Source organism: Pseudomonas sp. 21LCFQ010, assembly GCF_024129905.1.
Classification (GTDB): Bacteria; Pseudomonadota; Gammaproteobacteria; order Pseudomonadales; family Pseudomonadaceae; genus Aquipseudomonas.
Genome location: NZ_JAMYDZ010000018.1, coordinates 1 through 114,143 on the forward strand (window position 1 = coordinate 1; position 114,143 = coordinate 114,143).

Sequence of the window (114,143 nt, forward strand, 5' to 3'; positions counted from 1 at the left end):
TCAGCCGCGAAGCCTTCGCGGCTGAAGCCGCTCCTACAAGGGCCGCGATATCAGCGAGGCTGACTGCCCATGGCATTGACCGGCGGCACTCGGCCCCGCCACGGCCGGGCGCGTTCGAGTTGGGCGGCCAGGGACAACAGCAATGACTCTTCGCCAAACCGGCCCATGAAATGCGCCCCCAGCGGTAACCCGCTCGGGCTCCAGTACAACGGCACCGACATCGCTGGCTGGCCACTGGCGTTGCACAGGGCGGTGTACGGCGAGTAGCTGTGGAAATGCTCGATCAGTTGCTGCAGCGACCAGCGGTCGCTCTCGACCTGTAGCTCACCGAGGCGTGGCGGCAGGCGGGCCAGGGTCGGGGTAAGGATTACATCGTAGTTCTGCATGAACCCCGCCATGCGCCGGCCAAACGCATGAATCCACTCTACCGCGCCTGCATATTGGGCGCCGGTTACTTCGCCTTTATCACGCAGGATGATCCGGGTACGGGCTTCGACTTCGTCGAGGCTGACCGGCGCGCCGCGCATTTGCCCCAATACATCGAGGTAGTTGCGGGTGCTGGCGCCAATGATGGTGAATACCTGATCGAGAAACGCCTCAAGGTCCACCGGCAGGCTTTCCTGCACCACCCGATGCCCCAGCGACTCGCAGAGCGTGGCTGCATCGCGCAGCGCTGCCTGGCTGTCAGCAGACACCGGCCACGGACCGACCTGTTCGACCAGTGCGATGCGCAGCGGCGCCGGCTCGTCGAGCACCGCCAGCCGATAGGGCCGCGCCGCCAGCGGTGCGGCATAGGGTGCGCCCAGGTCAATGCCCGCAGTGGCATCAAGCAAGGCGGCGCTGTCGCGCACGCTCAGGGTGATCGCGTGACCGGTGCCCATGCCCGCCCAGCCCTCGCCCACGATCGGCCCGGACGGCAGCAAACCACGACTGGGTTTGAAGCCGAACACCCCGCAGCACGACGCCGGCACCCGCAGTGAGCCGCCGCCGTCGTTGCCGTGGGCAAAAGGCACCACCCGTGCCGCGACCAAGGCCGCCGCCCCGCCGCTGGAGCCGCCGCTGCTGTGCTCCAGGCTCCATGGGTTGCCGGTGGCGCCGAAGCGCTGAGATTCGGTGGTGTACGAGGTGCCGAACTCCGGCGAGGTGCTGGTGCCCATCAACAGGCACCCGCTGCGCCGCAGGCGGCTGACCAGTTCGCCGTCGAAATCCGGTCGCGCCAGGCCCAGGGCATGGGAGCCATTGCTCATCAATGCACCGGCCAGCGGCGAAAACAGGTCCTTGACCAGCGTCGGCACGCCCGCGAATGGCCCCAGCCGACTGGCCGGTTGTCGGGCGGCTGCACGGGCATCGTCGTACAGCCGCTCGACCACCGCGTTAAGCTGCGGCTCGACCCGCTCCAGGCGCACGATGGCCGCCTCCAGCAGTTCAGCGGGGTGTAGCTCGGCATTGCGCACCCGGGTGGCCAGGCCGGTGCCGTCTTCCTGATCGAACAAATTGTGGATGTCTTGCATGTCGGTCATTCCTGATGATTCAAAGAAGAAGCCGCTGGCGCAATGCCCTGGCGACGCTGTACAGCAATCAGGGCGCAGAGCAGTGCCATGCCGAACCCGGCCAGCGCCAGGCAGAAGATCGCCTGAGGGATGCCGCCGGCCTGAGCGGCCACCGCCAGCACGACGATGGGGCTGATGAACTGGCCCAGATACAGGCACGCGGTAAAACCACCCAGGCCACGACCCCGAGTGCGCGCGGTCAGCGCATTCATCACCGGGGCCATGACGTTAGGCACCAGCAGCCCGGCCCCAAGGCCGTGAATGAACACCGCCACCAGCACAGCGTTGTAGCTTTGTGCGCGCATCAGCAGCCACAGCCCCAGGCCCATCAGGCACAGCAAGGCCGCATTGCAACCCGGCACCCCGAGGCGACGGCGCAGCAACGGCCAGCCCAGCGAGCCGAACAGGGTCGAGAGCAGCCCCAGACCTGCCGACAGCCCGATCAGGGTGCTCGACGTCACGCCCATGGCCACCAGCAGGCCGGGCGTCTGGATCGGCACCACGAAGGTCAGGATCATGCCGCCGAGCACCAGCGCATAGCCGATCAACACGCCCGCCAGAGACACCCGGGCGCCCTCTTCGCCCGCCACCTGAGCGACTTGCCGGTTCGGCTCCCAGAGCCAGCGGGCCATCAATGGCAGCAGCAGTAACGGCAACAGATACAGCGCGAACGGCCAGCGCCACGAGTGTTCGCCCAGCGCCCCGCCGGCGACGAAAAACAGCGCGCCAACCAGGCCGATGGTCACTACCTGGCGGTTGACGTAGCGCAACCGTTGTTCGCCATGCCAATAGTCGGCGATCAACGCGGCGCAGCAGGTCATCACCGCCGCCTCGGCGCAGCCGAACAACATGCGCACCGCAACAATCGCCCGCAAGTCATCAAGCAGCAGCGGCAAGGCGCCCAGCAGCGCATAGAGCAAGGTGCCGAGCACGAGCAGGTTCTTGCGCCCCAGTCGGTCGGCCAGCCAGCCGGCCAGTGGCGCAAACAGCGCGATGGCCAGCGCCGGGCCGGTCACCGCCAGCGGCACCAGCACCTCGGCATGAGCGGTGGTCGGGCCGAATTCGGCGCCGATACGCGGCAGCACCGGCGCAATCATCACCGAGCCCATAATGGTCAGGCTCGACCCCAACATCAGTAACACGCCCTCACGGCGCCCACGGGCAACCCGGAGGCTGCCCTCATGTGCAGTAGTCATGCTGAAGTCCTCAGAAACTGTGGGCGATGCGCAAGGCGACGGTATAGCCCTCGGCCCGGTTGCGGGCGTCGAACTCTTTGTAGGCATGCAGCCAGACTGGCGGCAGGCCCGGCTTGAAGTAACTCAGCGCCGGCCCTACCGCCATGACCCGGGCACGGTTGCCGGTGGCCAGGTTCGGCGCGTCGTCGTCACTGAACTGGCGGTAGTAGTAGCCGCCGATGCCCGCCGTCCATGGCCCGAAGTGCTGGCCCACGGCAAACTCGTGACGGTACTCGACGCCGTTTTTGTAATCGGTGGCGTTGTTGCGGGTGTTGACGTCGACCTCGAAGCTGGACGACACCTCGAAACCGCTGTCACTGATCCAGGTGCCGTTGACGATCGGCGAGAAGGTCCAGTGATTGAGGCCGGGAGAAATCAGGCGGTTTTTATCGTAGTCGCCGGTCGGTGCCTGAATCTGGAATTGCGCGTTGACGAACAGGTTCGGCGACAGGTTCCACTGCAGGATCAGCGGGGTTATTTGCACGTCAGCCAAGCGAAACGGATCGGCCTCGAACTCCAGCCGCCCGACCGGTGTGTCGATGCCGAGTTCGGCGTCCATTTTGAAGAACGGCACCACCGTACTGAAGCCGTAATTGGCACCGAACAGTTGGTAGTCGGTCATGCGAATGTAGGCCAGCCCCAACGACAGCACACTCAGGGAAAAGTCATTGTTGACGTCGTTGCCGCGGCGGTCTTTCTGCACCTTGGCCGAATAAAAGGAAGTGCGCAGGCCCAGCGTACCGTTGGGGGTGACCGGCGGCGTCATCCCGGCACCGAAGTCATAAACCCCGACAGCGGTGGTGGGTGCACCGTTCTCGGTCGCCAGGGCGGTCCCGCACAGCCCTGCCAGCGTGGCCAGTAACAAAACCCGCAAGTTGTTCTTTTTATCGTTCATGGGATGCCCCCTGTTGAGTGTCAGGGACATCCTCGGCGCTAGCGGCCAAAGGCCGTTATCCGTTTTCAGCACAACCGCTGCGGCGCAGGGTTTGTGACGGCAACTCGCCGAACATCTGCCGGTATTCACCCGAAAAACGGCTCAGATGCCAGAAGCCCCAGCGCGCCGCCACGTCCTGCACCGAGGTCGCGGCACTGCCACGCAACAGCTCACGACGCACCGCATTGAGGCGCACCGCACGCAAGTAAGCCAGCGGGTTGAGGCCCAGAGCCTCCTGGAAGCAGTACTGCAATTTGCGCCGGCTGGCACCGATGTTGTTGCACAGGTCCAGCAGGGTGAAGGGTTGGTCGAGGTGGGTGAGTGCGTACTCCCTGGCCCGGTCGACCATGCGCTTGCGGGCCGTGGCGTTCAGGTGCTCGCCATCCGGGGCCACCTGATCGAGCAATTGCAGCATGATCGCGTCGCGCAGCGCATGGCGAATCGACTCATAGTTGAGGGTCTGCGCGTCAGTGCTGAACAAGTCATCGAGCACCCCGCGCAGTTCAAGGTGTAACCCGGTCTCCTCCAGCCGGTAACAGGTGGGAAAAGAGGTAATCTGCAATTCACGGTTCTGGCGCTGCAGTATGTCTTGCAATGCGTCGCGCTCCACGGCGATGCACAGCAGGTCCAGCGGGCCTGGGGTGCGCACTTGCGGCAGGTCATCGGCTTGCGCCACCAACAGGCTGGGGCGACTGATGGTGTGCCCGGCGCAATACACATCGCCATGTTCGGCCAGCGGCAGGCTGAACGTCAGCGCACCTTGCCAGGCCTGGCCGCTCTTGATCATGGCCTGATTAGAGCGGTCGCGGACCAGCTGCATCCAGCCGCAGCGCAGCTCGGTGAGCTCGCCCGCGAAGCGTCCCGGGGTCAATTGGTCGTAGCTGAGCTGCCAACTGGACAGGTTATGCGCATGCTCATCGATATCGGTGGCCTGGCTACGGCGCAGGCCGGAAAAATCCAGTGCAGGCGTATCGCCCGCTACAGTGAAATGGTTCATCGCCTGTCACTCCCGACGCAGTCACCGGCACTGAGGCAAGTTCCGTTCCGGGCGCCTGGGTGCGGGCAATATTGTGCCGAAACTGGATAGTGCTGACGTCGCCGGTCACGGTCCGGGCAGGCCCGAGCGGCTTTTTTTCACCGGCTTTATAGAAAGGACTTGCGCGGACAATCTTATGGTATACCATCATACCAAATACAACGACCCACCTATGGGAGTCCTCCATGAGCTTCGAAATTCGCAAGATCGTCACCTACACCGAAGAAACCCTGATTGAAGGTGGCAAAGCCACTGACAAGCCGGTGACCATGGTCGGCCTGGCCGCCGTGATCAAGAACCCGTGGGCGGGTCGTGGTTTCGTGGAAGACCTCAAGCCTGAAATCCGTGCCTGGTGTTCCGACCTGGGTGCGCTGATGGTTGAGCGCCTGACCGCCGCCATCGGTGGTGCCGACAAGATCGAAGCCTACGGCAAGGCCGCTGTGGTCGGCGCTGACGGCGAAATCGAGCACGCTTCTGCGGTGATCCACACTCTGCGCTTTGGCAACCACTACCGCGAAGCGGTCAAGGCCAAGAGCTACCTGAGCTTCACCAACAAGCGTGGCGGCCCGGGCACTTCGATCCAGGTGCCAATGATGCACAAGGATGACGAAGGTCTGCGTTCGCACTACATCACTCTGGAATTCCAGATCGAAGATGCGCCACGTGCCGACGAAATCGTCGTGGTACTGGGCGCAGCCAACGGCGGCCGCCTGCACCCGCGTATCGGCAACCGCTACATCGACCTGGAAGAACTGGCTGCCGAGAAAGCGGCTCAGTAATTTCATTCCGGATCTGTGCGAAAGGATGGCGCGTGCAGGCCAGGATGGCCGCGCAGTGCCCCTTTCGCTACAGAGTCTGATACGCCTGTGTAGGAGCAATCCATGATTCGGCTCACCGCTGAACGCACCCCGGCCGGCACCAGTTATCTGGCGACCGGCCAAGGCCACCCCGTGGTGTTGATTCACGGGGTGGGACTCAACAAAGAAATGTGGGGCGGGCAGATCGTCGGTCTGTCGACCGGCTACCAGGTCATTGCCTATGACATGCTCGGCCATGGTGCCAGCCCGCGTCCGGACCCGGACACCGGCCTGCCAGGCTATGCCGAACAACTGCTGGAACTGCTCGACCATCTGGGCCTGGAACACGCCACGGTGATCGGATTCTCAATGGGCGGTCTGGTGGCACGTGCCTTCGCACTGCATCATCCGCAGCGTCTGGCCGGCCTGGTGGTGCTCAACAGCGTGTTCAACCGCTCTCCCGAACAGAGTGCCAGCGTTATTGCCCGTACCACCCAGGTCGCCGAACACGGCCCGGATGCCAATGCCAGCGAAGCACTGGCGCGCTGGTTCAGTCGTGAATACCAGGCGGCCAACCCGGCGCAGATCGCCGCGATTCGCCAAGACCTGGCCAACAACGACCTGCAGGGTTACCTGACCACTTATAAACTGTTCGCCACCCAGGACATGTACCGCGCCGAAGACCTGGGCAGCATCAATGTGCCGACCCTGATCGCCACCGGCGAGCTGGACCCAGGCTCGACCCCGGACATGGCTCGCCAGCTGGCGATGCGCATCAAGGGCGCCGAAGTGGCCATCCTGCCTGAACAGCGTCACATGATGCCGGTCGAGTCGCCACGCCTGGTCAACCAGGTGCTGCTCGACTTCCTCGACAAATCCGCGGCCTTACACAACCCGATCAAAGGGGATGTTGCATGACCCTCACTCGTTTTCAGATGTGCATCGACGGCCAATGGGTCGATGCCCTCTCCGGCAAGACTTTCGACAGCCTCAACCCGGCGCTGGCCGAGCCTTGGGCGCAGTTGCCCGATGCCGATGAAGCCGACGTCGAACGTGCCGTACAGTCGGCGCAGACCGCCTTCGAAAGCCCGGCCTGGCGCGGTTTGACTGCCACCGCACGGGGCAAGCTGCTGCGTCGGCTGGGCGATCTGATTGCCGAGAACAAAGAACACCTGGCCCAGCTGGAAAGCCGTGACAACGGCAAGCTGATCCGCGAAACCCGCGGCCAGGTCGGCTACCTGCCCGAGTTCTTCCACTACACCGCAGGGCTTGCCGACAAGCTCGAAGGCGGCACCCTGCCGCTGGACAAGCCTGACCTGTTCGCCTACACCGTGCACGAGCCGATGGGTGTTGTGGCCGGGATCATCCCGTGGAACAGCCCGTTGTACCTGACCGCGATCAAACTGGCCCCTGCCCTGGCGGCCGGCAACACCATCGTGCTCAAACCTTCCGAGCACGCCTCGGCGACCATTCTGGAGCTGGCGCGCCTGGCGCTGGAAGCGGGCTTCCCGCCGGGCGTGGTCAACGTGGTCACCGGCTACGGCCCAAGCACCGGCGCTGCGCTGACCCGCCACCCGCTGATTCGCAAGATCGCCTTCACCGGCGGCGCCGCCACCGCGCGCCATGTGGTGCGCAGCAGCGCCGAGAACTTCGCCAAGCTGTCGCTGGAACTGGGCGGCAAGTCGCCGAACATCATCTTCGCCGACGCCGATCTGGACAGCGCCATCAATGGCGTGGTCGCCGGCATCTACGCCGCCTCGGGGCAAAGCTGTGTGGCCGGCTCGCGACTGCTGGTGCAGGACGAGATCTTCGATGAATTCGTCGAGCGTCTGGTCGAACGCGCCAAGCGCATCCGGATCGGCAACCCGCAAGACGAAACCACCGAGATGGGCCCGATGGCCACCGCCCAGCAACTGGCAGTCGTTGAAGGCCTGGTGGCCGACGCCGTCGCTGAAGGCGCACGCCTGCGCCTGGGTGGCAAACGCCCGGCAAACGCCGAGGCCGGCTGGTTCTATGAGCCGACCCTGTTCGAGTGCGACAGCAACTCGATGAAGATCATGCAGGAAGAAGTGTTTGGCCCGGTGGCCTCGGTGATTCGCTTCAAGGACGAGGCCGAAGCGCTGGCGATCGCCAACGACTCGCAGTTCGGCCTGGCGGCCGGCATCTGGACCCGTGATCTTGGCCGCGCACACCGGCTGGCTCGCGACGTGCGTTCCGGTATCATCTGGGTCAATACCTACCGCGCAGTATCGGCCATGGCGCCGATCGGCGGTTTCAAGAACAGCGGCTACGGTCGCGAGAGCGGCATCGACTCGGTGCTGGCCTATACCGAACTGAAAACGGTATGGATCAATCTCTCGCAAGCACCGATGCCCGATCCTTTCGTGATGCGTTAACCGAGGCTGCAACAAATGATCGAACCCGGTATCTACAAAGAAGTCATGGGCTCCTTTCCGTCAGGGGTGACCATCGTCACCACCCTGGACGCCGAAGGCAACCTGGTAGGCATCACGGCCAGTGCGTTCAGCGCGCTGTCCATCGATCCGGCGCTGGTGCTGTTCTGCCCCAACTACGCCTCGGACACCTACCCGGTGCTGCGTGACAGCAAGCGCTTCGCCATTCACCTGCTCGGTGCCGACCAGCAGGCTGAAGCCTACGCCTTTGCCGGCAAAGGCAAGGACAAGGCCAAAGGCATCGAGTACACCCTGAGCGAACTGGGCAACCCGTTGCTGGCCAAGGCTACAGCGATCATCGAGTGTGAACTGTGGCGTGAGTACGACGGCGGCGACCACGCCATCATCGTCGGCGCGGTGAAGAACCTGATCCTGCCGCCAGAGCCGGTGACCCCGATGATCTATCATCGCGGCAAGCTCGGCGCCCTGCCCGCGTTCGGCTAAGACTGATCGTCATGGGTGGCCTTGTTGGTTCGGGGCAACTGCGTGATAAACTCGGCAAAAGCCCGGGCCCCCTTGGGGTGCGCGGGCTTTTGCGTTAGTCCAGTCATTTACTGGCTTCGGCAGACTATCAGCGTTCGTGTAAGAGGGTGTTTACAAAATCGGCGAGCGAAGGCAAGACAAGGCGAAATTGGCCGAACAAGCGCAATGTACATTGAGTACATGAGCATTTTGAGGTCGATTTCAACGCCGTATTGCCGAGCGCAGCCATTTTGGAGCTACCCTCTGATGAACCGATCCTTGCCAGCAGCCAGCCATACTCCGAGCCGAACCGATGAAACGCCTGCCACTCGATGACACCTTCAAGGTCAACCGCAATCCCGTCACCCTGCGGGAAATCGTGTTGGACAAACTGCGCAGCGCGATCATGAATTTCCAGCTGTTGCCGGGCGACCGCCTGGTCGAGCGCGACCTGTGCGACCGCCTCGGGGTCAGCCGTACCTCGGTGCGCGAAGCCCTGCGTCACCTGGAGTCCGAAGGCCTGGTGGAATTCGCCGACGCCAAAGGCCCACGGGTGGCGATCATCACCCTCGAAGACGCCTGCGACATCTACGAGCTGCGCTGCGTACTCGAAGGCCTGATCGTGCAGCTGTTCACCCTGCGCGCCAAACCCCGCGACATCCGCGCCCTGGAGGCGGCCCTGGAAGAAAACCGCCAGGCCCTCAAGGACGGCGAGCTGCAACAGGTGATCGATTCGGTACAAGGCTTCTACGACGTGCTGCTCGAAGGCTCGGGCAACCACGTGGCCGCCACCCAGTTGCGCCAGTTGCAGGCCCGTATCAGCTACCTGCGCGCCACCTCCGTGTCGCAAGAAAACCGCCGCGGCGCCAGCAACCAGGAAATGGAACGGATGGTCGAGGCGATCAAGAGCGGCGACCCGCTGGCCGCCCACCAGGCCTCGGTCGACCACGTGCGCAACGCCGCCCGCGTGGCCCTGGAGTACCTGCAATCGAAACAGGACGACGGCACCGAAGCACGCGACATCGTGCAGCCCGTTGCACTCAAAGACCCTCGCATAGGCCGCTGATCATGCCGCTGCCGCGTTACTGCCCGCAATGCGGCAGCACAGACCTCACCCACCGCACGCCAGCCGGCGACACCCACCAACGGCTGATGTGCGGGGCCTGCCAGTACATCCACTACATCAACCCGAAGATCATTGCCGGCTGCATCATCGAGCAAGACGGCAAATACCTGCTGTGCCAACGCGCCATCCCCCCGCGCCCCGGCACCTGGACCCTGCCGGCCGGCTTCATGGAAGGCGGCGAAACCACCGAACAGGCCGCCCTGCGTGAAGTCTGGGAAGAATCAGGCGTACGCGCCGAAATCATCTCGCCCTACTCGATCTTCAGCGTGCCGAAGATCAGCGAGGTGTACATCATCTTCCGCGCCATCGCCCTGGAAGTGACCGACCAATATGGGCCGGAGACCATGGACTACCGGTTTTTTGCCCCCGAAGAGATTCCTTGGGAGAGTATTTACTACCCGGCGATACGGCAGATTCTGGAGCGGTATATCGAGGAGCGGCAGGCGGGGGTGTATGGGATTTATATAGGCAATGATGACAGTGGGAAGGTGCATTTTATTCGTTGAGTTGGGCCGGCGTGGTGGTGACCAGTCAAGACGGGGGGGATGGGCTTGCCAGACCACAACGAAGGCGGCGACATATTCGCAGCAGATGCGGAGACTTTACTGACCTCTTCGCGAGCACAACCTTCTCCCACCGGGTTTATGTTCTCAAGCTTGACGTGCGAACTGTGGGAGGCAGCTCTGCTGGGGAATGCAGCGCATCGCGCTGCAAATATTTATCGAGCAATCACAGAAAGTAACCCACTCCCATCAAGTGCGCGCTGCTGACCCGAGCAGTAATGGTGCTAGCTGCACTACTTTTCAGGCATTGAACGTCTACGAGTGCCGTGCAGACGCTAAAAGATCGCCTGTCTAAAACAATTAGCCATGCTGAACACATAGGGAATGTACCGCAGCTGGAGAATTGCATTCCACTTAACCACCCGTTTGCATTGCCACTGACCAGTCATTTGCATTCGACGTGACCAGGCGTTTGTACGAGACTTGACCGGTGCACTGCATGCCCTCGACCGGCTGGAGTCGACCCAAAGCGGTCACTTGCTGTAGGCAGAATCGGTGGCGATTCATATTGTCCAAGGCTCAGCACCAGTTATTGCACCTTAGACAGGCCATAGCTAAGGCGCGATAGACCGCACACTCCAGAGTGGGTACGAATGGCACCCACAGGATAATAACTTTTCGGTATTAATAATTGACGTATTGAGGATTCCAGTATCGCATACAGAAGTCGATGATCTTTGATTGTCTCAGATCGATGGATTCTGATGTCCATTTATTATCAATCATGAATGACTCTAATTCATTCTGTGTTTTATAAGGAGCTTTGGAGAAGTATTTGGAATATTTGAAATCCATCTCCCCATTGCTTTTTGAAGAGTTGGCTGAGGCTGGGTCGAAGGTGAGATTTCCTAGGCGATGCAGGTGTTGATCCCTAAAGGCTGAATCCATATCTGGCACTATGGAACTATCAAGAACGATGCCGTTCTTGGTCTGCGAGGCAATATGCTCTACTGTAAGGCGAGTTTTACTGCCAGTGCTTTTGAATTCAGCTTCTGACATTTCAGAGCATATCGGTTGCTCGGAGCGCCGCAAGTGATTTTCATATTTCCATACTAGATAGCAAAGATCGCGACTAGATATCCAGTTGAATAGGTCGGCATCTTGCAACGTTTCATGAAAGCGTTTGCGGCTGCTGGCATCATTTATAATTGACGAAAGGTCGTCGAATAGAGGCTCAAATCGGCCTGAAAAATTTCTAGCAAGCTTGTAAAGTGCTGACTGACCCGTATTCGACCTATTTTGCTGAACTGCGAAAACACGGAAGCTGTAAATTTCTAACAGACGGCATGTGATAGTGAAATTCCTTTTTTCCGGCGAAGCATCACTTTTATAAGCCTTCAAAATTAGAGGATAGAAGCTCTCCATTCGCTCCAAGCATGCAAGGTCACGGTAAGACTGGTGCTTAGACATTGAAATTTGCCGCATTATGTGGAAGCTTTCTTTGAGTTCCCTACTAAAACGATCAATAAACGCCAATGCCTCCTGCTTGCGGCCATTGGCTATAAGCGGGTTCAGCTTGCCTCTGATAGAGGTCGTCGGTTGCTGGAAATCAGCCTTATCAACCCAGTCTTCAAAAGCGATATAGTGGAAACGAAGAATAGAATCTTCATCTATTTTCCCATCAAACAATTCCAACTCCCTAAAAATATCGGCAAATCTCTGCTGAATTACTGTTAGGTAGTGATCGACGTCCTCAGCGGCGGCGAGATAGGTTTTGTACATTAAAAAGCTTTTTATTTTCTCAAGATTGGTTAACCTTTTTCCTCGGTCGTTCGTGGTTTCAAAAATAAGAGTTGCTTCCGCCGCGTCTTTTACTGAGTATGTTAAAACTTTAGTGTGTTCGTCTATCTTGCATTTTAATTGCAGTAATTCTTCGGTGCCTCTGTCGGCCAGTTCAGCCTGAAAATATTTCTTCGCTTCTAGTAGTCGGCGTTGTGACGGTGTTTCAATATGGTCGATGCCGTTACCATCATTTAGTACGTAATTAAAAAAGAAGTCATTATCAGGTGAAATGGCTTGTAGTTTTGGGCGACTCTTGTTGAAAATGTACGTTTCTTCAACTAGATCTAAGCCGAGCCCCTCATATTGGGCATCATCCAGCCGTTGGCGTAAATTAGACAGTAGCACTTTCATAAATATGATCGTTGTAGTGATCCTTTGCTGTCCGTCCACTATATCGATCAGATCAAATCCAGCATGCTTTTCTGATTTTTCTTGAAAGAGAATAGTACCTAGGAAGTAATCTCGACCTAGCGCTTGATTGTCAATGTCCTCAATGAAGTCAGGAAGTTGGCGGTTTGTCTCCCACGCGTAAGCTCGCTGATAATCTGGGATGTTGAATATTTTGCGACCATCAAACAACTCCTTTAGTTTTTTTTGTCCATTTTCCATTAGGGCTGTCCACTGTGCTTGGGAAGGATGGGTAGAAGCTACAACACATGAAGGCATATTGCCATCTTGACGTATTTTGTTAACGGCCTTTTCTGTCCTCCTTTGAACAAGGCTATTAAATCTTAGGTAGATGGTCGAGCGCAGATGTGTGCTTGAGGCCCATCGGACCGAGACACTGGCGCACATCTGCGAAATTTCTGCGCAATTGCCCCTGTATTTGCATTTGGCCTGACCAGTCATTTGCATTGATCTCGACCACCGATTGCAGAGGACTTGAGCAGCCAGACGCCCATCCCTGAGAGGCTCACAAAGAACCGGAACTGGTCAACTGCTGCCCTTCGCGAACGACAAATTTGCGTCGGAAGCAGCCCATAGCAAGCATCTGCTAATGGCCGATTTCCGCCGGTCAGGATAGGCCAGCGGACTGGTCAAATCCGATGCAAACGACTGGTCAAGTCGAATGCAAATGGGTGGTCAAGTCCATGCAATTACTCACCGCAGCAGTCGCCAGCAAAGCTGAACTGGCGCTGGGACCCGTTGCCAATCGCCCCGAGCTTCGCCGCGCTCGGCAAGCTGCTTGCAGCATTGGTACAGGCAAATCACGACAACGTGCACTCTCAGCAACAGCAATACAGGCTAAGAGGTCGCGACTTAGCGCCTCTGCTCCACCGCCATACGCACGGCCAACCCCATAAGCACCGTCCCCATTATCCAGCGCTGCGCAACTTGCCAAACGGGCCTGTTCACGAAGAAGTGCGCGATGGAGCCGGCCGTGATAGCAATCAGCGCATTGACGCTGACGCTGATTACGATCTGGGTAAAGCCAAGCACCAGTGATTGCGTCAGCACGCTGCCATGGTCTGCAGGGCTAATAAACTGGGGCAGCAATGATAAATACATCACTGCAATTTTCGGGTTCAGGAGGTTGGTGACAAAGCCCATCATGAACAGTCTGCGAGGGCTGTCTTTGGGCAGATCCTGCACCTGGAACGCAGAGCGACCGCCAGGTTTGATGGCCTGCCAGGCAAGATAAAGCAGATACAATGCGCCGCCAATTCTCAGGGCGTCATAGGCATAGGGAACCGCCATTAACAAGGCGGTGATACCCAGTGCGGCGCAGAGCATATAGAAGACGAAACCCAACGCCACGCCGCCCAACGAGATTAATCCTGCCTTGCGCCCTTGGCAGATCGACCGCGAGATGAGGTAGATCATATTGGGTCCGGGCGTCAAAACCATGCCCAGCGAGATCAAGCCATAGGCCAATAAATTGGATAACTCGGGCATGGTATTACTCCTGAAAACTCGACTCGATTGACGTAGCAGACACGCCACAAGAGTTTGAGATGTGCATGGCTGGCGGCACGATAATAGGGCGCTGGATCTGAGGCCGTTAGATACAGATCGACCGAAAAAACGTCATACACAAAAAACCTGCTGGGGAATGTCCGAGTGGGTCGGCATACGCTGATGGATGTGACGCAAGCGAGTCGCCAGCAGAGCTTGCCTCCCACAAGAATTGTGCTGATTCTTGATTAATCGGCATTACTGTTTAAGGACGCCATTGATCCATGCTTTCGCTTCCCGAAACCCTCCAGGCGTTCCTGACCGACCCCGTCATCGTCGGTGACGCATACTTACCCACGCACTACCCTGCCCCAGATCGCCTCGATGATTTCCAGATAGGCTTTCGCACCCACGGCCTTACCGGCGAAAGCCTGGCCAGCGAAGCCAACGGCGCCTGGCATCCCACCTGGTATGTCATCGCTTTGACCGGGCTGGACGACCCCATTTTCATTTCCACAGCCGAGGCGCAAAGCGGTTATCCGGTGTATTACGCACCTCACGGCGCCGGGCGCTGGGACGCGACGCAGATCGCCCCGAGCCTCGCCGCTTTCGCTCGGCTGCTGGCCGCATTGGCGCAGGTGAATGAAGATAACGCTGAGTTTGAGCGTTTGATCATCGAGGCGACGGGCTCGTCGAATAAGTTCTGGCGGGAGATTCTTGATGCGCGCCGGGATGGTGAGGATCTGGAAGAGTCATCGCTTGATGGCGCTGACTTCGATCCGGCTGACTATCAAAGCGGCGAGTTGATCGTGAGTGATTTGGGTCCGCACAAGCTCAAGGTTGTTCAGGTGATCAGCAAGAGCCGAAAAATGTCGTTGAAAGAAACATTAGCATTGGTTGAGGCGCCGCCATTTACAGCGGCAAGCGGTTTAAAGCTGCAACTTCGCCGCTTGAGTGAGCAGCTTGAAGTGCTGGGGGCGACGGTCAAATTCCGATCTGAGTGAACGGGACAGGCTGACCGGGGAAAAGCGTGAAGGGCCGGTACATTCGCAGCATCTGCCGCGAATGCTCTGACCTCTTCGCGACCAAGGTCGCTCCTACAATGATGTGAGGCGTCTGGCCGAGCAGTGTTTCAGCCAGACACAACGCCCCGCCTTTCAAACCCCCTCAACAATCACAATCTCAGCCTTCGCCACACCCTCACGATGCCCCGCCGCTTCCTGATACTCGGGCGAGTTGTAGCAGGCAATGGCCTGTTCGTAAGAATCGAATTCGATTACTACACTGCGTTGCGGGGTGTCACGGCCTTCGATGGCTTCGCAGCGGCCGCCGCGTGCCAGGAATTTGCCACCAAATAATTTGAACGCGGCAGGCGCGCGCTGGGTATATTCGGTGTACTGCTGTGGGTCGGTCACATCGACGTGGGCAATCCAGTAGGCTTTCATCTTGATCTCGCTGTTTTCAATGGATGGTTTGCAATGGAAAGCAATCTGCGAAACTCTTCGTATTATGGTATACCAGTATGGAGCGCCGTAACCATAACACCGAGATCCTGATAATGCCGTTCGATCGTATAGAAGACATCATTGACGACTACCGCCAGGGCAAGATGGTCTTGCTGGTCGATGACGAAGACCGGGAAAACGAAGGCGATCTGCTGCTCGCCGCCGACCGTTGCACGCCGCAAGCCATCAGCTTCATGGCTTGCGAAGCACGCGGCCTGATCTGCCTGACCCTGACCGATGAACACTGCGAACGCCTGGGCCTGGAACAAATGGTGCCCAGCAATGGCAGCGTGTTCGCCACCGCCTTTACCGTATCGATTGAAGCCGCGACCGGAGTCACTACCGGCATCAGCGCCGCCGACCGCGCACGCACGGTGCAGGCCGCCGTGGCCGCCGATGCCAAGGCCGAAGACCTGGTGCAACCGGGCCATATTTTCCCGTTGCGCGCCCGTGAAGGCGGGGTACTGACCCGCGCCGGGCACACTGAAGCCGGTTGCGACCTGGCGCGCCTGGCCGGCTTCAGCCCGGCCTCGGTGATTGTTGAAGTCATGAACGACGACGGCACCATGGCCCGCCGCCCGGACCTGGAAAAATTTGCTGCCAAACACGGTATCCGCATCGGCACCATCGCTGATCTGATCCACTACCGGCTGAGCAACGAGCACACGGTCGAGCGCATCGGTGAACGCGAGCTGCCCACTGTGCATGGCACCTTTCGCCTGTTTACCTATGAAGACCGCATCGAAGGTGGGGTGCACATGGCCATGGTCATGGGCGATATCAAACGTGAGCAGCCGACTCTGGTACGGGTGCATGTCGTCGACCCGCTGCGCGACCTGGTCGGCGCCGAGTACACCGGCCCGGCCAACTGGACGCTGTGGGCCGCGCTGCAACGGGTTGCGCAAGAAGGCCATGGCGTGGTGGTGGTACTGGCCAACCACGAGTCCTCGCAAGCGCTGCTCGAACGCGTACCGCAGCTGACCAAACCGCCCCGCCAGTACACCCGCTCACAATCGCGCATCTATTCCGAAGTCGGCACCGGGGCCCAGATCCTGCAGGACCTGGGTGTCGGCAAGCTGCGTCACCTCGGCCCGCCGCTCAAATATGCAGGTCTGACCGGTTACGACCTCGAGGTGGTCGAAAGCATCCCGTTCACTGGACCCATCGAGTGAAACACTCGGCCACTACCCTTACAGAATAAAAGCGACGAGGAGGTGAATCAGGGCAGGCAAAACGCTTGCAGAAAGTTTGGAATACCATAATATGATATCCCGTAGACCGAAGATTTTCGTCAGGTGCGCCCGCAAGGGATAGCCAAAAAAACAGCCTCCTGGCCCGGTCGCCAGTTTCAAAGGGTCCGCTTGGATCCACTGCTCCGATATAAGCGGGCACAAAACACAGGCCCGCTCAAAACACAACAAATGAGGGCGTGAAAATGGTGTTGAACAAACGTGCAACTGCAGTCCTGGCTGCTGGCGTGTTGGCATTCTCGAGTGCTGCAGCCATGGCCGCTGAAAGCGTGAACTTTGTCAGTTGGGGGGGCTCGACTCAGGATGCGCAGAAGCAGTCCTGGGCCGTACCTTTCACCAAGTCGAGCGGGATCACCGTCGTGCAGGACGGCCCCACCGACTACGGCAAGCTCAAGGCCATGGTGGAAAGCGGCAACGTCCAGTGGGACGTGGTCGACGTAGAGGCTGACTTTGCCCTGCGTGCCGCCAGTGAAGGCCTGCTGGAGCCGCTGGATTTCAACACGATCAAGCGCGACCGGATTGATCCGCGATTCGTTTCCGACCATGGTGCTGGCTCATTCTTCTTCTCCTTCGTGCTGGGTTACAACGAAGGCAAGGTCGGCGGCAAGAATCCGGAAAACTGGTCGGCGATGTTCGACACCAAAACCTACCCTGGTAAACGCGCCCTGTACAAATGGCCGAGCCCCGGCGTGCTGGAACTGGCCTTGCTCGCCGATGGCGTAGAAAAGGACAAGCTCTATCCGCTGGACCTGGACCGCGCCTTCAAAAAACTCGACACCATCAAGAAAGACATCGTCTGGTGGGGCGGCGGTGCCCAGTCCCAGCAACTGCTGGCCTCGGGTGAAGCGTCCATGGGCCAGATGTGGAACGGCCGGGTTTATGCGCTGCAGCAAGACGGCGCACCGGTGGGCGTGAGCTGGAAACAGAACCTGGTCATGGCTGACTTCCTGGTTGTGCCAAAAGGCGCGAAAAACAAGGAAGCTGCGATGAAGTTCATTGCCGAAGCCACCAGCGCCAAAGGCCAGGCCGACTTCTCCAACCTCAGCGCCTACGCGCCGGTCAACCTCGACAGCCAGGCCCGCCTGGACTCGACCCTGGCCAAGAACCTGCCGACTGCCTACCCGGATGAGCAGATCACCCTGGACTTCGCCTACTGGGCCAAGAACGGTGGTGATATTGCCAAGCGGTGGAACGAATGGCTGGTCAAGTAAAGATGCCGGCCGGGACTCTCGGCCAACCCTCTGTGTCCGGTGGTGCGTCCAGCACCGCCGGCGCGGTTCACGCCCCGCTAGCGAACACGAGAGCGAGCATGACAATCAAGCCTTCACTGTCACAACGCTGGCGTGGCAGCCGCAACCTGCTGCCCGCCCTGCTCTTTCTGGGGCTGTTCTTCTTCGCACCGCTGATCGGCCTGTTGCTGCGCGGTGTTTTGGAACCCACCCCGGGGCTGGGCAATTATCAGGAACTGTTTGCCAACTCGGCCTATGCCAGGGTGTTGTTCAACACCTTCTCGGTCGCCGGGCTGGTCACCCTGTTCAGCCTGCTGCTGGGCTTCCCGCTGGCCTGGGCGATTACCCTGGTGCCACGCGGCTGGGGCCGCTGGATGCTGAACATTGTGCTGCTGTCGATGTGGACCAGCCTGCTGGCCCGCACCTACTCCTGGCTGGTGCTGCTGCAAGCCTCCGGGGTGGTCAACAAATTCCTGATGGCCATGGGCATCATCGATCAGCCGCTGGAAATGGTGCATAACCTGACCGGCGTGGTGATCGGCATGACCTACATCATGATCCCGTTCATCGTTCTGCCCTTGCAGGCGACCATGCAGGCGATCGACCCGATGGTGTTGCAGGCCGGCTCCATCTGCGGTGCCAGCCCGTGGACCAACTTCTTCCGGGTGTTCCTGCCGCTGTGCCGTCCGGGGCTGTTCTCCGGTGGCCTGATGGTGTTCGTGATGTCTTTGGGGTACTACGTCACCCCGGCGCTGCTCGGCGGTGCCCAGAACATGATGCTGCCCGAATTCATCGTTCAGCAGGTGCAATCGTTCCTCAACTGGGGCCTGGCCAGTGCGGCCGCCGCATTGCTGATCGTGATCACCCTGACGCTGTTCTACTTCTACCTGAAGCTCCAGCCGGAATCCCCGGTCGGCGCCAGTAACGCGAGGTAAGCGACCATGCTTCTGTCACCCAATGCCATGGGCCCACGGCTGAAGACCGGTCTGTACACCGTCACTGCACTGATCGCCCTGTTCCTGCTGCTGCCGATCCTGTTCATCGTGCTGCTGTCGTTCGGTTCCTCGCAGTGGCTGGTGTTCCCGCCACCGGGCTGGACGCTGAAGTGGTATCAGCAGTTTTTCTCTAACCCTGACTGGATGGACGCGGCCCTGGCCAGTTTCAAGGTCGCCATCCTGACCACCATCTGCGCGGTCGCGCTGGGCTTGCCAACAGCCTTCGCCCTGGTCCGGGGCCGGTTTCCGGGCCGCGACTTTCTGTATGGACTGTTCACCCTGCCGATGATCGTGCCGCTGGTGATCATCGCCGTGGCGGTCTATGCGCTGTTTCTGAAACTGGGCTACACCGGCACGCTGTTCGCCTTCGTGGTCAGCCACGTGATCGTCGCCCTGCCGTTCACCATCATCTCGATCATCAACTCGTTGAAGCTGTTCGACCAGTCGATTGAAGATGCGGCGGTGATCTGTGGCGCCTCGCGCCTGCAGGCGATCTACAAGGTGACCTTTCCCGGCATTCGCCCCGGGATGATTGCCGGTGCACTGTTTGCCTTCCTGGTCTCGTGGGACGAGGTGGTGCTCAGTGTGATGATGGCCAGCCCCACCCTGCAAACCTTGCCCGTGAAAATGTGGACCACCCTGCGTCAGGACCTGACCCCCGTGATCGCCGTCGCCTCGACGCTGCTGATCGGCCTGTCGGTGCTGGTCATGTTCATCGCCGCGACCCTGCGTCGCCGTAACGAAGCCCGGAGTACCTCATGAGCGCCGTGATCAAAGATTCCGCCCACAGCGGCCAGCCGCTGGTCCGCCTGAGCAACCTGAACAAACACTACGGCGACTTCGCTGCGGTGGACAACATCAATCTGGACATCCAGGACGGCGAGTTCCTGACCTTCCTGGGTTCCAGCGGCTCGGGCAAGAGCACCACCCTGTCGATGCTGGCCGGTTTCGAGACCGTCAGCAGCGGCGAGATCCTGGTCAATGGCAAATCACTGGTCAACGTACCGCCGCATAAACGCGGGATCGGCATGGTGTTCCAGCGCTACTCACTGTTCCCGCACCTGAACGTGCGCGACAACATCGCCTTCCCGCTCAACATCCGCAAGATGGATGCCGCCGAGCGTGACAAGAAAGTCGATGCCATGCTCAAACTGGTGCAGCTGGAAAAGTTCGCCCACCGCCGCCCCGCGCAACTCTCTGGCGGCCAGCAACAACGGGTAGCGATTGCCAGGGCACTGGTGTACGAGCCACGCATCCTGCTGATGGACGAACCGCTGGGGGCACTGGACAAAAAACTGCGTGAGGACTTGCAGGACGAGCTGCGTCAGCTGCATCGCCGGCTGGGCATCACCATCGTCTACGTGACCCACGACCAGGAAGAGGCCATGCGCCTGAGCCAGCGCATTGCAATCTTCAGCCACGGCAAGATCGTCGGTCTGGGCAGCGGTTACGACCTGTACCAGAACCCGCCCAATGCCTTTGTCGCCTCGTTTCTGGGCAACTCCAACTTCCTGCGCGCCAAGGCACAAGGCAACGCGGTGGCAACCTTCGAAGGCCAGCCACTGTCGATCCGCCTGACCGCGGGCCTGAAGACCGATCAGGACATCCTGCTGATGGTCCGCCCGGAAAAAGCCCAGGCATTGAGCGTCGACCAGGCCCAGACCCAGCCGCTGGCCGAAGGCTGGAACGAAGTCACTGCCAAGGTGACCGAAGTGCTGTTCCTGGGCGAGAGCCAGACCTGCGCAGTCGTCACCCAAGGCGGTACAGCGATGACCGTCAAGGCGCTCTCGGCCACCGGCATGCCGCTCAAAGCCGGTGACCCGGTAAAAGTCCGCTGGGCCACCGCCGATGCCTGCATCTACACCGAATGGGCCGAAGAGGACCTGAACAAGGCCGCTGGCGCGCATTGACTCAACGCTCAACGCAAGACCGACAATGCCCTCGCAAGAGGGCATTGTCGTTTGTGCTGCGCCGCTCAGGCGTGAATCAGCGCTGCGGTTGTTGACGCCCTTCGGCGACCCAAGTGTTGAGCAGGCTGTAGGCCACAGCCAGCAGGGTCGGGCCGATGAACAGGCCGATAAAGCCGAATGCCAGCAGGCCGCCGAACACACCCAGCAGCACGATCACCAGCGGCAGGTTGCCGCCGCGGCTGATCAGGTACGGCTTGAGCACGTTATCCACCCCGCTGATGACGAAGGTGCCCCACAGGCCAAGAAACACCGCCATGCCATAGCTCTCTTGAAAAATCAGCCAGGCGGTGGCCGGGATCCATACCAGTGGCGGCCCCATGGGAATCAGACTGAACACGAAGGTCAGAATGCCCAACACCAGCGCCCCCGGAATACCGGCGATCAGAAATCCGATCAGGGCCAGAATGCCCTGCGCAGCGGCCGTACCGATCACTCCGTTGACCACTCGTTGCACCGTACCGGCAACCAGATCCAGGTAAAACTGCGCACGCTCGCCGATCAAGCGTTCCAGCAGGCGCAGCACAAAGGCGGCCAGCCGCGGGCCATCGCGATAGAAAAACCAGGCAAAGACAATGCTCAGGGTCAGTTCCAGAATGCCGCCGCCGATTTGCGCGCTGCGGGCCAGCAGCCAGTTACCGACCTGACCGAAATAAGGCTTGATGTTGGCCAGCAACGCCGCGCCCTGTTCATCGATGGTGTTCCAGAAGCCCACCAGCCGCTCGCCCACCAGCGGAATGCCGGCCAGCCACTCGGGCGGGTCTGGCAAGCCATCAACCTGCACGTCACGGATGAAGTTGGTGGCATCGCGCACATGATCGGCCAGGTTGAAGCCAAGCCACACCAGCGGCGCGGCGACCAGTACCAGCCAGCACAGACACATCAGGCTCGCCGCCAGGGTTTCATTGCCGCGACAGGCCCGGGTCAACAGGCGCATCAACGGCCAGCTGGCAAACGCCAGCACCGCGCCCCAGACCAGCGCCGACCAGAACGGCGCCATCACCCAGAAACAGGCACCCAACAGTGCCAGGAGCAGAATCTGCACCAGCAGACGATCGTTATTGAGCATGACGTTGTCCAGCAGAGAGAAGAATTACCGGTCGAGCATAGTGGCCGGGCATGACAATCGGCAGCCAATCATCACGCCCACTACACCTTAACGAATCACGTTGACCAGCAGGCCGGGCTGCTCGGCAGCGCTGATTTCCAGACGCGCAGCACGCACGCCCTTGGCAATCAACGCATCACGCCAGGCCTGGGCCTGACTGCCTGCAACTGTGACACGCAAGCTGCTGTCGAGGTTCAGGCCACGGGCCAGAACCGTGACCCAGTTGTCTTGCGGCTCGCCCTTGAGCCGCGCCAGCTCCAGGCTGCCGCTGGTCTTGAGTTGGCGCAATAACGTGGAAGGACTCGGCAGCAGGTCGCCCAGCGGCGCCTGGGCAGCCAGTTGCTCGACATGCAGGTAGGCGCGGCGGTTGCCACGGGTAATGGCGTACAACGCCACCAGAGTGTCTTGCTCAGGTTCGGCCAGGCGCAACAGCAGATAGGCCTGACGGTCGTCGGCCCCGTACAGCCGGGCGTTGCCGAACACCTGATTGGCCCACAGGCTGCTCTCGCCGCAATCACGGGCCTGACACCAGAACAGCAATTCGGCGTGGCGCGCCTGCAACGCTTCGCGGGCAGCGGTAAAGGCGGCATCGGAGCTATGGCCTGCGGGCAGCTCATAAGTGACCGCCTGCAACGGGCCACGGGCCGTGACCGGATTATCGTAGCGCAACTGGCCGCTGATCTTGCGAACGGCGCCGAGCGGATAAGTACGCTCCTGTTCGGCAGGCGCCCGATAATCGACAATTTCGGTGTCGACCGGACGCGGCACGATATCCAGATCGCGGCTGCCGGCGATGTCTGCGGCCATTGCCGTCGCCGGCAAGGCCAGCCACAGGCACAGCCAGGGCGCGCCGAATGAACGTAAGCGGCGGTTCATAGGCACAGCGCCGGACGGGAAAGACAAAGACTGGAATTAAAGACTGCGGGGTGATCCATCATGATTGACTCCTGTTTCAACCTGCCCAGCCTCGGTAGTTGACCGGCGCAAGTCAAGAAATGGAGAACAGCCGATTGAAACAGTCTGCGACAGCATGTGTCCCGGTGACATCATCAAGGTGCAGATGATGACCGCCTGGCAGGCTGTGAATGCTAATCGGCAAGTCCTCCAGCAAGGCCCGATGAGCACTGAGCAAGCCGTCCTCAGCCAGCACCAGCAGGCTCGGACAACGGATGCGCCGGGCAAAAGCCAGCGCCTGTTCAGGTGTGAAACGCACTGCGGTGGGCAGCGTCAGACGGCTGTCACTGCGCCAGGTGTAACCGCCCGGTACCGCCATCAAGCCACGTTGGGCGAGCAATTGGGCCGCTTCGCGGCTGACCGGCAAGCGGCCACTCATGCGTGCCTGAATGGCCCGCTCCGGATCGCTGTACACCGGTTTTTTCTTGTCGCCCAGAGCCAGTCGCGCAAGCAGCGCTTCGCCCAGCCGCTCAGGGGCCTGCCCGGCTTCGTCGGTCAGTGGCAACAGGCCGTCGATCAACGCCAGGCGCTCGACACGCTCGGGCAAGGCGCCGGCCAGCAATACCGAAATGATCGCCCCCAACGAATGCCCCAACAGCGAGAAGCGCTGCCAGCCCAGTTGCCCGGCGACCAGCAAGACGTCTTGCACGTAGTCTGCCAGGTGATACCCGACCCCGGCCGGCCGGTGATCAGAGTGGCCATGCCCGGCCAGGTCCAGGGCGACGATGCGCAGCCCCGGCAAGGCCGGCGCCAGCCGCGCAAAGCTGTTGGCGTTGTCCAGCCAGCCATGCACGGCAATCACCGGCTGGCCATCTTCTGGACCGAACAGGTGCGCGGCCAGCTCGATATGGCCGAGGTTGATGCGTATTTCTTCGACGAGCGGGTTCATGGCTGGCCTGCGTGGTTATTCCAGCGGGTAAACAGGGTTTTTAGCATGTGCGCCGTCTGATCAGGGTGTTCAAGGGGAAACATGTGCCCACCGGGCATCGACAGGTATTCACCGTGGCGCAGCCGGCGGACCTGCAGGCCATGGCGCGGCATGACCACCCTGCTCTGTTGGCCGCGGACCATCGCCAGCGGTACTTCAAGCTGGCGCGTAGGCCGCGGGCTGGTGTGCGGGATGCTGCGGTAGATACTGATCTCGGTGGCCGGATCAAAACGCAGGGTCAACTTTTCGCCGTCGGCGCGCAAACCATGGCGCAGGTAAGCTTCGAAACATTCGGGGTCAAAACGGCGGAACAGACTTTTGCTGGCGAAGTAGGCACGTGCGGCCTCCAGACTGTCAAAGTCCTCGCGTCGCCCCAGGGTGCGACCAGCGGGCGTGATCCGGTCGATGAACCCCAGCCGCTTGGCGGCGCGGATCATCCATTGATCGGCCAGGCCCAGCACTGGCGAATCGAGCATCACCACGCCACGGTACAGCTCGGGGCTGCGTAACGCGGCATGAAAGTGCAACAGGCCGCCCAGTGAATGGCCAACACCCCAGACCGGTCCCGGCTGCTCGCGCAGATGATGCAGCAGCTCATCAACCAGGTTCAGCCAGTTTTCATTGACCGGAAAACGCGGATCATGGGCATGCTGTTCAAGATGGGCTACGGCGAACTCTGGCGCCAGAGCGGCGAACAGCTTGCCATAGGTGGCCGAGGGAAAGCCGTTGGCGTGGGCGAAGAACACCTGTTGCGACATGTCAGCACACTCGTGGCCGGGTCAATGGCGATGATTTTGCGCAGCGCTGCAGTGGCCGGGCAATGATCGTAAGTGACATCACCAAGGGTACTTTGGCCACTGTTCAAACAAGCTGAATCATTGCCCTGTACGGCAGACACACACATTTCAGCGTGCCGGCGGCTCCTGGCCATGAGGCACCACGGCAACGGTCAGACGCGAAATGCAGCACAGCTTGCCTTCATCGTTACTCAGACGAATGTCCCAGACGTGAGTGGTGCGGCCAATGTGTACCGGACGCACCACGCCGGTCACCCGGCCGCTGCGCACACCCCGCACGTGGTTGGCATTGACCTCAAGGCCGACGCAGAAGAACTTCGCCGTGTCGATCACCAGATAACTGGCCATCGACCCCAGGGTTTCTGCCAGCACCACTGAAGCACCGCCGTGCAACAGGCCGAACGGCTGATGAGTGCGCTGATCCACCACCATGCTGGCGGTCAGCGTGTCATCAGTGAAGGCTTCAAAGCGGATATCCAGCGACGTGGCGATGGTGTTGGCACCGGCGGCATTGATCCGGTCGATCTGGGGCGTTTCACGCCATAGGCTCATGGTTGCTCCTTGCTTGGTAAGGGATCTGACGCACTCAGACGTGGTGGACGTTGCGCAACTGCAGAGCACCGGCCAGGACGAACTCACCATCCAGTTGCGCCAGGCTGGCAGTGTTCATCGGCTCGGCGTCCTGCACGCTGCCGTGCACCAGCAAACCGATCAGGCTACCCACCAGCGGCTGATGACTAACCAGCAGCACCTCGTCCAGCTCCAGCGCGGCGATCTGACGCAAGGCTTCATCAGGACGAACATCGGGGGTCAGCCAATCGACGGTAACACGCGGGATGTCCGCCGTGAGGACACCTTGCAGCACATCGGCGGTCTGTTGGGCACGCACATACGGGCTGACCAGAATACGCTGCAGCCCCCGCCCCTCAAGATGGCGGGCACTGCTGCGCACCTGCTGGCGGCCTTCGGCAGTCAGCTCGCGCTCGGCATCGCTACGGGCCTGATGCTGAGCCTGGCCGTGGCGCAAGACCCACAGCTTCATAGTTTCGGTTCCTCATCGCGAACCGGATGAGCAGCCGCCGGAACCTTGTGCGGAGCCTCGCCTTCAGGCGCACGCGGGGTTGGCCAGTCAGCGAACGGCCAGGGCTTCTGGTCGCTGTGGAAGGTGCCAAACCGGCCGATCTGGGCGAGGAACTGACTCAGGCTGTCGCCGAAATCCATCAGGCTGGCGCTCGGTGCACCGTAAAACAGCCGATAGCCCAATTGCAGCAACACCACCCCGGCCAGCACGATTTCGGCCAGTTGCCAGACCACCAGATACACCAGCATCCACAGCACACGCAGCGCGATGGATTCACGTTTGAAATTGGATTCGCTCAAGACCTTCTCCCTGATCAGTATGGATTTCAATTGAAACCGGTTGTGGAAATGAAGTCGACATCGGTCTTTGGCTCGCCGCGCATCAACACCTCGATCACCTGCGCCAGGGTCCGCCCCTCGAACAGGATGGCATGCAGGCCGGCTACCAGCGGCATGTAGACCTTTACTTCCTGAGACTTGGCCTTGAGCACCTTGAGGGTATTGACCCCTTCGGCCACTTCGCCCAGGCGGCTGACCGCCTCGTCAAGGCTCAGGCCCTGACCCAGGGCAAAACCGACCTGGTAGTTGCGGCTCTTGGGCGAGGAACAGGTGACGATCAGGTCGCCCACCCCGGCCAGGCCCAGAAAGGTCATCGGGTTGGCACCCTGGCTGACCGCAAAGCGGGTCATCTCGGCCAGCGCGCGGGTGATCAGCATACTCTTGGTGTTTTCACCCATGCCCAGCGCCACGGCCATGCCGGAAACAATGGCATAAACGTTTTTCAGCGCCCCGCCCAACTCTACGCCAAACCGGTCGTTGCTGGCATAGACGCGGAACGTCGGCCCGTGCAGGGCAGCCTGGACCTCCTGACACAAGGCTTCGTCTTCGCTGGCCACCACCGTGGCGGTCAGCGCGTGCTCAGCGATTTCCCGGGCCAGGTTAGGGCCAGACAACACGCCAATGCGGGCTTTGGGCACGATTTCTTCGAGAATCTGGCTCATCAGCTTGAATGTCTGAGCTTCGATGCCCTTGGTCAGGCTGACCAGCATCTTGCCAGTCAGGCGCTCGACATGTTCGGCCAGTACCGAACGCAGGGCGCTGGAAGGCAAGGCGACAAAGATCAGCTCGCTGCCTTCCAGGGTTGCGGTCAGGTCGGTGACCGGCTCGACACCCGGCAACACCTTGATGCCTTTGAGGTAGCGCGGGTTCTCACGGTGCAGGCGGATCGCCTCGGCCTGCTCGGGATCACGCATCCACTGACGGACCTGATGACCGTTCTGCGCCAACAGATTTGCGATGGCGGTGCCGAAGCTGCCGCCACCAAGAACCGCTACAGGTTGCAGTGTGCTCATAAACCAATCCATCCAGGGCCATTGATCTGGCGATGGGGCATTATACGGAGCGTTACCGTGGCGGCCAGCGCCAAACAAGGCAAAGCATCGGCCGCTACCGTCCCGGTTGAGACATCAGCACAGCACAAGTTCCATGAAAAGGCTGTGAATCTTGGTTACCATGCGCGCAACGCACGGAGATCGCGGCAACAGGCCAGTATGTTGTCGGCAAGGCATGGGGTAAATGGACGCGTCACAAGAGTTTGCAACGCCTCAAGGGCGTCGGTCATGAAATTGCATCAGTGGGATATCAACACCCGTACCCAGGTCATCAGCCTGGGGCCGGCCCTGTTGCTGACCGTGCTGCTGACTGCGTTCTTCACCTTCGTGCGCTTGCAGGACCTGCGCGAGGAGCTCAATCACACCGGCCAGTTGATCGCCAATCAGCTGGCGCCCGCCGCCGAGCGTGGCGTATTGAATGACGACGAAGAATCGCTCAAGGCACTGACCCGTGCCACCTTGTCGATGCCCAGCGTGCAGTACGTCGAGATTCAGGACAGCAGCAACAATCCGCTGACCCATGTCCAGCAAGCCGAAGAGCCGACGGGCAACAAACGTCAGCTGGAGATTTTCCAGGCCCCGATTCATTTCAGCGCGCCCAGTGCCGCCCTTGACGCCAAGCCGGTGTTTACCGCTGGCAACGAGGGGTATCTGGGCCGGGTGCTGGTGGGGATGTCCCGCGACACCTTCAACCAGCGCCAGCAGGAGATTCTGTTCAAGGCCGGTTTGCTGGCGTTCGCCGCCCTGCTGTTCACGTTCTTGCTGGCCCGTGGCCTGGCGCTGAGCCTGTCGCGCCCGATCAGCGAAATGGGCGAAGTCGTCAAGGCCATCCAGAAGGGCGACTATCACACGCCCCTGCCGGTCACCGACGACGCTGAACTCGGCGCCCTGGCCCGGCACATCAACAACCTGGCCGCCAACCTGGAACAAGCCAGCCTGGAGCAACAACACTCCATGGCGCAGCTGATCCATACCCGCGAGCAGGCCGAGCAAGCCAACAAGGCCAAGTCGGACTTCCTGGCGATGATGAGCCACGAGTTGCGCACCCCCATGAACGGAGTCCTGGGCATGCTGCAACTGATGGAGACCACGACGATGACCGACGAGCAGGCCGAGTACACGACACTGGCTGCCGAGTCCACCGAGCACCTGCTCAAGGTCATCAACGACATTCTCGACTTCTCGCGTATCGAGCGCGACGCCCTGCAAATCGAAGGTATCGCCTTCAACATCGCCGAGCTGATTCAATCCTCGACCCAGGCCTTCAACCCCACCGCCCAGCAACAGGGGCTGGTCCTTGATCTGCAACTGCAAGCAGGCATCGAACAGCTGGAGGTGCTCGGTGACCCGACCCGCATCCGCCAGATTCTGGTCAACCTGATTGGCAATGCGCTGAAATTCACCGAGATCGGCGGGGTGCGCGTAGAAGCTGGCTGGCGGGCTCTGGACGGTGACCAGGTGCGGATAATCTGTACGGTGCACGACAGCGGTATAGGTATTCGCGCCGACCGGCTTGAGTCGATGTTCAATGCCTTTCAGCAAGCCGACAGTTCTATCTCCCGTCGTTATGGCGGTACCGGCCTGGGGCTGTCGATCGCCCGGACCCTGGCCGAGCGCATGGGTGGCAGCCTGCACGCACACAGCGAAGAAGGCGCAGGTTCCGTGTTTACCCTGGAATTGAACCTGCCGCGCACCACCGGCAGTCAGGCGCAGCACTCCCCCACCGTGGTCAACACCGCAGAGCTGAACGGCGAACGCTGGGTACTGCTGGTTGAAGACAACCCGGTCAATCGCACGGTAGTCGAGGCCATGCTGCACAGCCTGGGCTTCAGTGTCGACGTCGCGGTGGACGGTGCCGAGGCGGTGCACAAAGCCCAGGCCGCTCATCATGCCGTGATTCTCATGGACTGCCGGCTGCCGATCATGGACGGTTACGAAGCCACCCGTCGGATTCGTCAGATCGAGGGTCTGGAACAGGTGCCGATCATCGCCCTGACCGCTAACGCATTGCACGGTGATCGCGATGCGTGCCTGCAGGCCGGGATGAATGACTACTTGTCGAAACCGTTCAAACAGGCTGATTTGCACCAGGTTTTACTGCGTTGGCAAGCCTTTCAACCACTTGCGACTGGCGATAAATGATAAATTGCGGCAGTCTTGGCAGCTTGTTCGGCAATGGATATCGGTCGGACGAAGATTTTCAGTGTACAGGTGTACATTCATCGCACCGGCACTGTGACTTTCATTACAACGCAACAGTCTATGACTAGGCTGCCGGACAATGTCCTGGCGAAAACGTCCGCCAGGACTGGCGCGTGGGCCCGATCGGCCAGCGTCGCAAGTGAACATTTTGAGGAGCTCGCATGACCAAACAACACGCCTTTACCCGGGAAGACCTGCTGCGCTGCAGTCGTGGCGAGCTGTTTGGCCCAGGTAACGCGCAACTGCCCGCCCCTAACATGCTGATGGTCGATCGTATTACCCACATCAGTGAAGAAGGCGGCAAGTACGGCAAGGGTGAGTTGGTCGCCGAGCTGGATATCACCCCCGACCTGTGGTTCTTTGCCTGCCATTTCGAAGGTGATCCGGTGATGCCTGGCTGCCTGGGTCTTGACGCCATGTGGCAGTTGGTTGGCTTCTATCTGGGCTGGCAGGGCAATCCTGGCCGTGGTCGTGCCCTGGGTTCTGGCGAAGTGAAGTTCTTCGGCCAGGTTCTGCCGACTGCCAAGAAGGTCACCTACAACATCCACATCAAGCGCACCATGCGCGGCAAGCTGGTTCTGGCAATCGCCGACGGCACCGTGAGCGTTGATGGTCGCGAAATCTACAGCGCCGAAGGTTTGCGTGTCGGCCTGTTCACCTCTACTGACAACTTCTAAGGGTACCCGCATGCGCCGCGTCGTTATCACTGGTCTGGGCATCGTTTCGTGCTTGGGCAATGACAAAGACACCGTCTCCGCCAACCTGCGTGCTAACCGCCCTGGCATCCGATTCAACCCGGAATATGCCGAAATGGGTCTGCGTAGCCAGGTTTCCGGCTCCATCGACCTCAACCTCGAAGAACTGATCGACCGCAAGGTGTTCCGCTTCGTGGGCCACGCTGCTGCCTACGCCTACCTGGCCATGGCCGACGCCATCAAGGACTCGGGCCTGACCGAAGAGCAGGTTTCCAACCCGCGCACCGGTCTGATCGCAGGTTCCGGCGGTGCTTCGACCCTGAACCAGATGGAAGCACTGGATATCCTGCGCGAGAAAGGCGTCAAGCGTGTAGGTCCGTACCGCGTGACCCGCACCATGAGCAGCACCGTTTCGGCGTGCCTGGCCACACCGTTCAAGATCAAGGGCCTGAACTACTCGATCGCCTCGGCCTGCGCCACCAGCGCCCACTGCATCGGGACTGCCATGGAGCAGATCCAGATGGGCAAGCAGGACATCGTGTTCGCCGGCGGCGGTGAAGAAGAGCACTGGAGCCAGTCGTTCCTGTTCGACGCCATGGGCGCATTGTCCAGCAAGCGTAACGACACCCCGGAAAAAGCCTCGCGCGCCTATGACAACGACCGTGATGGCTTCGTCATCGCTGGCGGTGGCGGCATGGTCGTGGTCGAAGAGCTGGAGCACGCTCTGGCCCGTGGCGCCAAGATTTACGCCGAAATCGTTGGCTACGGCGCCACTTCCGATGGTTACGACATGGTTGCCCCGAGCGGCGAAGGCGCGATCCGCTGCATGCAGCAGGCGCTGTCGACCGTCGACACCCCGATCGACTATCTGAACACCCACGGCACCTCGACTCCGGTCGGCGACGTTGCCGAGATCAAGGGTGTGCGTGAAGTGTTCGGCGACAAGGCTCCGGCCATCAGTTCGACCAAGAGCCTGTCGGGCCACTCGCTGGGCGCCGCTGGCGTTCACGAAGCGATCTACTGCATGCTGATGATGGAAGGCAACTTCATTGCCGGCTCCGCCAACATCGACGAGCTGGACCCGGCGGTCGCTGACCTGCCGATCCTGCGCGAGACTCGCGAAAACGCGAAGATCGACACCGTGATGAGCAACAGCTTCGGCTTTGGCGGCACCAACGCCACGCTGGTACTGAAACGCTGGCAGGGCAAGTGATCGTCTGAGTTGCACGCAACATGAACAAGGCCAGTCACTGACTGGCCTTTTTCTTTGCCGAAAATGTTAAGCGCCGCACACCCGGCTGCTCCCACAAAGGCATGCGGCGCTTATCTGAACAGTACTGGCTTTAGCCGCCAAGCTTGCGCGCCAGGTATTCGCGCAGAAACTCAACCGTGACCCTGACCTTGGCCGAGTTGATCAGTGGCGAGGTATACACCGCCCAGATATCGGCATCCTGCCGGTAGCCCGGCAATACCTGCAGCAACCGGCCGGCTTCCAGATCGGCCTGCACATCCCACATTGAGCGCAGCAGGATACCGCGGCCATCCAGGCACCATTGGCGGGCGATTTCGCCGTGGTTGGTGGACAGGCTGCCAGTGACCTTGACGGTTTGCGCGCCTTGCGGGCCTTGCAGATGCCAGATCCCGAACGGTCGGTCGCGCTCTTTGATCAGCAGGCAGTCATGGTTGGTCAATTCTGCCAGGCTGCCCGGCGTGCCTTGACGCTCCAGGTAGGTCGGGCTGGCGCACAGCACCCGCCAGTTACGAGCCAGATGCCGGGCACGCAGGTGCGGGGCAATCTGGTCGCCAACGCGAATGTCCAGGTCCACCCCCTCATCGATCAGGTCCACCAAACGATCCTGGATGTCCAGGCGAATATCCAGTTGCCGATAGCGCGCCGCCAGTTCCGACAACGCCGGGGCCACCAGCCGCCGGCCAAAGCCTTGGCTACTGATCACCCGCAGCACGCCACTGGGCTCTGCGTGCCGGACAGCGACCTCTTCACTCATCTGCTGCACCGACTCAAGAATAGTCCTGGCCCAGTCATAGACCCGTTCGCCATCCTCGGTGATCGACACCTGACGTGTCGAGCGATGCAGCAATTGCACGCCCATGCCCTGCTCCAGCAGCTTGATGCGCTTGCTTACATAGGCTGGCGACATGCCCAGTTCACTGGCTGCCGCTATAAAGCTGGCGCGCCGGGCAACATGGACAAACACGTTCAGGTCATCAAGTGCGGGCAGATTATTCACAGCTCGTGTTCCTTCAATTCATATCTACGCGGATTATCACCTATTCGTAAGCCGATAGGATGAGCCCATTCCCTCAAACCTGGAGAGCGACATGAATAACAAGACTCTGCGCATTGCTGCGATCGCTGGCGACGGCATCGGCCTGGAAGTGCTACCCGAAGGCGTACGCGCGGTACAGGCAGTGGCTGACCGGTATGGTATCGCCCTGCAATTCGAGTATTTTGAGTGGGCCAGCTGCGATTACTACCTGGCCCACGGCCAGATGATGCCGGACGACTGGCGTGAACAACTGTCCGGCTTCGATGCGATCTTCTTCGGCGCGGTGGGCTGGCCTGACAAAGTCCCGGACCACATTTCGCTGTGGGGCTCGTTGCTCAAGTTCCGCCGCGAGTTCGATCAGTACGTCAACTTGCGCCCGGTGCGCTTGTTCCCCGGTGTGCCCTGCCCGCTGGCTGGCCGCCAAGCCGGTGAGATCGACTTCATGGTGGTGCGCGAGAACACCGAGGGCGAGTATTCATCGCTGGGCGGCATCATGTTCGAAAACACCGCTAACGAGTTCGTTATCCAGGAATCGGTGTTCACCCGCCGCGGCAGCGATCGTATTCTCAAGTACGCCTTCGAACTGGCCAGCCAGCGACCGCGCAAACACGTCACCTCAGCGACCAAGTCAAACGGCATGGCGATCAGCATGCCGTACTGGGACAAACGCACTGAAGCCATGGCCAGCCATTATCCCCACGTCAGCTGGGACAAACAGCATATCGACATCCTCTGCGCACGCTTTGTGCTGCAACCGGAGCGCTTCGATGTGGTGGTAGCCACCAACCTGTTCGGTGACATCCTCAGCGACCTGGGCCCCGCGTGCACCGGCACCATCGGCATCGCACCATCGGCCAACCTCAACCCGGAGCGCCATTTCCCGTCGCTGTTCGAACCGGTACATGGCTCGGCCCCGGACATTGCCGGGCGCAACATTGCCAACCCGGTGGCGATGATCTGGTCCGGCGCGTTGATGCTCGATTTCCTGGGCCACCGTCAGGCTCATGACGATATCCTGCGGGCCATCGAACAGGTGATCGCCAGCGGCGAAGTGACCCCGGACCTGGGCGGCACGGCCTCGACCCAGCAGATGGGCAATGCCGTGGTGCGGGCACTGGGCTGAGCTTCAGCTCGACATACAGCGGGCTTGTAAATGGAGGCAATCGTTGCTGCGCGATTGATGACGCGATCGACGTCAGTCCCGAGCCCCCAGCAGGGCACTGACACTTGAGGTCAGTGCCTGCAAGGCAAAGGGTTTGGTCAGCACTGCCGTGGCCGTCGTCAGCGGGCTGTCACCCAGCACATGAGGCAGCGTATAGCCGGTCATGAACAGCACGGGCAAAGCCGGTCGAACCTTACGCCCGGCTTCGGCCATCTGCCGGCCATCCAGCCCACCGGGCAGGCCGATGTCGGTGACCAGCAAATCGATGCGCGTGTCAGAGCGCAGCAGCTGCAAGCCGGCGAGGCTGTCGGCCGCTTCGATCACCACATACCCATGACTGCCGAGGATCTCGCTGACGAACAGCCGTACCGAGGACTCATCATCAACCACCAGCACGGTCTGGCCGGCACCGGCCAGCGGCACTTCATCGCTCACCGGTGGATGACCTGGCGCCTCGGCCTGGGCGGCGCAGCCGGGCAATTGCAGATAGACCCGGGTGCCCTTGCCCGGCTCTGACTGGATGCGCACCTGCCCACCGGACTGCTTGGCGAACCCATAGACCATCGACAGGCCGAGGCCGGTTCCGGCACCGACCGGTTTAGTGGTGAAAAACGGCTCGAACGCCTTGGACAGGGTTTGCTCACTCATCCCGACCCCGTTGTCTGCCACACAGATGGTCAGGTAGGTACCCGGCACCAATTCTGCGTCCAGCTCGGCACCGGACTCCAGCACCTGATTGAAGGTCTTGATCGAGATGACGCCGCTACCGCTCGGCATTGCATCGCGGGCATTGATGCACAGGTTCAGCAGGGCATTCTCCACCTGCGCAGGGTCAACCATACAGGTCTTCAAGGCGGCTGCCAGCTCGACCTTGAGCTTGATCGAAGGCCCGGCGGTGCGCCGAATCAACTCTTCCATGCCACTGATCAAACCGTTCACATCGGTGTGCACCGGCACCAGCGTCTGGCGCCGGGAAAAAGCCAGCAACCGATGGGTCAAGGCCGCGGCACGCTGGGCCGCGCCCTGGGCGACAGACAGATAGCGCTCCAGATCGGCGCTGCGTCCCTGGCTCAGGCGCAGTTTCATCAAGTCCAGGCTGCCGCTGATGCCGGCCAGCAGGTTATTGAAATCGTGGGCGATGCCGCCGGTCAATTGCCCGACCGCTTCCATTTTCTGGGCCTGACGCAATGCCTCTTCAGCCGCCTCACGCTCGGCAATCGCCTGACTGATGCGCGCCTCCAGCGTGCGGTTGAGTTCCAGCAATGCCGACTCGGCGTTCTTTCTTGCAGTGACATCCATCGACGAGCCGATCAGGCCGATCACCTCCCCGTCATCATTGAGCAGCGGCGCCTTGATCGACAGCCAGAACGTCGCCGAGCCATCGGGCATGTCGACCTGCTCTTCGATCTGTTCGACCCGCCGGCCATGCATGATGCGCTGATCGGTGGCCATCACCTGTCGCGCCTGGTCTTGGTCTTCGAGCACCTCCAGGTCAGTCTTGCCCAGATAGAACTCTGGCGGCTTGCCGATCAATTGGGTGGCACCGTGGTTGGCGACCAGCAACCGCCCCTCAAGGTCCTTGGCATACACCACCCCAGGTACGGCAGCGGCGAAGGTACGCAACAAGGCCGACATCCGGTCACGCTCGGCCTCGGCGGCGCGGCGCGACTCAATATCCATCAACACCCCCGGAAAGCGCACTGCCTGCCCTTGAGGGTCAAGCTCGGCGCGGCCGTTGGCCTCGACCCAGCGATAGCAGCCATCGTCCTGGCGGACCCGATACTCACAACGGAACGCACCGCCACGAGCCATCGCGGCCTCGATGTCAGCCGATACCCGCTCCCGATCCTGCGGATGAATCGAGGAAAACGCCTCGGTAATCGCGATGCCTGCGGCGCAGCGCTCGGCAGCCAGCCCGAATGTGCGGGCAAAACGCTCATCGGCGGTTACACAGTCGTTGGGAATGTCCCAGACCCAGGTGCCAATAATCGCCCCGGCATCCAGCGCCAATTGCAGGCGTTCAGCCGCATCGGCAGGAAATCCGCGCCTTACCGGCGGTGCGGCCGGGAGTGCTTCAGGGGGTGGCGTTCGGCGGGTCTGATCCATAAGGGTCTCGATGATCACGTGCACATCGGGTTTTGGGCGTCATTCAAGCAACATTGACAGCAATATCAACGAAATGTCCGCTCAGTCGGCGCGCAGATTACACGCAGTAGCGCATTGGGTCGCCCTTGTAGCTGCTTGCGCCCAGAAATGCTCCAATAGCAGGCTTGTCAATCGCACTGCCAAGGACACCCTCTTTAATGTCACAAGCCACTGACAACGACTTCTATGACCGCGCCGACGCGCATATCAACCTTTCCAACGAACAACTCGGCGCCTGTGACAATCCCGGCGCGGTGAGCGCATCGATGATGTTCGCCGCCACGCGCTTCAACACCTGGGTCAGCGCGCGCGGGTTCAAATCCAGTGAAGAAATGGCCCAGGCCCGCGAGCAAATGCTCAAGTACTTCTGCGAGCAGTACCAGATGATGCTCGAAGACAACCTCGATGATTACATCAATAACTTTGATCACTACATGGCCGGGCAAAAAACCTGACAGGCTTTATGTTCGTGCCACACTATCGGCTATCGATACCGGACCTCAATAGCCCCTTTAACGGCCGATAACGGCGGCAACAGCCTCAGATCGGCAACGGCCGCCCGGCAATCACCTGCTTCATCACCAGAGTCGACATCACCCGCTGCACATTGGGCAGCGAGGTGAGTTGCTCGTCATAGAGTCTCTGGAACGCGGGCAAGTCGCGGGTGATGACGTGCAGCAGGTAATCCGGATCACCGAACAGCCGCTGCGCCTCGACCACCTGAACAATGTCCAGCAGCGCTGTCTCAAACGCCGCAACCGCTTCACGCGTGCCTTCCTTGATGTTGACATCCTCCCCGGCCTGAAGGCCGGAGATTCCTACGGTGCTCAGGCGCGGCATCGAGCCGCCCCCGAGTCGCTTCGGTGGGTTCCTGCTGCTGGCGCCATGACCTCTGCGCTCACTTCACAGGCTAACCGGGCGTGTCCCGCCCTTAGTACATTGATCGCGCCAACCACATCGGCGTTGCCTTCGAAACCACATCCCACGCACCTGAACAGCGCTTGCGTCTGGCGGTTGGCCGCCGACACATGGCCGCAACACGGGCACGTGCGGCTGGTATTGTGCGGCGGCACGGCAATCAGCCAGCCGCCGCGCCACGCCAGCTTGTAGTCCAGTTGCCGGCGGAGCTCGAACCAGCCCTGATCGAGGATGGCCCTGTTCAGGCCAGACTTGGCCCGAACGTTTCTTCCCGGCGCCTCGGCCGTACCTGCCGCCGACCTGGACATATTGCGTACCTGCAAGTCCTCGATACACACCATCGCGTGGTTTTGGCTGATCGTGGTGGAGCACTTGTGCAGATAGTCTGCGACGGGCATTGCCGATGCGGGAGTGAATGCGCTGGAAGTCGTTACATGCTGCTCTTGAGCCATGAGCCAGGAAGACGACATTAGGCGCCGACGGCACGGTGTTTTCAAGATGCATGCCCATGGGGTCTTTGTAACGAAATACCGCCGTAGAAGGGCATCTGTGTCGCCGTGTTACTGCGCTTCATCCTGTGGCGGTGCGTACATCGAACAGTTGCAGTAGGCACCCCACTGCAACCAGGGACGGCTACGCCGTCCGCGCTATCCTTCCCCGCCCTGAACGGCGGGGCTTATCGCGCCTTGATGGTCACAGGTCTCTCTCAAACTGCCGTGGCCAGTCCTTGCGGGTAAACACCTGGCCATGGTCGCGCAGGCGCCGTACCTCATCCAGATCCAGCTCACAGATCAGCCACTGGCTCGCCGACGGACACAACGCCTCGCTCTCGGCAATCACGCCATTGGCCGGCATGCCGTAATCGGATGGCACGTACAACGCTGCGCGGCCGATGTTTTCGTCAAGCGCCGGCGACCAGGGCGCCAGGCCGACGGTGGGTGCTTGCAGTACCGCGATCTGGCTCTCCAGCGCCCGCGCCTGGGCGCCGATACGCACCCGGAAAAAGCCCGCTTCGGTGTCGGTGCAGCTCGGCGCCAGGATCAGGTCGGCACCGGCTTCGGCCAGGCTACGCGCCAGCAGCGGGAATTCGTTGTCATAGCAGATCAGGATACCGAGCTTACCCAGTGCGGTATCGAACACCTTAAGGCCCGAGCCGGCGCTGATGTTCCATTGTTCGCGCTCGAAGCGGGTCATCATCAGTTTGTCCTGGCTGCCCAGGCAACCGTGCGGGCCGAACAGCCAGGCACGATTGCGATACTGGCCGTCCTCGTCCAGCACCGCCACGCTGCCCGGTTGCAGGTAGACATTCAGGCGCCGGGCGAGGCTTTCGCACAGTTCCAGCCAGCGTGGTAACAGCGGCTGGATGTCAGCGATGGAGGCATGCAGGTCACTGCGTTGCGCAGCGGGTAATTGCCCGGACAACACCAGCCCGGCGTACTCGGGCAACAGCAGCAACTGCGCGCCCTGCCCGGCTGCAGCTTCGCAGAGTTCGGTGAGGTGGGCGGCATAGGCATCCCAGCTTTGCAGCAGGTCAATATGGTACTGGCAGGCAGCAACCTTGATCATCAGACAAGCTCCTTCAACCAGAACGACATGGGTTTGCCCGATTCCTCGGTTTCATCCAGGTCGCGCCAGTGATATTCAGTGTGCAGCTCAGGGTGATGGCGGTAGCCACGCCGGGTCCAGAAAGCGTCCAGCGGCTGATAGCCGGCCGGGCGCCGGGGGTGATCCTGCTGACGCTGCACAGCGCAGAACGCGCACCATTCAAACCGCCCCAGCCGCCGGGCATGTGCTTCGCGCTCCTGGAAGAACCGCACCCCCAGGCCGCGACCGCGCCAGCCCGGCAACACCACCGACTCGGCGCAGTAGAAAATCTGCCCGGTGTTCCAGCCCGCCGCCACGAACGGCCGCTGAAACTGCTCGGTCTCATCCGCCAGCGGCAGGCCCGTCGACGCGCCGACGACCCGGCCCTGGTCACGCACCAGTACACAGACACTGTCGGGGCTGCGCAGGTAGGTCGACAGGTACTCGGCCTCGTAAGCCAGGTCGCCGTCATACAGGTACGGAAACTCGCGAAATACACTGATGCGCAGTTGCGCCAGCTCGTCGATGCAGGGCTCTAGCTGTGGCCCTTTGAGCAATTGAATGTCCATGCTGAGCGTTGCCCACCAAGAAAGTGACGCTGACGGATATGCCAGCGCAGGGCGCAGAACTTATCATGAGCCCCGCTGCCCCCGTCAACGCACCCTATAAGGAACAGCCCGATGAACACCACCGAACTGATTCAGGCCTACTACGCCGCTTTTAACGCCGGCGACATGCCTGCTTTTCTGGACCTGCTGGCCGAAGACGTGGTGCATGACATCAATCAGGGCGAGCGGCAGATGGGCAAAGCCACCTTTGCCATGTTCATGAACAAGATGAACCGTTGCTACCGCGAGCGCCTGAGCGACATCGTGGTCATGGTCAACCACGACGGCAGCCGCGCTGCTGCCGAGTTCGTGGTGCACGGTGAGTACCTGGCCGACGACGAAGGCCTGCCACCGGCCAACGGTCAGAAATACGTGTTGCCGGCCGGTGCATTTTTCTACATCAAGGCCGGCAAAGTGGCGCGGATCAGTAACTACTACAACCTCAATGACTGGATCGAACAGGTTGGCTGAAGCCAGCACTGCGGTGCGTTGATCGTAGGGATTGGCGTACCGCGCAACTAACCAGAAGCGCCTGTTAATCAGGTCGCCAGTGGCACACCGACATAACTTTGGCGTCAGAATTGAAGATCGGTTAGTTGACTAACGATTAAACGATCCAGCATTGAAGAGTATCGGCCTGGTACTTCTCTTGGAGAAAATAAAGTTGCGCTGACAGGCACGCCAAGGATAAATTCAAAAGCCTGTCCCCCCCACAAAACACCTGCAATCAGGAGCCCCCATGCATCAACCTGTACCTCCTGTGCAGTACACCCCACCGGGCCTCGACTGGCTTGAACTGCAGGCGATCAACGAAGTGGAGGGCCTGAGCAATGTATTGCAACTGGTGCTCTTGCTCACCGGCCTGAAGTTTGCCGCGATTGGCAAGTTCAATGAGGAAAACTGGGTCGCCTATATCGTTAACGATGAAATGCACCTGGGCCTGGAGCCCGGTTCCACCATCCCAAACGAAGTTGCCATCTGCACTAAGGTGATGCAGGAGCATACCCCGCTGATCATGCCACGCATCAGCGACGACCCGGCTTACCGCTCGCACCCCAATGTCATCAAATTCGGCCTGCAAGCGTATATATCGATGCCGATCTTCCTTATCAACGGCGAGTTCTTCGGCACTTTGTGCGCGACCGCGCCCTATCCCGCCGATGTCCTGGGCAACGAAAAAACCCTGGACTCGATGAAACTGTTTTCGCGCCTCAGTGGCCAGCTGCTGTCGCTCAATCCCGCCCACCTTGCCTAGCTGTCGGGCTGCCTCGACAGGCTAGGCGGATCCGCCAGCCAGAACGCCGGGCAGCGACAGACCGATCAACAGCCAGCCTGACAAGGTCAGCAAGCCCAGCACCAGACGGCGAAAAAGCTGGTCGCTCATCCCCCGGTACAAACGCACGCCCAGCAGCGTCGGCACCAGCACCGCCAGCACCACCACCGCAAACAGCCCCAGCGCCTGGGCGGTCACTGTACCGCTCAGCAGATAAGTGAGCATCGTGCTGGCCTGCATCGCCAGATTAAAGCCCTGAATCACTGAGCGCTGGGTAGCCCGATCCCAGTTGTTGAGCACGGCCCACAATGCCGGGGCCGGACCACCCAAGCCCCCCAGCCCGCCCATGATGCCGCCGACCAGCCCAACACCGGCATCAGCGCGGCGGCTATTGCCAGCCAGGCGTGGCAAGTGCGCCGAGAACAGCATCAACGGGCACCACAGCACCAGCACAATCCCGACCAACAGGCGAAACCACACGGGATCGACCTGATGCAGCAACAGCACGCCCAACGGCACGCCAAGCACGCCGCCGGCAACCATAGGCCAGAGCCGGGGCAGATCGAGCTGCTTGCGCAGCGCCCCGGCGGCCAGCAGTTGCCCGGTCAGCGAGCCACAGACCACCAGCGGCCCGGTCAGGGTCGGGTCGAGCGCCCAGGCCCAGACAGCCATGGCCACCAGACCGAAGTTGGAGCCTGACAGCCCTTGGACAAAGCCGGCCAGAGCAGCGCCAAGGATGACGATCAGGATCAGCGAGTCCACCGAGTTAAAGCACCATGATCATTTCATGCCAGGCCATGCCGCCATGATCGGACGGCGAAGGCTGCACATAGCGATACCCCATATGCTCATAAAGGCCGACATGACGGTCCTTGCACATCAGGTGGATGGTCTGTTTATGCATGGCGCGCATGCGGCCGATGAACTCGTTCATCAATTGCAGGGCGTAGCCTTTGCCCTGATGCAACGGATCAACGACCACTGACATGATGACCACGTTAGGCGCATCACTGCTGTGGCCGACCAGCTCTTTGAAGGCTTCGTCGGACATCTGCACCACCTGAGCACAACCACAGTTGATGAAGCCAATGATCTGGCCCTCAGTTTCCGCAATCAGAAAACCCTCGGGGTATTGGGCGATACGCGTGGCGATCTTTTCCAGAGTTGCAGCTTCATCGCCTTCGTAGGCACCGATCTCGATCTCGTAGCAACGGCGGGCGTCGGCGGGCGTGGCGTTACGCAAATACAGGCTGGACATTGGGTGTTCCTGAACACATCGGGCAAAGGCCAGCATGGTAGAGAAAAACCGGATGCAGGTTAATGCCAATACTATTCAGATAAGAACTGCGGACCAGGTGGGAGCCAGCTTGCTGGCGAAGGCGGCGGCAGATCCACAGCAGATAGAGTGTTTTTACTGGCCTCTTCGCGAGCAAGCTCGCTCCCACCGGGGGCATACAGTGCTTAAAGTCGACAGTATTGGCTTTAGCCGCGAAAGCTTCGCGGCTAAAGCGGATCGCCGCCCGACCGATCCTACAAGGCTTACAGCCAGGCCTTGATCTGCTGGCTGACCGCTTCGGTGGAAATCCCGTAGCGGTCATGCAGGGTCGGCAAGGCGCCGGCGTCGAGGAAGGCATCCGGCAAGGCGATCTGGCGGAAGGTCGGCGTCACGCCGTTGCGCAGCAGCACGCCGGCCACCGCTTCACCCAGGCCGCCGATGATCGAATGGTTCTCCGCCGTGACCACCAGCCGCCCCGGTTTGCGACATTCGGCCAGGATGGTCTGCTCATCCAGTGGCTTGATGGTCGGTACGTGCAGGACCGCCACGCTGACGCCATCGGCCTGGAGTTTTTCGGCCGCTTCCAGAGCACGCATGGTCATCAACCCCGAGGCGATCACCAGCACTTCGTTACCGGGGCGGATTACCTGGGCTTTGCCAAGCTGGAACTTGTAATCATAGCGGTCCAGCACCAGCGGCACATTGCCGCGCAGCAAGCGCATGTACACCGGCCCCTGATGCTCAGCGATGGCCACGGTAGCCTGTTCGATCTCCAGCGCATCGCAGGGGTCGACAATGGTCAGGTTGGGCATCGCACGAAAGATCGCCAGGTCGTCGGTGGCCTGGTGGCTGGGGCCGTAGCCGGTGGTCAGGCCCGGCAGGCCGCAGACGATCTTGACGTTGAGGTTCTCTTCGGCAATCGCCATGCAGATGAAGTCATAGGCGCGCCGCGAAGCGAACACCGCATAAGTGGTAGCGAACGGCACGCAGCCTTCGCGCGCCATACCGGCAGCGGCGCTCATCAGCAGTTGTTCGGCCATGCCCATCTGATAGAAGCGCTCCGGGAACGCCTTGGCGAAGATGTGCAGGTCGGTGTACTTGGACAAATCGGCGCTCAGGCCGACGATCTCCGGACGCTGGGCCGCCAGTGCTACCAGCGCGTGACCAAAGGGTGCCGGGCGGGTCGGCTGACCTTCGGCGGCAATCGAGGCGATCATCGCGGAGGTGGTCAGGCGTTTCTTGCCGGTCTCGGTGGTGTTCTTGACGGTACTCATACGTTGCTCCCGGCGTCCAGATTCTGCAGTGCAATATCCCATTCGTGTTCATCGACCCGGATGAAATGGGTCTTCTCGCGGCTTTCCAGAAACGGCACGCCCTTGCCCATCCGGGTGTCACAAATGATCACCCGTGGCTGCGCACCAGGGTGCTGGCGGGCGGCATCGAACGCCTGGACCAGCGCGTCGAGGTCGTTGCCATCGACGCGCTGGGTGAACCAGCCGAATGCCTGCCAACGGTCGACAATAGGCTCAAAGGCCAGCACTTCACTGGAGTGGCCGTCGGCCTGCTGGTTATTGACGTCGACGATGGCGATCAGGTTGTCGAGTTTCCAGTGCGAGGCGGACATCACCGCTTCCCAGGTCGAACCCTCGTTGAGTTCGCCGTCCGACAGCAGGTTGTAGACGAACGACGTACTGTTCTTGCGTTTCAGCCCCAGGCAGGCACCCACCGCGATGCCCAAGCCATGGCCCAGCGAGCCGCCGGTGATCTCCATGCCCGGCGTGTAGGCGGCCATGCCCGACATCGGCAGCCGGCTGTCGTCGGCGCCGTAGGTTTCCAGCTCGTCCAGCGGGATGATTTGCGCCTCGATCAATGCCGCATACAGAGCAATCGCGTAATGACCGATGGACAGGTAGAAGCGGTCGCGGCCTTCCCACTCCGGCTCGGCCGGGCGCAGGTTCATGGCGTGGAAGTAGGCCACGGCCAGCAGGTCGGCGGCGCCAAGGGCCTGGCCGACATAGCCCTGACCCTGGACCTGACCCATGCGCAGGGCATGGCGGCGAATATTGTGGGCACGTTCGCCCAGGCTTGTAGCAGGTGCGGATGACAGGTTAGCGCTCATTGCGTAACTCCTTGAATCAACGATTGACCAGTGCGGCAGGCACTCGCAGCACCAGGGTGGCGCCGAACAGCAGCACGCCGGTGATCAGGTACATGCCCAGCGCACTGGAGCCGGTATTGGTGGTGATCCAGCCGATCAGGTAAGGCGAGCAGAAGCCGGCCAGGTTGGCGAAACTGTTCACTGCGGCGATACCGGCCGCAGCCGAGACCCCACCGAGCAAGGTGGTGGGCAGCATCCAGAACAGTGACGAGGCCGAGAGAATGCCAGCGGCGGCCAGGCACAGGCTCATGACCGAGAGCAGCAGGTTGCCGCCCAGCACCGCTGCCAGGCTCAGGCCCATGGCGCCAAGGATCATCGGAATCACCAGGTGCCAGCGACGCTCCTGATGTTTGTCGCCGCTACGCCCGGCCAGCAGCATGGCGACGATGGCGCACATGTACGGCAGGCTGGTCATCATGCCGATGTGCAGTGGATCGGAGAGCCCGGCGTTACGGATCAGGGTCGGTAACCAGAAGGTGATTGCGTACTGGCCCATGACCACACAGAAGTAGATCCCGGCCAGCAGCCACAGACGCCGGTCACGGATGAACTCGCCCACCGAGGCATGGGTGACCTTCTGCCGGTTGTCTTCTTCGAGTTCCTTCTGTACCAGCTCCTTTTCCTCGGCGGTCAGCCAGGTGGCCTGGTGAACGCCGTCCTTGAGGTAACCGAGCACCATCAAACCGACCACCACGGTGGGAATCGCTTCGATGACGAACATCCACTGCCAGCCGGCCCAGCCATGCACACCAGCGAAGGCGTTCATGATCCAGCCCGACAGCGGCCCGCCGATCATCCCCGACAACGGAATGGCGACGAACCACAGCACGGTCATCTTGGCCCGGCGGTAGGACGGGAACCAATAGGTGAGGTACAGCAGCAGACCCGGTGCCAGCCCCGCTTCGGCAACCCCGAGCAGAAAGCGCAGCACGTAGAACTGCCAGGCGGTTTCAACGAAGGCGAACAGGCCGGAGATGATGCCCCAGGTGATCATGATCCGGGCGATCCACACCCGGGCACCGACCTTGTGCAGAATCATGTTGCTGGGCACTTCGCAGAGGAAGTAACCGATAAAGAACATGCCCGCGCCCAAGCCGTACACGGCTTCGCTCAGGGCCAGGTCGTTCATCATCTGCAGTTTGGCAAAACCGACATTGACCCGGTCCAGGTAGGCACACAGGTAGCAGAGCATCAGAAACGGCATCAACCGCCACGCGGTCTTGCGATAAGCGTTGGCGCGTACGTTGGACGCAGCTTCCAGTGACAGGGTAGTCATGATGGTCTTCTCTTTATTGTTATGACCGCCCTACTCTGCACAGACCGCATGACAAGGATTGCTCGTCCATACGACCTGCACGGCAGGGCTTGAGTGTTCATGGCGGGCAGTCAACCCGCAGGGGTCATCAGTGGATCAGCATGCCACCGTTGACATCCAGAGTGATGCCGGTCAGGTACGCCGACAGGTCACTGGCCAGGAACAGCGCGGCATTGCCAACATCTTGCGCCTGGCCCAGACGGCCCAGCGGAATGCCGTCGATGATCGCGTGGCGGCGTTCATCCTGCATCAGGCCGCCGGTGATGTCGGTCTGGATCAGGCCGGGGGCGATGGAGTTGACCCGCACATTGTCCGGTCCCAGTTCGCGGGCCATGGCGCGGGCCAGGCCCAGTACGCCAGCCTTGGCAGCACTGTAGTGCGGGCCGCCGAAAATGCCACCGCCACGTTGGGCGGATACCGACGACATGCACACGATGCTGCCAGACTTCTGCTTGCGCATCGCCGGGATCACCGCCTGGGACATCAACAGTGTGCCGCGCAGGCTGACGTCCAGCACCTTGTCGTAGTCGCTATGACCGATATCGAGGGTTTTCAGGGGTTGAGTGATGCCGGCGTTATTGACCAGCACATCGATGCGCCCGAAGTGTTCGAGCACAGTGGCGACTGCAGCGTCGACCTGGGCTTTGTCGGCCACGTTGGCGGCCAGACCCAAGTGGCCCTCGCCCAAGGCAGCGGCGGCGTCGCGAGCGGCAGACTCGTCAAGATCGAGGATGACCACACGGGCACCCTGACGCGCAAAAATTTCAGCAGTGGCACGGCCGATACCGCGAGCAGAAGCGGCGCCGGTGATGATTGCGATTTTGTCTTGCAGAAGCATGGGGGCTTTCTCCCGTTTGTTTTTATGGGCTCGATTTACTACAAACCGTGAACACAGCTTGTGCCCCGCCCCCTGGCTGAGCAATAACGTGCCATTCAGCAAGCGCTGAAAAAAATTCAGCACTCAGAACCAAAATCACCGATATTTTGCCGTACCCCTGTGGGAGTGGCTTCAGCCGCGAAGGCTTCCCGGCTAAAACCAGTCACAGGGTCCCATGTTTGCCGCGCGACAGCGCGGCGCCGAGGCGTCGGGCGATCTCCTACCTCACTCGCCATCACGCCCCATTGCAATGTTGATCACTGAGAAATCCATTTATGCCCACCCCCACCGATGCCTCTCTCAATCTGCCACCCCTCAAAGCCATTCAGGCCTTCGAGCAGACCGCCCGCTTCGGTAACGTGGCACGCGCGGCCGAGCAGTTGAACCTCACGCCTTCGGCGGTCAGCCATCAACTGGCCAAGCTCGAAGCCATGATCGGCCGGCAGTTGTTTCTGCGTAACGCCCGCGGCGTGACCCTGACCCCGGTGGGCGAGCAATACCTGGCTGAGGTCTCAGGCATTCTGCACAGTTTTGCCGTGGCCACCGAACGCGCCAGCAGCGATGTCAGCCTCGATTGCCTGCGCCTGCACGCATCGCCGAGTTTCGGATTTCTGTGGTTGATGCCGCGCATCGAGCAGTTTCGCCAGAGCCACCCGGATATCCAGATCAACCTGTCGTGCTCGTACGAGTCGCTGCATTTCAGCCGCGACAAGATCGACGTGGATATCCGCCATGGCCAGCCCAACTGGCCGACGCTGGAAGTGCGCAGCGTACCCAACGAGCATCTGGCAGTGATGGCCTCACCGGCACTGTTGGCGAAAAGCCCGGTGCACAATCCGCAAGACCTGCTGCACCGCCCGCTGGTGCTGTCTGAGGCGACGCTGATCAATTGGCCGCAATGGTTTGCCCAGCATGGCCTGTCGCGGCCCGACAGTCCTTACCCGCTGAGTTTTGATCGCTCGTATATGGCCCTTGAAGCCGCACGGCTGGGCCTGGGCTTTGCGCTGGAAAGCACCCTGCTGGCCAGAGAGTTCCTCAGCCGCGGCGAGCTGGTGGTGATCGAACCCGAGCGCCTGAGCGTGCCGGTCAGCGCCCACCATCTGGTGTTCCCCAAGGCGCATGCGGGTTTTCCAAGGGTCAGGCGCTTTCTGCAGTGGATGCAGCAGGAGCTGGGTCGGGACTTCAGTTACTGAGCGCAGCGCTGCCGGATGCAACAGGCTGCGGGCGGTACAGCAACCAGCGATAACAACCCAGGCAAATCAGCCAGTCGATCATCAGGGTCCACACGTTGTGCGACAGAAAATGCGCGCCCTGCATCATCCGCCCCAAAGAGAACAGCGCCCCCAGTGCGATGGCGAACACCAGCGCGACCCGGGCGGCACGAGGTTTGCGGTCGCGCAACGCGAAAAACAGCGCCAGCAGCGAGAAGCCGGTGGCCGCGTGCCCGCCCGGCCAGCACAGTCCCGGTTTGAGACTCGGCGCGCGGTGGCTGAGCAGTGGCGTATGGGTCTCGACGCCGCCAAAATCACTCAGGCTCCAGGGGCATTGCACCTGGGTCAGGTTCTTCAAGGGCGTGATCACTGCGGTAGACAAGCCCATCGCCAGGACGATGTAACCCAGGGTTCGGCGCCAGGGTCGCAGCGCCGCCACCTTCCAGCTCAGCGCGAAGGCCACGGCAAAACCGAGTGCCATTGCAATCACCAACTGCTTGGCGCGATCATGCAGAATCGTTTCCAGCCAATAACTGTGTGCACCGATGAAACCCTCGCCGGGGATATAAAACAATCGGGCCAGAAAGTAATCCAGCGCAGTGGGATCGAAAATCAATAACAACAACATTAACCCGATTGGCAAACCCATTGCCAAGCGAAAGTTGAAAGGACGTGATACCGGGACCGTTAATACATCGGCCATGAAAGATGCTCCGCAATGAGGCCTGCCAGGAAAGCCGCGAAGTTATACCCTGAGCGGTACGCTGCCGGTGAAGAAAATGTCATCAGGTTGTCAGTCAGACAGCCTGCCGACAGCAAGCAAGCGGACCGGCAGCGGTTTTGACATTTTTCTCACAAACCGTTGACGCCGTGCAGACCGATTGTCGTCTAGTCTTCTCCCTGCCAACTTCCGAACGATAGCCGTAGCCACGGCAGACTGCGCATAACACAACCGACAATGAAAATATTAGTAATCGAAGATAACCGTGATATTCATGACAACCTGGTGGAGTTTCTGCAGCTCAAGGGGCATCAGGTCGAAAGCGCACTAGACGGCCTGAGCGGGCTGCACCTGGCGGCGACCAAGGCGTTCGATGCGATCATTCTTGACATCATGCTGCCTGGCATCGATGGCAACCGCATCTGCCATAGCCTGCGCCAGCACTCGCGCTCGGATGTCACCATCCTGATGCTCAGTGCCCGCGACACGCTGGAAGACCGCCTGGTGGGGTTCTCGGCCGGCGCCGATGATTACGTGACCAAGCCCTTTGCCATGGCCGAAGTGCTGGCGCGCCTGGAAGCCATCACCGCCCGCCGCCAAGGCACTGGCAACCGGGTCTTGAGCGTCGCCGACCTGAGCTACGACCTCGACACACTGGAGGTGTCACGCGCCAACGCCGTGCTGAAACTCAACCCGACCCACTTGAAACTGCTGGAGCTACTGATGCGCCGCAGCCCGCATCTGGTCCCGCGCAAAGAGCTGGAACTGGCCCTGTGGGGCAACGACACGCCCAAGGGTGGCAGCCTGCGCAGCAACATTCATATTCTGCGCCGCACGCTCGATGGCGGGTTCGACACCGAACTGCTACAGACCGTGCACGGCCTGGGTTACAAGCTGTGCGCCGCGTCCGCGCGGGCAAGCTGAACAAATGCTTTCTGAGCCGTCGCAAATCGGCCCGGCCCGCTGAGTTTCATTGGCGGGCTGGCAACAAAGATTCGATACTTTTCTAACCGCCAGCCACACGACGGAGCGCCACGCTTAAGGCGTGACGTGCTCTCTTGCCCACCCTATTAGTGAAGTAACCCGCATGCCGAACATCAAAGCCGTTCGCCCTGAAGTTGTGACCGTGCTCGCCACTTTTTACTTGTTACTGGCGTTTAACAAGAGCCTTTGGCAGCATGTGTTCAGTTTGACTGCCGCTGACCATACCGGGTTTATTCTAAGTGTCGCCTTTGCGGCGCTGATCGCGATCACGTTCAATCTTTTTCTCACCCTGATCGCGTTCAAACGGATCCTTAAACCGGTACTGATCACCCTGTTCATGCTCGGTTCGGGCATTGTTTATTTCATGAACGAGTACGGCATCATCTTTGACGCGGCGATGTTCCGCAATGTCGCCGAAACCAACCCGACCGAGGCGTTGGGTCTGCTCTCCGGCAAGCTGTTTCTGTATATCGCTGCGCTGGGCGTGCTGCCGTCATGGTTACTGTGGAAGACGCCGATCAACTACCGCCGCTGGCCAGCCGAAGTGCTCAGTAAAGCGCTGATCAGTGTCGGCTGCGTGGCGCTGCTGGGCGGGGTCGCACTGGTCAACTACCAGGGACTGGCCTCATTGTTTCGCAACCATCATGAGCTGCGCCTGATGGTGGTGCCGAGCAACCTGATCGGCGCTGGCTGGAGCTATCTGCATGAGCAGATCCTCGCCGCTAAAACCACCTTTCGCCCGACCGCCAGCGATGCCCTGCGCGAACCGCCTTCCAGCTCCCATCCGCGCAAGTCACTGACGGTACTGGTGGTCGGCGAAAGTGCCCGGGCCGAGAACTTCGGGCTGCTCGGCTACGCCCGCGACACCACGCCCCGGCTCAAGGCTGAAGGCGATGTGATTGCGTTCAGTGATGTCTGGTCATGCGGCACCGAGACGGCCGTGTCAGTGCCGTGCATGTTTTCCGACCTGGGCCGCAAGCGCTACAACGCGGCCACGGCGAAGACCCAGGAAGGCTTGCTGGATGTACTCAAGCGGGTCGGTTACAACGTGATCTGGCGTGACAACCAGGCCGGTTGCAAAGGCACCTGTGACCGGGTGACCTTCATCGACCTGAGCAATGACAAGGACCCTGGCCTGTGCGCCGACCATGAATGCCGAGACGCCATCCTGCTGCGCGACCTGCAGGCCGATATCGACAACCTCAAGACTGACACGGTTGTGGTGCTGCACCAGATGGGCAGCCATGGTCCCGAATACTTCAAACGCTACCCGGCCGAGTTCGAGAAATTCACCCCGGTGTGCAAAAGCAACGCACTGAACAACTGCTCGCGCGAGAGCATCGTCAACGGTTATGACAACACCTTGCTGTACACCGACCATGTGCTGGCCAGCCTGATCGACATTCTGCGCAGCAACCAGGACAAGGCCGACACCGCCATGCTTTACCTGTCGGACCACGGTGAATCACTGGGCGAGTACAACCTGTTCCTGCACGGCACGCCCTACATGGTGGCGCCCGAACAGCAGCGGCATATTCCGATGGTGGCATGGTTCTCTGAGGGTTATCGACAGTCGTTCGGCGTCGATACCGACTGCCTGCAAGCCACGCGCAACCAGCCGCTCAGCCAGGACAACCTGTTTCACTCGATGCTGGGCCTGCTCAACGTAAAAACCAGCGACTACAGTCAGCCGCTGGATATGTTTGCCAAGTGCAGACATCGCTGAACCCTGCCGGACCGGCCAGGCGGCGATCCGCTTTAGCCGCAATACTGGTCGTTTAGGCGCTGCATGCCTTTGTGGGAGCTACCTTGGTAGCTCCCACCGGACCGCGTTGGCCTTGACCGGTCGGCATGACGCCTACGGGATATCCATTAAAATCAATAGCTTGTCAGGCCTCCAGCGCCCGCACCCGCTCGCGGCGTGCCTGCTCGGCGGCCTGTTCGGTGGATTGCAATGCGAAATCGAACTCGATTTCGGCAAAGCGGCCTGATACGCCACGCTGCGCGGCGCGCTCGGCGTCGTCGATGAAATGGATCTGGGCGATCAGTTCATCCCGGGTGGCGTAGGCAAAGTCGTCATGCAGGTACGGATCGCCTGCCAGGTTGATCTGGGTGGTCAGGTGCCGATGGCCGGGGGCAGAGATGAAGAAGTGCACATGTGCCGGACGCTGGCCGTGGCGGCCCAACTGGTCGAGCAGGCCCTGGGTCGGGCCATCCGGCGGGCAGCCGTAGCCGGACGGCACGATGCTCTGGAAGCGGTAACGGCCCTGGGCGTCGGTCTGAATGCGGCGGCGCAGGTTGAATTCCGATTGAGTCGGGTCGAAGTACGAGTAGGTGCCGCCCGTGTTGGCGTGCCAGACATCAACGGTGGCGTTGGCCAGCGGCTGGCCGTCGACATCGCGGACCTGGCCGTGCATGAACAGCGGCGTGCCAGCGTCAGTGCCGTCATCCAGGCGTGCTTCGTACTGACTCAGCGGTGCGCCAGCCACGTACAGCGGGCCTTCGATGGTCCGTGGGGTGCCGCCGACCTGACCGTTCTGCTCGTCTTCAGCGTCCAGCAACAGGTCCAGGTAGTGCTCCAGCCCCAGGCCGGCCACCAGCAGACCGGCTTCCTGACGGGCACCGAGTTCGTTGAAGTAGTTCACCGCTTTCCAGAACTCTTCCGGAGAGATCTGCAGGTCTTCGATGATCTTGATTGCGTCGGTGAGGATCCGGTGGACCACGGTTTTCATCCGTGGGTTGCCGGCGTCCTCGTCGAAGCCCGAGGCATTCTCGAAGAATTTCTGGACGTCAGCGGTGTGGGAAATACGTACGGTCATGGTGGCGTGTCCTCGTCATTATTCTTGTTCAGGCTTGCTGCGTATTGATTGTCGGGTTCAGGGCTCAGCGATCATCGGCATGGATCGACGAAGGGTGCCTGCACAGCGGCGTCACTTCGATATCCATATACGGGTACAACGGCAATTGCATCAAGGTGTCGTGCAATGCCTGATTATCCGCCACATCGAAAATGCTGAAGTTGGCGTACAACCCGGCGATGCGCCACAGGTGGCGCCAGACACCCTCGCGTTGCAGGCGCTGGGCCAGTTCCTTTTCGTCGGCCTTGAGCCGGGCAGCCTGCTCGGCGGGCATGTCGGCCGGCAGTCTGACAGTCATGCGTACGTGAAAAAGCATCGTGCAGTTCCTTATCGATCAGGGGTCAGCGGCGGGCAAAGCGCGCCAGGCGTTGTTCGTCCAGCTCCAGGCCCAGGCCTGGCGCGGTCGGAATCAGCAGCTGAAAATCACGGTACAGCGGCGGCTCGACCAGGATGTCTTCGGTCAGCAGCAACGGGCCGAACAGTTCGGTGTGCCATTCCAGTTTGTCGAGGGTCGCGAAGGCATGAGCGGAGGCCAGGGTGCCAACGCTGCCTTCGAGCATGGTGCCACCGTACAGGCCGATACCGGCCGCCTCGGCAATCGCCGCCGTGCGCAACACCGCACGCGGGCCGCCGGTCTTGGCGATCTTTAACGCGAAAATCGGCGCCACGCCGGACTGCGCCAGGGCAAAGCTGTCCTGTACCGACTCGATGGCTTCGTCAGCCATCAGCGGGATCGGGCTGTGAGCATTGAGGCGCACCATGCCGGCGCGGTCAAACCGCGACAGTGGCTGTTCGATCAGCTCTACCCCGGCCTCGGCCAAGCGCCGGCTGGCATTGATCGCCACCGCTTCGCTCCAGGCCTGGTTGATATCAACCCGCACACTGGCGCGCTCACCCAGCGCTTTCTTGATCGCCCCCACGTGGGCGATATCGCGAGCGACATCGCCCGCGCCAATCTTCAATTTGAAATGCCGATGGCGACGCCGATCGAGCATCTGCTCGGCTTCGTCGATGTCGCGGCCGGTGTCGCCACTGGCCAGGGTCCAGGCCACCTCGACACCGTCACGAACCCGCCCGCCGAGCACCTCGGCCACCGGCAGCCCGAGGCGCTTGCCCTGAGCATCGAGCAGAGCCGTTTCCACAGCACTGCGCGCGAAGGTATTGCCCCGGATACCGCGATCAACCCGCTGCATGGCGGCATTGAGGTTGCGTGCATCCTGACCGATCAACAGCGGCGCGAACCAGGTGTCGAGGTTGACCTTGATGCTCTCGGGGCTTTCGCCGGCGTAGGCCAGGCCGCCAATGGTGGTGGCCTCACCGACCCCGACGATACCGTCGCTGCAACGAATGCGCAGAATCACCAGGGTCTGGCCATACATGGTATGCATCGCCAGCTTGTGCGGGCGGATGGTCGGCAGGTCGACGATCAGGGTTTCAAAGCTTTGGATGGTTATTGCATCGCTCATGAAGCTATCCGGCAGGTCAGGTGTGCTTGAGGCCAAGATTGACGCTCGACAGCCGGGCGGTCCAATATTGATTAAGTCTCGCTTCATACCCAGGAGGTATCGTGGAGCTGCGTCATTTGCGTTATTTCCGGGTCGTGGCCCAGACCCTCAACTTCACTCGTGCCGCCGAGCAGTTGAACATCGCCCAGCCGCCCTTGAGCCGGCAGATCCAGCAGCTGGAAGATGAACTGGGCGTAGAGCTGCTGGAGCGCAGTAGGCCGCTGCGGCTGACCGAGGCCGGGCGGTTTTTCTATGAGCACTCTTCACAACTGCTGGAGCAACTCAAGCGCATCAGCGACGATACCCGCCGGGTTGCCAGCGGCAGCAAACGCTGGCTGGGCATCGGCTTTGCGCCCTCGACCCTGTACGGGCAACTACCGGAACTGATCCGCCGGTTGCGCGGCTTTGGCGACGTGGAATTGGGCTTGTCCGAGTTGATCACGCTGCAGCAGGTCGAGGCGCTGAAAAGCGGGCGTATCGATATCGGTTTTGGCCGCATGCTGTTCGATGACCCGGCCATCACCCAGGAGGTGCTGCGCGAAGACCCGTTGGTGGCCGCCCTGCCCGCCGGCCACCCGCTGCTGGCCGGGCCGGTGAGCCTCGAACGCCTGGCCGCCGAGCCATTTGTGCTTTACCCCGGCAACCCGCGGCCCAGCTATGCTGACCATGTGCTGGGTATCTTCAACCGCCAGGGCCTGAAGATTCATGTGGCACAAATGGCCAACGAACTGCAGACCGCCATCGGCCTGGTGGCGGCCGGTATCGGCATCACCCTGGTGCCCGCCTCGGTACAACGTCTGCACCGTGACGACATCGGCTACAGCGAACTGCTCGACCGCCACGCCACCTCACCGATCGTGATCAGCTATCGCAGCGGCGACGGGTCAGAGTTGCTGAGGCAGTGCCTGCGGGAGGTCAAGGCAATGTAAGGCGTGCCAGAGGGCCGTCATAGACGATTGGAACCACTGCCACGAATATGCGCCATCGCATCTTCACGGGCGATGTAGTACCAAGTCTTGCCCTCACGGCTCTTGCCCAGCAACTTCAGTTGATAGAGCTTTTCCAGATCGGTCCTGGCCGTATTTTCTGAAATGTCGAAGTCATTTTTGACCTCTTTGGCAGTAAACAACCGACCCGGATTGCGCAGCAGCTTTTTGAGCAAGTGAATCTGTCTGAAATTCAGGGTCTTGTTGAAACCGGACTCGGTCAGCAGCTCAATGATGGCTACAAAGTCATTGCGCTTGCGTTCGATGTACTTCAGAAAATCATTGATGGCCCGCTGGATGATGCTCAGTTGGTGGCAAATGAAATAGGTCAGATCCAGGTCGTCCGTTTCAGTGAACAGATATGACTCGCCGTATTTCATCGGCGCATCTTTGAGCAATGCACTGATCGACACGTACTCGAAGCTCCAGTACCCGCACTTGAGCATGTACCAGTAGAACAGGCAGCGCGCCGTACGGCCGTTGCCATCGTTGAACGGGTGCTCAAAGCCGATCATGAAATGCAAAATGATCGCCTTGACCGCAGGATGAATGAACATCCGCCCTTCCAGCCCGTCATGATTCTGATTGGCAAACCCGCACAGCGCCTCAAGGCGTTGCGGCAGGCTGGCAGCTGCAGGCGGCTGGTGCGCGATTTCGCTGTCGCGACCAACCACAAAAATATCGTCGTTCTGGCGAATTTCACCGGGGCAACTGTGATCCACATCGATGCCTTGGGTAACCTCTGCATGGAACTGCCGGATCAGTTCCAACGACAGTGGCTCATCCTTGCTGCGCCTGGCCAGCTTCATCTGCAGAAAGTTATTGACGATCATTCGCTCGTCGTCGTTAACCGGTGGCCGTTCTTTCTCCAGCATCTGCTTGGCGACTTTCCGGGTAGTGACTGCGCCTTCAAGCTGCGCACTGGAGATGGCCTCTTCCATCATCAGCGACTCAACCAGGTATGAATTGCTCTCACCGGCCGTAGACGCGCTGCTTACACTGCTGCCAAGCCGGGCATTGAGCTGGTCGATCTGGTGAATGACGGTTTGGGCGCTGTCCGGCAGGCAGTAATTGAACGGTTTGCCGGATTCGGAGCAAAGCCCCACTGATTTCAGGATGGCTGCGCGCGACAACTTGACTGCCGCCCACGCGGCGTCAGCGTCGATGCCGGCGGGCACTCGATGCTTGAAGTCATGCCAGTGCAGGTAACGGCCCTTCTGATCGACCGCCCGAAACTGCGGCATCAGCTTGACCACCGCCTCGGCACTCTGTGCCAGTGTCTCAAGATGAGACTTCGGTTTTTTGATGGATGCCATCTTCAACTAAATTTCTTGAAAATTGAGTTGAAGTTATAGAGCAGCCCTGTAATCGGCGTCAACCGGACAATAGTGCCGCGCAGAACACCTGCGGCTGTCAGTTGAACATCAATTTTCGCTTTTGCTCCGCAGCTGATGCTCTGAACGCGGTTTGGGACCTTCAAAAAAATACCCCGAACCAGTCGGGGTATTTTTATCGTGCAAGGTTCAAGCTGAAATCACAGCGTCCATTTCAGCGAGAACATCAGGTTGCGCGGGTCGCCATAGGTGCCGCTGCCCGAACCGGTAGGGATGCCCTGCCAGTATTTCTCGTCGGTGATGTTGTTCAGGTTGACCCGGCCATCCCAGTGCTCGTTGAAGCGGTAGCCGGCCATCAGGCCCAGTACCGCGTAGGCGTCCTGAGTGGCGTAGCCGCTGCCGACCACGTTGAAGGTTTCGCTCTGGGCGAACACATCAGCACCCACGCGCCACTTGCTCAGGTTGCCCGGCAGGTTGTACGAGGTGGCCACCTTGAACAGGTGCTTGGGCTGGTTCGGCGCGAACAGCCGGCCTTCGTTACGCTGGTTGGCGTCCTTGATGTACTGGCTCAGGACATAGGTGTATGACGCCGAGAACTGCCAATCGGCGGTCAGCGCACCGGTCAGTTCAGCGTCGATACCACGGCTGCGCACTTCACCGGCTGCTTCATAGCAGGTGCGGTTCTGTGCACGACAGGCATCAGGCTGCGAGGTCAGCGCGTAGGCGCGGTTTTCCTGAGTCATGTCGAACAGCGCCACGGACGCGTTCAGGCCACCGTTGAAGTACTCGCCCTTGAGGCCGATTTCATAGCTTTCGCCGGTCATCGGATCCAGCACGGTACCCGATACATTCTGCTCGCTCTGCGGCTTGAAGATCTGCGTGTAGCTGGCGTACACCGAGTAGGTGTCGTTGAGGTCGTAGATCACCCCGGCGTACGGAGTGACTTCCTGGGTGACCTTGTAGCTGTCGCCACTGACCCGGTCCTCGTAGTCGTACCAGCTCAGGCGGCTGCCGATGATCACGTGCAGCGGGTCGATCGGGTTCAGCCGCGCGGCGGCGTAAACGCTCTTCTCGATGCTGGTGTTGCGCCCGGCATAGGGGTTGCGGTCGCTGGACGACGGCTTGGCGATCACGCTGTGGTTGAAGTTGTAAGGATCGATGGGCGTGGCCTGCCCCCACCAGCCGCCGGACTGGTCGAACTTTTCTTCACGACGGCTGGCACCGAACACCAGCTCGTGCTCACGACCGGCCAACTGGAACGGCCCGGACAGCGTGGCGTCAAGGTTGGTCTGGTCATCGGTGTTGAAATACTGCCCCGAGTATTGCTCCAGGGTCGGGCCGTTGTAGCTCAGGTAGCTGGAGAACGTATCGGCCTCGGCCCAGATCTTCTGCGCCGCCAGCTTGCCGGTCCAGCCGTTGTTGAAGCGGTGGGTAATGTCGGAGAACAGCGTGTAGTTGTCCTTGTCCCAGTACGACCAGTCGTTGCTCAGGAAGGTCGAACGTGACAGGTGCAGGTCTTCACCGTTCGGGCCGCTGGGCAGGCTGCCCCAGTCGGAGGTGTTGTCATCGCGCTGCTTGGAGGCGCCGATGGTCCAGGTGGTGGCGTCGCTCAGATCGGCTTCGATGATGCCGTAGAAGGTCTGGCGCTGGCTTTCACGCACATCCTGGAAGCTTTTCTTGTCCTCGTAAGCGGTCACTACCCGCCCACGCAGGGTGCCGGATTCGTTGAGCTTATTAGAGGCATCGACCTCAAGACGGTAACGGTCCCAGCTACCGGCGCTGGTGGTCACGCTGACCTGCGGGGTGTCGGTCGGGCGCTTGCGCACCAGGTTCAGGGTCGCTGACGGACTGCCGGCGCCGGTCATCAGGCCGGTGGCGCCACGCACCACTTCAATGCGGTCGTACATCGCCAGGTCAGCCGCCGAGATGGTGTCCTGAGTGAAGCTGCCCACGGTGGTCGGCAGGCCGTCGTACATCAGGTTGTCGATCTTGAAGCCGCGCGACAGGTATTCCAGACGGTCCGAGCCGTACTTGCGAAAGGTAATGCCAGGCGCGTACTTGACCAGATCATTGAGGTCGTTCATGCCCTGGTCTTCCATGCGCTGACGGGTAATGACGCTGACCGACTGCGGGGTTTCACGGATCGACAGCGGCAGCTTGGTCGCCGTGCTCATGGAACCTGTGGTGTAAGAGCGGGTGCCTTCCGTGGTGGCCGCATCAGTGGTGCCTTGTTCGGCATTGATATTCACGTTGTCCAGAGTCACCGTGCCGTCGGCTGCAGGAGCCGCCAGTACCGAAGCGGACAGGCTCAGCGTCATGACACCGGCCAGTGTGGGGAAGGCAAGACGAAACATCGAAGGATTCCTGGGCTGGAGAGGAAAATCATTGCGCGCACTTCTGAGGTCAGGCAGCCGAAGCTGCCGACACAATCAGAAACGGCAGGTCGCGAAAATTAACACAAATTAACAAAGCTAATAATAATGATTTGTAATTACAAGCGTACATTTCCGACGCAATGACACCTTTCAGGGCCCTGATTCAGAGCCTTTCCTAACGGTCTGCCCCGTATTTACAGGGCAACAGGCCATCATCTACCGTCCACCCCCGGTATCAACTTGAAATATTTTTACAGGATGTCGTGCGACATCACACCACAGCTTCTCTTGGCAGGCGGGTTAATGCCTGCCACCCGAGCGCCTGCAAACGGGTCACCAGCTCGTTGCGCGCCTGCCCGCCACCGGCACGAATGTACTCCAGCTCCGCCGCGGTGATCAGCACCACCGGTACCAGAGTCACCGGTGACAGCGGCATGTCGTCCAGACGGGTCGGGAAGTCCGGATCGACGCCGCCGAGCAGCACGCCAATGCAGTCATCCTCAGTCACGAAGTGGCCGGGCAACTGCTCGCCGATGGCACGCGACTGGCTGACGCCAGGCAGCTCCAGCGACAACGCACCGTACTGTTCAAGTTGGGCGCTGATGCCGCCAGCGTCAGCCACGGTGCCTGCAACATGCTCAAGCAGTTCAAACGCCCAACTGCCCTTGAGCGGATCGACCTCACCCGCACGGCCTCTGAATGGCGCCGCAAGGTCAGCGGTTTCGATAAACAGCTCCATTTCAAAGCCATTGCCGCCGCCCTCGACGTCATCGAACGGGTCAGACAGACCATCGCTGGCCAGCAACACAGATTCGCCACGGCGCACCACACGGTAGGCCTGGCGGGTCGAGGGCCAGGCCGGGCCACCGGTCAGCCCCGGGCTGATCAGGTAGGCAATCACGTCAGGCTCCAGATTGCCGACTGCCTGCCAGTGCCGGTCAAGGTGCCTGTGGCCGGCCTGGCGAATGGCTTCGCGCGGCTCTTGCAGCGTGGCCTTTGCAGCAGGCTCAGGGACAGCGGGCTGTCTGGGGGATTTTTTCAGGGCGTCACGCAGGCGATCGAACAACTTCATGAGCGGTCCTTGCAAGTCTGGGGTAAAGGGGCACCGCCGAATCAGACGCCCTGCCTGGCACTTTGTTCATCCAGACAATGATCAGGCCCCTTTACCACACAGCAAGAAAAATCAAACATTTGCATAATGTTAACAAACAACATTCTATTTATTTAACATTAGCTTATTCCTAAAAAGAATTTTCCACGCTTTTTTTATAAATATACGATTCAACCCATAGCCACTTAATGACCTAACCGGGCGGCCCCCGGACAGTTGCACGACCCGAGCGACCTCACCACCACCGCATCGCTCCAGACCATCGACACGCATCGCGCCGCTAAATGGCAATGCGCAATAGCCAACAGGGTACGCCGTCGCCAACCGGCCAAGCCCCCGCTGTCATCTGGAACTGCATACATGACTCCATCGTTTTCACGCCACGCCCGCCACGTCTTGCGTACCGCCCCGGCCCGCGCCGGCCTGGCTCTCTCGAGCCTGACCCTGGCCTGCCTGCTGGCCCCACAGACCCAGGCCGCAAACAGCGAAGACGCACGCCTCGATACCGTGACCGTGATTTCCACCGGCGTACGCGGCGCGCAGCGCACCGTGGCCGACAGCCCGACACCGATCGACATCATCAACAGTGAGCAACTGCTCAAGACCGGCCGTGCCGAGCTGTCGGAGGCGATTTCCAAACTGCTGCCGTCGTTCAACTTCGGCGCCAACACCTCGGGCTTTCAGTCCACCACCCGGCCGCTGACCAATCGCGGCCTCGGCCCGGCCTACACCCTGGTGCTGGTCAACGGCAAACGCCGACATAACGGCGCCATGCCCTCGGGCGGCAATATCGACACCAGCGGCGCCAATGCGGTGGATATCGACCTGATCCCGATCAGCGCCGTCGAGCGCATCGAGGTGCTTAAAGACAGCGCCGCTGCGCAATACGGCTCTGACGCGGTGGCCGGGGTGATCAACGTGATCCTCAAGTCGGGCGCCAGCGGCGGGCATCTGGAAGCCAGCTACGGCCAGTTGGGCAGCGGTCAGGGCGAAAACATCAAGTTCGCTGGCAATAAAGGCTTCGCCTTGGGTGATGGCGGCTTTGTGCAAATCTCCGCCGATGCACGCAAACGCGATCAGGCATTTCTGTATGACAAGGCCGATGCCAACTACCGTGGCTATGCACCGGGTGACGCACGGCAAGACAGCTGGGACCACCGTGCGCTGAAAAACGGCGACCCGGACCTGGAAGCCTTCAACCTCGGTTACAACGCCGAACTGCCACTGAGCGATAGCACCAAGCTGTATTCCTACGCCACTTACGGTGAGCGCGACGCGATCATCTACAACAACAAGCGCCTGGCCTACAGCACCGCCTCGATCCCTGAGCTGTTCCCCGACGGTTACGATCCGCTGAACAACATCAAAGACACCGACTATCAATTGCTGATCGGCGGCAAGGGCGAGCTGGGCGCCTGGAACTGGGACCTGTCGAGCACCTATGGGCGCAACAAGAACGAGCACTCCAGCGACCTGACCATCAACCCGACCTATGGCCCGGCCTCGCGGACGTCGTTCGGTAACCTGGCAACCTTGCAGTTCGACCAGTGGGTCAACAACCTGGACGTCACCCGCCATTTTGAAAGTCTGCCGCTGCTGCCCTTCCCGGTGCAGGTCTCGGCCGGTCTTGAGCATCGCTGGGAACGCTTCCAGACCTTCGCCGGCAGCGCCGACGCTTACTCGGTGGGCAACTACCGCTACCCGCAAACCCTGGCCAACGGCGCGCGCAACCCGCTGTATGACCTGAGCGTGGCGAGCGGCCTGAACGGCGGGCCGAGTCGGGGTGCGCAGGCGGCGCTGGTGATCCGCCCGGAAGACGAAGCCGACCTGGACCGCAACAACTTTGCCGGCTATCTGGACTTCGGCCTCAACCCCAGCGAGCGCTGGTACATCGGCGTGGCCGGGCGGGTCGAGCACTACGACGATATCAAGAAGAACACCTTCGCCCTCAAGCTCAACTCGCGCTATGAACTGACCGACACCCTGGCGGTGCGCGGCACCGTGGGCACCGGTTTCCGCGCCCCGTCACTGACCCAGTTGGGCTACTCGGTGGCCGACAACCGCACCGGGGTCAACGCCGATGGCGTGGTGGTGCCGGCGCTGCGTTACACCGCCACACCGGGCAGCGCCCTGGCCAAGGCATTCGGCGCCAGTGAGCTGGACCCGGAAAAGTCACGCAACATCGGCCTGGGCCTGACCTGGCAACCGGCGCGGCGCACCAGCGTGACCCTGGACGCCTATGTGGTGGACATCGACGACCGTATCGTGCTGTCGCAGGACATCTATGACCGCGGCAACGGCCTGATCAACAACACTCTGCGCTCGCTGGGTGTGGCCGAAGGGTCGTGGGTGACCTACTACACCAATGCCTTCGACACCCGCACCCGCGGCCTGGACCTGGTGCTCGACCACCTGACCCCGCTGGGCGGCTTTGGCGATGTGCGTTGGAGCGCGGCGTTCAACTGGAACAAGACCACCGTAGAAGGCCGCCGCGATTCGCCGGCAGACCTGACCGCCTCGGGCATTTCGGTGGTTGGCCATGCCGCCGAGGGCAATCTGGTGGCCGCCTCACCGAAAACCAAATGGGTGTTGGGCGCCAACTGGAGCATCGACAAATGGGTGGTCAGCCTGCAGACGACCCGCTACGGCAAGGTCGAGACCTGGGCCCAGAACGCCAGCGCCGACCGCAGCTTCGAAGCCAAGTGGATCACCGACCTGGATATCGCCTACTCGGTCACCGACAACCTCACCGCGAGCATCGGCGGCACCAACATCTTCAACGAATACCCCGACCGCAACGGCGTGGTCGCCCTGCCCTCCAACGGCGGCCAGGGCATCTATGGCAACCCGCCGTTCAGCCCCAATGGCGGGTTCTGGTACACCAAACTGGCTTATGACTTCTGATCTATCCATGTGATTCGCGGCTGAAGCCGCTCCTACGGCGGTAAACCGTAGGAGCGGCTTCAGCCGCGAAGCAGACCGCCTTAGCAGACAGTATTGATACAAGGACACCACCATGACCCAAGCTGTTTTCCCCGGCCGCCTGCTGGCCTCTGTCGCACTGACTCTGGCGCTGACCGGGTGCTCGCCATCCGGCGACCAAGCCGCCAGCAAGACCCTGAACATCGCCTTCTGGGGTGACAACACCACCCTGGTCAGCGTCGACCCCTTCCAGGTCTATTGGCTGGAGCACCGGGTACTGCTGCGCAACGTCGCTGAATCGCTCACTGACCAGGACCCGGACACCGGCAAGATCATCCCCTGGCTGGCGAAAAGCTGGGAGGTCAGCGACGACGCTCTGACCTACACCTTCAAGCTGCGTGACGACGTGACCTTCAGTAACGGCGAGCGCTTCGATGCCCATGCCGTGAAGACTGCTTTCGACAGCAACAAGGCGTTCGCCACCGAGTTGCCGGCGACCTTCGGCGCCACCTACCTGGCCGGTTATGACCATGCTGAAGTGGTTGATGACTTTACCCTCAAGCTGGTGCTGTCCAAGCCCAACGCCGGCTTCCTGCAAGCCACCTCCACCACCAACCTGGCGATCCTCGCCCCGGCCTCGTACAAGCTGACCGCCAAGGAGCGCTCGCTGGGCAAGATCATCGGCACCGGCCCGTTCACCCTGGAACACTACACCCCGGAAAGCGGCGCAAAGCTGGTCAAGCGCAAGGGCTACCACTGGGCCTCGGCCAACGTGAAAAATCAGGGTGAAGCACACCTCGACACCGTCGAGATCAGCTACATCCCGGAAGAAAGCGTACGCAACGGGCTGTTTTTACAAGGCAAGGCCGACATCCTCTGGCCGCGCAACCCGTTCTCGGAAGTCGACCTGAAGCTGTTCCAGTCCAAGGGCGCGACCATCCAGAGCCGTTCACTGCCCGGCCCGGCACTCAACCTGTTCCCCAACACCCGTGGCGAGCGCCTGCTCAGCGACAAGCAAGTGCGCCTGGCCCTGCAAAAAGCCATCGACCGCAAGACCTACGCCAGCGCCGTATACAACGCCGAGTTCCCGGTGGTAACCGGGATCTTCGACGTCACCACCCCGTACTTCAAGAGCCAGGCCGCCAAGCTGGCCTACGACCCGGCCGGCGCCGAGCAGTTGCTCGACAGCGCCGGCTGGGCCAAAGGCACCGACGGTTATCGCTACAAGGACGGCAAACGCCTGAGCCTGAGCTACAACATCAGCCCGGCAGAAACCGCCGGCGACGTGCTGATTCAAGACCAACTGCGCAAAGTCGGCGTGGACCTGAAACTCAGTGTCGTGACCCGCGCCGAGTGGGTTGCCAACAACGCCTCGGGCAACTACGACCTGAGCATCAACTACATGACCCGCGCCGACCCGATCATCCTGCAGACGATTCTTGACCCCCGCGCCGCCAACAGTGCGGCACTGGCCACCAACATCTACGAGCCGCAAACCCTGGAAAAAGCCAAGGCCCTGTTCGACGCCGGCATCACTGCCACCCAGAGCGAGCAACGCGCCGCCGCGTATGGCGAACTGCAAGACCTGCTGGTCGACGAAGGCTCGGCATTCCCGGTGTACGAGCGGGTCTGGCAGGCCGCCACCGCCGCCAAAGTGAAGAATTTCCGCTGGACCGCTGAGGGCTTCGCCCTGCTCAGCGACATCGAACTGGCAGGCAACCAAGAGGCGAAAAAATGAACCGCTACCTGATCGGCCGCGTGGGCCAGGCCCTGCTGGTGTTGTGGGGGGCTTACACCATCACCTACTTCATCCTCTACATGCTGCCCGGCGACACCTTGTCGATCATGCTCAGCGCCTCGGGCCTGGAGGCCGATGCGCTGAGCCCCGAAGACCTTGCCAAAGCCCGGGCCTATTACGGCCTGGACAAAGGCATCTTCGAGCAATATTTCGACCTGCTGTGGCGGGCCATTCAAGGTGACTTCGGCCAGTCACTGTCGCTGAACCGCCCGGTCAACGAACTGCTCGCCGAGCGCCTGCCGCAAACCCTCGCCCTCGCGGGCCTGGCCATCGTGCTGTCGCTGATCGGCGGCATCGGCCTGGCTTACCTGGCGTCCTATATTCGCTGGCAACCGCTGAAAGTCGCCCTGGCACGCCTGCCGTCGCTGGGCTTTTCGGTGCCGGTGTTCTGGATGGGCCTGCTGCTGATCCAGGTCTTTGCGTTCAGCCTGGGCTGGTTTCCGGCCACTGGCAGCAAGGGCTTTGAAAGCCTGATCCTGCCGGCCGTCACCCTGGCGATTCCCAGTGCAGCGGTGTACGCCCAGGTGCTGCAACGCGGCTTTCAAGGCGTGTGGCAGGAACCCTACATCGCCACCGCCTACGCCAAAGGCTTGAGCCGTGGCCAGGTGCAACTGCGCCACGGCTTCAAGAACGCCGCGCTGCCGATCCTCACCCTGATCGGCCTGCAGGTCGGCAACACCGTGTCTGGCGCGGTACTGGTCGAAACCATCTTTACCCGCAACGGCGTTGGCCGCCTGGCCCAGGAAGCGGTGCTACGCCAGGACATCCCGGTGGTACTGGGGATCGTCGCCGCCTCGGCAGCGGCTTTTGTGCTGATCAACCTGCTGGTCGACCTGCTCTACCCCTACCTTGACCCGCGCATCACTCACCAACCGAAGGTGTCCTGACCATGAGCACCGATAGCCGCCTGTTACGCGATAACTCGATCACCACTGCCGCGCCGCTCTGGCGCCGCCGCAGCCGCCTGCAACGCCTGGGCACGGCGCTGTTGCCGTTGCTGCGCAAACCCGGCTTCAGCCTGGCGCTGCTGATCGTCGGCTTCGCCCTGCTTGCCGCGCTGGCGCCGCACCTGCTGACCAGCTTCGACCCCTACGCCACCGCCCCCAGCGTCAAGCTCACCGCGCCAAACCTGACCCACTGGTTCGGCACCGACGAGCTGGGCCGCGACCTGTATACCCGGCTGGTGTATGGCTCCAGCCTGTCGATCCAGGCTGCACTGCTGGCGGTGGGCATTGCCCTGGTCGGCGGCCTGGGGCTGGGCGTGCTGGCGGGTTTTGCCGGCGGCCGGATCGACGCGCTGATCATGCGCTTTGTCGATGTGCTGCTGGCCCTGCCCGGCCTGCTGCTGGCGCTGGCCATCGTCACCGCGATCGGCTTTGGCACCGTACCGGTGGCGATTGCCGTGGGGGTCGGGATCATCCCAGGCTTCGCCCGCACCACACGGGCCGAAGTCCTAAGGGTCAAGACCCTGCCTTACGTTGAAGCCGCACGCCTGGGCGGCGCCAGTTGGGGACGGACCCTGGTGCGGCACATCCTGCCCAACGCCTGGGGCCCGGTGGCAGTGCTCGCCACGCTGGACTTCGGTGCGGCCATTCTCGCCACTGCTGGCCTGAGCTTTCTCGGCTTTGGCGCCGCGCCACCGGCTGCCGAGTGGGGCACGCTGATCGCCAACGGCCGACACTTTCTGATCACCGCCCCGTGGGTCTCGCTGCTGCCCGGCCTGTTCGTGGTGGCCGTGGTGTTCAGCCTCAACCATATCGCCCGCACCTTCGAGGAGAACCCGCGATGAGCACGCCAACGCCTTTGATCGACGTCCAGCAACTGGCTGTGACCTACGCCTCTGCCGGGCAACTCACCCATGCGGTGCGCAACGTTTCGTTCAGCGTCAGCCAGGGCGAAACCGTGGCCATCGTCGGCGAGTCGGGCTCTGGCAAATCAACAATGGCCAACGCGATTCTCGGCCTGCTGCCAGACAACGCGAAAATCACCGGCGGCCAACTGCGGGTCGATGGCACCGACCTGGCCCACGCCAGCGAACGCCAGAAACGTCAGTTGCGTGGCCGGGTGATCGGCCTGGTGCCGCAAGACCCGATGGTCAGCCTCAACCCGACCCTGCGCATCGGCCAGCAGATCGGCGAAGCGCTGATCCTCGCCCATGGTCGCCGCTACCCGAGCGTCGATGCCGACATCATCGAACTGCTGCAACAGGTCGGCCTCGACAACCCGCAACTGCGCGCCCGCCAGTACCCCCATGAGCTGTCCGGCGGCATGCGTCAGCGCGTGTTGATCGCCATCGCCCTGGCCGGCAACCCGCGGCTGATCATTGCCGATGAGCCGACCAGCGCGCTGGACGTGACCGTGCAGCGCAAAATCCTCGACCACCTGCAACAACTGGTCAGCGAACGCGGCATCTCGTTGCTGATCATCACCCACGACCTGGGCGTGGCCAGCGACCGCGCCGACCGCCTGCTGGTGATGAAACAGGGCGAACTGGTCGAACAGGGCGCGCCGCAAACCATCCTCGCCCAGCCACAACACGACTACACCCGCGCCCTGCTCGCAGCAGCCCCTGCGTTCAGCCAGCGTCGCCCGCTGTCGCAGCGGCCTGTTGCGCCTGACGACAAAGCGCCAATCCTTAGCCTGCGCAATGTCGGCAAAGTCTTCGACCTGCCGAAAATCAAAGGCCAGGACTCGCAGTTCACTGCCCTGCAAGGCTTGACCCTTAATGTCTACCCCGGCCAGACCCTGGCCATCGTTGGCGAATCCGGCTCGGGCAAAAGCACCGCGCTGCGGATCGCTCTGGGCCTGGAAAAGCCCAGCAGCGGCCGGGTGCTGTTCGAGCAACAAGACGTCACCGACCTGAACTGGCGCGACTTCCGCCCGCTGCGCAAGCGCATGCAACTGGTCCAGCAAAACCCCTTCGCCGCCCTCGACCCCCGCTTCACCATCTTCGACAGCATCGTCGAACCGCTGGTGTCGTTCGGCCTGCTAAAAGGCGCGGCACTGGAGCAGGCGGCACGCGAACTGATCAGCCGCGTGCACTTGCCGGTCAGCTACCTCGACCGCTTGCCTCGTGAGTTGTCAGGCGGGCAACGCCAACGGGTGGCCATCGCCCGCGCGCTGGCCTTACAGCCGGACCTGTTGCTGCTGGACGAGCCGGTCAGTGCGCTGGATGTATCAGTGCAGGCGCAGATCCTCGACCTGCTCGAAGAGCTGCAACGCGAACTGGGCATCGCCTACGTGCTGGTGTCCCACGACCTGGCGGTGGTCGCCAATGTCGCGCACCAGGTGCTGGTGCTCAAGCAAGGGCAAGTGGTCGAATATGGCAGCGTGGACACGGTGTTTGGCGAGCCGCAGGCGCAGTACACGCGGGAATTGATTGGCGCGATACCGGGGCGCAAGGCCGAGCGGGCGGCGGCTTGAATGGCCGGCTGACCGGGGCGCCGGCCGGCCACTCCTACTGAACATCGGTCAACCACATAATTGGCGCGCGGCGCGGAACCGGTGGGTTGGCTTGCCGACGAATAGGCCAGTACATTCTCAGCAGATCCTGTGATCCATATTGGCCTCTTCACTAGCAGATCCCTCCCACCGGGTGCACGGTAATTATCCGAGCATTGCTGTTCCTAGCCCGGCTGCGCCGCCAGGCTGTTACTGACGCCCCGGCCCAACACCAGCACCGTCACAAATCCGCAGCCCACCAGCGCCGTGGCCAGGCTCAACAGCACCGAGGTGCCCAACTGGTCGACGATCTGCCCGCCGAAGAACGAACCCAAGGCAATGATCACCTGGAACATCGCCACGAACAGTGGCATGCCGCGCTCGACATCCTTGGGTGCGACGATAAACATCCAGATGCTGGAACAGGCCGGGAAGGCACCGAACGCGAAGCCCCACAAGGCGATGAGCATCACTGCGCCGGTCATGCCGGTGGCAAAGTACGGGAACAACGCGGTGCTGATGCCGATCATCAACGCGACCAGCATCAGGGTATGGCGCACACTGCGGTTGGCGGCAAAGCCTGCAAAGATGTTGCCTGCGACCCCGGCGATGCCATAGAGCAGCAGCAATGAGCCAATGGTCGGCCCGTCGAAGCCGGAGCTTTGTTTGAAGAAAGGCGCGACATAGGTGTACGCCGCAAAGTGCGCCAGGCCAATCAGCAATACCGCAATCAAGCCCACCCGTGCCTGCGGGTTGATAAACAGCGCCGGCAGGTCACTGACCCGGATCGCCTTGTCCGGCGCCAGCCGTGGCAGCAGGAAGATCTGCGCCAACAGCACCGGCACGCCCACCAGCGCGGTCACCAGAAAAGTCATGCGCCAGCCCATCAGGCCGCTCAGCCAGGTGCCGACGGGTACGCCCAACACCGTGGCGAGGGTCACACCGACCATGATGATCGAGGTCGCTTGCGCCACCCCGACCCCTTTAGGCGCCAGGCGACCACTGAGGGCAATGGCGGTCGCCCAGAAGCCGCCGATACTGATACCCAGCAGCACGCGGCCGAACAGCAGCAGGTTGAAGTCGGCGGCGTAGGCCACCACCGCGTTGGCGATGATCATCAGCAGCGTCAGGCTGATCAGCAAATAGCGCCGATCCAGCGCACCAATGCCCACCGACAGCAACGGCGCGGCCAGCGCGGCCATGATGCCGGGCAAGGTCACCATCAGCCCGGCGTGGCCGGCGCTGATACCGAGGTCGCTGGCGACATCGTTGAGCACGCCGACCGGGAGAAACTCGCTGGTCACCAGCGCAAAGGCGCCAACCGCGACCGAGAGAATCGCCAGCCACTGCTGGACGACGCTCTGTTGATTGTGTTCGGGAATGTTATGAGGGGCCTGACTGGCACTTGGCATGGGGCTGGGTTCCATGGGTAAGGTCGCCTGAAGCAGGCGTAGAAAGCGGAGGGAAATGGCAGGCGATTATAGGAGTCGGCTGTGAAAGGCAGACAGGCGAGCGTTTCGATAGTAATCATCAGCGGGATCGATGAGACACCCTGAGTAGAGCGTCTGAAGCCTGGATACTCTACGAAACGCGAGTCGGGGTAAGCCTTTGATTGTCGCGCTGCAAACACAGGGCCCCGTAGGAGCGGCTTCAGCCGCGAAAACCGCGATTCTTGTGGTGACCCTGGTCTGAGCGGCATACCGACGAAGGCGGCGTAAAACCCACCTCTGATGTACTGATTTCACTGGCCCCTTCGCGAGCAAGCTCGCTCCCACAGGGCAGCAACAAGGCAGTGAAGCATACCTGAACCGCCTTAACTGATCGACATTACCCCGCAGGACTGCCTTTAGCCGGCAAGCTTTCGCGGCTGAAGCCGTTGGAGATCAGCGTCGAAACACCACCGAGCAGCCCAGCACAACCAGCCGGTTTGATCGCCTCGATCTTGTCGCCAGGCATCCACTTCCAGTCCAGGGACTCATCAAAAAGCACGACCGCACCAGTGAAGTCGGCGCTGTAAACAAAGTTATGCTCATGCAGGCGCTGGTCACCGATAACGATGTTCTGCTCAATGATGCCCAAAAAGCGATGGCCATGGGTGGACACGCCAAACTCCTCGGTTATCTCGCGGATTGCGCCGTCGAGCAGCGACTCGCCAACTTTCAACCGGCCACCGGGCAACGCCCAGCTGGCTTCGCTGTCGGCTTTTTTCTTTTGCACCAGCACATCGCCCTGCCCATTGCGCAGAAACACTGAACAGCGGGCCGAGAACCGGTATTCGTCCAGATGGAATGTCACATCGGGACGGTTTGACTGTGTCATGCACTTGCTCCCATTGATTCCAATCCTTCAAGAGCGGCACAGGCGCCGAATGAACCATTGAGCGCCTCGCATTCCATTCAGGAATCCAAACTATAAAACTAATGAATTTTTATTATTAAAAGATCTGGCGTAGCGTGTTGCAAGGAAAAGGAGCGCCACTGTGAACTCATCAAACCTCGACCCAGCAGCAAAATTTGACTCCTCGCGGGCTGACGAGTACGGCCGCCAAAGCCGAATCGCCTTGGCCGGCTATGACGCTTGCCAGGATCTGGCGGCCTGCATGTTGGCCGCAAGCCTGGGTAATGGAAAGACGGCGAAGGTACTGGTGGTCGGTGCCGGCGGAACGGCCCAGGAAATTATCGCCATGGGCAAGCTTGAACAGCGCTGGCATTTCACCGCTGTTGACCCTTGCGCGCCGATGCTTGAGACCGCGAAACAGCAACTGGAGGCAAACCAGTTGCTGGCAAGGACGGAGATAGTTCTTGGGCATGTTGAAGACCTGGTTGCGGCCGAGCCTTACGACGCGGCCACCCTGATCGGCGTGCTTCATCACGTGCCAGGCGACGACTGCAAACTGCAACTGCTGCGCTCGATCCATGCGCGCCTCAAGCCGGATGCACCGCTGATTGTCGCGGGCAATCGCTATGCCTACGCCTCCCAACCGTTGTTGCTGCAAGCCTGGGGGCAGCGTTGGCGGCAGCATGGGGCCAATGCCGATGAGGTAAAGGCCAAGCTCGGCAAGATTCTTCAAGGCGCTGACCCGCCACACTCGGATATGGCCGTGCAAAAGCTGCTGCACGACGCCGGATTCGGCGATGCTACCCAGTTTTTCAGCAGCCTGTTCTGGGCAGCCTGGCTGACCCGCAAGGCGAAATGATCAAGCGATAGGTGTAACCCGCAATCGGCGGCGCCGCTTCCGGTGATGACAGCTCGCTGATTCCCGGCCGCGGAGTGTGGCTGGCGGGAACGCTTTGAGCGATTTTGATCCAGCGCTGCTGGCGCCGATTGCCGACCAGGCCAATGCCGAGCGGTTCGTTGCCGGTCAGCGTTGAAAAGAGTTCGCCAGCGACCACGGCCCCTGCTGTGAATGGCAGGGGCCGCTTTTGATCGTCAAAACACTCATGCGACTAAGGCTGAACCAGCGTCGGTGAATACGCCTCCAGAAACTCATCCGCCGCAATCGGCCGCCCGAACAGATAACCCTGGAACACCTCGCAGCCCAGTGCTCTCAAGCATTCACTTTGCGGTCGGGTTTCGACCCCTTCAGCAATGGTCGATGCGCCAAGAATGCCCGCAATTTCGATGATTTTTCTCACCAATTCGCGCTTGCTTGGGTCCTTCTCAATGTCATGGACAAATAACTGATCAATCTTCAATTCATCCAGTGGCAGCGCTTGCAGCAACGACAGTGAAGAGAAGCCCGTGCCGAAATCGTCCAGCGACCAGCTAATGCCGTCGTCGCGCAGCGCGTTCATTTTTGCAGCGATCAACCCAAGGTCGCCGGTAAACACCGATTCGGTAATTTCCAGGCACAGCCGGTTGGCTGGGACACCGACCTTGTGCAAGACAGCCCTCACATCTGCAACGAACGATTTGGACGTCAGTTGCAAGGGGCTGACATTGACCGACAGCGTCCACTGATCGACACCCGGCAGCCTGGACCAGGCTTTCAAGTGCCAACAGGCCTGCTCCAGAACCATCAACCCCATTTCATGAATAAGGCCGGTTTCTTCTGCCAGGCGGATAAAGGTGGCGGGCGACTGGATGCCGTGGCCGGGCCGGTCCCAGCGCAACAGCACTTCCGCGCCGATCACGCGCCCATCGGATGACACCTGGGGTTGCAAGTAAGCACACAGCTCGCGCTGCGCAACCGCTCGGGCCAGCGCCGTGTATTGGTCGACCTTCGCGCCAAGGTCCTCACGAAAGATCGCCAGTACACCCACCGTCAGCACCATGGCTGTAAGGGTGTTCAGGTCATGGCCCAGTTGACGGATAGTGGCGGGTAACAGCTCAAGGTCCTGCCCCAGGCTCATCTCACTGAGCTCCAGAACGGCGAGCGCGCTGAAACAGATACCTGGAAAAAGCCAGCGCAGGTAAAAGCGCTCACTGCGAAACAGAAAGAACGTTGCAATGCCGATCGGCATGAAGAACAGATGCGTCGACCTGCCGACCGCAGTTGTTGGCGCATCGGCAAAGCTGGCGAACAGGGTCAGGACCAGCAGCACATGAACAACGATGCCTAGCGACACGTGCTCGGGCGTCTTCGCCAGATACAGACACGCCAACCCTAGCGCCATAAGAGCGAACAAGACCACGGCCAACACGCCCATGCCCTGGGTTGAGTAATAGCTCCCCCACGCCAGGCCATGCAGCACACACGCGCCACCACCAAAGCGCAAAAGCCGCTGGATACGCGGCCATTGAGCGGTATCTGGAAACTTTGGCTTCGCCAGCTCGCTATTTGACTTCAAGCGAATATCTTTCAAACCGGTTCCTTTTCAACTGTAATGCAATCGACGCAACACATCTTCAGCCAGGAATGGTAGTGGTAATTAGTGTACGGAAGTAGAGCAATGCAGCGGGTCGAACAGCTCGGCCTTGCTTTTTCTCCATGTTGGCGACACTTGCAGGCGTTTTGGACGGGTCTTCCGGGTGAGTAGCGATGAGCGTAGCAGCGGATATGGCCAAGGCTTTGATGAGCTGCTCTTCAAAGCAGATCAGGGGCGGCCCATAGTCAGGCCGAGAAATTGAAAAGAGCGGATGTGAGACAGCCTTTGCGCACTGTCTTTGGCACATTCGGGCGGCTAGCCCCTGCCGTGTGGTTCAGAGAGGGTGGGTAGCCTGGTGAGCGAATCGAGCGGGTGCAAGCTGTCGGGGTTCTGTCGAAAATTTTACTCAAGCAAAAAGAAGGCGTCTTGCAATCAAGCTGAAGGCTCGACTGAAGCCGCCCGGCAGATCACCATTTTTTATTGAGCCAGCCATTGACGTTCGGTACCAAGCCGCTAGCTATACTCAGTCAGCTTGAGCACGGGCTTGAAAACCAGTGGGGTGGATCAAATGAGCAATGATGCAGGAAAGCGAGGAAGAAAAGCCCTGGCAGCCTTGCTGAGTACGGCTGCAGCTCTGACTGGATGCAATTATGGACATCGACCCTATCAGCAGGGGCCATTGCAACCCGTACACGACTTATCATTAGTCGACGTTGAGATTGACGACTTTGGCAATTTCTGGGACCGCACAAAGGCAGAAGCCATCCTCACTGCAATCGATGACAGCGCAGCAAGCTCCAATGTCGTCGTGCTGCTGTTTGTTCATGGCTGGCACCATAACGCAGCCGAAGACGATACCAATCGCAGCGATTTTCACGTCACAGTCAAAGCAGTGAATAACAAGCTCAAGGAAACGATTTATCAGGATGCCAGAGAAACGTTAGACATCAGTGGTGATGTGAAGGTCGTGGGCGTCTACCTTTCCTGGCGAGGCAGGTCGCTTCCAGGTCTTCTGGACTACTTAACCTTCTGGGGACGTAAAGCTGCTGCGCAGCGAGTGGGAGAAGGTGCGGCGCGGGAGTTCATCTTTCGCCTCAACGAGATATACAAAAAACGTAACCACGGCGATCAGAAACATTTCATGGGTTTGGTCAGTATTGGTCACAGTTTTGGCGGGCAAGTGCTTTATAAATCCGTTGCAGCAACGCTGGAGAATAATTTCCTGCTGCATGAGGGCCAGCCGGCACAAATGCCAGTGGCCGCCGTGGGCGATGTCGCCGTGCTGATCAATCCAGCATTTGAAGCCGCGCAGTTCGATAGACTACAAGCCCTGCAATCGAGATACACCTACGGCCCGGCACAGACACCTGTACTTCTGGTGTTTTCCGGAGAGGGGGATCGGGCAAGGCAGAAGTTCTTCCCGCTAGGTCGGCGCGTTAGTGCCTTGCTCCGGCCGACATTCTCAAACGACGAAAAACAAGCCCAGTGGATAACGGCATTGGGAGAGTACGAACCACAACGAACCCATTCGCTGGAGCTGCGGCCGGGTACCGCGTCTTACGAGTTCTCGCAGAATTATTGTCAGCAGGCATTGGGTTTTGACCTGACCAACCCCGGTGTTCCGTTTGCCGGCGCAACGCTGACTGCGTTACCTGGCCGGAGCCAACCGTTCAGCCCTGTCGTGGTCGCTTACAGTAAAAATGAATTGATAGAAGCGCACAGCGGGATATTCAAAGAAGGCTTTCGCAGGTTCATGATCGACTACGTTGCGTTGCTTGAAGGAAAGCGGCTATGCCTCAAGGCTCAACTTTCAGCACCGTCAATTGCGGGAGCACGCAGCCCGACCTGAAACTCTGCATCCGCTCGGCCATAGTCGTAGCTCTTTTAGCGCTTGCCCTTTCGCCGTTGCCTTACCGGCGCAAACCCAATCCGATGGTCAAGTGGTTAAGGACATGGTTACCCGATCGGAAGCTGCCGCTGAAATCAGCGGCAGGTTGAGATCACTACCTTGCGGCTGAGATGCTGCCCCCGTCGCGCACCTGCATCAGTGCAAAACCCAGCAGGTTCAAGCCTTTCCATAGGTTTGGATTGTTCGCATCCGCGTTGTCCTGTGCAAGCCCTATACCCCAGATGTTATCAACCGGGCTGGCTTCGACAATAACGCGCGAACCCGTTTGCAGAAGATATTCCATTAACTGCGAATTCTGAGAAAACTTGGCCTGGTTTGCTCGAACGACGATGTCGTATCGGTGTTGCAGCCAAACCTCATTATCAAACCCGCGCACCTTACGGCCAAGTGCTTTGGCGGCATTGGGAGTAGGCGCGTTCAGCACCTGCTCGCGAATATCCTGATCGGCGAACAGGGCCGCTTTCTCGGCCATCATGAAGTGCTCGGCCGTCGGATAATATTGGTCTTCTACAGTAAACCCGGCCTCGAACCATTGGCTGAAGCACGAAGCCGTGACGGCAGTTTTGCTGCGCTGGTGCCCCCAGAAAAACAAAAAACTGAGGGGCTCTCCTGAGTTGAAACGGGCGCACAGTTCTTTCAGATGTTCAGAGTCGTTCAATGAGATAACCTCGCCAACTGAAGATCGAAGCTACACTTTTTTCGCCACCGCGTCGCGCTCACTTGTTTTGGACGGGAAACGAGCCTGAATCATAGGCATGACATTCGTTGGCTGGCTGGCGATATGCGCTCGATCTTCGAGGCCCTCTACAACGCCTGAAGCAGCCGCCGCGATCAAGACCGTCGACAATGAAATAGCTGACGCTCGTGACCTGAGCCCCCACTACCGCTCAAGTTGAGCCAAACTTAATGCAAGCTCGTCTTTGCGAAATGGCTTGGTCAGTCGCGGAAGGCCGGGATCGAGCCCCTCTCTTTCGGCATAACCCGAAACAAGCAGGATCGGCACTCCAGGCCTGATGTCGCGGATCAAACCGGCCAACACGGTGCCGCTAATACCGGGCATGAGGTGATCGGTTACGAGCAGATCCAGTGGCTGCCCAGTTGAAACCAATTCCATCGCTTCCTCGCCAGACGCGGCCTCAATTACGCGGTAGCCAAGCTCGGCCAGCATGTACGAAGTGCTTGCACGCACCACGTCTTCGTCATCTACCAACAGCGCGATCCCGCGTGTCGATCGTGGCTCCGAAGTTTCGATGATACGCATCGTTGTTGTCGGCACTGTCATGCTGCGTGGAAGCCACAACTCTACGTTCGTCCCAAGGCCTGGCGAGCTGCGCAGAGTCAGCGCACCGTTCAACTGTAATGCCAGTCCGTGCACCATTGAAAGCCCTAGGCCAGTCCCTTTGCCGACACCTTTGGTTGAAAAGAACGGTTCAACCGCCCGGGCGAGTGTTGCTGCATCCATGCCGATGCCGGTGTCCGCCACGGACAGACACAAGTACTCGCCTGTCGCCAGTCTGGAGCGATGCCCCGGCTCGACCCATTCGGTGCTGGCCGAGATACGCATCGTTCCGCCCTCCAACATTGCGTCGCGCGCATTGACGGAAAGATTGAGGAGTGCCATTTCCAGCTGGTTCAGATCTGCAATCGCTGCCGGGAGATTCTCCGGTGAATCCACGACGACTTTGATTTGAGGGCCAGTGGTACTGGACACAAGATCGCCCATATCGCGCACCAACTTCGCCACGTCGACTGGAACCGGTTGCAAGGGTTGACGGCGGGCGAATGCAAGCAACCTTTGCACTAGCGTCTTGGCGCGCTCGGCTGATTGCATCGCCCCAGCGATGAGCCGTTTCTCACGCTCGCCCCCTTCACCTCGTCGTTGGAGCAAGTCGAGCGTACCGACAATCGGCGTAAGCAGGTTGTTGAAGTCATGGGCGACACCGCCAGTAAGCTGCCCCATCGCCTCCATCTTCTGACTCTGCCGCAGCGCCTTCTGAGCTTCTTCGCGCTCGGCGATGGCCTGAGAGACCCGCCCTTCGAGGGTGGCATTGAGCTCGCGCAGTTCTTCCTCGGCAGCCTTGCGGTCGGTGATCTCGATAGCCGTGCCGGTCACGCGCAGACAGCGCCCGGCTGCATCGAACACGCCCCGACCTTTTGCCGCTACCCAGCGAACAATGCCGTCCTCCCGACCAACCGTACGGTAGTCAACGTCGTAAAGCGCGCGATGCTCAGGATCGATAGCGGCGGTAAAAGCTTTAATCGTCGTGTCACGATCCTCGGGGTGCAAGCCATCATAGAAGTCCTGCAGCGTGACGGGGACGTCAGCCGATATGCCGAACATCGCTTTGGTCTGCGAAGGCCAGACCAGCGTGTTCTGCACGAAATCCACGTCCCAGAACCCCACGTCGGCGTGGTCAACCGCGAGTCGCAGCCTGGCCTCACTGCGGCGAGTCTCGGCATCCGCACGAGCACGATGCACGACGAGTGCGACTGTCTGTGCGACGAAGTCGATGATTTCAGTGTCGCCGGGCGTTGGCTCACGCATCTCGGGGTGGTGCATGACGAAAGCACCGAGTAGTGCGCCCTGCGCGGAGCGGATCGGAATTGACCAGCAGACTTGCAGACCTTGTTTCATGGCCAACGCGCGAAGCTCGACCCAGAGCGGCCCACTCGATATTTCGGGAAGGTTAGTCAGTGGGTCGAACAACGCGTCGGCAGTGCAGGCGTTCGTGTGTGCTTTGAGGGTAATGTCTTTAACGCTTTCGTTATAAGCGCCAGGAAGGCTAGGCCCTGCCCAGTGTTCCAACTGCTGGCCAGCTTCATCCAGCAGCATGATGCTTCCCAGGAACCGGGCTGAAGACAGCGCTTCCATCTCGCGGACAATGGCATCCAGCGTGATGCTGAGTGCAGTGTCTTCGACAGCCAGTTCCAGAATGCGGGTTTGCGCAGCCCCGATGGCCATCGCGCGGTTACGCGCCTGGGTAAGCCGAGCATTCTCGATGGCAATTGTTGCAAGGCGCGCCAAACTCTCCAGCCGCATAACGGTGTCGCCACCATGGTCACCGACCGCCGACCAATATGCTCCGAGCGCCGCGACCGGAACAGGCCTGCCTATGGGCACCATGACCAGGCTGCGGACAAACGTCGGCGCATAAGCATCTTGCGGGATGCGCGGATCATCCCAGACGTCACGAATCGCAACAGTCTCACCGTGATGCATAACCCAACCCGAAATACAGTGGTCGGCCTGGAAGGTCTGACCTTGCCAAAGCGGGGAGTCCGCATCTTCCGCAACATAGGAACAACGCCCTGCGTCTTCAATAACAACCGCGATGCCCTCTGCCCCTACCGCCGCGCGTGCGGTGTCTCGCAGTACGGCTACAACTTCGTCCACTGACCGTGCCGTGCTCAGTCGCTCACTTGCATTGAGCAAGTGGGAGAGACGGCCCTCATTGTTTTGATCCACTGAAACGGTCGACAAGCAGATCTCCCAACGTAGGCCACAGAGACATTTCCGTGGGCGAATCCAAGATGCAGTTGATCCAAGAGGTGCTACAGGGCGAACCTCTGATCGGAGTCCAATTGAGTGTCTCAGAAATGTTACGGTTTGCCATGACTGTCTATCGGAACATCTCAACTTTATGCCATATGCCTGGAGATAAAGCCTCAAGCCTATTCACGGCCCCACGTCTGGATGACTGAAGTAGTGGATCTTCGCCGTGGCCGAATAAGAGCTACTTGGTGCACGAAAGCACCTATGAAAGTCAGGGCGATCCACTGATGGACAGATGCGCTAATGGCCACCATGGACAAGATAAACCGTAGATGGGGAATGGCCTCAGGCTACATAGGATTCCAGCGCGCCCAGCGGGATATGGAGCAACTGATCGTCGGCCAGTGCCTCAAGCAGGTAGTCCAGTGTGGCGCGGACGCGCGGGGCAATCAGCGCACGGTGGGGATACTGGATCGCCAGCTCGTAGCCACCTGGATGATGGTAGCGATGCAATAAAATCTTCAGGCGACCCTCTTGCAGGCTGCGCCATGCGAGGTGCACGGCTACTTGAGCGATGCCGATGCCATCGCACGCAGCCTGAACGATTGCTTCCGGTGCGGAGAGCGTGGCCACCGCCGAGTCCGTAGGGTCGAAGTTGACGACACTGTTGTCATCGGCGCGCAAAGACCAGGGCGAAACGCATCCACCCAGAAAGCGCCGTGCGATCAGCCGGTGTTCTCTGAGTTCCTCGGGCGATCGAGGCACTCCATGCCGAGCGAGATACTCAGGTGAAGCAGCGATGGCGACATTCAGGCGGCAGATTGGTCTTGACATCCTACCCGCCCTAAAGAGCGGGGATTCCTACAGCTAGACGGCGATGCCCCGCCGCGAGAATGTTCCGGGCCGCGTTTACATCACGGTCGTGGGCTGTACCGCAGCACACGCAGGTCCATTCTCTTATTCGCAAACCAGCTCTACCTTTCGGACTGCTGGTGGAAATGCTTCCACAGCACGAGCAGGTCTGGGCGGTATAGCGCTCGGCTACAACCTCAAAAACAACGCCTGCCCGTTGGCATTTCTGCTCCAGCATTGTCTTGAGTTGGCCCCATCCTGCATCAAGCGTGGATTTGGCCATTCGGGTCTTGACGAGTTTGGCGCTGGCTACATCGCCAACAAAAATGGCGGCGCAGCGCTCAACCAGGGAGGTTGAGAACTTGTGTTGCGCATCCTTGCGCCGGTTCCTGATCCTGGCATGGAGGGCGCGAACACGTGCCCTCTTGCCAGCACGCTGAGCGATGCCCAGCTTCTGCTCCAGGGTGCGATATTCACGCCCGACCAGCACCTGGCCCTCAGACGTTGTTGCCGCCGCTTTAAGGCCCAGGTCGATGCCAACTGCGGCAGTGCCGATGCACGGCTTGCTCTCAACCTGCACGCAGATATTGAGATACCAGCGCCCCCTGGAATCTTCACTGAAACTTCCGGCCCGCAGGGCGTACTGGCTTAAACCGTAGCTGTCCCACAGGCCAAACCTGAACCCGGCGAAATGAACCTGACCATTCTTGTATTGCAAGGCACGAGCCTTGAATGGAATCCAGCCCAGGCTGTACTTGGGGCTGCTCCTGCTGGACACCCGCCAATTGAGCCTGGAACGCTTGAACTGCTTACGGGCCTTGGCGTAGTCCTCGCAAACCTGCTGCACGGTTGGCGAGCCGATCTGCACGCCGTCGCATTTGCTTAATCCATTGGTCAGCTTTTGCAGGTCAAAACCGGAGAGCCACTGGTGGCGTTCCCGGATGGCGCGATGACTCGTTTCATTGCAGTAGTTCCACACCATATTGACCTCGCGCGCCATCGCAAGCAGCGTTTTCGCGTGCTTGTCTTTGATTCGGAGCTTGAGGGTCCTGGTGTGGTTCATGGCATGAATTATGGTTTGGTCTTTCAAACTATGGGTGGCGTTGTCGAATCGGGTGGCTTCACTCAAGGGGGTATCATCCAGACGGCTGCGTAAGCAGTTCGGGGATTTCCACCCCTGGCTCAAGCGAAGGGGTGTCCTCTGGTCGCCATCCTGTTTCGCCTCTAGCTGCGGCGGTGCGCCGATTGAAATCCTGCGCCAATACATCGAAGAACAGCAGACTCCCAACCAGGACGCCTGCGGTGTCCGCGCTCTCGACCTCGGGCTAAACCCCGAGGCTTCTCGCGCATATGGTGAAGCGGCACACCTAGAATCTTGCCCGGTTAATCCCTCAAATGCAGGAGCCCGAACCACTTCGAGCCCCTGCCGCACAATCGCAACCTCTAAACCTCAGCCACCCTCACCCACTCCAACCCCCTTCGGCAAATGCTCGATCATCTGCTCAAGCATCGCCTGGGCCTGCGCCACCAGATGCACCGCAGCCATCGCCAGGTTGCGCTGTTGCCCATGCAGGCTGTCGCCACATTCATAGGCCGTTGCATAGGCGCAGGACAGCACGTCCCAGGCACTGTTGAGCTGGTCTTCGAAGGAGATCAGGGTCGGGCCAGAGTCAGGCCGGGTGGTTGATGAAGGTGGGTCGGGTACAAGCTTCATAGTCATGGTGTATCTCCGCAAATTAGGTGATATCGCCACCTCTCGCGGCCAAGCAATGAGGTGGCAACTGTACAAGGGTTGGCCGACCGGGATGCGGAAGAACCCGGCACACCCGAGGGTGTCCCGTGTACAGCTGCCATAACGTGCTGTTGCAGACCAATAGCATCCGCACCAACGTTTACGCACTGTCTTTCCGCATATTCGGGCGGCCAAGCCCCGTCGCATATCTGTGCGACGGGAAGCAGCCTAGTGAGCGAATCGAGCTGGCGCAAGCGGTCGGGATTCTCTCGGAAATTTCACTCAAACAAAAGGGAGGCGTCTTGCAATCAGCTTGCAGATCCGACTGAAATCACCCTACAGATCACGACTTTTCGCACAAGTGCAGTCAGCCGTTCCACCCTGCCCCTTATAGCCATCAGTCATCTACCCATTCGAAATCGGCGGTTGACCCATCCGGGCTCAATCCCTACCGTGAAGTGCCTTTTTCCTGTCTGAGCAGTCAATGATTCACCGTCCAAAACTCCCCTCTACCGTCTACCTGCTGGCCTTGACGATCTTTTCGCTGGTCACCGCCGAATTCATGATCGCCGGGATGATGCCCGCGCTGGCGCAGGCCTTCTCGGTCAGCCTTGCCCAGGTTGGCAACCTGATCGCCTTCTATGCCCTGGGCATGGCGCTGGGTGGGCCGCCGGTCACGGTGTTGCTGCTCAGCCGTGGCTTCAGCAACAAACGCGCCCTCACCGGCTTGCTCGGTGTGTATGTGGCCGCCGGTGTTCTCGCGGCCACCGCGCAAAGTTACGAAGTGCTGGTGCTGGCGCGGGTGATCATGGGCGTGTCCAGTGCGGTGTGTATTGGTTTGTGCATGACGGTCTGCGCCGAGCTGGTCGAGGTGTCGGAGCGTGGCCGGGCCGTGGCGGTAGTGCTGGCCGGATTGATGCTTTCACCGGTCGCCGGCGTGCCAATGACCGCCTGGGTCGAGCAGCATCATGGCTGGCGCGCCAGTTCGTGGGCGGTGGTGGTGCTGGCGTTGTTGTGCACGGCACTGGCGGCGGTGCGATTGCCGCACAGCCAACCGGGCAGCGAATCGGGCCTGGCGCAGCAGTGGGCGGCGCTGCATAACCGCAGTTTATGGGGCGCGTACATCACCAGTGGCTTGATCATCGGTGCGACCTTTGCGGCGTTCAGTTACTGCACGCCGATCCTGATCGAGGAAGTGGGCGTTGCCCCTGGGCATGTCGCGCCGTTGCTGGCGCTGTACGGGGTGGCCAATTTAGTGGGCAATATGATTGTCGGGCGTCTGGCGGATCGTTACACGCTGCCAACCCTGGGCTGGGGCCTGGCCTTGATGGTGTTGGCACTGGCCGGTTTTGCGCTGGCGGGCGATCAGCTGTGGCTGAACCTGGGCTGTTTCATCCTGCTGGGGCTGACCGGTGTGGCGCTTAACCCGGCGATGGTGGCGCGGGTGATGCGCGCCGCCGAGCCGGGGGCGCTGGTCAATACGCTGCATACCTCGGTGATTACCGCCGGGTTGGCGTTTGGCAGTTGGGCGGGCGGCGTGGCGATTGATGGCGGTTACGGGCTGCGCGCACCGCTGTGGGTCGGTGCGCTGATGGCTTGCCTTGGCTTGCTGAGCCTGGTGCGGCCGTTTGTGGGGTATCGGCAGGCGAAGCTGTGTTCGTGAAGCTTCGTGGTCGCTAACCGAGCCCGCCAGCATGCCCCATTAATCCGCATGCTGGCGACGGTTGTTAACGGCCGTCTCGATAAGACTCAACGAATGCTTGCCCGAACCTTGTCCCTGAAATCGTTCTCCATCGCTTCCTGGACCTTGAGTTTGTCGGCAAGTGTGGCAAGCACAGAGCGACCGATGACGATGACGCCATCTTTGTCTCCTAAAATCGCGTCGCCTGGGTTGCAGACAACATGACCGCAGGCCACCGGCGAACCCACCTGGCCTGGGCCGTACTTCGAAGGGCCGGCCGGGTTCACGGCCCGTGCGTAGGTCGGCAGCCCCATAACGCTCAGTTCCTCCACGTCGCGCACCGCGCCGTCGATCACCACCGCCGCCACCTGCCGGGCAAGACACACTTCTCCTAGCAGGTCACCAAACACCGCACGATTGGTTTCACCGTGGCCATTAATCACCAGAACGTCACCCGGACGGGCGTCATCCAATGCCCTGTGGATGGCCAGGTTGTCACCTTCTCTGGTCTGGATCGGCAGGACCGTGCCAAAGAATGATGGCCGGCCTGCCACATGCTGAATGGCCGAAGCCATCATGCCGGTACGCTGCAACACGTCGCCGATCAGCGCGACCGGGTAGCGGGATATTTCTTCAATCTGTTGCAGCGACGCGCGTTCCCAGGCGTCGCTCACAGTAATGTTTTCAGCAGATGCATTGATAAACATGATGACCTCGGCGTGAATTCGTTTTACCCGTTACCCGTTGAAGGCCCTGGGTAGCGGTTTGTTTACGGGGTGCTGGGGGGCTTCGCCGCGCAAGACGGCGGCAATCGCTTCTGCTGCGCTCATGCCGACGCGCAGCAGTGACTCGTTGGTTTGCCCCGCAACATGAGGGGTGACCAACAGATTGGGCAGTTCCGAGACCGGGAAGCTGTTACAGCTGAACGGCGCAATCATGTCGGTGTTTTCAGCCGCCAGCACATCCACACCAACGCCACCCAGCTTGCCGCTGCGCAGGGCGTCGGCAACGGCCGCTTCATCGATCACGCCACCGCGACTGGTGTTGATCAAGATGGCGCCGGTTTTCATTTTTTCGATTTCCAGACCACCTATCAGGTTCTGGGTACTGGCTTGCAGGGGCACATGAAGACTCACCACATCCGCTTCGGCGAGCAGCGTATCGAAGCTCACCAGGCGCTTGTCAGCGCTTGAATCATAGGCAGGATCGGTGGCCAGAACCCGCATGCCGAACGCCTCTGCAACCGGTGCCACGTTCCGACCGATATCACCAAAACCGACCAGGCCCAAGGTCCGACCTTCCAGTTCGATGCCTGTCAGCGACAGGCGATCGGCCGCCCAGATGCCTTGGCGGGTCTGGTCGGTCGCCAGCTGTATTTTTCGGCTCAGGCCCAGCAACAAGGCGAATACGTGCTCGACGACGCTGCGACGGTTTTCGCCGGGCGTATTGGTGACCCAGACGCCAAGCTCTGCTGCAGCTTCATGGTCCACATTGTCGTAGCCGGCGCCATGACGGGCGATGATGCGCAGGTTCGCAGACGCGGCGATCATCGCGGCTGAGAAATGGCCACCGCGCAAAAATACGGCATCTACCTGACTCTGGATGTCGCCATATGAGACCGCGTTCGGGCCATAGCCCAGTTGTACGCGGCCTACCTTTGAGAGTGCCTTGAGTACATCTGGATGGATCGGGCTGGTTACGTAAATCAGGGGCATGATCGGCACCTTATGAAAATTGGTGGGTATTGGCGTCGTCGGTCGCCGTCGCTGCATTTTTACGAACCGTCGCGATGATGATCAGCCCCAGCAGGCCTGATGCGCACAAGATGAACGCGGGGGTTGACTGGTTGCCGGTTGCACCGATCAGCCAGGTGGCCAGGAACGGTCCTGAACCGCCGCCGATAACCGCACCGACGCTGTGACCGAATGCAACGCCGGTATGGCGGATGTGCACCGGGAAAAATTCCGGCATCACTGAATAGGTGCCGGCCTGACAGAGGGCATACGGAATCATGCCCAATGCCAGCCCGACCATGGCCAGGCTGACCGAGCCTTGCTGCATCAACATAAAAGACGGGATCGAGATCAGCGCGTACGCGAGGTAGGAGTAGCGCAGGACATTTTTCCCGCCGCGCTCGGAGGCGATCTGGCCCGCCAGCGGGATCAGGAACGCGGCAAGAATGACGGCCAGCAAGACGATGGTGGACGCCTGCCCTTTCGAGTAACCCAGAATCGAACTGAAATAGGCCGCGATGAACACCGTACCGATGTAAGTACCGATGTTCTGCACCATTGCGATCATGATCACCTTGACCAAAGGCTTGCGGTAGTCGCGAAGCAGCTCGGCGAAGGGTTGGCCCTGTTTGACTTCAGCCGCGTCTTTTTTGGACGCGAACTCAGGGCTGTCTTCAATGCTCAGGCGCATGTACAGGCCGATGATGCCCAGTGGCAAGGCCAACAGAAACGGAATGCGCCAGCCCCACGAAAGCATCTCTGGATCAGTGAGGGTCGCAGCAGCCAACCCTGCTATCGCCGCCGCCAGGCCTTTACCAAACTGGGCAATGGAAGGCAGGAAAGAGATGTAAAGCGCGCGGCGTTTTGGTGGTGCCCATTCGCGTATGTAACTGGCAGCGCCGCCGATTTCGCCACCGGCAGAAAACCCCTGAAGCATCCGCAAGACCACCAGAAGTATCGGAGCCCACACTCCGATCTGGGCATAGCCGGGCAGCAAACCAATCAGCGTAGCCGCAGCGCCCATCAAGGTGATGCTGGCGATCAGACTGAAGCGCCGACCTACTTTGTCACCCAGCCAGCCGAACGCGACGGCCCCCAGTGGACGCACCAGAAATGCAGAACCGAACACCAGAAAGGTATTGAGCAAGCCGGTAGTCGGGTCGTCTGACGGGAAAAACACCATCGCCAGGGTGGCCGCAACGTAGCCGTAAACGCTGAAGTCGTAATACTCGACAAACGTTCCGAATACAGCAGCCCTCGTGGCTTTCTTGGCTTTGCGTGTCTGCTCGGTGTCTTGGACGGCCTGCGCGACCGGCTCGGCCATAACGTTATTGTTGTTCATGGGCACCTCAGGTTATCGAACACCGCACCAAATCAAAAAATGGGACAGTGTCCTGCTTTTGTTTTAATTAGAATCTAGAACGTTGAGCGACTTGTCAACAGCATCACGTCATTTGCGATATGGCGCCCTTAGACGCCAGAATGGGGACCCGACATGCCGGCTTAACTCGTGATGGCTCAAACACAATCGCTTCCCAACGCAGCGCCAACGACCTCTCCTGCCTCCAGTCACACGCGCTTGATCGAGGTGCTCGACGCGCTTGTCAGCCGCGCTGGCAGCGAACCCTGGGGCGTTCGGGAACTGGCGGCACAGCTTCTGGAGAGTCGCAGCACCGTCAACCGGATCCTGGGCTCACTGGTTGATCGAGGCTTGGCGGTGGAGGCAGGGACCGGCAAGTACAGCCTTGGGCCGCGTATCAACGTCCTGCTCCAGAAGCTACGCGACTCGAATGTCCTGCTTGGTTGCCACAGCAACGCGCTGAGTGAGCTGGCGGACGCCACCCAAAGCACCGCGCTGGTCTGCATTTATTGCCCCGTCAGTGGAGGCTATTTCGTGGCCGCTTGCAGTGAGGCCAAAGCCACTCTTACATTCAGGCCACAGCTAGGCACGCTCTATCCGCTAAGCTTCGGCGACATTGGTCGCTGTTTTGCCGAGTTTCTGGCCGCCGATCGACACCTGCCGCAGGCCTGTGATGTAGCCGACAACTCGGGCAAGGTCAGCAAAGTTCCGGATGCTCACGAGGTTTTTTCAGAAGCCGAATTCCCCAAGGCGTCGTCAACAGCATTAAGGCGGCTGAACAATGGGCTGCTCATTGCTGTTTCGGTGCACTCTGTCAGCGACCCGCAGCCAGCCATTATCACGCGAGCACAAGCCGGGGTAATGGGCTTGATTGAAGAAATCGTCGCGCTCACCGAGGCAGCTGAAACCGGTTCCCGGCAAGCGCCCGTTATCAGCACAGAAGAGGCCAAGTCCACCCTTACCCGCCTTGAGCGACTGCTGCTGCTGGCGTGTGCCTTTCCTGCCGGTCTAAAAAACAGCGTAGGGCTTCATGAGCAAATGCTGTGCAATGAGGCAACGGCCAAGCGGCTCATCCAGTCAGCGATTCAGACAGGCATCGTGAATTTTCAGGATACAGGCCTTTATCCGGGTGCAAAGCTGTATCAGTGGGCCGCCAGAACGGGTTCAGGCTGTGAGAACCTTGCTCAACTGACCCGGCCGATTCTGCTTGATCTGGTGCAGGAAACCGGCGAGACCATTGCGTTTCTTTCTTACGAAAAAACAACGGGGCGTGCTGAGTTTCTTGAGGTTATTCACGGTTGGCGCCCTATTCAATACACGCTGCAAACACATACCCAGGTCCCCCTCTATGCCGGTGCAGCCGGTAAAGCGGTACTGGCTTACTGTGATCAAAGCAGCGTCGAGTCGATCAAGCTTGAAAAGATCACCGACACCACGATTACCTCCCGTGAAGTACTCATGGCTGAACTGAGCAACATTCGAAACAGGGGCTGGGCAACCGGTGACGGTGAACGGGTACTGGGCGCTTTCGGGGTGGCTGTACCCTTCTTCGTCGACGGCACTGTCAGGGGGTCGATCTCGGCAACGATCCCGCAATATCGTAAAGACGAGCGCGACCTGACGCAGTTGACCACATTGATGCGCCAAGCCACTGCAAAAATTGAGCGTCTGTTGTCGCTGGGCATTACTGCTCCTTGCACAACAGGCATTTGACCACGGCTCACCGGCGACAGCCTGACTGCAATATGTTTAAACAGGCCTGTCGGCCACCCTCGCATTCCACTGCTCCCGGTAGCGTTCGCGCCAGCCGGGGCTGCCTTTGTCGAGCCACTCCAGGGTGGCTTCGATGCTGGTTTCGCTGATCAGGAAGTTGTCGATATGGTCGGCGATGCGCTCTTCGCTCAGGTGCAGTAAATCCAGATAGCCGTTGAACGAGTCCGCCAGCACCACGTATTCATCGCCTTGCTGGCGGCGGCCGGTCCAGGCCGGCAAGCCGGCGACCATCGCGCCCACCTCCTGACGCCCTTCGCGCAGATCGAGCAGCAACACGCTGGCCCCGCCATCACGACCGATGGGCAGCAGGCCGGTGGGTGGATAGCCGTCCTGTTCGCGCAGTTGTTCGAGTTCAAAGGGGTTGGACTCGTATTGCTCGGTGGGATCCAGGCCATACAGCGCGAAGCTCATCAGTTCTTTGTCGCCATTGCTCAGGGTGGCGATGACGTCGTATTCCAGATAGCCGCCGTTGCAGGTTTTCAGGAACTGGCGGTAGTCGTCGGGCAGGCGGGCGCCAAGACTGCTTTCCAGTTGGGCGATGGCGTCGTCGGTCGCGCCTTCGCGGGTGTCGTCGAGGATGAGGCCGCGGTACTCGGTCATAGGTGGGCTCGTTATGAGTGTTGTATGGATTTTGATGCCGCCCTCGCGAGCGAGCTCGCTCCCGCAAAGCTCGCTCCCGCAAGAGCGGCCAAAACCGGTTATGCCAGGCGAAACGGTGCCGTGTCGATCTGCGCAGGCTGGCCAGTGACCAGGCTCGCGGTCAATTCAGCACTGGCGCAGGCCAGGGTGAAGCCCAGTGCGCCGTGGCCGACATTGAGCCACAGATTGCTCAGCGGCCCTGCCCGGTCGATGATCGGTTTACTGCCGGGGGTCGCCGGTCGCAGGCCGGCCCAGGGGCTGGCAGCGGCCAGCTCAAGTGCCGGGAAGACCTCCAGCGCCTGGCGCTTGAGCTGTGCGATACGTTTGGGGTCAACCACCGCGCCGGGTTGCCCCATGTCGACCATCGCGGCGATGCGCAGTTCATCGCCAAGCGGTGCGTAGACCACCTTGCGTTCGGCGTCGGTCACACTCAGTTCGGGGCGTTTGAACCCGGCTGGCAGCGCACACGTCAGGCTGTAGCCGCGCAAACCGTACAACGGCAGCGACAGCCCCAAGGGCGCGGTGAGGCGCAGGCTGTCCAGGCCGGCGGCGATGACAAAAGCGTCGGCTTCGACATCCCCGTCAGGCAAACGCACCGCGGCAATCCCGGCGCCGCGACGGACCAGCTTCAGGATCGGCTGGCCCAGCAGTACCTGCACATTGGGCAGGCCCTGTAGCATCGCGAACAGGCTTTCACAGAACAGGCGGCAATCGCCGGTGGCCTCGGTCGGCGTGTAGATGCCGCCCGCGATGGAGGACGCCACAGCGGCCAGCGCCGGTTCCAGCGCCAGGCACTCGGCCGCGTTCAGCAGGCGTTGGTCGCTGCCCAGTGAACGCTGGTACTCGACGCCCATGGCGGCGGCAGCAAGGCTGCTGGTGGTGCGATGCATCACCAGTTTGCCGGTGCGCTTGAGTTTGAATGGCAGGTCGTGTTGTGCCAGCAGCTCATCCAGCAACTGGCGGCTGTGCATCGACAGCTGGAGCATTTCCCAAGTGGTCTGCGCCACCTGGCGGCGGTTGCAAGCCTTGAGAAAGGCGTAGCACCAGCGCCATTGGTCCGGGTCCAGCCGGGGCCGAAAACGCAGCGGCGAATCGGCGTTGAGCAGCCAGCCCGGCAGCTTGGGCAGCACCGCCGGGTCGGCCAGTGGGGTCACGAAGTCATAACTTAACTGGCCGCCATTGGCGAAGCTGGTTTCCCGCGCCACCTGTGGCTGGCGGTCGATCAGGGTCACTTGCACGCCCTGGCGGGCGAGATACCAGGCGCTGGTCAGGCCCACTACGCCGGCGCCGATGATGATTACGTGCATCTCTCACCTCCTGTTATGACCCGGCCGATTGTGAGCCGATGGCATGCCCCAGCGCCAAGGCGTATAACGGCAGCATCCATAACCTTTGGTAATACGCGTGCGAACACGTCACATCGAGATTTTCCGGGCAGCGCATCGCACCGGGTCGCTGACCAAGGCCGCCGAGTGGCTGTGCATCTCCCAGCCAGCGGCCAGCAAACTGCTCGCCCATGCCGAAGCGAGCCTGGGCTTTCGGCTGTTTGATCGGGTCAAGGGGCGCCTGCAACTGACCCGTGAAGGCGAGGCGCTGGTGCCTGCGGTTGAGCGGATGTACCGCGAACTCGAAGAAATCAAACGCCTGTCACGCAGCCTGCGCGCCAACCCACAAGGCCAGCTCAAGCTCGGTTGTATCCCGACCCTGGGCCTGAAGGTGCTGCCGCGCACTCTGGCCGCCACTCAACAGGCCAACCCCGGCGTAACGCTGGAGCTGACCACCGCGCACAGCGAGCAGCTCGCCCAGGCGCTGCTGACCCGCGAAATGTCCATGGCGGTGGTGTTCAACCCGCGCCCCTACCCTGGCTGAAGGCCATTGAAGTGGGCAGCATCGAGCTGGTCTGCGTCGATGGTACGAATGCCAGAACGCCGGTCGCGCTGGATCAGCTCGACCCGGCCAGAGTGATCGCCCTGCCGGCAGAAGACCCGCTGGGCACTCTGGTCCAGACCCTGCTCCCCGAACAAAACAGCGCGCTCAAGGTGCAGACCTATTACGTGGCCTGCGCCCTCGCCCAGTCCGGGGCCGGTGTGGCAATCATCGATGAACTGACCGCCCAGGCGTTGCTGGAGCCGGATCAGCATGCGCGGGCGCTGCTGCCGTCAGTCCGTATCAGCGTGGCGGTGCTGGTGCATGAAGCGGCAGTGCTGTCGGTGCTGGAAACGCAGGTTCTGGACCGGCTCAGGGCCGTACTGCAAACGCGAGACTGATAAATCCAGCCGTTGCCTCTGTCGGCTCACACACATTCGCCCAAAAATGCATAGAACCAATGTGCCATCACTTGGTCTGTGTTGAGTCTCCAGCGCCGGCAAAGCGCCATTACCCCAATGATCAGGCGTGAGGCGGTGTTGTGCCTGCTGTCAGGCGCGGCGCAGGACATTGAGCGTCATGAACGCCTATTCGATAAGAAACTGCTCTGCCACCCCGTTAAACCTTCAGGGGTTTGCACTCCGGGCTCCATTCAGGAAATCAACATGCAAGATAAACGCTCGAATTTTCTAAGTGACATCAGCGTCAGGTCCAAACTGGTCCTGGGTTTTTCGCTGCTCATGTGCATGATCCTGTTGATGACCTACACCGGTTGGTATGCCACCGACACCCTGCGCGACCGCAGCGAGCGGATGATCGATATCGCCACGTTCAGCACTGCGACCCGCGATATGCGCATTGAGCGGCTGGTCTACCTCACCAAAGCCGATGACGCGCAGGCCGCAAAGTGGCAAGCCAAGATCGACGAAACCACTCGCCACCTCACCAGTATCGCGCCGAACTTCCAGTCGCCGGCCAATATTCAGTTACTGGCCGACGCAGACGGCAACCTCAGTCGCTATCGCGGCTTTTACAACCAGGCGGTCGCCGCGACCCGCGAGCGCGAGGCGTCACGCCTGGCGGCTAGCGGGTTGGCAGAGGCGGTCAATGCCGAACTCAAGCGTCTTGCAGCCATCGCCAATGCCGAAACCGGCACGCCACAAAGCCGTGCGGCGCTGACCGAGACCTTTCTCGCCACGCAGAAGATGCTCGCAAGCTTTAGCAGCTATACCGCACTCCCCAGCCCGGCGACGGACGCCGAGGCGCACAAGGCAATCGCTGAGGTGATGGCCTTGGTCAACAGCCTCACTGGCACCGCCATACCGGCCCGCGACGTGCAGCAGCTAAGCGCTGAACTGCAACGGTACGAAGCGCAGCTCAACACCATGGTGGCGACCCAGGCCCGTATCGACCAGGCCCAGGCGGGGATTACGCTGACTGTCAGTAATCTGCTGGACATCGCCGGCAAGATGACCGCCATCCAGCGGCAGAACCGCGAAGACGATGTCGCCAGCGTCAGGCAGATGCTGGGGCTGTGGATGGTCCTGGCATTGATCTGCGGCGTCGTCGCCGCCTGGCTGATTACCCGCTCGATCGTGACCCCGCTCAAGGAGACTGTCGCCATCGCCGAGAAGGTGGCAAACGGTGATTTCACCGCCACGGTGGTGGTCAACCGCAAGGACGAACTGGGCGCCCTGCAGTCGTCCATGCAGCGCATGACCGTGGCCCTGCGCGGGCTGGTCAGCGAGGTCAAACACGGCATCATTCAACTGGCCAGCGCGGCCGAAGAGCTGTCGGCGGTGACCGAGCAAACCAGCGCCGGGGTCAACTCGCAAAAGGTGGCAACCGACCAGATCGCCACGGCCATGCAACAGATGACCGCCACCACCCACGACGTGGCGCATAACGCCAGCCAGGCGGCCAAGTCCGCTGTCAGCGCCAGTGACAAGGCTGCCCAGGGCGACAAGGTGGTCAGTCAGGCCGTCGAACAGATCGAAACCCTGTCCAGTGATATGCAAGTGACCAAGGAGGCAATGACTGAGCTGCGCGCCAACACCGAGAGCATCGGCGGCGTGCTGGACGTGATCAAGGCGGTGTCTGACCAGACCAACCTGCTGGCCTTGAACGCCGCCATCGAGGCCGCGCGTGCCGGGGAAGCCGGTCGCGGTTTTGCGGTGGTCGCTGACGAGGTTCGCGGGCTGGCGTTGCGCACGCGGACCTCAGCCGACGAAATCGCTCAGCTCATCGAACGCCTGCAAGCCAGCACGCATCAGATGACATCGGCGCTGGAGCAGAACATCGCGCTGACCGGTAAAAGCGTCGAGCACTCCCGCGATGCGCGCACCATGCTTGGCAGCATCATCGAGTCGGTCAGGGATATCGAGCGGATGAACGAGCAGATTGCTTGCGCCTCGGAACAACAAAGCTCGGCAGGCGCAGAAATCGCCCGCAGCGTGACCGAAGTACGGGACATCTCGGATCAGACCGCAGCGGCCAGCGAAGAAACCGCCTCCTCCAGCATGGAGCTGGCGAGAATCGGCGTACAACTGCAAGCGATGGTCGAGCGCTTCAAGGTGTAAAGGCTGGCAACCATGGGACCTGCAGGCGCGGATTTATCCGCGAAGCTTCAGCCGCTAATTCGCCGCTAAAGCGGCTCCTGCAGGTCCTGATGGCCGACCATCACCGCCCGCTTCAGAGGCCGGTCGGCCCCGGCATCAGCTCATATGGATGCTGCCAGCCCGGCAGCTCCTGAATGCGCTTTTTCCAGGCCTGGATATGCGGATAAGCCTCCATCGACAGCCCGGTTTCTTCAGGCATGAACACATAACCGGCCAGTGACAGGTCGGCGATGGTCATACGCTCGCCGACCAGCCATGGTGTCTTGCTCAGGTGGGTATCGACCACCTGATACGCCGCCGCAGCGCGGTCACGCAGAAAGCGCGTCACTTCGGTGTCACCGGTTTTCTGGATGCCATACAAAAAGCGCAGCGTGGCGTAGTAGCTGGTGAATTTGTGATTGTCGAAAAGCATCCAGCGCCAGATTTGCTGTTTTTCTTCCGCCGTGCGGCCGCCAAACTGGCCAGTGTAATCGGCCAGGTAGTCGAGAATCAGCGCCGACTGGGTGAGGCTTTTGCCCTGATGCTCCAGTACCGGGACTTCGCCCTGTTCGTTGACCGTATCGCGCCACTGCCGGGTGCGGGTCTGGCCGTTGAGAAAGTCGACGAACACCGGTTGCCAGGTCTGCCGGGACAGCGCCAGAAACAGCGCGACCTTATAAGCGTTGCCTGATAGGGCAAAGCAGTGCAGTTTGAATTCGGACATTTTCCCGCCTTATCGTTATTGATCCCTGAGCATTGCATAACAATGCCAGCACAGTATCAGGGCTATAAAGACTACAGACCAGCACCAAGCCGTAACCACACTGTTCACTGCCTGCGCCCGGCCAGCGCCGCTCCCGCACAGGCCGCAGCGATCGCCGCCACTCCGGCACACTGCAACAGGCTCAAGGCCTCGCCCAGCACCAGCCAGCCGGCCAGCGCGGCCATGGCCGGCGACGCGCTGAGCAAAATGCCGAACACCTGCGCCGGCAAATGGCGCATGGCGTACATGTCCAGCAGGTAAGGCACCATGCTCGACAACAGCGCCACACTCAGGCCAATCGCCAATACCCAAGGTTGCAATAGCTGCTCACCCGCCTGCACCACGCCCAGCGGCGCGCCAAACAGCGCCGCCACCAGCATGCCCGAAGCCACCGCCTGCTTGCCGTGGATGGCCACCCGGGTGCCAAGCTTCACATACAATCCCCAGGCCGCCGCCGCGCCCAGGGCGTAGGCAATGCCACGCGGATCAAGCCCTTGCTGGCCGCTGCCCCAAGGCAGCAACACCAGGCCGAGCAGCGACAGGCCAATCCACAGTAAATCGATCCGCCGCCGCGACGCCAGCAAGGCCACCGCCAGCGGCCCGACCACTTCGATGGACACCGCCACGCCCACCGGAATGTAGAGCATGGCGCGGTAAATCAGCAGGTTCATCGCGCCCATCATCACCCCGTAGCCGATCAGGCCCGGCAGGTTGGCGGGTTGCCAGATGCGCCAGGGCCGCAGCAGCACCAGCATGACCAGCGCCGAGATGCCCAGGCGCAGTGCCGCGACACCTTCCGGACCGACCAGGGTGAAAATGGATTTGCCCACCGCCGCGCCGGTCTGGACCGAAATGATCCCCAGCATGGCGGCAAGAATCGGGGTGCTTTGCAGACTCACAGCAAACTCCAGCCAGATACGTGGCAGGATTCTAGGCTTTGCCCTACGGGTGGTTTGCTGTATATCGCTGCGCAGGACGAGCGAATTGCTTGATTTAGGCCGTAAAAATGAATGAATCACCCAAACGTGCGCTGGACAGCTTCGATCAGGCGATCCTGCGCATGCTGCAACAGGACAACAAGACCTCCCAACGCGCGATTGCCGAAGCCATCGGCCTGTCGACCCCGGCGGTACAAAGGCGCATCGCGCAACTGGAAGACAGCGGCGTGATTGTCAGCAACACCGCCGTTATCGCTCCGGAGAGCGTCGGCCAGCAGATTACCGCGATTGTCGAATCACGCCTGTGCGACGACCGCGCCGTGGTGATGAACCGCGCCAAACGCTACTTCGCCGGGGTAAGTGAGGTGCAGCAGTGCTACTTCGTCAGCGGCGGGGTGTCGTTCATCATCGTCATGCTGGCCCGGGACATCGCGCATTTCGATCAACTGGTGCAGCAGCATTTTGCCGGGAATGAGGATATTCACACTTACCGCACCTTGATCGTGCTGGACAAGGTCAAGGTGGGGCTGACGGTGCCGGTGTAACAACGGCCGATTCTTGCAGGAGCTGCTTCAGCTGCGAAGCTTTGGCGGCTAAAGCCAATACTGTTCAATTAGGCACCACATACCTCTGTGGGAAGAGCCGGCCGGCGCTCCGGTTGCTCGCGAAGAGGCCGGTAAGGTCACAGCCTCTGTTGTGAATGTCACGGCGCCTTCGCGAGGTCGCTCCTACAGGTTGAACACCCTCAAGGCTTCAAATCCGGATCGCTGTCCTGATTGTCCTGCCCCAACGGGTCGATACCGTCCGGATTGCGTGGATCCTGGCGCGTGTCGATGCCCGGTGCCGGGGCCAGTTGCAAAATCTCGTTGGTGTAGGCCCAGGTCTTTTGCACCTCATCGGGGCGGTCGTTCAGGTGAAAACCATACGAGGGGATAATCTGTTTGATCTTGCCCTGCCAGGCCGGGGTGGCGAGCTGGTCCTTGAACACTTTGCCCAGCAGGTCGAGCATGATCGGCGGTGCGGTGGAGGCCCCTGGCGAGGCGCCCAGCAGGCCGGCGATGCTGCGGTCAGCCGAGACCACCACTTCGGTGCCGAGTTTGAGCACCCCGCCCTGGTCTTGATCCTTCTTGATGATCTGCACCCGCTGGCCAGCCTGCCACAGGCGCCAGTCTTCCTTCTTCGCCTGCGGAAAGTAGGTTTGCAACGCGGCAAAGCGATCATCGTCGGACTGGATGACCTGGCCGATCAGGTATTGCACCAGGTCAAACTCACGTACGCCGACCCGCACCATCGGCCAGGTGTTATGCAGGTTCATGCTGCCGACCAGGTCAAACAGTGAACCTTGCTTGAGAAACTTGGTGGAAAAGGTCGCGAAGGGTCCAAACAGAATCATGCGCTTACCGTCCAGCACGCGGGTGTCAAGGTGCGGCACTGACATCGGCGGTGCGCCGGTGGCGGCGATGCCGTAGGCCTTGGCCATGTGCTGTTGGGCGATGGTCGGGTTGTCGGTAACCAGGAACGAGCCGCCCACCGGGAAGCCAGCATAGGCTTTGGCTTCTTCGATACCGGACGCTTGTAACAGCGGCAAGGCTGCACCGCCCGCCCCGACGAACAAAAACTTCGCGTCGGTGGCGCCGCTAGTACCGTCCTTGAGGTTTTTGTACTCCACGTGCCAGGAGCCATCGGCGTTGCGGGTGATGTCACGCACTTCGGTCGACAGCTTCAGGTCGAAGTTGGGTCGGCTCTGTAAGTAGCCCACATACTGGCGGGTGATTTCACCGAAATTGACGTCAGTGCCAATCGGCGTCCAGGTCGCGGCCAGCTTCTGGCTCGGATCGCGGCCTTCCATCATCAGCGGCACCCATTGGCGAATCTGCGCCGGGTCTTCGGAATACTGCATGGGCCGGAACAGCGGGCTGGCTTGCAGCGCCTCGTAGCGTTTCTTGAGAAAACGGATGTTGTCGTCCCCCCATACGAAACTCATGTGCGGCGTGCTGTTGATGAACGAACGCGGGTTCTTCAACACGCCCTGCCTGACCTGCCAGGCCAGGAACTGCCGGGTGATCTGGAACGATTCGTTGATCTCCACCGCCTTGGTGATGTCGATCTTGCCGTCCTTTTCAGGCGTGTAATTCAGCTCGGCCAACGCCGAATGCCCGGTGCCGGCGTTGTTCCAGCCGTTGGAGCTTTCCTCGGCGACCTTGTCGAGGCGCTCGACCATTTCCATCGACCAGCCCGGCTCCAGTTCATTGAGCCACACGGCCAGGGTCGAACTCATGATCCCGCCACCCACCAACAGCACATCCACACGCCGGGTCTCGGCGGCTTGTGCACTGAGCAGGCCACATGCGAGTGCGGTCAATGCCCACTTCAGCCCGGTTTGGTACTTCATATCTGCTCCCGCGAGGCCTTGGCCCCTGTCTGAATACTCCGCCAGCCACGAGGCGGCTGGCTGATGAGCCAGGACACGACATCGGGCGCCAGCACGGGCTGCTGACAAGCAATCAGTGCACATCGGGCCAGCCCTCGCTTGAGTGTTCGAGGCACAAAGGCGATCGCAGTTCAACCCGTCGGCCAAGCGGGCGCTTAACGGCACCTGGTTGTATCAGCCAAGTAACACGGCGCGTACCGCAGACCATTTATCCGCCGGGCGATCAGCCGGTTGAACCTCTGCGCCGGCGCAATGGCCTTCTGTTTTGTGAGCGGCAACAGCAATATTTCGGAGGCCACATGAACAACACTCCCCGGGAACCGCGTCAGGATTCCAAGCAACCTGAACATACCGGCGAAGCCGAACGCGACAACGACGCCCTGCGTCCGGACGGCTCGACCGGCACGCAGCACGACTCGACCGCACAGAAAGCTGCGCGCGGCAAGGGCAAGCCGCCCGGTACTCGTTGAACCCGATGAGCCTTTGACCGTCTTATCAGGGCGACCCAACTGCCTTTGTGGAGGCCCTGATGAAGTGTTTGAGCGCCGTATTATTGGCCTGTCTGAGCAGCGCTGCGCTGGCCGCCCCACCCGCGCTGGACCTGCCCAGCTGCAACCTGGCCGAGCAACGCGCCTTGCCTGGGGAAACCGGTGGCTCGGTAAAAGATGTCGGCCACGCACATATCTCGGAACGCGCCAATGTGCTGGTGGCCGACATCGGTGCTTCGCGCAAGGCCCGGCACATTACCCAGGACCAGGCGGCGAAGCTGACCAAACGGATTGAATCAGTGCGTGCGCAGACCGAAGGGTTCGTCAAGCAACAGGGGTTTCTCAGTGCAGGAGAACGGGCCAGTTTTGACCGGGAATTTGATGCGATAGCTCACAAGCTGTGCAAGCCTGCGTGATCGCAGACACCCGCAAGAGCGGCTTTAGCCGCGAAGATTCAGCGTCAGAAACCTTTCGCAGCCAAAGCCAGCACTATGCCCTTGTGGGAGCGAGCTCTGCTCGCGAAGAGGCCAGTAAAAACATTACATCTGCTGTGAATGTGCCGCCGTCTTCGCCAGCAGAGCTGCCTCTCACCGAGATGTGTGTACTTAACCGAACAGTATTGAAGCTAAAGCGGCTCCTACAAGGTAATACCCCGGCCTAACCCACCTTGAACATCGCGACCTTCTCGCTCAGGCGGCTGGCCAGTTCGGCCAGTTCGCTGCTGGCCGAGGCCACTTGCGACGAACCGCTGGCGGTGTGGACGGTCAGTTCGTGAATACGGCTGATGTTCTTCGAAACGTCCTCGGCGACGCTGCTTTGTTGTACCGCCGCACTGGCGATCTGCGCGTTCATGTCGTTGATCGCGCCTACCTCATGGCTCACTTTGGCCAGCGCCGCCTGGGCGTTACGGGTCTGCTCCACGGTGCGGGTGGCCAGTTCGCAGCTGTTGCGCATGTTCTGCGCGGCGGCCTCGGTGCCGCTTTGCAGGGTGCTGATCATTTCACGGATTTCCTGGGTCGACTGCTGGGTGCGGTTGGCCAGCGAGCGCACTTCATCGGCCACCACCGCAAAGCCGCGACCGTGCTCGCCGGCCCGCGCCGCTTCAATCGCAGCGTTGAGGGCCAGCAGGTTGGTCTGCGCGGCAATCGAATTGATCACCTCAATCACCGACTCAATGTTTTCACTGTCGCGCGATACCTGCTCGACCGTGTCGGTGGTCTGGGTCAGGGTGACTGCCAATTGCTCGATCGATTGTGAGGTATCAGTCACCAGGCGGTTACCGCTCTCCACCCCGACATCCGCCTGTTTGGTCGCACTGGCGGCCTGCACGGCGTAGCCAGAGACTTCATTGACGGTCGACGCCATTTGCGTGATGGCGGTGGCAATCTGCTCGGCTTCGCGGGTCTGGCGGCTGATGTGTTCGTTGTTCTGTGCCGAGGTGGCGGTCAGTTGCGCCGAGGCATGGCTGACCTCATGGGCGGCGGCACGCACCTGGGTAATGGTCTGCGACAAACGCGCCAGCGCAGACTTGAGCACGCCCATGACACTGGCCGGGTGCCGGGTGGTCAGGTTTTGCTGCAAATCACCGGCCGCCAGGCGCTCGATGGCTTGCGCCACCTCGGTCGGTTCGGCGCCGAGGGTCGAAGTCACAAAGCCGATGATCTGCCGGGCCAGCAGAATACTCAGCAACAAGGCCACACCGCTGGCCAGCAGCATCAGGCCACGAAACGAACTGGCGGTGTCCTGCACGTCGTTGAGCTTGGCCCTGATCAGCACTTCTTCCGAGTCGATCAGCGCGTTGACGCGCTTGAGCCACTCGCTGTACAGGCCAGCGGTGCGTTGCAGCAACAGCGCCTGACTGGCGGCGATATCACCGCTGCGGCGCAGCTCGATCAGGGTTTTGGCCGAGGCCTGGGTCTGCTGTTCGATGTCCTTGATCGCCGCCAGCAGCTTGCGCTCCTCCGGGGTCACGTCGCGGGTGCTGAACAACTGATCCATGCTGACTGCAGCGTCAGCGTAAGCCTTTTCCAGACGGCTGATTTCGGCCAGATGCAGCTCCAGACTCTGGTTGTTATCGACCAGCACCGCATCGCGGATGGCAATCGCCCGATCGTGCACGCTGCCCCGGAAATTGATCGCATAACGCTGCACCATTGCGGCGTTGTCGCTGACATTGGCCAGGGTGCTGTCGATGTAGCCGACGCGCTGAATCCCCACCGCGGTAATCATCAGCAGCAGCGAGACAATCGCGCCGAAACCGAGGCCGATGCGGGTCGAGAGGGCAAGAGGTTTTTTCATTCGCAGGACTCGGCTGGGCGTCAGGGGAGAAAGATCACGTATATCAGAGTGACATCACTCTACCAAGCGACCATAGCCGATAGCGAACAGAAATCTGTCATTAATATTTCTTAATGACCCCATAGCTGAACTTGACCTGCCCTGGCACGCATCGGTCGGCGGCGGCCGTAATGATCAGAACTGCGTCACCACCGTCACCCCGGCAGTTTCAAAGCGGTCCATATTGACCAGCGCATCAATGGACTGCTCCAGGCTGATGGTCTTGCCCACCAGTTTTTCGGGAGCCAGTTTGCCGGAGCTGATCATGTCGAGCATCGCGCCATAGCGGTGCGCCTGCATGCCGTGGCTGCCATAGATTTCCAGCTCATGAGCGATCACCTTGCTCATCGGGATGGCCGGCGTGCTGTGATCGGCGAGCATCAGCCCGACCTGCACGTGCTTGCCGCGGCGGCGCAGGTTGTTGATGGAGTTGAAACAGGTGGTCGGGTGGCCTAGGGCATCGAGTGAAACATGCACGCCGCCGCCGCTGATGTCCTGCACCGCTTCGGTGACGTTGGCCACCTGCCGGGCATTGACCGTGGCCACCGCCCCCAGCGAACGCGCCAGGGCCAGTTTGTGGTCGGCAATGTCGATGGCAATCACGTTGGCACCAATCGCGTGGGCGATCATCACCGCCGACAGCCCCACCCCGCCACAACCATGCACCGCCACCCATTGCCCGGCGCTGACCTTGCCCTGATCGACCACCGCGCGGAACGAGGTGACAAACCGGCAGCCAAGGCTGGCTGCAGTGGCGAAATCCATGCTCTCTGGCAGCGCCACCAGGTTCAGGTCGGCCTGATGAATGCCGACGTATTCGGCAAACGACCCCCAGTGGGTGAAGCCCGGCTGGAACTGGCTGTAGCACACTTGCTGGTTGCCGCTGTTGCACTCCGGGCACGCGCCGCAGCCGCCCACGAACGGCACAGTGACGCGATCACCGACTTTCCAGCGGGTCACGTGCCGGCCCACTGCCGCGATGACACCGGCCAGCTCGTGGCCGGGGATGTGCGGCAACTGGATATCCGGGTCGTGGCCCTTCCAGCCGTGCCAGTCGCTGCGGCATACACCCGTGCCGAGCACTTGCACCACGACACCGTGCGCCTCAGGCGTCGGGTCATCGACCGTCATCAGCCGCGGGGCGGCGTTAAAGGCTTCATAGACAACAGCTTTCATGGCAATTCCTCAAGCGGGTGACAGGTCATGACGATGCGAAGAATTATGACCAAACGGCCTGAAATTACTTTTCAGATTACCGTTGACGATCGCGCCCAACTGAAAATAGCCTTCAGTCAACCAGGCAAAAATGAAGAGACTCCCCATGCTGAACCCCCTCGACAAGCTGGATCTTGCAATCACTGACCGCCTGCAACGTGATGGTCGATTATCGAACGTCAAACTCGCCGAGCAGTTGGCAATGAGCGAAGCCTCGTGCTGGCGCAAGCAGAAGCGCCTTGAAGACAGCGGCGTGATCGAGGGTTATCAGGCAATCCTCAATCGCAAGAAACTCGGCCTCGGCGTCATGGCCTTCGTGCAGATTTCCTGCGCCGACCACAGCGAAGAAACCACCGCGCAGTTCGAAAAAATCATTGAGTCGGCCCCGCAGGTGCTGGCCTGCCACAACACCACCGGCGAAGCGGACTTTCTGTTGCAGGTGGTGGCCCGTGACCTGGACCACTACAGCCGCTTCGTCGAGAAGGTGCTGCGCAAATTGCCGGGGGTGACCAGCATTCGTTCGAACCTGTCGCTGCGCGAGCTGAAAACCACCAATCGCTTGCCGGTGACTGACCTGCTGAACATCTGAACAGCACCGCAAGATCGTTCAAGACAGCGCCGTGAGCTCTATAGCACCATCGCTGCCCCGCCCGCTTTGAAGGTTGTGATACACGTGTTGAATACGATGCTGGTTGATTGCAACGCCAACCGGGCGTTCTACAAAGGCGCGATGGCGGTGCTGCCACTGTCGTTTGCCTGCGCCCCCTGGGGTTTGCTGGTCGGCTCGCTGGCCATCGGTGCCGGTTTCAGCCCGCTGCAAGGCCAGAGCTTCTCGCTGATTGTGTTTGCCGGCGCGGCGCAACTGGTGGCGATCGGCATGATCAAGAGCGGCGCCAGCTTGCTGTCGATCCTGATCACCACCCTGCTGCTCACCTCGCAGCATCTGCTGTACGCCCTGCATATGCGCCCGAGCATCGCCCCCCTGTCGCCACGCTGGCGACTGGGCCTGGGCTTTCTGCTGACCGATGAGTTCTTTGCCCTCAACAGCCAGCCACGCAGCGTGGCCTTTGACCGCTGGTATGCCCTCGGGGCGGGTTTTACCTTCTACGTGGCGTGGAACATCTTCACCCTGATTGGCCTGCTGCTGGGCCGCAGCATTCCAGACCTTGAGTCGCTGGGCCTGGAGTTTTCGATTGCCGCGACCTTTGTCGCGCTGGTCACCCCCTTGGTCAAATCGGTGCCGGTGGTGGTCTGCGTGGCGGTGTCGCTGATGTGTTCGGTGTGGTTTTCCTGGCTGGGCTGGCAATCGGCACTGGTGCTGTCGGGGCTGGCCGGGATGCTGGCCGGCTTCAGCGTCAAATGCCTGATGCAGGACACGACGGAGCGTCAGCCATGATCTGGGTGGTGATTGTGGGCATGGGTGCGATTGTGTTCTTCAACCGCTATGTGTTTCTTGAACCGCGCCTGCCGCTGCGGCTGGGCAAACACACTCGCGACTTTCTCGGTTTCGCGGTCCCGGGGATGCTCACTGCGATCTGCGGCCCACTGATTTTCATGCCCGGCCAGCAACTGGACCTGTCGCTGTTCAACCCGTACCTTGTCGGCAGCCTGTGCGCGATCATCTGCATGCTCTGCACACGCCGGGTACTGACCAGCGTGGTGTTGAGCATGGGCGTGTTTTACTTGCTGCGCTGGCTGGGCTGACAGGATCTGTATGACGCTAAACGCTGAACAGACACGCTTCTGGCAATCCCCGGTACTGGGCGGGGTCGAGCTGCTGCGCGCGCAGTATGTGCAGCAGAAATTCGCCCCCCATGTGCATGACAGCTTCGTCTTCACGGTCATCGAGTCCGGAGCCCAGCGGTTCAGGCATCGTGGCGCTGACCACCTGGTGAGCACCGGCGGTATGGTGCTGATCAACCCGGATGAAACCCATACCGGCGCCACCGCCCATGAACAGGGCTGGCGCTATCGGGGCTTCTACCCGCAGCAGGTGCAACTGGCCGGGATCCTCGCGGAGCTGGACATTGCCTGCCCTGGCACGGCGGGGTTTGCATCGAGCGTTGTGATGGACACCGAGGTGGCTGCGGCGTTTTTGCAGGTTCATCGGCTGGCTGAACAGCAGGCCAGCGCCCTGCAATTGCAAACGCTGTGGCGCGAAGCGGTGTTCAGCTTGTTCAAGCGCCATGCCCGCCTCGGTTCGGCCTTGCAGCCTGGCAAAGAACCGCTGGCAGTGCGCCGTGCCCAAGAACTGTTGCTGGCCCGCCTGGCCGACCCGCCGTCGCTGCAAGCGCTGGCCGCGGAGGTCAACCTGTCGCCGTTTCACTTTGCCAGGGTGTTCAGCGCCGCCACGGGCGTCAGCCCGCACCATTGGCTGATGCAGCAACGCCTGGCCGGTGCACTGAGCCTGCTCAGAAGCGGCGCGCTGCCAGCGGTGGTGGCGGCCGAACTGGGCTTTGCCGACCAGAGCCACTTGACCCGCCAGTTCAAACGCGCCTACGGCATCGGGCCGGGCGCATTTCGGGCCGGGCTGGCCGGCACACGTTAGCCTTGCGGCAAGCGGTATGGGTCAGAACAGGTTGACCGGATAATCGATGATCACCCGATACTCATCGGTGTCACGCTGCATGTCGGTGCGAAACACGCCATAACGCAGTTGGGTGTTCAGCCCCTTGGCCGGGCCGCTCTGTACCACGTAGCCCAGGGTTGCGTCGCGGGCCCATTCCTGCCTGTCGCCGGTGGCGGTCTTGATGTGATCGCCATTGTAGTAGGTCGTACGGAACGTCAGCCCCGGCACGCCCAACCCGGAGAAATCATAGGCATAACGCACTTGCCAGGAACGCTCGCCGGCCCGCTGGAACTTGCCCGACATGGTTTCGGTGATGAAGTTACTGGTGGTGCCGGCCCCTTCGTTGACCCACACCGCATCGCTGTCACCGTTGACCTGCTGATAACCGGCACCCAACAGATGACCGCCCAGTGCGTAGGTGAACAAGATACTGCTCAAGCGGCTGTCAACTTCACCACGGGTGCGACCATTACCGTAATAACCGCTGCTGTAGTAATCCGGGTCATTGCCATTGGCGCCGGACGAGCTGTTATTGTAATGACGAATATCGGTGGTCAAACGACCCGGCCCCAGCGGCACGGTATAAACGGCACCGAGAAAGTGCTGATTATAAAAATCTTCCAGTCGCGCGAAGTAATACTGCAGGCTCAGATCCGGTGTCGCTTTATAAGTACCACCGGCATACAGAAACTGGTTTACATGGGTGCTGCGGGCAGTGTTGATACCGGGGTTGACCGGGTCGACGGTGGCGTTGGAACCGGCGATCGACAGCCCTTCCCAGTCGGTCGAACCACGTTCCTTGACATGGTCGATGCGCCCTGCCGTGAGGGTCAGTTTGTCGATGTCTTTCGACTCCACCTGAAAGCCATTGAAGGTCTGAAACACCAGGCGATCACTGGCGATCAGAATCGGCAGGCGGGGCTGCAACGTACCGTAGCGAAACTCGGTCTTGCCGATGCGCGCCTTGAGCGTCGGGCCCAGGCTGGCGAAGTCGTCCACCGCCCGGCCGTCGCTGTCGGTGGGGAAAATATTGCCGTTGCTGGCACTGCTGGTGGGGTTGTAATGACGGCCCTTGCCCGAGTCCAGACGAATGCCGAGCATGCCCACCGCATCAAGACCAAAACCGATCGGCCCTTCGGTAAAACCGGAGCTGTAGTTGAGCACGAAGCCCTGCCCCCATTCCTGGGTGTAGTTGGGATCGGCCGCACCATCGCGGTTATCAGCCTGACTGAAAAAGTTGCGCACCAACAACGTGGCGTGACTGTCGTCGATAAACCCTGCTGCCTGGCTTTGTTGTGCAATACATAATGCCAATAGACCCAACGAATATTTTTTCATCGTGGACTCCCCGCCCCATTATAAGAAGTTTGTACTGGCAGGCTGCGCGAACGCAGCAAAGTGGAAATATCCGCCTGTTATGTAATAGGTAAGTTGCCGGTTGGTCCTGGCTTGTCAGCGGTATTTACACGCTACTCAGGCAGCGCTGGGCAGCGTTAAGACAAAGTTCTTCTGATTGGATAGGAAACACTTATGACCCGAAAACCGCGAATGTCATAAGTCGTGCTTATCACCCCACCTGCAAAGCCTCTTGGCCCTGCCCGCTGCGCGCTGGATAGAGTGGGGTCATTCCTGCATTTTTGCGCCAGCCGCCAAAGGGCCCAACGATGGATCAACACCGTATCAAAGACCTGATCGACCTTATTGGTGCGTCAGACCTGACCGAACTGAGCCTCAGCGAAGGCGGCAGCCACCTGCACCTGGCGCGCCACGGCCGCCGGGCTGAAACCCGCAGCGCGCCGCTGCACTCATCCACCGCCGCCCCTCAACCCACCCAGGCCCCGAGCGCCTGCTCGGGCACTGAGGCCACGCCGCAGCCCCCCATCGCCGCCACCCACGAAGAGGTGCGCTCGCCCCTGTATGGCGTGCTGCACCTGACGCCCTCGCCTGATGAACCGGCGTTCGTTCAGCCGGGCGATACCGTCAGCGCCGGCCAGACCCTGTGCATTGTCGAGGCCATGAAAATGTTCCATCAGGTCAGCGCGCCGGCGGCCGGCACGGTTAAAACGGTGCTGGGGCAGTCCGGCACGGAAGTCGAACGCGGCCAGCCGCTGTTTCACATCGCCAAGGCGGGGTAACCGACATGTTCGATACCGTTCTGATCGCCAACCGGGGCGAAATCGCCCTGCGCATTCAGCGCGCCTGTCATCAACTGGGCCTGAAGACCGTGATGGTCTACTCCCAGGGCGATGCCGGCGCGGCCTATCTGCAACATGCCGACCAGGCGCTGTGCATCGGTCCTGCGGCCCCCGGACAAAGCTATCTGGACAGTCGGGCTGTTATTTATGCCGCGCTGGCCAGTGGTGCCCAGGCCGTGCATCCGGGCTATGGCTTTTTGTCGGAGAACGCCGCCTTCAGCCAGGCCGTGAGCGATGCCGGCCTGACCTTCATCGGCCCGGACGCCGCGTGCATCCGGCGCATGGGCGACAAGGTGGCGGCCAAACGCGCCATGCTTGAGGCCGGCGTACCCTGCGTACCCGGCCCACAAGGGGCGCTGCCCGAGGAGCGCGAGCGCATTGAAGCGATTGCCCTGGAGATCGGCTACCCGGTGATCATCAAGGCTGCCGGCGGCGGTGGTGGCCGGGGCATGCGTGTGGTGCACAGTGCCGCCGAGCTGCTGCCTGCCGTCAGCCTGACCCGCGAAGAAGCCCGCCGCGCCTTTGGCAACCCCGAGCTGTACATGGAGAAATTTCTCGGCCACCCCCGCCATGTCGAGATCCAGGTGTTGTGCGACCGCCACGGTAACGGTGTGTGGCTGGGCAGCCGCGACTGCTCGCTGCAACGTCGTCACCAGAAGGTGCTGGAAGAGGCACCGGCACCGGGTATCGATGCCCAGGCACTGGCGCAGGTGGGCCAGCGCTGCGTCGAAGCCTGCCGCCTGATCGGCTATCAGGGTGTGGGCACCTTCGAGTTTCTCTATGAAGACGGCGAGTTCTTTTTCATCGAGATGAACACCCGCCTGCAAGTCGAGCACCCGGTCACCGAGATGACCACCGGCATTGACATCGTCGAACAGCAACTGCGCGTGGCCATGGGTGAAGTGCTCAGCCTGCGCCAATCCGACATCGTCACCCAGGGGCACGCTCTGGAATGCCGGATCAACGCCGAAGACCCGCAAACCTTCATCCCGACCCCCGGCACGGTGACCCGCTGGGACCTGCCGGGGGGTATCGGCGTGCGTATCGACTCGCATGTGTGCGCAGGCTACAAGGTGCCGCCCTACTACGACTCGATGATCGCCAAGGTCATTACCCACGGCGCCACCCGCGAACAGGCGCTGGCCCGCATGCGTACCGCCCTGGCGCAGTTTGCGGTCGAGGGCATCAGCACCAACCTGCCGCTGCACCGGCAGATCGTCACCGACAGCGCCTTTGTCGCCGGTAGCGTGGACATTCATCACCTGGAGCGCTGGCTGAGCACACGCCAGGCGGAGAGCTGAAATGCGCATTGAGACAATCCGCCAACTGGCCGGCTGGATGAGCCAGGCCGGGCTGAGCAGCCTGGAGTTCAAGCAAGACGGTTTCGAGTTGCGCCTGGTGCGCCCGGCCAGCCAACCGGCCCTGGCCGCCAATCCGCCCATCAGCGACGCGCCAGCCGCTGCGCCGATAGCGGTTGCAGCCAAGCCTGAAGTGGCCGCCATGGCGACCCTGTGCGGGCACTTCCACGCCCGTCATCCGGCCCGCGAGCAGCCACTGGTGACGCCCGGACAAACCGTGAACGTCGGCGACACCGTCGGCGTGATCGCGGTCGGCAGCCTGTTGCTGCCGGTGACCGTACAGCACGCCGGCATTGCCGGCGATTACCTGATCGAAGATGGCGAGCGGGTGGAATACGCCACCCCGGTGCTCGCCCTGGCGGGAGAGTGACTTCATGAAAATCGACTTGAATGCAGACCTGGGCGAAGGCTTCGGCCCCTGGACAATGGGCGAAGACGATGCCCTGATGGAGATCATCTCGTCCGCCAATGTCGCCTGCGGCTTTCACGCCGGCGACCCGCTGATCATGGACAAGACCGCGCGCCGGGCGCTGGCCGCAGGCATCGACCTGGGAGCCCACGTCGGCTACCCCGACCTGCTCGGCTTCGGTCGCCGGCCGATCCAGGTCGACACTGCTGAATTGCAAACCTGGGTGACCTACCAATTGGCCGCCCTGGCGGGCATGGCCAGGGTTGCCGGGCACCGGATGACCCACATGAGTTTCCACGGCGCACTGGGCAACCGGGTGGCCGCCGACGCGGCCCTGGCCGACGCCCTGCTGGGCACAGTGGCCGCCTTCGACCGCGAGCTGATCGTCAGTTCCTCGACCAGCGTGGCCATGCAACAGGCCGCCGACCGCCATGGCCTGCGCCTTGCACTGACCTTTCTGGCCGACCGCGCCTGCGACAAGGACGGCCTGCTGGTGCCCCGCGCCCTGCCCGACGCGGTGATCAAGGACCCGCAGCGCGTGCGCGAACGGGTCCGGCAATTTCTCCAGCAAGGCACCGTCACCTGTTACACCGGTGAAATCATTGAGGTCCCGGCCTGTTCGATCCTGCTGCACGGCGACACCGCCAACGCCCTTGAGCTGGCGCGCAGCATCCGCACCGAAATCGAGCATGCCGGCGGGGTGATTGCCCCGATTTCGCACCTGATGGCGTGACAGGCCGGTAACGATAAGAAAGCCTTATCACCCAACAGCCAAACCCTCTTGGCGCCCGTTTCAGCAGCTCCTTACAGTCACTGCATGCCCATTGGCAGTGACCCAGACAATTATTCGATGAGGAACCGGCCATGCCATTTTCCGACTACACCACTGCGCTGGTCACCGGCGCATCTTCCGGCATCGGCGCCGCCACGGTCGAGCGCCTGAGCCGCGAAGGTATCAAGGTGCATGCACTGGCCCGCAGTGCCGACAAACTGGCCGAACTGGCCGAGCGCACCGGCTGTGTCGTCCACGCCGTGGACGTCGCCGACCTGGATGCGCTAACCCGTACTGTCGAAGGCCTGCAGATCGATATCCTGGTCAACAACGCCGGCGTCGACCGGCCCGGCTCGATTCTCAATGCGACCGCCGAGGGTATTGACGCGCTGATCGACGTCAACCTGCGCGCCGTGCTGCACCTGACCCGCCTGCTGGTGCCGGGCATGGCCGAGCGTGACCGGGGCCATGTGATCAACATCAGCTCGATTGCGGCGGCCTACAATTTCGGCGGCAACAGCACCTACCACGCCACCAAGGCCGCCGTGAGCATGCTGTCGCGCAACCTGCGCATCGACCTGTTCGGCAAGCGCGTGCGGGTCACCGAGATCTGCCCCGGCCGGGTCGCCACCGACATCTTCGAACACGTGCACGGCAACGCCGCCGAAACCCGCGCCAGGTTCATTGACGGCTTCGAGTTACCGGTGGCCGAGGACATTGCCGGGGCGATTGCCTTCGCCATTGCCGCACCGGTTGCGATGAACGTCGGGCACATGGAAATCACCCCAACGCTGCAAGTACCAGGCGGCCTGCAAACCACCCGCCCGCAGCACTGAAACCCGCGCCACTACCGGACAAGAGCGGCCACCTTGAGTGAGCCGCCACCCCACCGGTGAAGAATACGCTTACTGCCCCGGACCCGACTGGGTGACCTTTATGATGAAAGACTTCGACCTGGGGCCAATCCTGACGGGCGAGTACGCCGAGCTGCTGCTCAAGGGCGCGGCCATGACCCTGCAGTTGATGCTGTATGCCTGGTTGCTGGCGATGTCGCTGGCGTTTGTACTGGTAGTGATCCGCCTGACCGGCAAGGCGCTGCCCGAACGCCTGGTGGCCGGCTACGTGTCGTACCACCGCAACGTGCCGACCCTGGTGCAACTGATGCTCTGGTACTTCGGCGTGCCGACCCTGCTGCCTGAATCGGCCCAACTGTGGCTGGCCAATTTCAGCACCGAGTTCATCTTTGCGGTGATTGCCCTGGGCCTGTGCCAGGCAGCGTACTTCTGTGAAGACCTGCGCGCCGGACTGCGCGCCATTCCGGACGGACAGAATGAAGCGGCTCGTGCGCTGGGCATGGGCTACCTGCGCTCGATGCGCTACGTGATTCTGCCGCAAGGGGTGCGCAACGCCCTGCCCTCGCTGATCAACCACACCGTACTGCTGTTCAAGAACACCAGCCTGGCCATGGCCATCGGCGTCGTTGAACTGACCTACGCGACCCGCGAGGTCGAGAACTACACCTTCCGCACCTTCGAATCCTTCCTGGTCGCCACCTTGGGCTACCTGGCGGTGTCGCTGTTGCTAATGGGTATCGGCGCGCTGATCGCGCGGCGTTTCGATCTGGCCAAGGCGAGGTAATCCGGCATGTTCGAGGTATTCAAAATCGTTCACGAGCACTGGGAACTGCTGCTCATCGGCCAGTACCCGCACGGCCCGATCGGCGGCCTGGTCAATACCCTGATGCTCTCGGCGCTGGCCCTGCTGCTGGCGTTTCCGCTGGGCATCGTGCTGGCCATCGCACGCATCTCGCCGTTCGCCTGGCTGCGTGCGCCGGCCACCGTGTGGGTTTACGTGCTGCGCGGCATCCCGCTGATCATGGTGATCTTCTGGACCTACTTTCTGGTGCCCTTGCTGATCGGCCACAACATCAGCGGCTTCGCCACCATGCTGTGCACCCTGGTGATCTACCAGAGCGCCTACCTGGCGGAGATCGTGCGCGCCGGGATCGAGGGCCTGCCAAAGGGCCAGTTCGAGGCTTCGCGGGCCCTGGGCATGGGCTACTTGCGCACGCTGGGCTGGGTGATCCTGCCACAGGCGCTGTACAACGCCTTGCCCAGCCTGATCAGCCAATTCGTGTCGATCATCAAGGAAACCACCCTGGGCTACATGATCAACGTGCAGGAGATGACCTTCGCCGCCAACCAGATCAACAACCAATTACTGACCAAGCCGTTCCAGGTCTACGCGATTCTGGCGGTCACCTACTACTGCCTGTGCTACAGCCTGACCCGCCTGGCCACCCATGTGGAGCGACGCATCGAACGCAAGCGCCAGGGCGACCGTGGCCAGACCCCCGGCGCCGCGCTCAGCACTGCGCTGCCTTCTTCCCCAGCTTCGAGATAACCGCCATGAAACCACTGATCATGTTTGCCAATGTCGACAAGTGGTACGGCGAGTACCGCGCGCTGACCACCATCAACGCCGAAATCCGCCAGGGTGAAGTGGTGGTGGTGTGCGGCCCGTCCGGGTCGGGCAAGTCGACGCTGATCCGCACCGTCAACCGTCTGGAAGCCATCCAGAGCGGCCAGATTCTGTTCGAAGGCCACGACATCCATGGCACCGACGCCAACCTCAACCGGCTGCGCAGCCGCATCGGTTTTGTGTTCCAGAGCTTCAACCTGTTCCCGCACCTGTCGGTGCTCGACAACATCATCCTCGCCCCGACCAAGGTCAAGGGCCTCAAGGGCGCAGCCGCCAGGCAGCGGGCCATGCAACTGCTCGACCGGGTCGGCATGGCGCACAAGGCCGGCAGTTATCCGGGCCAGTTGTCCGGCGGCCAGCAGCAACGGGTGGCGATCGCCCGGGCGCTGGCCATGGAGCCGCCGGTGATGCTGTTCGACGAGCCGACCAGCGCGCTGGACCCGGAAATGGTCGGTGAAGTGCTGCAGGTCATGCGCGGCCTGGCCAAGGACGGCATGACCATGATGTGCGTGACCCACGAGATGAACTTCGCCCGTGAGGTCGCCGACACCATCTGGTTCATGGACGCCGGCCAGATCCTGGAGCGCGCCACCCCCGAGGTGTTTTTCAGCAAACCGCAACATCCACGGGCGCAGCGCTTTATCAGCGACCTGCGCGCTCACTGAGTTCCCCGAGTCGCCACAGAGCGATCACGCCCTACCCCCACTGCCGGCCATTGTCTTATTCGAGGATCATTGCGATGCGTATCAAACAAGCCCCGTTGGCCCTGATGTTGCTCCCCCTGCTGGCCGCCACCGCCCACGCCGACCAATGGGCCGATATCCAGGCCAAACAGTCGATCAGCTGTGGCGTGTACTCCGACGTGCCGCCCTTTGCCTCGCCCAACCCGCAAAGCCGTGCACTGGAAGGCATGGATGTCGACCTGTGCACTGCGCTGGCCAAACACCTGGGCGTCAAACTGGAGCTCAAGCCGCTGTCGGGTGAAGCCCGGGTGCCTGAGGTGAAGATGGGCCGCGTGGATGTGGTGATTGCCAACCTGGCCTACACCAAGACCCGCGCCCAGCAGATCCAGTACTCCGACCCCTACTACGTGGCCAAGGAAGTGCTGGTGGTCAAGGCGCCGCTGGCTGACAAGCCGCGTTCGTACTTTGCCGGCAAGCGCATCAGCGCCACCAAGGGTTCGACCTCGGAGCAATCGATTCGCCTGGCCGACGCGGTACCGGTGACCTTCCAAGACACCGGCTCCGCCTACCTGGCGGTGCAGCAGAACAAGGTGCTGGGCGTGGTGACCAACACCATGTCGGCGAAAAAACTGGTGAGCCAGGCCAAGGCCGGCGGGGTCGACCTGGGCATCGTTGCCGAGCCGATGGCCCTGGAGCCGGTGGGCGTGGGCATGAAGCTCGAAGAGCCGGCGCTGCTGGCCAAGGTCAACGATGCGTTGTACGCCATGGACAAGGCCGGCGAGATCGACCAGATCTGGAGCAAATGGATCGGCCCGGCCACCGAGTACAACATGGTCCGTGAAGAGCGCGTGCAGAAGCTCGCCGACATGCAGTTCCAGGCCCTGGAATAACCCCGCCCAGCTCCGACACCCCGGCGCAAGGCCGGGGGTGTTTGCTGTTGGCGACCTGCACACAGCCATCCAGAAATCTTATGACCCGACAACAAAGCGCTATTGGAGCCTGCCGACAGGCCGCTCTTATGCTGTGCCTTGCCCGTTAACCCCCTCAAGAAGCCGCCCATGCCCACTTTTGCCGATCGTTTGAAAAACGTCTCTGTGTCCGCCTCTGTCGCCATGACCCAGAAAGCCCGTGAACTCACCGCCCAGGGCGTCAAGGTCATCAGCCTGTCGTCGGGCGAGCCAGACTTCCCCACCCCGCCCCACGCCATTGCGGCCGCCCATGCCGCCGCGCTGGCCGGTGACACCAAATACCCGGCCATCGAAGGGACCCCGGCGCTGAAAATGGCCATCCAGCGCAAGTTCCAGCGTGATAACCAACTGACCTATGAGCCGCACCAGATCCTCGTCGCCGGGGGCGGCAAGCAGGTGATCTTCAATGCCATGCTCGCCACCCTCAACCCCGGCGATGAAGTGGTGATCCCGACCCCGGCGTGGATCAGCTACGCCGACATCGTCAAGTTCGCCGGTGGGGTACCGGTGCCGGTGCCGTGCAGCCAGGCCAACAACTTCAAACTGCAGCCTGAAGACCTCAACGCCGCCATCACCCCACGCACCAAATGGCTGCTACTCAACTACCCAAGCAACCCCACCGGCTCCGCCTGCTCGCGCGCCGAAATGGCCGCCATCGCCGAGGTCATGCTGCACCACCCCGAGGTGTGGATCATGACCGACGACATGTACGAGCACTTGATCTACGACGGCTTCGAGTTCTGCACCATCGCCGCTGTCGAGCCGCGCCTGTATGAACGCACCCTGACCGTCAACGGCGTGTCCAAGGCCTATGCCATGACTGGCTGGCGGATGGGCTACTGTGGCGGCCCGCAAGAACTGATTCGCGCCGTAAGTAACGTCAACACGCAAAACAGCGGCGGCGTCTGCACCCTGACCCAGGCCGCTGCCACCGCGGTGCTCAACGGCCCACAGGAGCTGCTGGCCGAGCGCGCCGGGGTCTACCAGCAACGTCGCGACTACGTGCTGGGCCGCCTGGCCGACATCCAGGGCCTGAGCTGCCACAAGCCCGAAGGGGCGTTCTACCTGTTCCCCAACATCGCCGAATTTATTGGCCGCACCAGCCGCGGCGGACGCAAGATCGGCAACGACACCGACTTCTGCATGGCGCTGATGGAAGAGCACCACGTAGCAACGGTACAAGGCGCGGCCTACGGCCTGTCGCCCTTCGTGCGGCTGTCCTATGCCACCAGCCAGGCCATGCTGGAGCAAGGCTGCGACCGCATCGCCGAGTTCTGCGCCGGCCTGCGCTGATCGGCAAGCACAAAAAAACCGCCGGTATCGGCGGTTTTTTGTGCTTTCCAAACGCTGCCGACAACCGGCACGGCGTCAGAACATCGCCCGCAACCGCTGCACATCCTCCAGATAAGCCTCGATGGCCTGCTCGGCGGCAATCGCCTCTTGGGGACCTGCCTCGACAAACCGGATACGACTGCCGATGGCGGCCTGGCCGAGCCGCCACAGATCGGCGTCGATGACCCCGGCAATCTTCGGATAACCGCCGGCGGTGTTGGCGTCGCTGAGCTGGATGATCGGCTCGCCTCCCGGCGGCACCTGCACCACGCCTGGCACCAACCCGTAAGAGCGCATCTCCATGGTGGTGTGCGGCACGATCGGCTCGCCGCTCAGGCGGTAGCCGGTGCGGTTGCTCTGCGCCGAGATTTTCCAGGGCTGACGCCAGAAACGCTGCTGGTCGCGCTCGAACAACCCATATTCACCGGCGGGTATAGCGCGCAGCAACACGGTGCCATCCGGGTCGCTGGCAAAGACCTCGGCCATGGCCTGCACGGGGGGCCGCACGCCAAGCCCACCTGCCGGCAGCGGTAAGGCCGCCGTGGCGCCTGTTGCCAGCACATCACCGGCCTGCAACACGCGGCCTTCGAAGCCACCAAAGCCGCCGCGCAACGAGGTGCTGCGCGAGCCCATCAGCTCCGGCACATCAATGCCGCCGGCCACACACAGGTAGACCCGCGCGCCGCTGCGCGGGTAGCTGATACTCAGGGTCTGACCGGCCTTGACCGTTACCGCCCACCACGGCAACAGCGGTTGATCATCCAGTTGCGCCTGACCATCGGCACCGGTCAGCGCGATTGCGGTATCGGCGCCAAATCGCACTCGCAACGGGAAGGTCTGCACCTCCAGCGCCGCCAGGCCGTCGGCGTTGCCCAGCAAGCGGTTGCCGACCCGCAACGCCAGGCCGTCCATGGCGCCGCTGATCGCCACGCCAATATTGCGATACAGCGAGCGCCCGAGGTCCTGCACGGTATTTTGCGGACCGGTGGTTAGCACTTCGATCACAGTTCAATCCTCTCGGGCACGAAACGCAGGGTGTCACCCGGGGCCAGCAACGCAGGTTGCGCGGCCTGGGGGTCGAACATCGGGGTATGGGCAAAGCCGATCGAGTTCCAGCCATTGGGGCCATCCAGCACGGCAATGCCCGACTGCATACCGCCAATGGTGACCATGCCTTTGAGCATGTTCAGTGACGGGACCTTCTTGCGCGGCATGTAGATGGCCGGGTCCAGCCCACCGAGATAACCAAAGCCCGGCGCGCTGGCGACGGCAAACACGCTGTATTGGCCCTGGTGATGGCGGCGAATCACTTCGGCGTCGCTCAGCCCGCTGAAGTCACACAGCGCCGGCAGATCAATCGCGTGCTCGCCGCCGTAGACCACCGGCACCTCGATCAACCGGCCACTGCGATGCAACGGGTCGGCCTCGCGCCACAACTGCTGCAACTCGGCAAACACCGCTTGCGGCTGCAAGGGTATGGCGCTGAACACCACCAGCAGGTTGGTCATACCAGCGATGGTGGCTTGCACATCACCGCGTTGTTCCAATGACTGCGCCAGGGCCCAGATACGCCGCTGGGTTTCAAGTTCCAGCGCGCCTGGGGCCTCCAGCAGGTAGGCCCGGGCACCGATCATCGAAACACGGGCAAGCGCTTCGGGCAGATGGGCCGCAGGCGTCGATACGACCTGCGCGGTTAGGGTCATGATTCACTCCTTGGGCGAGAACGATAATGGGGTAACTCAACGCAGGGCGCGGCGCTCGCCAAGGTCAACCGCCGGCAGCCGGCTCATCACCAGCAAAGCCAGCAAGGCGCACAAGGCGCAGCCCAGCAGCCCGGTACCCAGCGCCTGAACCAGGGCCTGGCGGGCCAGTTGCAGCTCAGCCATCGGCAACTCGCCGGCCGCGCTCATCAACACCTGAGGATCGGCCAGCCGGGCCAGCGCGTGCAGATCGCCGCTGGCCTGCAGGGCGACCTG

General features: G+C 61.0%; 104 protein-coding genes and 5 pseudogenes (1 of these 109 running past the window's edge). 53 read left to right on the plus strand and 56 right to left on the minus strand.

All coding sequences use genetic code 11. The annotated features are described in order from the left end of the window. Positions 1–50: 50 nt before the first annotated feature. The 4 genes from NJC38_RS19120 to NJC38_RS19135 are packed head-to-tail and all read right to left on the minus strand — an operon-like array spanning position 51 to position 4,716. Positions 51–1,511, minus strand: a complete 1,461-nt coding sequence (locus NJC38_RS19120) for an amidase (protein WP_253116568.1) — start codon at positions 1,509–1,511, stop codon at positions 51–53. 5 nt (positions 1,512–1,516) lie between these two features. Beyond that, entirely contained in the window at positions 1,517–2,746 is a 1,230-nt protein-coding gene (locus NJC38_RS19125; RefSeq protein ID WP_253116570.1) for an MFS transporter, read from the minus strand. Positions 2,747–2,756: 10 nt separating this feature from the next. After that, on the minus strand, positions 2,757–3,680 hold the full coding sequence (locus tag NJC38_RS19130; RefSeq protein WP_253116572.1) for a transporter: 924 nt from the start codon (positions 3,678–3,680) through the stop codon (positions 2,757–2,759). 55 nt (positions 3,681–3,735) lie between these two features. Next, positions 3,736–4,716 carry a helix-turn-helix domain-containing protein gene (locus NJC38_RS19135; protein WP_045492032.1) on the minus strand — a complete coding sequence of 327 codons (981 nt, stop codon included), beginning with the start codon at positions 4,714–4,716 and terminating at the stop codon, positions 3,736–3,738. 224 nt (positions 4,717–4,940) lie between these two features. Between NJC38_RS19135 and NJC38_RS19140 the strand changes: the two genes are divergently transcribed. The 6 genes from NJC38_RS19140 to NJC38_RS19165 all read left to right on the plus strand — a co-directional run bounded on the left by NJC38_RS19140 (position 4,941) and on the right by NJC38_RS19165 (position 10,099). Beyond that, positions 4,941–5,534: an amino acid synthesis family protein gene (locus NJC38_RS19140; protein ID WP_045492034.1), complete on the plus strand. Its 594-nt coding sequence runs from the start codon at positions 4,941–4,943 to the stop codon at positions 5,532–5,534. Between the two features lie 102 nt (positions 5,535–5,636). Further along, positions 5,637–6,470: an alpha/beta fold hydrolase gene (locus NJC38_RS19145; protein ID WP_045492036.1), complete on the plus strand. Its 834-nt coding sequence runs from the start codon at positions 5,637–5,639 to the stop codon at positions 6,468–6,470. Beyond that, positions 6,467–7,948 carry an aldehyde dehydrogenase gene (locus tag NJC38_RS19150; protein ID WP_045492038.1) on the plus strand — a complete coding sequence of 494 codons (1,482 nt, stop codon included), beginning with the start codon at positions 6,467–6,469 and terminating at the stop codon, positions 7,946–7,948. Before NJC38_RS19145 ends, NJC38_RS19150 begins: the two co-directional genes overlap by 4 nt. A 15-nt stretch (positions 7,949–7,963) precedes the next feature. Next, positions 7,964–8,449, plus strand: a complete 486-nt coding sequence (locus tag NJC38_RS19155; protein ID WP_045492040.1) for a flavin reductase family protein — start codon at positions 7,964–7,966, stop codon at positions 8,447–8,449. Positions 8,450–8,780: 331 nt separating this feature from the next. Next, a complete protein-coding gene (locus NJC38_RS19160) occupies positions 8,781–9,533 on the plus strand; it encodes a GntR family transcriptional regulator (RefSeq protein ID WP_045492042.1) in 753 nt (250 codons plus the stop codon). 2 nt (positions 9,534–9,535) lie between these two features. Continuing rightward, positions 9,536–10,099 (plus strand): NUDIX hydrolase, encoded by a 564-nt coding sequence (locus NJC38_RS19165; protein ID WP_045492044.1) that lies wholly within the window; start codon positions 9,536–9,538, stop codon positions 10,097–10,099. Positions 10,100–10,780: 681 nt separating this feature from the next. On the opposite strand, the gene NJC38_RS19170 is transcribed toward NJC38_RS19165, so the two are convergent. Together NJC38_RS19170 and NJC38_RS19175 are read right to left on the minus strand one after the other, a co-directional pair. Next, the gene (locus NJC38_RS19170; protein ID WP_253116574.1) at positions 10,781–12,547 is read right to left on the minus strand and encodes a DUF262 domain-containing protein; all 1,767 of its coding nucleotides are present in this window, start codon (positions 12,545–12,547) and stop codon (positions 10,781–10,783) included. 651 nt (positions 12,548–13,198) lie between these two features. Further along, positions 13,199–13,834, minus strand: coding sequence for a LysE family translocator (locus NJC38_RS19175; protein WP_253116576.1), 636 nt, complete (start codon positions 13,832–13,834; stop codon positions 13,199–13,201). Between the two features lie 284 nt (positions 13,835–14,118). Here NJC38_RS19175 and NJC38_RS19180 point away from each other — a divergent pair, with 284 nt between their 5' ends. Then, entirely contained in the window at positions 14,119–14,838 is a 720-nt protein-coding gene (locus NJC38_RS19180) for a hypothetical protein (RefSeq protein ID WP_253116578.1), read from the plus strand. Between the two features lie 153 nt (positions 14,839–14,991). Here the strand turns inward: NJC38_RS19180 and NJC38_RS19185 are convergent, their stop codons facing one another. Continuing rightward, entirely contained in the window at positions 14,992–15,279 is a 288-nt protein-coding gene (locus NJC38_RS19185; protein WP_045492052.1) for a DUF1330 domain-containing protein, read from the minus strand. 113 nt (positions 15,280–15,392) lie between these two features. On the opposite strand from NJC38_RS19185, the gene ribBA reads away from it, so the two are divergent. From ribBA to NJC38_RS19210, 5 genes are all read left to right on the plus strand, one after another. Further along, positions 15,393–16,511 (plus strand): bifunctional 3,4-dihydroxy-2-butanone-4-phosphate synthase/GTP cyclohydrolase II, encoded by a 1,119-nt coding sequence (gene ribBA / locus NJC38_RS19190; RefSeq protein ID WP_253116710.1) that lies wholly within the window; start codon positions 15,393–15,395, stop codon positions 16,509–16,511. Positions 16,512–16,774: 263 nt separating this feature from the next. Further along, a complete protein-coding gene (locus tag NJC38_RS19195) occupies positions 16,775–17,800 on the plus strand; it encodes an ABC transporter substrate-binding protein (RefSeq protein WP_045492054.1) in 1,026 nt (341 codons plus the stop codon). Further along, positions 17,785–18,753, plus strand: coding sequence for an ABC transporter permease (locus tag NJC38_RS19200; RefSeq protein ID WP_084710113.1), 969 nt, complete (start codon positions 17,785–17,787; stop codon positions 18,751–18,753). Before NJC38_RS19195 ends, NJC38_RS19200 begins: the two co-directional genes overlap by 16 nt. Positions 18,754–18,759: 6 nt before the next feature. Beyond that, on the plus strand, positions 18,760–19,575 hold the full coding sequence (locus tag NJC38_RS19205; protein ID WP_045492058.1) for an ABC transporter permease: 816 nt from the start codon (positions 18,760–18,762) through the stop codon (positions 19,573–19,575). Continuing rightward, positions 19,572–20,723, plus strand: coding sequence for an ABC transporter ATP-binding protein (locus NJC38_RS19210; RefSeq protein WP_045492060.1), 1,152 nt, complete (start codon positions 19,572–19,574; stop codon positions 20,721–20,723). Before NJC38_RS19205 ends, NJC38_RS19210 begins: the two co-directional genes overlap by 4 nt. Before the next feature lie 76 nt (positions 20,724–20,799). Here the strand turns inward: NJC38_RS19210 and NJC38_RS19215 are convergent, their stop codons facing one another. The 8 genes from NJC38_RS19215 to NJC38_RS19250 all read right to left on the minus strand — a co-directional run bounded on the left by NJC38_RS19215 (position 20,800) and on the right by NJC38_RS19250 (position 26,999). Next, positions 20,800–21,849: an AI-2E family transporter gene (locus NJC38_RS19215; protein WP_253116580.1), complete on the minus strand. Its 1,050-nt coding sequence runs from the start codon at positions 21,847–21,849 to the stop codon at positions 20,800–20,802. Between the two features lie 87 nt (positions 21,850–21,936). Next, the gene (locus NJC38_RS19220; RefSeq protein WP_231906622.1) at positions 21,937–22,695 is read right to left on the minus strand and encodes a DUF4892 domain-containing protein; all 759 of its coding nucleotides are present in this window, start codon (positions 22,693–22,695) and stop codon (positions 21,937–21,939) included. Between the two features lie 181 nt (positions 22,696–22,876). Next, positions 22,877–23,731: an alpha/beta fold hydrolase gene (locus tag NJC38_RS19225; RefSeq protein WP_253116582.1), complete on the minus strand. Its 855-nt coding sequence runs from the start codon at positions 23,729–23,731 to the stop codon at positions 22,877–22,879. Continuing rightward, complete coding sequence (locus NJC38_RS19230) at positions 23,728–24,528, minus strand: alpha/beta hydrolase (RefSeq protein WP_253116584.1); 801 nt, start codon at positions 24,526–24,528, stop codon at positions 23,728–23,730. The genes NJC38_RS19225 and NJC38_RS19230 overlap by 4 nt, the downstream gene beginning before the upstream one ends. 147 nt (positions 24,529–24,675) lie before the next feature. Beyond that, positions 24,676–25,119, minus strand: coding sequence for a hotdog fold thioesterase (locus NJC38_RS19235; protein WP_045492069.1), 444 nt, complete (start codon positions 25,117–25,119; stop codon positions 24,676–24,678). Positions 25,120–25,153: 34 nt separating this feature from the next. Beyond that, on the minus strand, positions 25,154–25,609 hold the full coding sequence (gene sixA / locus NJC38_RS19240; RefSeq protein ID WP_045492071.1) for a phosphohistidine phosphatase SixA: 456 nt from the start codon (positions 25,607–25,609) through the stop codon (positions 25,154–25,156). Next, the gene (locus NJC38_RS19245; protein ID WP_231906624.1) at positions 25,606–25,896 is read right to left on the minus strand and encodes a DUF4389 domain-containing protein; all 291 of its coding nucleotides are present in this window, start codon (positions 25,894–25,896) and stop codon (positions 25,606–25,608) included. Before NJC38_RS19245 ends, sixA begins: the two co-directional genes overlap by 4 nt. A 77-nt stretch (positions 25,897–25,973) precedes the next feature. Then, on the minus strand, positions 25,974–26,999 hold the full coding sequence (locus NJC38_RS19250; protein ID WP_045492075.1) for an NAD(P)H-dependent glycerol-3-phosphate dehydrogenase: 1,026 nt from the start codon (positions 26,997–26,999) through the stop codon (positions 25,974–25,976). A 267-nt stretch (positions 27,000–27,266) separates the two neighbouring features. Here NJC38_RS19250 and NJC38_RS19255 point away from each other — a divergent pair, with 267 nt between their 5' ends. The 3 genes from NJC38_RS19255 (at position 27,267) to fabB (ending at position 31,148) form a co-directional block, all read left to right on the plus strand. Next, a complete protein-coding gene (locus NJC38_RS19255) occupies positions 27,267–29,180 on the plus strand; it encodes a response regulator (RefSeq protein ID WP_253116586.1) in 1,914 nt (637 codons plus the stop codon). A 221-nt stretch (positions 29,181–29,401) separates the two neighbouring features. Beyond that, complete coding sequence (fabA, locus tag NJC38_RS19260; protein WP_045492081.1) at positions 29,402–29,917, plus strand: 3-hydroxyacyl-[acyl-carrier-protein] dehydratase FabA; 516 nt, start codon at positions 29,402–29,404, stop codon at positions 29,915–29,917. 10 nt (positions 29,918–29,927) lie between these two features. Continuing rightward, positions 29,928–31,148 (plus strand): beta-ketoacyl-ACP synthase I, encoded by a 1,221-nt coding sequence (gene fabB, locus NJC38_RS19265; RefSeq protein ID WP_253116588.1) that lies wholly within the window; start codon positions 29,928–29,930, stop codon positions 31,146–31,148. A 130-nt stretch (positions 31,149–31,278) separates the two neighbouring features. On the opposite strand, the gene NJC38_RS19270 is transcribed toward fabB, so the two are convergent. Continuing rightward, a complete protein-coding gene (locus NJC38_RS19270; RefSeq protein WP_045492084.1) occupies positions 31,279–32,184 on the minus strand; it encodes a LysR substrate-binding domain-containing protein in 906 nt (301 codons plus the stop codon). 91 nt (positions 32,185–32,275) lie between these two features. On the opposite strand from NJC38_RS19270, the gene NJC38_RS19275 reads away from it, so the two are divergent. Beyond that, a complete protein-coding gene (locus tag NJC38_RS19275) occupies positions 32,276–33,346 on the plus strand; it encodes a tartrate dehydrogenase (RefSeq protein WP_253116590.1) in 1,071 nt (356 codons plus the stop codon). A 72-nt stretch (positions 33,347–33,418) separates the two neighbouring features. Here NJC38_RS19275 and NJC38_RS19280 read toward each other — a convergent pair whose 3' ends face one another. Next, positions 33,419–35,491, minus strand: a complete 2,073-nt coding sequence (locus NJC38_RS19280) for a PAS domain-containing sensor histidine kinase (protein ID WP_253116592.1) — start codon at positions 35,489–35,491, stop codon at positions 33,419–33,421. A 197-nt stretch (positions 35,492–35,688) separates the two neighbouring features. Between NJC38_RS19280 and NJC38_RS19285 the strand changes: the two genes are divergently transcribed. Beyond that, positions 35,689–35,985, plus strand: coding sequence for a DUF3144 domain-containing protein (locus tag NJC38_RS19285; protein WP_253116594.1), 297 nt, complete (start codon positions 35,689–35,691; stop codon positions 35,983–35,985). 85 nt (positions 35,986–36,070) lie between these two features. Here NJC38_RS19285 and NJC38_RS19290 read toward each other — a convergent pair. Then, positions 36,071–36,313: pseudogene (locus NJC38_RS19290) on the minus strand (Lrp/AsnC ligand binding domain-containing protein); the annotation flags it as partial. 44 nt (positions 36,314–36,357) lie between these two features. Then, a pseudogene (locus NJC38_RS19295) lies at positions 36,358–36,871 on the minus strand (transposase); the annotation flags it as partial. A 27-nt stretch (positions 36,872–36,898) separates the two neighbouring features. Between NJC38_RS19295 and NJC38_RS19300 the strand changes: the two are divergent. Next, positions 36,899–36,988 (plus strand): annotated as a pseudogene (locus NJC38_RS19300) (IS200/IS605 family transposase); the annotation flags it as partial. 153 nt (positions 36,989–37,141) lie between these two features. Here the strand turns inward: NJC38_RS19300 and NJC38_RS19305 are convergent. Beyond that, positions 37,142–38,014 carry a carbon-nitrogen hydrolase family protein gene (locus NJC38_RS19305; protein ID WP_253116596.1) on the minus strand — a complete coding sequence of 291 codons (873 nt, stop codon included), beginning with the start codon at positions 38,012–38,014 and terminating at the stop codon, positions 37,142–37,144. Continuing rightward, on the minus strand, positions 38,014–38,601 hold the full coding sequence (locus NJC38_RS19310) for a GNAT family N-acetyltransferase (RefSeq protein ID WP_253116598.1): 588 nt from the start codon (positions 38,599–38,601) through the stop codon (positions 38,014–38,016). The genes NJC38_RS19305 and NJC38_RS19310 overlap by 1 nt, the downstream gene beginning before the upstream one ends. 111 nt (positions 38,602–38,712) lie before the next feature. On the opposite strand from NJC38_RS19310, the gene NJC38_RS19315 reads away from it, so the two are divergent. Continuing rightward, entirely contained in the window at positions 38,713–39,111 is a 399-nt protein-coding gene (locus NJC38_RS19315) for a nuclear transport factor 2 family protein (RefSeq protein ID WP_253116600.1), read from the plus strand. Positions 39,112–39,379: 268 nt separating this feature from the next. Continuing rightward, the gene (locus NJC38_RS19320) at positions 39,380–39,895 is read left to right on the plus strand and encodes a GAF domain-containing protein (RefSeq protein WP_045492096.1); all 516 of its coding nucleotides are present in this window, start codon (positions 39,380–39,382) and stop codon (positions 39,893–39,895) included. 21 nt (positions 39,896–39,916) lie between these two features. Here the strand turns inward: NJC38_RS19320 and NJC38_RS19325 are convergent, their stop codons facing one another. The 6 genes from NJC38_RS19325 to NJC38_RS19350 form a co-directional block, all read right to left on the minus strand. Continuing rightward, positions 39,917–40,675 (minus strand): sulfite exporter TauE/SafE family protein, encoded by a 759-nt coding sequence (locus tag NJC38_RS19325; protein WP_253116602.1) that lies wholly within the window; start codon positions 40,673–40,675, stop codon positions 39,917–39,919. A 4-nt stretch (positions 40,676–40,679) separates the two neighbouring features. Beyond that, positions 40,680–41,171, minus strand: a complete 492-nt coding sequence (locus NJC38_RS19330) for a GNAT family N-acetyltransferase (protein WP_253116603.1) — start codon at positions 41,169–41,171, stop codon at positions 40,680–40,682. A gap of 281 nt (positions 41,172–41,452) precedes the next feature. Further along, positions 41,453–42,463 (minus strand): transketolase family protein, encoded by a 1,011-nt coding sequence (locus NJC38_RS19335; RefSeq protein WP_253116606.1) that lies wholly within the window; start codon positions 42,461–42,463, stop codon positions 41,453–41,455. Continuing rightward, a complete protein-coding gene (locus NJC38_RS19340) occupies positions 42,460–43,308 on the minus strand; it encodes a transketolase (protein WP_253116608.1) in 849 nt (282 codons plus the stop codon). The genes NJC38_RS19335 and NJC38_RS19340 overlap by 4 nt, the downstream gene beginning before the upstream one ends. A 16-nt stretch (positions 43,309–43,324) precedes the next feature. After that, entirely contained in the window at positions 43,325–44,623 is a 1,299-nt protein-coding gene (locus NJC38_RS19345; protein ID WP_253116610.1) for an MFS transporter, read from the minus strand. 127 nt (positions 44,624–44,750) lie between these two features. Beyond that, on the minus strand, positions 44,751–45,500 hold the full coding sequence (locus NJC38_RS19350) for an SDR family NAD(P)-dependent oxidoreductase (RefSeq protein ID WP_253116612.1): 750 nt from the start codon (positions 45,498–45,500) through the stop codon (positions 44,751–44,753). A 314-nt stretch (positions 45,501–45,814) separates the two neighbouring features. On the opposite strand from NJC38_RS19350, the gene NJC38_RS19355 reads away from it, so the two are divergent. Beyond that, on the plus strand, positions 45,815–46,732 hold the full coding sequence (locus NJC38_RS19355; RefSeq protein ID WP_253116614.1) for a LysR substrate-binding domain-containing protein: 918 nt from the start codon (positions 45,815–45,817) through the stop codon (positions 46,730–46,732). Here the strand turns inward: NJC38_RS19355 and NJC38_RS19360 are convergent. Then, positions 46,722–47,453: a phosphatase PAP2 family protein gene (locus NJC38_RS19360; RefSeq protein WP_253116615.1), complete on the minus strand. Its 732-nt coding sequence runs from the start codon at positions 47,451–47,453 to the stop codon at positions 46,722–46,724. The genes NJC38_RS19355 and NJC38_RS19360 overlap by 11 nt on opposite strands. 255 nt (positions 47,454–47,708) lie before the next feature. Between NJC38_RS19360 and NJC38_RS19365 the strand changes: the two genes are divergently transcribed. Beyond that, on the plus strand, positions 47,709–48,395 hold the full coding sequence (locus NJC38_RS19365) for a response regulator transcription factor (protein WP_253116617.1): 687 nt from the start codon (positions 47,709–47,711) through the stop codon (positions 48,393–48,395). A 163-nt stretch (positions 48,396–48,558) separates the two neighbouring features. Beyond that, entirely contained in the window at positions 48,559–50,181 is a 1,623-nt protein-coding gene (locus tag NJC38_RS19370) for a phosphoethanolamine--lipid A transferase (protein ID WP_253116619.1), read from the plus strand. Between the two features lie 163 nt (positions 50,182–50,344). Here NJC38_RS19370 and catA read toward each other — a convergent pair whose 3' ends face one another. The 3 genes from catA to NJC38_RS19385 form a co-directional block, all read right to left on the minus strand. Then, entirely contained in the window at positions 50,345–51,274 is a 930-nt protein-coding gene (catA, locus tag NJC38_RS19375; RefSeq protein WP_045492116.1) for a catechol 1,2-dioxygenase, read from the minus strand. Positions 51,275–51,338: 64 nt separating this feature from the next. Beyond that, a complete protein-coding gene (gene catC, locus NJC38_RS19380; protein WP_045492117.1) occupies positions 51,339–51,629 on the minus strand; it encodes a muconolactone Delta-isomerase in 291 nt (96 codons plus the stop codon). Positions 51,630–51,654: 25 nt separating this feature from the next. Then, complete coding sequence (locus NJC38_RS19385) at positions 51,655–52,779, minus strand: muconate cycloisomerase family protein (RefSeq protein ID WP_045492119.1); 1,125 nt, start codon at positions 52,777–52,779, stop codon at positions 51,655–51,657. A 101-nt stretch (positions 52,780–52,880) separates the two neighbouring features. Between NJC38_RS19385 and NJC38_RS19390 the strand changes: the two genes are divergently transcribed. Further along, positions 52,881–53,747, plus strand: a complete 867-nt coding sequence (locus NJC38_RS19390) for a LysR family transcriptional regulator (protein WP_253116622.1) — start codon at positions 52,881–52,883, stop codon at positions 53,745–53,747. A 17-nt stretch (positions 53,748–53,764) separates the two neighbouring features. Here the strand turns inward: NJC38_RS19390 and NJC38_RS19395 are convergent, their stop codons facing one another. From NJC38_RS19395 to NJC38_RS19405, 3 genes are all read right to left on the minus strand, one after another. Then, a complete protein-coding gene (locus NJC38_RS19395; RefSeq protein ID WP_253116624.1) occupies positions 53,765–55,120 on the minus strand; it encodes a Fic family protein in 1,356 nt (451 codons plus the stop codon). Positions 55,121–55,338: 218 nt separating this feature from the next. Continuing rightward, positions 55,339–57,456: a TonB-dependent siderophore receptor gene (locus NJC38_RS19400; protein WP_253116712.1), complete on the minus strand. Its 2,118-nt coding sequence runs from the start codon at positions 57,454–57,456 to the stop codon at positions 55,339–55,341. A gap of 328 nt (positions 57,457–57,784) precedes the next feature. Then, positions 57,785–58,585, minus strand: coding sequence for a suppressor of fused domain protein (locus NJC38_RS19405; RefSeq protein ID WP_253116626.1), 801 nt, complete (start codon positions 58,583–58,585; stop codon positions 57,785–57,787). A gap of 399 nt (positions 58,586–58,984) precedes the next feature. Between NJC38_RS19405 and NJC38_RS19410 the strand changes: the two genes are divergently transcribed. The 5 genes from NJC38_RS19410 to NJC38_RS19430 all read left to right on the plus strand — a co-directional run bounded on the left by NJC38_RS19410 (position 58,985) and on the right by NJC38_RS19430 (position 66,767). After that, positions 58,985–61,528, plus strand: a complete 2,544-nt coding sequence (locus NJC38_RS19410; RefSeq protein ID WP_253116628.1) for a TonB-dependent receptor — start codon at positions 58,985–58,987, stop codon at positions 61,526–61,528. Positions 61,529–61,640: 112 nt separating this feature from the next. Beyond that, complete coding sequence (locus NJC38_RS19415; protein WP_253116630.1) at positions 61,641–63,284, plus strand: ABC transporter substrate-binding protein; 1,644 nt, start codon at positions 61,641–61,643, stop codon at positions 63,282–63,284. Continuing rightward, positions 63,281–64,231, plus strand: a complete 951-nt coding sequence (locus NJC38_RS19420) for an ABC transporter permease (protein ID WP_045492132.1) — start codon at positions 63,281–63,283, stop codon at positions 64,229–64,231. The genes NJC38_RS19415 and NJC38_RS19420 overlap by 4 nt, the downstream gene beginning before the upstream one ends. A 2-nt stretch (positions 64,232–64,233) precedes the next feature. Next, on the plus strand, positions 64,234–65,133 hold the full coding sequence (locus NJC38_RS19425; protein WP_045492134.1) for an ABC transporter permease: 900 nt from the start codon (positions 64,234–64,236) through the stop codon (positions 65,131–65,133). Next, entirely contained in the window at positions 65,130–66,767 is a 1,638-nt protein-coding gene (locus NJC38_RS19430; RefSeq protein ID WP_253116632.1) for an ABC transporter ATP-binding protein, read from the plus strand. Before NJC38_RS19425 ends, NJC38_RS19430 begins: the two co-directional genes overlap by 4 nt. 203 nt (positions 66,768–66,970) lie before the next feature. Here the strand turns inward: NJC38_RS19430 and NJC38_RS19435 are convergent, their stop codons facing one another. Together NJC38_RS19435 and NJC38_RS19440 are read right to left on the minus strand one after the other, a co-directional pair. Continuing rightward, on the minus strand, positions 66,971–68,197 hold the full coding sequence (locus NJC38_RS19435; protein ID WP_045492137.1) for an MFS transporter: 1,227 nt from the start codon (positions 68,195–68,197) through the stop codon (positions 66,971–66,973). Between the two features lie 415 nt (positions 68,198–68,612). Further along, a complete protein-coding gene (locus tag NJC38_RS19440; protein WP_253116634.1) occupies positions 68,613–69,104 on the minus strand; it encodes an NUDIX hydrolase in 492 nt (163 codons plus the stop codon). Between the two features lie 160 nt (positions 69,105–69,264). Here NJC38_RS19440 and NJC38_RS19445 point away from each other — a divergent pair, with 160 nt between their 5' ends. Further along, positions 69,265–69,981: a class I SAM-dependent methyltransferase gene (locus tag NJC38_RS19445; protein WP_253116636.1), complete on the plus strand. Its 717-nt coding sequence runs from the start codon at positions 69,265–69,267 to the stop codon at positions 69,979–69,981. 250 nt (positions 69,982–70,231) lie between these two features. On the opposite strand, the gene NJC38_RS19450 is transcribed toward NJC38_RS19445, so the two are convergent. Then, complete coding sequence (locus NJC38_RS19450) at positions 70,232–71,575, minus strand: EAL domain-containing protein (RefSeq protein ID WP_253116638.1); 1,344 nt, start codon at positions 71,573–71,575, stop codon at positions 70,232–70,234. Positions 71,576–72,161: 586 nt separating this feature from the next. Here NJC38_RS19450 and NJC38_RS19455 point away from each other — a divergent pair. Then, complete coding sequence (locus NJC38_RS19455; RefSeq protein ID WP_253116640.1) at positions 72,162–73,442, plus strand: hypothetical protein; 1,281 nt, start codon at positions 72,162–72,164, stop codon at positions 73,440–73,442. A gap of 154 nt (positions 73,443–73,596) precedes the next feature. Here the strand turns inward: NJC38_RS19455 and NJC38_RS19460 are convergent, their stop codons facing one another. The 4 genes from NJC38_RS19460 to NJC38_RS19475 form a co-directional block, all read right to left on the minus strand. Continuing rightward, positions 73,597–74,160, minus strand: coding sequence for an NADAR family protein (locus NJC38_RS19460; RefSeq protein WP_253116642.1), 564 nt, complete (start codon positions 74,158–74,160; stop codon positions 73,597–73,599). Between the two features lie 222 nt (positions 74,161–74,382). Further along, positions 74,383–76,896 carry an ATP-binding protein gene (locus tag NJC38_RS19465; protein WP_253116644.1) on the minus strand — a complete coding sequence of 838 codons (2,514 nt, stop codon included), beginning with the start codon at positions 76,894–76,896 and terminating at the stop codon, positions 74,383–74,385. Between the two features lie 444 nt (positions 76,897–77,340). Further along, positions 77,341–77,829 carry a LysR substrate-binding domain-containing protein gene (locus NJC38_RS19470; protein WP_253116646.1) on the minus strand — a complete coding sequence of 163 codons (489 nt, stop codon included), beginning with the start codon at positions 77,827–77,829 and terminating at the stop codon, positions 77,341–77,343. 10 nt (positions 77,830–77,839) lie between these two features. Next, entirely contained in the window at positions 77,840–78,910 is a 1,071-nt protein-coding gene (locus NJC38_RS19475; protein WP_253116714.1) for a transposase, read from the minus strand. Positions 78,911–78,944: 34 nt separating this feature from the next. On the opposite strand from NJC38_RS19475, the pseudogene NJC38_RS19480 reads away from it, so the two are divergent. Beyond that, positions 78,945–79,136: pseudogene (locus NJC38_RS19480) on the plus strand (transposase); the annotation flags it as partial. A gap of 161 nt (positions 79,137–79,297) precedes the next feature. On the opposite strand, the gene NJC38_RS19485 reads toward NJC38_RS19480, so the two are convergent. After that, entirely contained in the window at positions 79,298–79,567 is a 270-nt protein-coding gene (locus NJC38_RS19485; RefSeq protein WP_253116648.1) for a hypothetical protein, read from the minus strand. Between the two features lie 496 nt (positions 79,568–80,063). On the opposite strand from NJC38_RS19485, the gene NJC38_RS19490 reads away from it, so the two are divergent. Then, positions 80,064–81,242 (plus strand): MFS transporter, encoded by a 1,179-nt coding sequence (locus NJC38_RS19490; protein WP_253116650.1) that lies wholly within the window; start codon positions 80,064–80,066, stop codon positions 81,240–81,242. Positions 81,243–81,328: 86 nt separating this feature from the next. On the opposite strand, the gene NJC38_RS19495 is transcribed toward NJC38_RS19490, so the two are convergent. From NJC38_RS19495 to NJC38_RS19505, 3 genes are read right to left on the minus strand one after another with little or no spacing between them, the layout of a single operon-like run. Further along, positions 81,329–81,967 (minus strand): RraA family protein, encoded by a 639-nt coding sequence (locus tag NJC38_RS19495; protein ID WP_253116652.1) that lies wholly within the window; start codon positions 81,965–81,967, stop codon positions 81,329–81,331. A gap of 30 nt (positions 81,968–81,997) precedes the next feature. Then, on the minus strand, positions 81,998–82,975 hold the full coding sequence (locus tag NJC38_RS19500; RefSeq protein WP_253116655.1) for a hydroxyacid dehydrogenase: 978 nt from the start codon (positions 82,973–82,975) through the stop codon (positions 81,998–82,000). Between the two features lie 10 nt (positions 82,976–82,985). After that, the gene (locus NJC38_RS19505) at positions 82,986–84,335 is read right to left on the minus strand and encodes an MFS transporter (protein WP_253116656.1); all 1,350 of its coding nucleotides are present in this window, start codon (positions 84,333–84,335) and stop codon (positions 82,986–82,988) included. 237 nt (positions 84,336–84,572) lie between these two features. On the opposite strand from NJC38_RS19505, the gene NJC38_RS19510 reads away from it, so the two are divergent. Then, a complete protein-coding gene (locus NJC38_RS19510; RefSeq protein WP_290447313.1) occupies positions 84,573–86,066 on the plus strand; it encodes an IclR family transcriptional regulator C-terminal domain-containing protein in 1,494 nt (497 codons plus the stop codon). Between the two features lie 36 nt (positions 86,067–86,102). On the opposite strand, the gene NJC38_RS19515 is transcribed toward NJC38_RS19510, so the two are convergent. Both NJC38_RS19515 and NJC38_RS19520 read right to left on the minus strand, forming a co-directional pair. Next, entirely contained in the window at positions 86,103–86,726 is a 624-nt protein-coding gene (locus tag NJC38_RS19515) for an SMI1/KNR4 family protein (RefSeq protein WP_253116658.1), read from the minus strand. A 98-nt stretch (positions 86,727–86,824) separates the two neighbouring features. Further along, positions 86,825–88,072, minus strand: a complete 1,248-nt coding sequence (locus NJC38_RS19520; RefSeq protein ID WP_253116660.1) for a D-amino acid dehydrogenase — start codon at positions 88,070–88,072, stop codon at positions 86,825–86,827. A 97-nt stretch (positions 88,073–88,169) separates the two neighbouring features. Here NJC38_RS19520 and NJC38_RS19525 point away from each other — a divergent pair. Together NJC38_RS19525 and NJC38_RS19530 are read left to right on the plus strand one after the other, a co-directional pair. Further along, a pseudogene (locus tag NJC38_RS19525) lies at positions 88,170–89,032 on the plus strand (LysR substrate-binding domain-containing protein). A 264-nt stretch (positions 89,033–89,296) separates the two neighbouring features. After that, the gene (locus NJC38_RS19530; RefSeq protein WP_253116662.1) at positions 89,297–91,210 is read left to right on the plus strand and encodes a methyl-accepting chemotaxis protein; all 1,914 of its coding nucleotides are present in this window, start codon (positions 89,297–89,299) and stop codon (positions 91,208–91,210) included. 112 nt (positions 91,211–91,322) lie between these two features. On the opposite strand, the gene NJC38_RS19535 is transcribed toward NJC38_RS19530, so the two are convergent. After that, entirely contained in the window at positions 91,323–91,952 is a 630-nt protein-coding gene (locus NJC38_RS19535; RefSeq protein WP_253116664.1) for a glutathione S-transferase, read from the minus strand. A gap of 104 nt (positions 91,953–92,056) precedes the next feature. Next, positions 92,057–92,890: an EamA family transporter gene (locus NJC38_RS19540; RefSeq protein WP_253116666.1), complete on the minus strand. Its 834-nt coding sequence runs from the start codon at positions 92,888–92,890 to the stop codon at positions 92,057–92,059. A 107-nt stretch (positions 92,891–92,997) separates the two neighbouring features. On the opposite strand from NJC38_RS19540, the gene NJC38_RS19545 reads away from it, so the two are divergent. Further along, positions 92,998–93,474 carry an Lrp/AsnC family transcriptional regulator gene (locus NJC38_RS19545; protein WP_253116668.1) on the plus strand — a complete coding sequence of 159 codons (477 nt, stop codon included), beginning with the start codon at positions 92,998–93,000 and terminating at the stop codon, positions 93,472–93,474. A gap of 200 nt (positions 93,475–93,674) precedes the next feature. On the opposite strand, the gene mqo is transcribed toward NJC38_RS19545, so the two are convergent. Continuing rightward, positions 93,675–95,321: a malate dehydrogenase (quinone) gene (gene mqo, locus NJC38_RS19550; RefSeq protein WP_253116670.1), complete on the minus strand. Its 1,647-nt coding sequence runs from the start codon at positions 95,319–95,321 to the stop codon at positions 93,675–93,677. A 338-nt stretch (positions 95,322–95,659) separates the two neighbouring features. Between mqo and NJC38_RS19555 the strand changes: the two genes are divergently transcribed. Then, complete coding sequence (locus NJC38_RS19555) at positions 95,660–95,830, plus strand: hypothetical protein (protein WP_253116672.1); 171 nt, start codon at positions 95,660–95,662, stop codon at positions 95,828–95,830. Between the two features lie 59 nt (positions 95,831–95,889). Then, entirely contained in the window at positions 95,890–96,264 is a 375-nt protein-coding gene (locus NJC38_RS19560) for a hypothetical protein (RefSeq protein ID WP_052483517.1), read from the plus strand. 241 nt (positions 96,265–96,505) lie between these two features. Here NJC38_RS19560 and NJC38_RS19565 read toward each other — a convergent pair whose 3' ends face one another. Together NJC38_RS19565 and NJC38_RS19570 are read right to left on the minus strand one after the other, a co-directional pair. Then, the gene (locus NJC38_RS19565; RefSeq protein WP_045492176.1) at positions 96,506–98,146 is read right to left on the minus strand and encodes a methyl-accepting chemotaxis protein; all 1,641 of its coding nucleotides are present in this window, start codon (positions 98,144–98,146) and stop codon (positions 96,506–96,508) included. Positions 98,147–98,320: 174 nt separating this feature from the next. Beyond that, on the minus strand, positions 98,321–99,361 hold the full coding sequence (locus tag NJC38_RS19570) for a zinc-dependent alcohol dehydrogenase family protein (protein WP_253116674.1): 1,041 nt from the start codon (positions 99,359–99,361) through the stop codon (positions 98,321–98,323). A 145-nt stretch (positions 99,362–99,506) separates the two neighbouring features. Here NJC38_RS19570 and NJC38_RS19575 point away from each other — a divergent pair, with 145 nt between their 5' ends. From NJC38_RS19575 to NJC38_RS19590, 4 genes are all read left to right on the plus strand, one after another. Beyond that, a complete protein-coding gene (locus NJC38_RS19575; RefSeq protein ID WP_045492180.1) occupies positions 99,507–99,989 on the plus strand; it encodes an Lrp/AsnC family transcriptional regulator in 483 nt (160 codons plus the stop codon). Between the two features lie 96 nt (positions 99,990–100,085). Then, positions 100,086–100,796 carry an AzlC family ABC transporter permease gene (locus tag NJC38_RS19580; RefSeq protein WP_045492182.1) on the plus strand — a complete coding sequence of 237 codons (711 nt, stop codon included), beginning with the start codon at positions 100,086–100,088 and terminating at the stop codon, positions 100,794–100,796. Continuing rightward, on the plus strand, positions 100,793–101,104 hold the full coding sequence (locus NJC38_RS19585; RefSeq protein WP_253116675.1) for an AzlD domain-containing protein: 312 nt from the start codon (positions 100,793–100,795) through the stop codon (positions 101,102–101,104). Before NJC38_RS19580 ends, NJC38_RS19585 begins: the two co-directional genes overlap by 4 nt. A 10-nt stretch (positions 101,105–101,114) precedes the next feature. Beyond that, entirely contained in the window at positions 101,115–101,948 is an 834-nt protein-coding gene (locus NJC38_RS19590) for an AraC family transcriptional regulator (RefSeq protein ID WP_253116677.1), read from the plus strand. Positions 101,949–101,969: 21 nt separating this feature from the next. Here NJC38_RS19590 and NJC38_RS19595 read toward each other — a convergent pair whose 3' ends face one another. Then, the gene (locus tag NJC38_RS19595) at positions 101,970–103,307 is read right to left on the minus strand and encodes an OprD family porin (protein ID WP_253116680.1); all 1,338 of its coding nucleotides are present in this window, start codon (positions 103,305–103,307) and stop codon (positions 101,970–101,972) included. 326 nt (positions 103,308–103,633) lie between these two features. Between NJC38_RS19595 and accB the strand changes: the two genes are divergently transcribed. From accB to NJC38_RS19645, 10 genes are all read left to right on the plus strand, one after another. After that, positions 103,634–104,104 (plus strand): acetyl-CoA carboxylase biotin carboxyl carrier protein, encoded by a 471-nt coding sequence (accB, locus tag NJC38_RS19600; RefSeq protein WP_045492189.1) that lies wholly within the window; start codon positions 103,634–103,636, stop codon positions 104,102–104,104. A 5-nt stretch (positions 104,105–104,109) separates the two neighbouring features. Beyond that, positions 104,110–105,465 carry an acetyl-CoA carboxylase biotin carboxylase subunit gene (accC, locus tag NJC38_RS19605; RefSeq protein ID WP_253116682.1) on the plus strand — a complete coding sequence of 452 codons (1,356 nt, stop codon included), beginning with the start codon at positions 104,110–104,112 and terminating at the stop codon, positions 105,463–105,465. 1 nt (position 105,466) lies between these two features. After that, positions 105,467–105,892, plus strand: coding sequence for a hypothetical protein (locus tag NJC38_RS19610; RefSeq protein WP_253116685.1), 426 nt, complete (start codon positions 105,467–105,469; stop codon positions 105,890–105,892). Positions 105,893–105,896: 4 nt separating this feature from the next. Continuing rightward, complete coding sequence (locus NJC38_RS19615) at positions 105,897–106,664, plus strand: 5-oxoprolinase subunit PxpA (protein ID WP_253116687.1); 768 nt, start codon at positions 105,897–105,899, stop codon at positions 106,662–106,664. Positions 106,665–106,795: 131 nt separating this feature from the next. Next, positions 106,796–107,539 carry an SDR family oxidoreductase gene (locus tag NJC38_RS19620; RefSeq protein WP_045492194.1) on the plus strand — a complete coding sequence of 248 codons (744 nt, stop codon included), beginning with the start codon at positions 106,796–106,798 and terminating at the stop codon, positions 107,537–107,539. 100 nt (positions 107,540–107,639) lie between these two features. Beyond that, a complete protein-coding gene (locus NJC38_RS19625; RefSeq protein ID WP_253116718.1) occupies positions 107,640–108,341 on the plus strand; it encodes an amino acid ABC transporter permease in 702 nt (233 codons plus the stop codon). A gap of 6 nt (positions 108,342–108,347) precedes the next feature. After that, positions 108,348–109,106: an amino acid ABC transporter permease gene (locus NJC38_RS19630; RefSeq protein WP_253116689.1), complete on the plus strand. Its 759-nt coding sequence runs from the start codon at positions 108,348–108,350 to the stop codon at positions 109,104–109,106. 14 nt (positions 109,107–109,120) lie between these two features. Further along, on the plus strand, positions 109,121–109,849 hold the full coding sequence (locus NJC38_RS19635; protein WP_045494904.1) for an amino acid ABC transporter ATP-binding protein: 729 nt from the start codon (positions 109,121–109,123) through the stop codon (positions 109,847–109,849). Positions 109,850–109,923: 74 nt separating this feature from the next. Then, a complete protein-coding gene (locus tag NJC38_RS19640; RefSeq protein WP_045492198.1) occupies positions 109,924–110,757 on the plus strand; it encodes a transporter substrate-binding domain-containing protein in 834 nt (277 codons plus the stop codon). Between the two features lie 168 nt (positions 110,758–110,925). Continuing rightward, the gene (locus NJC38_RS19645; RefSeq protein ID WP_253116691.1) at positions 110,926–112,128 is read left to right on the plus strand and encodes a pyridoxal phosphate-dependent aminotransferase; all 1,203 of its coding nucleotides are present in this window, start codon (positions 110,926–110,928) and stop codon (positions 112,126–112,128) included. Between the two features lie 75 nt (positions 112,129–112,203). Here the strand turns inward: NJC38_RS19645 and NJC38_RS19650 are convergent, their stop codons facing one another. The 3 genes in view from NJC38_RS19650 to NJC38_RS19660 are tightly spaced (at most 36 nt apart) and all read right to left on the minus strand, a layout consistent with a single transcriptional unit that may run on beyond the window. Then, entirely contained in the window at positions 112,204–113,172 is a 969-nt protein-coding gene (locus tag NJC38_RS19650; RefSeq protein ID WP_253116693.1) for a biotin-dependent carboxyltransferase family protein, read from the minus strand. Further along, the gene (gene pxpB, locus NJC38_RS19655) at positions 113,169–113,870 is read right to left on the minus strand and encodes a 5-oxoprolinase subunit PxpB (protein WP_045492205.1); all 702 of its coding nucleotides are present in this window, start codon (positions 113,868–113,870) and stop codon (positions 113,169–113,171) included. Before pxpB ends, NJC38_RS19650 begins: the two co-directional genes overlap by 4 nt. Positions 113,871–113,906: 36 nt before the next feature. Further along, positions 113,907–114,143 carry the 3' end of an MFS transporter gene (locus tag NJC38_RS19660; RefSeq protein ID WP_253116695.1) on the minus strand. The gene runs 1,284 nt beyond the window's last position, so 237 of the gene's 1,521 nt are visible here — the last part of the coding sequence; the start codon falls outside the window, past its right edge; it ends in the stop codon at positions 113,907–113,909.

Coding starts and splice junctions, on each gene's coding strand:
- NJC38_RS19120 (WP_253116568.1), bottom strand. CDS start 1,511: ATGCAAGACATCCACAATTTGTTCGATCAGGAAGACGGCACCGGCCTG.
- NJC38_RS19125 (WP_253116570.1), bottom strand. CDS start 2,746: ATGACTACTGCACATGAGGGCAGCCTCCGGGTTGCCCGTGGGCGCCGT.
- NJC38_RS19130 (WP_253116572.1), bottom strand. CDS start 3,680: ATGAACGATAAAAAGAACAACTTGCGGGTTTTGTTACTGGCCACGCTG.
- NJC38_RS19135 (WP_045492032.1), bottom strand. CDS start 4,716: ATGAACCATTTCACTGTAGCGGGCGATACGCCTGCACTGGATTTTTCC.
- NJC38_RS19140 (WP_045492034.1), top strand. CDS start 4,941: ATGAGCTTCGAAATTCGCAAGATCGTCACCTACACCGAAGAAACCCTG.
- NJC38_RS19145 (WP_045492036.1), top strand. CDS start 5,637: ATGATTCGGCTCACCGCTGAACGCACCCCGGCCGGCACCAGTTATCTG.
- NJC38_RS19150 (WP_045492038.1), top strand. CDS start 6,467: ATGACCCTCACTCGTTTTCAGATGTGCATCGACGGCCAATGGGTCGAT.
- NJC38_RS19155 (WP_045492040.1), top strand. CDS start 7,964: ATGATCGAACCCGGTATCTACAAAGAAGTCATGGGCTCCTTTCCGTCA.
- NJC38_RS19160 (WP_045492042.1), top strand. CDS start 8,781: ATGAAACGCCTGCCACTCGATGACACCTTCAAGGTCAACCGCAATCCC.
- NJC38_RS19165 (WP_045492044.1), top strand. CDS start 9,536: ATGCCGCTGCCGCGTTACTGCCCGCAATGCGGCAGCACAGACCTCACC.
- NJC38_RS19170 (WP_253116574.1), bottom strand. CDS start 12,547: ATGGAAAATGGACAAAAAAAACTAAAGGAGTTGTTTGATGGTCGCAAA.
- NJC38_RS19175 (WP_253116576.1), bottom strand. CDS start 13,834: ATGCCCGAGTTATCCAATTTATTGGCCTATGGCTTGATCTCGCTGGGC.
- NJC38_RS19180 (WP_253116578.1), top strand. CDS start 14,119: ATGCTTTCGCTTCCCGAAACCCTCCAGGCGTTCCTGACCGACCCCGTC.
- NJC38_RS19185 (WP_045492052.1), bottom strand. CDS start 15,279: ATGAAAGCCTACTGGATTGCCCACGTCGATGTGACCGACCCACAGCAG.
- ribBA (WP_253116710.1), top strand. CDS start 15,393: ATGCCGTTCGATCGTATAGAAGACATCATTGACGACTACCGCCAGGGC.
- NJC38_RS19195 (WP_045492054.1), top strand. CDS start 16,775: ATGGTGTTGAACAAACGTGCAACTGCAGTCCTGGCTGCTGGCGTGTTG.
- NJC38_RS19200 (WP_084710113.1), top strand. CDS start 17,785: ATGGCTGGTCAAGTAAAGATGCCGGCCGGGACTCTCGGCCAACCCTCT.
- NJC38_RS19205 (WP_045492058.1), top strand. CDS start 18,760: ATGCTTCTGTCACCCAATGCCATGGGCCCACGGCTGAAGACCGGTCTG.
- NJC38_RS19210 (WP_045492060.1), top strand. CDS start 19,572: ATGAGCGCCGTGATCAAAGATTCCGCCCACAGCGGCCAGCCGCTGGTC.
- NJC38_RS19215 (WP_253116580.1), bottom strand. CDS start 21,849: ATGCTCAATAACGATCGTCTGCTGGTGCAGATTCTGCTCCTGGCACTG.
- NJC38_RS19220 (WP_231906622.1), bottom strand. CDS start 22,695: ATGGCCGCAGACATCGCCGGCAGCCGCGATCTGGATATCGTGCCGCGT.
- NJC38_RS19225 (WP_253116582.1), bottom strand. CDS start 23,731: ATGAACCCGCTCGTCGAAGAAATACGCATCAACCTCGGCCATATCGAG.
- NJC38_RS19230 (WP_253116584.1), bottom strand. CDS start 24,528: ATGTCGCAACAGGTGTTCTTCGCCCACGCCAACGGCTTTCCCTCGGCC.
- NJC38_RS19235 (WP_045492069.1), bottom strand. CDS start 25,119: ATGAGCCTATGGCGTGAAACGCCCCAGATCGACCGGATCAATGCCGCC.
- sixA (WP_045492071.1), bottom strand. CDS start 25,609: ATGAAGCTGTGGGTCTTGCGCCACGGCCAGGCTCAGCATCAGGCCCGT.
- NJC38_RS19245 (WP_231906624.1), bottom strand. CDS start 25,896: ATGCTGGTGTATCTGGTGGTCTGGCAACTGGCCGAAATCGTGCTGGCC.
- NJC38_RS19250 (WP_045492075.1), bottom strand. CDS start 26,999: ATGAGCACACTGCAACCTGTAGCGGTTCTTGGTGGCGGCAGCTTCGGC.
- NJC38_RS19255 (WP_253116586.1), top strand. CDS start 27,267: ATGAAATTGCATCAGTGGGATATCAACACCCGTACCCAGGTCATCAGC.
- fabA (WP_045492081.1), top strand. CDS start 29,402: ATGACCAAACAACACGCCTTTACCCGGGAAGACCTGCTGCGCTGCAGT.
- fabB (WP_253116588.1), top strand. CDS start 29,928: ATGCGCCGCGTCGTTATCACTGGTCTGGGCATCGTTTCGTGCTTGGGC.
- NJC38_RS19275 (WP_253116590.1), top strand. CDS start 32,276: ATGAATAACAAGACTCTGCGCATTGCTGCGATCGCTGGCGACGGCATC.
- NJC38_RS19280 (WP_253116592.1), bottom strand. CDS start 35,491: ATGGATCAGACCCGCCGAACGCCACCCCCTGAAGCACTCCCGGCCGCA.
- NJC38_RS19285 (WP_253116594.1), top strand. CDS start 35,689: ATGTCACAAGCCACTGACAACGACTTCTATGACCGCGCCGACGCGCAT.
- NJC38_RS19305 (WP_253116596.1), bottom strand. CDS start 38,014: ATGATCAAGGTTGCTGCCTGCCAGTACCATATTGACCTGCTGCAAAGC.
- NJC38_RS19310 (WP_253116598.1), bottom strand. CDS start 38,601: ATGGACATTCAATTGCTCAAAGGGCCACAGCTAGAGCCCTGCATCGAC.
- NJC38_RS19315 (WP_253116600.1), top strand. CDS start 38,713: ATGAACACCACCGAACTGATTCAGGCCTACTACGCCGCTTTTAACGCC.
- NJC38_RS19320 (WP_045492096.1), top strand. CDS start 39,380: ATGCATCAACCTGTACCTCCTGTGCAGTACACCCCACCGGGCCTCGAC.
- NJC38_RS19330 (WP_253116603.1), bottom strand. CDS start 41,171: ATGTCCAGCCTGTATTTGCGTAACGCCACGCCCGCCGACGCCCGCCGT.
- NJC38_RS19335 (WP_253116606.1), bottom strand. CDS start 42,463: ATGAGTACCGTCAAGAACACCACCGAGACCGGCAAGAAACGCCTGACC.
- NJC38_RS19340 (WP_253116608.1), bottom strand. CDS start 43,308: ATGAGCGCTAACCTGTCATCCGCACCTGCTACAAGCCTGGGCGAACGT.
- NJC38_RS19345 (WP_253116610.1), bottom strand. CDS start 44,623: ATGACTACCCTGTCACTGGAAGCTGCGTCCAACGTACGCGCCAACGCT.
- NJC38_RS19350 (WP_253116612.1), bottom strand. CDS start 45,500: ATGCTTCTGCAAGACAAAATCGCAATCATCACCGGCGCCGCTTCTGCT.
- NJC38_RS19355 (WP_253116614.1), top strand. CDS start 45,815: ATGCCCACCCCCACCGATGCCTCTCTCAATCTGCCACCCCTCAAAGCC.
- NJC38_RS19360 (WP_253116615.1), bottom strand. CDS start 47,453: ATGGCCGATGTATTAACGGTCCCGGTATCACGTCCTTTCAACTTTCGC.
- NJC38_RS19365 (WP_253116617.1), top strand. CDS start 47,709: ATGAAAATATTAGTAATCGAAGATAACCGTGATATTCATGACAACCTG.
- NJC38_RS19370 (WP_253116619.1), top strand. CDS start 48,559: ATGCCGAACATCAAAGCCGTTCGCCCTGAAGTTGTGACCGTGCTCGCC.
- catA (WP_045492116.1), bottom strand. CDS start 51,274: ATGACCGTACGTATTTCCCACACCGCTGACGTCCAGAAATTCTTCGAG.
- catC (WP_045492117.1), bottom strand. CDS start 51,629: ATGCTTTTTCACGTACGCATGACTGTCAGACTGCCGGCCGACATGCCC.
- NJC38_RS19385 (WP_045492119.1), bottom strand. CDS start 52,779: ATGAGCGATGCAATAACCATCCAAAGCTTTGAAACCCTGATCGTCGAC.
- NJC38_RS19395 (WP_253116624.1), bottom strand. CDS start 55,120: ATGGCATCCATCAAAAAACCGAAGTCTCATCTTGAGACACTGGCACAG.
- NJC38_RS19400 (WP_253116712.1), bottom strand. CDS start 57,456: ATGACGCTGAGCCTGTCCGCTTCGGTACTGGCGGCTCCTGCAGCCGAC.
- NJC38_RS19405 (WP_253116626.1), bottom strand. CDS start 58,585: ATGAAGTTGTTCGATCGCCTGCGTGACGCCCTGAAAAAATCCCCCAGA.
- NJC38_RS19410 (WP_253116628.1), top strand. CDS start 58,985: ATGACTCCATCGTTTTCACGCCACGCCCGCCACGTCTTGCGTACCGCC.
- NJC38_RS19415 (WP_253116630.1), top strand. CDS start 61,641: ATGACCCAAGCTGTTTTCCCCGGCCGCCTGCTGGCCTCTGTCGCACTG.
- NJC38_RS19420 (WP_045492132.1), top strand. CDS start 63,281: ATGAACCGCTACCTGATCGGCCGCGTGGGCCAGGCCCTGCTGGTGTTG.
- NJC38_RS19425 (WP_045492134.1), top strand. CDS start 64,234: ATGAGCACCGATAGCCGCCTGTTACGCGATAACTCGATCACCACTGCC.
- NJC38_RS19430 (WP_253116632.1), top strand. CDS start 65,130: ATGAGCACGCCAACGCCTTTGATCGACGTCCAGCAACTGGCTGTGACC.
- NJC38_RS19435 (WP_045492137.1), bottom strand. CDS start 68,197: ATGCCAAGTGCCAGTCAGGCCCCTCATAACATTCCCGAACACAATCAA.
- NJC38_RS19440 (WP_253116634.1), bottom strand. CDS start 69,104: ATGACACAGTCAAACCGTCCCGATGTGACATTCCATCTGGACGAATAC.
- NJC38_RS19455 (WP_253116640.1), top strand. CDS start 72,162: ATGAGCAATGATGCAGGAAAGCGAGGAAGAAAAGCCCTGGCAGCCTTG.
- NJC38_RS19470 (WP_253116646.1), bottom strand. CDS start 77,829: ATGTCAAGACCAATCTGCCGCCTGAATGTCGCCATCGCTGCTTCACCT.
- NJC38_RS19475 (WP_253116714.1), bottom strand. CDS start 78,910: ATGAACCACACCAGGACCCTCAAGCTCCGAATCAAAGACAAGCACGCG.
- NJC38_RS19485 (WP_253116648.1), bottom strand. CDS start 79,567: ATGACTATGAAGCTTGTACCCGACCCACCTTCATCAACCACCCGGCCT.
- NJC38_RS19490 (WP_253116650.1), top strand. CDS start 80,064: ATGATTCACCGTCCAAAACTCCCCTCTACCGTCTACCTGCTGGCCTTG.
- NJC38_RS19495 (WP_253116652.1), bottom strand. CDS start 81,967: ATGTTTATCAATGCATCTGCTGAAAACATTACTGTGAGCGACGCCTGG.
- NJC38_RS19500 (WP_253116655.1), bottom strand. CDS start 82,975: ATGCCCCTGATTTACGTAACCAGCCCGATCCATCCAGATGTACTCAAG.
- NJC38_RS19505 (WP_253116656.1), bottom strand. CDS start 84,335: ATGAACAACAATAACGTTATGGCCGAGCCGGTCGCGCAGGCCGTCCAA.
- NJC38_RS19515 (WP_253116658.1), bottom strand. CDS start 86,726: ATGACCGAGTACCGCGGCCTCATCCTCGACGACACCCGCGAAGGCGCG.
- NJC38_RS19520 (WP_253116660.1), bottom strand. CDS start 88,072: ATGCACGTAATCATCATCGGCGCCGGCGTAGTGGGCCTGACCAGCGCC.
- NJC38_RS19530 (WP_253116662.1), top strand. CDS start 89,297: ATGCAAGATAAACGCTCGAATTTTCTAAGTGACATCAGCGTCAGGTCC.
- NJC38_RS19535 (WP_253116664.1), bottom strand. CDS start 91,952: ATGTCCGAATTCAAACTGCACTGCTTTGCCCTATCAGGCAACGCTTAT.
- NJC38_RS19545 (WP_253116668.1), top strand. CDS start 92,998: ATGAATGAATCACCCAAACGTGCGCTGGACAGCTTCGATCAGGCGATC.
- mqo (WP_253116670.1), bottom strand. CDS start 95,321: ATGAAGTACCAAACCGGGCTGAAGTGGGCATTGACCGCACTCGCATGT.
- NJC38_RS19555 (WP_253116672.1), top strand. CDS start 95,660: ATGAACAACACTCCCCGGGAACCGCGTCAGGATTCCAAGCAACCTGAA.
- NJC38_RS19560 (WP_052483517.1), top strand. CDS start 95,890: ATGAAGTGTTTGAGCGCCGTATTATTGGCCTGTCTGAGCAGCGCTGCG.
- NJC38_RS19565 (WP_045492176.1), bottom strand. CDS start 98,146: ATGAAAAAACCTCTTGCCCTCTCGACCCGCATCGGCCTCGGTTTCGGC.
- NJC38_RS19570 (WP_253116674.1), bottom strand. CDS start 99,361: ATGAAAGCTGTTGTCTATGAAGCCTTTAACGCCGCCCCGCGGCTGATG.
- NJC38_RS19575 (WP_045492180.1), top strand. CDS start 99,507: ATGCTGAACCCCCTCGACAAGCTGGATCTTGCAATCACTGACCGCCTG.
- NJC38_RS19580 (WP_045492182.1), top strand. CDS start 100,086: ATGCTGGTTGATTGCAACGCCAACCGGGCGTTCTACAAAGGCGCGATG.
- NJC38_RS19585 (WP_253116675.1), top strand. CDS start 100,793: ATGATCTGGGTGGTGATTGTGGGCATGGGTGCGATTGTGTTCTTCAAC.
- NJC38_RS19590 (WP_253116677.1), top strand. CDS start 101,115: ATGACGCTAAACGCTGAACAGACACGCTTCTGGCAATCCCCGGTACTG.
- NJC38_RS19595 (WP_253116680.1), bottom strand. CDS start 103,307: ATGAAAAAATATTCGTTGGGTCTATTGGCATTATGTATTGCACAACAA.
- accB (WP_045492189.1), top strand. CDS start 103,634: ATGGATCAACACCGTATCAAAGACCTGATCGACCTTATTGGTGCGTCA.
- accC (WP_253116682.1), top strand. CDS start 104,110: ATGTTCGATACCGTTCTGATCGCCAACCGGGGCGAAATCGCCCTGCGC.
- NJC38_RS19610 (WP_253116685.1), top strand. CDS start 105,467: ATGCGCATTGAGACAATCCGCCAACTGGCCGGCTGGATGAGCCAGGCC.
- NJC38_RS19615 (WP_253116687.1), top strand. CDS start 105,897: ATGAAAATCGACTTGAATGCAGACCTGGGCGAAGGCTTCGGCCCCTGG.
- NJC38_RS19620 (WP_045492194.1), top strand. CDS start 106,796: ATGCCATTTTCCGACTACACCACTGCGCTGGTCACCGGCGCATCTTCC.
- NJC38_RS19625 (WP_253116718.1), top strand. CDS start 107,640: ATGATGAAAGACTTCGACCTGGGGCCAATCCTGACGGGCGAGTACGCC.
- NJC38_RS19630 (WP_253116689.1), top strand. CDS start 108,348: ATGTTCGAGGTATTCAAAATCGTTCACGAGCACTGGGAACTGCTGCTC.
- NJC38_RS19640 (WP_045492198.1), top strand. CDS start 109,924: ATGCGTATCAAACAAGCCCCGTTGGCCCTGATGTTGCTCCCCCTGCTG.
- NJC38_RS19645 (WP_253116691.1), top strand. CDS start 110,926: ATGCCCACTTTTGCCGATCGTTTGAAAAACGTCTCTGTGTCCGCCTCT.
- pxpB (WP_045492205.1), bottom strand. CDS start 113,870: ATGACCCTAACCGCGCAGGTCGTATCGACGCCTGCGGCCCATCTGCCC.